Genomic DNA, 112,905 nt, shown 5'->3' with positions numbered 1-112,905 from the left:
TCGCCGGCGCCGCCCCGGGCACCGCCCCGGCCGGCCGGATCACCGAGGTGGTCCGCCGCCTGCGCGCCGAGCGCGACTACACCGTCGACGCCGACGGGCGCACCGCCTTCCTCACCGACGAGGGCGCCGGGCGCGTCGAGCGCGCCCTGGGCATCGACTCGCTCTACGACGACGAGCACGTGGGCTCCACGCTGGTGCAGGTCAACCTCGCCCTGCACGCGGAGGCGCTGCTGCACCGCGACGTCGACTACATCGTGCGCGACGGCAAGATCCGCCTCGTCGACGCCTCGCGCGGGCGCGTGGCGGACCTGCAGCGCTGGCCCGACGGCATCCAGGCGGCGGTCGAGGCCAAGGAGGGCCTGGACGTCACCGAGGGCGGCCGGATCCTGGACACGATGACCATCCAGGCGCTCATGGGCCGCTACCCGATGGTCTGCGGCATGACCGGCACCGCCGTGGAGGCCACCGACCAGCTGCGGCAGTTCTACGGGCTGGGCGTCTCGGTCATCCCGCGCAACCGGGAGCTGACCCGCTTCGACGAGGCCGACCGCATCTACGCCACGGCCGCGGAGAAGAACCGCGCCATCGTCGAGGAGATCGCGCTGCTCCACGGGGAGGGCCGCCCGGTCCTCGTGGGCACCCACGACGTCGCCGAGTCCGAGCAGCTCGCCGAGGTGCTGCGCGAGCGCGGCATCGAGGTCAACGTGCTCAACGCGAAGAACGACGCCGAGGAGGCCGGCATCATCGCCGAGGCCGGCGACCTGGGCCGGGTGACCGTCTCGACGCAGATGGCCGGCCGCGGCACCGACATCCGCCTCGGCGGCGCCGACGAGGGCGACCACGACGCCGTCGTCGACCGCGGCGGCCTGGCCGTGCTGGGCACCTCGCGGCACAAGACCGCCCGCCTGGACAACCAGCTGCGCGGCCGCGCCGGCCGCCAGGGCGACCCGGGTCTGACCCTCTTCTTCGTCGCCCTCGACGACGAGGTCGTCGCCGCCGGCGGCGCGGGCGAGAAGGTCGTGGCGCACCCGGGCGAGGACGGCCGGATCGGGGAGAAGCGCGTCCGCGAGTTCGTCGAGCACTGCCAGCGGGTCACCGAGGGCCAGCTGCTCGAGATCCACGCGCAGACCTGGCGCTACAACAAGCTGCTCAGCGACCAGCGCGAGATCATCGACGGCCGCCGCGACCGCCTGCTCGACACCGACCAGGCCTGGCGCGAGCTCGCCGAGCGCGCCCCCGAACGCGCGGCGGAGCTCGCCGACCTCGACGAGGACACGCTCGTGGCCGCCGCCCGGGAGATCATGCTCTACCACCTCGACGACGCCTGGGCCGAGCACCTGGCGCTCATGGACGACGTGCGCGAGTCGATCCACCTGCGCGCGATCGCCCGGGAGACGCCCCTGGACGAGTACCACCGCATCGCGGTGCGCGAGTTCAAGGACCTGGCCCAGCGCGCCGTCGACGAGGCGGTGACGACGTTCCGCGAGGTCACCGTCGACGCGGAGGGCGCGCACCTGGCCGACGGCGGGCTCGTCCGGCCGTCGGCGACGTGGACGTATATGGTCTCTGATAACCCGTTGTCCTCGCACGGCTCGGTGATCGGCTCGATCGGCAACATCTTCCGTTGATCAGGTTTATTGCGCCGGGTTGAGCTGGGCGGACGGTGCGGAATGCTCCCCGCGGCGCCCCGCACCGCCTCCGGTGAGTGCGGCGGACCGCTATCATGTAGTCAGTATTTCTTCGTCGATGTGGAGGTTTGAGAGACATGAGCGAGAACTCCGGCAACTCGGGGTCCCTGGACCCGCAGGTGGAGACCACTTCGGTCTTCCGTGCGGACCTGCTCAAGGAGATGGAGTCGTCGGCCGGTTCCGACGCCTCCGCCACGAGCGCGGACAACCTTCCCGCCGGCGCCGGGCTCCTCGTGGTCAAGCGCGGCCCCAACGCGGGCGCCCGGTTCCTCCTCGACCAGGAGACCACCAGCGCCGGTCGCCACCCGGAGTCGGACATCTTCCTCGACGACGTGACCGTCTCGCGTCGCCACGCGGAGTTCCGTCGCACCGAGGACGGCGGCTACGAGGTCGTCGACGTGGGAAGCCTCAACGGCACCTACGTCAACCGCGAGCCGCGCAACTCCCAGGTGCTGACCACCGGCGACGAGATCCAGATCGGCAAGTTCCGTCTGGTCTTCCTCGCCTCGCCGAACAACTGACGGCGCCGCGGCGGTCAACCCGCCGCACCCGCCGGGTCGCCCCGAGGGCGGCCCGGTCCCCTGGAAACCCCCGAGTTAGAGATGTGACCGACGAAGTGAGTGCAGCACCCAAGTCCGCGGCAGTGCGCAAGAAGTCCACCGGTACCGGCTCGTCGAAGACGATGTCGATCGGCGTGGTGCTGGAGAAGCTGCGTGCCGAGTTCCCGGACGTGACGGTCTCCAAGATCCGGTTCCTCGAGTCCGAGGGCCTGGTCACCCCGCAGCGCACCGCCTCGGGCTACCGGCGCTTCACCGCCGAGGACGTGCAGCGCCTGCGCTACATCCTGGTCACCCAGCGCGACAACTACCTGCCGCTGAAGGTCATCCGCGAGCAGCTCGAGGCCATGGACTCCGGTCAGGTCACCGCCATCCTGACGGCGGGGGAGACGGCCACCATCGTCGACCCGGAGAGCTTCCGGGCCCCGGTGGCCACCCGCCTGACCGACTCCGACGTCGCCGAGCAGGCCGGCGTCGGGGAGGAGACCGTCGCCGCGCTGATCGACGCGGGGCTGATCACCCCGGACGCCGCCGGTTTCTTCACCGCCGACGACGTCTCCGTGGTCACGACCGCCGACGCCCTGCACGGCTTCGGCATCGACGCCCGCCACCTGCGCAGCGTGCGCAACCAGGCCCGCCGCCAGGCCGACCTGATCGTGCGGGCCGCGGGGCCCCTGGCCAACAGCTCCTCGGCGGGGGCGCGCCAGCGCGCGGAGGAGACCGCGCAGCAGCTCAGCGCCCTGCTGATCTCGCTCGACGCGGCGCTGATCAAGAACGCGCTGCGCGAAGAGCTCTGACCGGCATGGCCGACGACCTGCGCGACATCACCTTCGAGGGCGTCTTCTCGGTGGGGCCCGAGGGCTTCTGCTGCGCCGTGCTGCGCGACCCGGAGACCTCCCGGGTCATGCCGGTGTGGATCTCGCCGGTCGCCGCGGCGGCGCTCGAGGCCCGCGCGGCCGGCTACTCGCCGCGCCGCCCCGGCACCCACGAGCTGCTCGCCGACGCACTGGCCGAGACCGGCCCCGGCGTGACCGACATCGTGGTCACCGCCGCCTCCGAGGGCGTGTTCATGGCGACCATCGTGCTCGACGGCGGGGAGCGGCTCGACGCCCGCGTCTCCGACGCGCTGGTGCTCTCGCTGCTGGTGGACGCCCGGCTGAGCGCCGAGGCCGAGGTGCTCGACCAGTACGCCTTCTTCCTGCCGCCCGAGCAGGCCCGCGAGTACCTCCACGCCGACTTCGGCCCAGAGGCCGCCGGCGACGGCGCGGCGGGCCCGGACTCCGCCTCCGGCGACGCACAGGCCGACGCCGACTTCGCCGAGATGATGCGCGAGCTCGGCGTCGACGAGTCCGAGTTCGGCGCGGACGGCCCCGACACGGACGGCGGGACGGACACCGACACCGGTTCCGGTTCTGACCCGGACTCCGACTCCGAAGACTGAGGGCCCCCGGGCGCCGACGCCTCGGCACTCTGCCCGGGCAATGCCCGCGGCCACCGCGGGGGAGTGAACCCCTTTCACACCAGCAGCACTGAGCGTGACACACATCACGTGAGTGCTGTTAAAGCTGTTACCGCTGTTAAACGTGATGACAACCGTGGCATTCCGGTCTAAGCTTCAAGTAAAGGTTGAAGGTTTGGGCGTGTCGCCACGTCCGCGCTTGACGGCCCTCTAATCTTGGCCTTGAATGAAAGAGCACGGACACGCGCCGTCAATCAAACGCCATGGGAGTAATTACGTGACCACCAACGAGCATCCCGTCCAGGAGTCGCTGTTCGACGTCGGACCGAGCGACGAGGTCGGCTACCGGGTGCCGATCGCCTGCCAGGTCGCCGGCATCACCTACCGTCAGCTGGACTACTGGGCACGCACGGACCTGGTCAAGCCGTCGATCCGCGGGGCCCGCGGCTCCGGATCGCAGCGCCTGTACTCCTTCCGCGACATCCTCGTCCTCAAGATCGTCAAGCGCCTGCTCGACACCGGCATCTCGCTGCAGAACATCCGCCTGGCCGTGGCCAGCCTGCGCGACCGCGGCGTCGACGACATCGCCGAGATCACCCTCGTCTCCGACGGCACCACCGTCTACGAGTGCCGCTCCGCCGACGAGGTCGTCGACCTCCTGGGCGGCGGCCAGGGCGTCTTCGGCATCGCCGTGCCCGGCATCGTCCGCGAGCTCAGCGGCACCATCAAGGCGTTCCCCTCCGAGCGCGTGGCCGACGACGAGGCCACCGTCATCGGCGTCGACGAGCTCGCCGCCCGCCGGCGCGCCCGCCAGAGCTCCTAGCTCTCCACTCCCGCGAGGCGGGCGACCGCCTCATCGAGAGCCCTGCCACCGTCAGCCTTGGCGGTGGCTTTCGCGTTCTCGGAAAGGACCCGGTCGGTCTCGCCGTCCCCGACGTGCACGACCGCCAGCTCGACGTCCTCGCCCAGCGCGTCCTTGAGCGCGGAGCCGAAGGCCCCGTCGTCCATGTCGCCGGGCGCGGTGCCCGTGGTGACCACGACGAGGCGGACCGGCTCGCCGGTCTGCGCGGCCTGCGACTGCACGCTGCCCAGTGCGGCGAGCACTGAGGTGCGCGTCATCGGCACGCCGCCGGTGCCCAGGGCGTCGACGACCCCCTCGACCTGGGCGCCGTCACCGAAACCGAGGTTGGTGCGGTAGGGGACCGTCACCCCGGGGTTCAGCGGCGAGGAGTAGTTCCACAGCGCGACCGCGTGGCCGTCCTCGGCCAGCTTCGCGGCGGGCCCGCCCACCGCGGCGGCCAGGCCGTCGGCCTGGGGCTCCATGGCCGCGGAGGTGTCGACGAGGAACAGCGTGTCGTGGGCCGCGCCGTCGGCCGGCGCAGCTGCGGCGTCGTCACGGTCACCGTCCCCGGTGGCGGCGGTTCCCGCGGCCGCGTAGAGCGCGTCGTCCGGGCGGTCGGCCTCCGCGCTGTTGCGGCCGCCCGCGAACTCGGTGAAGTCGGCCGCCGCGCGGGTGACCTCCTCGTCCGCGTCGGCGCCGGCGGCGTCGAGCGGGATGGCGGAGAGACTCAGCTCGGCACCCTCGATCGGCGTGAACTCGGTGTCCTCCGGTGCGGTGGCCTCGGTCGCGGCGACCGGGCGCGAGCCGTCGGCGTCCGCGAGCTTCTCGCCGCGGTCGCGCTTGAGCAGCTCGGCGGCGTCGTCACCGGCCAGCTTCGCCGCCGCGGTGACGGCGATGTCGGTCTGGTCCCCGGCGGGGTAGACCACCTGGTCGGCGGCCGTCGACTCGGGGCCCGCGGCCTCGCGGGCGGCCAGGCCCACGGCCTTCGTGCCCGCCGGCTGCGGCGAGGCGGTGCCCCGCGAGCGGTCGGCGGCCTTGAGCGCGGCGTCCGCGGCCGGCGAGTCCACGCCCACGAAGACCGCAGCGTCGGCCACCGGGGCCGTCTCGGGCACGATGCAGTGGTCGCGCACCACCGGCGCGGAGTCGCGGTAGGCCGCGATGAGCTCGTCGGCGGCGCCGGGGAAGGCCTCGGCGACCGGCAGCGTCAGCTCGCCCTCGATGCAGTCGCCCTCGGCCTCGCTGCGCGCGCTCCGCTCGCTGTCGCGCAGCGCGAACCACGCGATGAGGGCGGTGATCAGCGCGATGACCAGGATCACCGCGACGATCAGCCAGCCCGCGACCTTGGGGGAGTCCGTGTCCGTCCTGTGCCGGCCTGCCACTGTTGCGTTTCCTTCCGTCAACTTTCCCGTGTGGTGGGCCAGTCTATCGCGCGCCGGCGGCCTCCAGGACCGCGACAAGCCGGGAGCGCAGCGTACGGCCCTCCGCGGCCAGCTCCCGCTGCCGGGCGACGTACTCGGCCTTGCCCTCCGTCGTCTCCACGGCCACGACCCCGAACCCGAGGCCTCGGCAGTCGTAGGGACTGGCCTCCATGTCGAGCACGCGGGCCCGCCACGCGAGGTCCAGGGTGTCCAGCCACAGCTCCCCGGGCACCAGCGGGCCCATCTTCCAGGCCCACTTGTAGAGGTCCATCGTCGCGTGCAGGCAGCCGCACTGCTCGCGCTCCGGCTGGTCGGCCCGGGTCAGGGGCGTGATGTTGAGCGGGCGGGCCGGCTCGGTGAAGAAACGGAAGGCGTCGAAGTGGGTGCAGCGCAGCTGGTGCGACTCGACGACCTCGTCCGTGCCCTGCGCACCCAGGCGCAGGGGCAGGTCGTGGCGGGGCCGGTCGGTGCGGTAGACCATCGCCCACTCGTGGAGCCCGAAGCAGTCGAAGTGCGCCGGGCGCGCCGCCGTGGCCTCCAGCAGGTGGCGGATGCGCGAGAGCGCCCGCCCGTGACGGGCGAGGAAACCGCCCACGTCGGCCGCCACGGTCCCGTCGTCAAGCTCGGTGTAGTCGCGCCAGCCGCGCTGCGGCGCGTCCCCGGCCAGCGCCACCCCCACGCCCGGGTGCCAGCGGTGCAGGTGCGAGGGGCGCACGGGGTAGTAGTCGAAGAGGAAGTCGAAGACCGGGTGCTTCTCGCCGCGGGCACGCCGCGCCAGGTGGTCGCGGGTGAACTCCCCGGCGCGGGCGTCGTGGGCGGCCGCCCGCGCGCGCCAGGTCGACTCGTCGAGGACCTGCACGGCTCAGGCCTCCTCGTGGGTCCAGTCGGAGACGGTGCCGACGTACTCCTCGATGAGGTCCTCGAGGGTGACCACGCCGGTCAGCCGGCCCAGCTTGCGCACCTGCGCCATGTGGGCGTTGCGCACGTGCAGGGTGTGCAGCGCCTCGTCGAGCGGCTGGTCGGCGTCGACGGTGATCAGGGGGCGCAGGCGCTCGCGCGGGATGGTCTCGGACGGGTCGCCGTCGGTCATCCGGTCCAGCACGTCCTTGACGTGGACGTAGCCGAGGAAAGAGCCGTCGCGGCCGGTGACCGGGAAGCGGGAGAAGCCGGTCTCGACCAGCAGCTCCTCGAGCTCGCCGAGCGTCGGGCCGGAGGCGCCGAAGTCGAGCGTGCGGACCTTCTCCAGCGGGATGACGACCTCGCCGAGGCTCCGGTTCTCCGTGCGCAGCGCCTTGTTCAGGCGCGCGTGCTCCTCGGCGTCGAGGTAGCCCTCGGCCCGCGACTCCGCGAGCATCGTGGCCAGCTGCTCCTGGTCGACGGTCGAGTTCAGCTCGTCCTTCTGCTCGATGCCCACGGCGTGCAGGGTGACGCGGGCCAGCCAGTTGAGGAACTCGATGAACGGGCGGGTGATCTTGACCCAGCCGATGATCGCCGGCGCCAGCCACATCGCCAGGCGCTCGGGCCCGGCGATGGCGATGTTCTTGGGCACCATCTCGCCGAAGAGGATGTGCAGGAAGGTGATCACGGCCAGTGCCACGGCGAAGGCGATCGGGTGCAGCAGGCCCTCGGGGAGCCCCAGAGCCAGAAACGGCTCCTCGATGAAGTGCGCGACGGCCGGCTCGGCGACCTTGCCGAGCACCAGCGAGCAGATCGTGATGCCGAACTGGGAGCCGGCCAGCATGATCGAGAGGTGCTCGGTGGCGTGCAGGACCTTCTTGGCCGCGGGCTTGCCCTGGGCGATCAGCGACTCGATGCGGTCGCGGCGCGAGGAGATCAGGCAGAACTCGCTGGCCACGAAGAACGCGTTGGCCAGCAGCAGGCCCGCGATCATGGCGACGGTGGTGACGATGTTCACAGGTACTCCTCCGCTTCCCCGTCGGAGACCGGCGTGAGCACGGCGCGGTCGATGCGGCGGCCGTCCATCGCGGAGACGCGCGCGAGCCAGCGGCCGCCGGCGTCCGGGTGCATCTCGTCGAGCAGGTGGCGCGGGCCCTGGGGCAGCACCACCACGTCGCCGACGGCCGGGATCCGGCCCATCACGGCCATGATCAGCCCGCCGAGCGTCTCGTACGGCCCGTCCTCGGGGGCGGGGTAGCCGACCTCCTCCTCGAGGTCCTCGGCGCGCACCAGCCCGGAGACCTCCCAGCTGGTGCCGAACTGCTGGATCTCGCGCTCGGCGGCCGCGTCGTCGTGCTCGTCGTAGACCTCGCCGAGGATCTCCTCGACGACGTCCTCGATGGTGATGATGCCGGAGGTGCCGCCGTACTCGTCGGCGACGAGCACCATCTGCGAGCCCGCCGAGCGCACGGCCTTGAGCACCGCGTCGCCGTCGAGCGACTCGGGCACCGTGGGGATCCTGCGCGCCAGCGGGCCCACCGGCGTGGACCCGCGCTTCTCGCGCGGGACGTCGAAGGCGTCCTTGACGTGCACCACGCCGATCGTCTCGTCCAAATCGCCGACTACGACGGGGAAGCGCGAGTGCCCGGAGGTCCGGGCCAGCTCCACCAGGTCGGCCACCGTGTCGTCGTCGCGCAGCTGGTCGACGGTCGAGCGCGGGGTCATCAGCTCGTCGGCGGCGGTCTCGCCGAACTCGAGGGAGTTCTCGAGCACCTCCGCCATCGTCTCGTCGAGGCCCTCCTCGCCGACGGAGTGGCGCACCAGCGCGGAGAGCTCCTCGGGGGAGCGGGCGCTGGCCAGCTCGTCGGCCGGCTCGATGCCCAGGCGGCGGACCACCCAGTTGGCCGAGACGTTGAGCCAGTTGATGAACCACTTGAACACGACGTTGAACGCGTTGACCGGGTGCACCACGAAGCGGGCGACCGGCAGCGGCGAGGTGATCGCCCAGTTCTTGGGCACCAGCTCGCCGAAGACCATGGACAGCACGGTCGCGACGACCAGCGCGAGGATCAACGCCACGATCGACGAGGAGCTCTCCGAGAGCCCCACGAGCTCGAGCAGCGGGGTGAAGAACTTTGCCAGGATCGGCTCCGCGAGGAAGCCGGTGGCCAGGGTGGTCACGGTGATGCCGAGCTGCGCGCCGGAGAGGACGAACGAGAGGTTCTCGAAGTCCCGTTTGACGGCCTTGGCTGACGTGTCACCGGTGTGCCGGACGTGGTTGTCCACCGTCGAGCGCTCCAGGCCGGTCAGCGCGAACTCGATCGCGACGAACAGGCCGGTGCTCGCGGTCAGGGCGACGAAGCCCAGCAGGGCGAGGATGCTGATCAGTATGTCCATGGTGAATGGCCGTGAGGGCCTAGGAACCACCTTGTCTCTTCCTTCGATTTCCGACGTCCCGCCGACCGCGCCCGCCGCGCTGGTTGCGCCGGTTACCACGGCCGCGGTGGTTGCGCCGGGCGTTTCCCTTGCCGCCGCCGTGGGAGCCGTGGGAGTCGCGGGCGTCCCTGTCGCGGGCCGGCTGCTGCTGGCCGAACGGGGGCAGGGCCGGGCCGGAGGGTTGACGTGCACCCGTGATTCTAACCAGCTCGGGGGAGTCGGGTGTGACCGCCACGTCGGTGGCCTTCACCCCGGCCTTGCGCAGCAGACCGGCGACCTCCTCGCGCTGGTCCGGGGTCACCAGGGTGACCACGGTGCCGCCGGCGCCGGCGCGCGCGGTGCGCCCCGCGCGGTGCAGGTAGGCCTTGTGCTCGGCCGGCGGGTCGACGTGCACGACCAGGGAGACGTCCTTGACGTCGATGCCGCGGGCGGCGATGTCGGTGGCCACGAGCACGGGCACCGAGCCGTCGGCGAAGCCGGCCAGCGCGCGGGTGCGGGTGGACTGCGCCTTGTCGCCGTGCAGCCCGGCGGCGTTGACACCCGCCTTGCGCAGGCGCTTGACGTGGCGGTCGACGCCGCGGCGGGTGCGGGCGAACATGATGGTCCGGCCCTCGCGCGCGGCGATGCGCACGGCCACGGCGTTGCGCTCCTGGGGCCCGTCGACGAGCAGGCGGTAGTGGACCATCGTGTCCACGGCGGCCTCGGCCGGGGCCGTGGAGTGGGTGACCGGGTCGGTCAGGTAGGCGCGCACCAGCGAGTCGACCTGGCCGTCGAGGGTGGCCGAGAAGAGCAGGCGCTGCCCGTCGGAGGGCGTGCGGTCGAGCAGGCGGCGGACCTGGGGCAGAAAGCCCATGTCGGACATCTGGTCGGCCTCGTCGACGGCCGTGACCTCGACGGCGTCGAGGTGGAGCACGCCCTGGTCGATGAGGTCCTGGGCGCGGCCCGGGGTGGCCACGAGCAGGTCGACGGGGGCGGCGAGCGCCGTGATGTGCCGCTTGACGGGCACGCCGCCGACGACCTCGAGGACGCGCAGGCCGAGCGCGGCGGCGGGGCCGGCGAGGCGCTCGTGGGTCTGGGCGGCCAGCTCGCGCGTCGGCGCGAGGATGAGGCCGCGGGGCCGGCCGGGGCGCGAGGGCGCGCCCTCGAGACGGGCGAGCATCGGCAGGCCGAAGGTGAAGGTCTTGCCGGAGCCCGTGGGGCCGCGGCCGAGCACGTCGCGCCCGGCGAGTGCGTCGGGGATCGCGGCGGCCTGGATGGGGAAGGGCTCGGTGATGCCCTGTCGGCCGAGTTCCCGCACCACGGGTGCGGGCAGGCCGAGATCGGAGAATGAGGTCACCGCGGAGAGTCTAGCGGTCCCCGCGGTGCGGCCCGAGGGCGGTCCCTCGGGCCCGCCGGCTCAGGCTCGCTCAGGCCTCGACCTCGCTGCGGTCGCCGGACCACAGCGTGTGGAAGGTGCCCTCCTTGTCGACGCGCTGGTAGGTGTGCGCGCCGAAGAAGTCGCGCTGGCCCTGGATGACGGCCGCGGGCAGGCGCTCGGCGCGCAGCGAGTCGTAGTAGGACAGCGAGGAGGTGAACACCGGGGCGGGCAGGCCCAGGCGGGTGGCGTAGACGACGACGTCGCGCCAGGCGTCGACCAGGTCGGTCAGCTCGCTGTTGAAGTACGGGTCGAGCAGCAGGCTGGTCAGCTCCGGGTTGTTGTCGTAGGCCTCCTTGATGCGCTCGAGGAAGACCGCGCGGATGATGCAGCCGGCGCGCCAGATCATGGCCATGTCGCCGGGGTTGACGCCCCAGCCGTACTCGGCGGAGCCGGCCTTGATCTCGTCGAAGCCCTGGGCGTAGGCGACCAGCTTGGAGGCGTAGAGGGCCTTGCGGACCTTCTCGACGAACTCGTCGCGGTCGACGCCGAGGTCCCCGAAGCTCTTCAGCGTGCCGGCCGGCAGGTTGCCCTGGGCGGCGGCGCGCTGGTCGAGCGAGGAGGACAGGGCGCGGGCGAAGACGGCCTCGCCGATGCCGGTGGTCGGGATGCCCAGGTCGAGGGCCTCCTTGACGGTCCAGCGGCCGGTGCCCTTCTGACCGGCGGCGTCGAGGATGACGTCGACGAGCGGCTTGCCGGTCTCGGCGTCGACCTGGCGGAGCACCTCGGCGGTGATCTCGATGAGGTAGGAGCCGAGCTTGCCGGAGTTCCACTCGGTGAAGATGTCCGCGATCTCGGCCGGCTCCAGGCCCGCGCCGAAGCGCAGCAGCTGGTAGGCCTCGCCGATGACCTGCATGTCGGCGTACTCGATGCCGTTGTGGACCATCTTGACGAAGTGCCCGGCGCCGTCGGGGCCGACGTGGGTCACGCAGGGCGTGCCGTCCTCGGCGCGCGCGGCGATGGACTCGAGCAGCGGCCCGAGGGACTCCCAGGACTCCTTCGGCCCGCCCGGCATGATCGACGGGCCGTTGAGCGCGCCCTCCTCGCCGCCGGAGATGCCGGCGCCGACGAAGTGGCGGTTGCGGGCGGCCATCTCGCGCTCACGGCGGATGGTGTCGGTGAACAGGGAGTTGCCGCCGTCGATGATGACGTCGCCGTCCTCCATGGCGTCGGCCAGCTGCCCGATGACCGCGTCGGTCGCCTTGCCGGCCTGGACCATGATGATCGCGCGGCGCGGGCGCTCCAGCGAGGCGACGAACTTCTCGATCGTCTCGGACGGCACGAACTCGCCCTCGTCGCCGTGCTCGGCGATGAACTTCTCGGTCTTGGCCGTGGTGCGGTTGTACACGGCGACGGTGTGCCCGTGGTGGGCGAAGTTGCGGGCGAGGTTGGAGCCCATGACGGCCAGGCCGACGACGCCGATCTGGGCGGCGCCCTCGGCGGCCTGCGGGAAGGTCTCTTCTGCGTTGGTCATGGCCCCGACAATACCGGCGCGGCCTCGCGGCGGTCGCACGGTTGCCAGGAGTTGCGGGGTGTGGTGCGCACGATTCCGGGGCGGGTGTGGTTGAGTGGTTTCCCATGAGAATCATCGAGCTCTTCCAGAAGGCGCACGACACGGCGCTCACCGAGTCCGAGATCGCCGAGGTCAACGACTACCTCCACGGTCTCGAGCGCACCCTGGGCATCCGGTACGAGGCCATCGGCCCGGACCGCGTGGTCGCGGCCCTCGAGGTCACCGACGCCCACCGCCAGCCGGTGGGCCTGGTCCACGGCGGCGTCTACGCCAGCCTCGTCGAGTCCGCCGGCTCCACGGCCGCCTTCGTCTTCACCGGGAAGCTCGTCGTCGGCGTGCACAACTCGACCGACTTCATCAGCGCCGTCAAGAACGGCGTGATCCGCGCCGAGGTCACCCCGGTGCAGCAGGGCTCGCGCACCCAGCTGTGGGACGTCGCCTGCACCGAGGGCGACCGGCTCGTCGCCCGCGGCACGCTGCGCACGATGGTGCAGCACTAGCCGCTCCGGCTCAGCAGCGCCGCGTGTAGGCGCGCAGGCCGCGGCCGCACAGACGTTCCAGGTAGCCGAGGCCGAGCCCCGTCGCCGGGGTCAGCACCCCGCCGTCACCCGGGTTCTCCCGCAGGTGCAGCGCGGCCTCGGCGAGCATCGTGACGGTGACCTCGTAGCCCGGGTCGCCCTCGGCGGCCACGGTCGTCTGGTACACCGCGCCCGAGGCCGTGCGCCCCGAGTGCACCACCGCGAAGCCGCCCGCCGCGCGCTCCTCGGCGTCCGGCCCCTCACCCGGGCCGGGCAGCACCCGGTCGAGCAGGGGAGCGGCGCCCTCGCCGGCCGCGAGCGCGAAGGCCGCCCCGGTGACCGCGCGCAGCACCTGGGCGAGCACCCGGCCGCGCAGCCCGCGGCCGGTCAGGATGTACTCGTGGTAGTCGAGTGCGGCGCCGTAGGCGTGGTCGAGCAGCGCGTTCGAGCGGTGCACCACGCGCGTGTTGTAGGAGGCCATGAAGAACGGGCCCGCCCACGCCCGCGCCATGCCGGGGATCCCGCGCGCACCCAGGTCGGCCACGCGGGAGTCGTCGTCGAGCCCCGGCACGTCGGCCTCGGCCCCGGGGTCGGGGCACAGCCCGTGCGCGTCGCCGACGACGCGTGCGACCTCCGGGTCCTCGCGCGCCGCATTGACGACGCCGCGCATGGAGGCCAGGGTGCCTCCCGACAGCCCGCCGCGCAGGTCGTGGACGACCATTACGGCCCTCTCGAAGGGGCCGTCCGCCGCGTGGTGGTTGGCGAGCATGCCCAGGTCGCTGGGCACCGAGTCGAAGCCGCAGGAGTGCACGATGCGCGCCCCGCTCGCGGCGGCCTCGTCGTGGTGGGCGTCGATCATCCGGCGCACGAAGGGCGCCTCGCCGCACAGGTCGACGTAGTCGCGGCCCGCGGCCGCACAGGCGGCCACCAGGTCCGCGCCGAAGCGCAGGTAGGGCCCGACGGTGCTGATGACCACGCCGGTTCCGGCCACCATGCGGTCGAGCGCGGCGCGGTCGAAGGCGTCGGCCACGGCGATGGCGGGGTCGCCGCCCAGCTCCGCGGCGACGGCCTCGAGTCGGGCCCGGTCGCGGCCGGCCAGCGTCAGGGAGACATCGGGGTGGTTCTCGGTCAGGTAGGCGGCGACCAGCCGGCCGACGAAGCCGGTGGCGCCGTAGACGGTCACGTCGCTCATGCCCGCACCCTATCCGTCCGACGCCCGGCGCGCGGGGGACTTTCGGATGGGCGCGTTCTGTTGCGGATGCTTTCCCGAAGGGTTACGCTCGAAATCGGAACCAGACGAAAACGGAAATCGGAAGCATGCGGAGGCGCCCGATGCAGGCGACGAAGAGGATCACGGCCCTGGCCGACTACCGGATCGAGGGCGCGGGGGAGCCCGCCCTCGCCCTCGACGGGACCGCGGGCCCTCCCGGGCGCCGCAGCGTCATCCTCGAGGCCGGCGCCCCCGCCGAGGCCGCCCTCGAGGTGCTCGACGAGCTCGTCGCCTTCGGCGTGCTGCCCGCGGTGCGCGTCGACGTGGTCGGGGAGCGGGAGGCCCTGCGCCTGGCGGGGATGGCCCCGGAGCGCGTCCGCGTGCTCACCGTCCGCCTGCCCGAGCCCGAGGGGCCCTGGACCTCGCCCGTCGTCGACCCGGGCCGGGCGCTCGCCGCCCTCTGGGCGGCCGTGCGCGCCGGCCGGGCGCCGACGGAGGCGCTGGACGCCGCCGACGGTGACGTCGTCCGCCGCCTGACGGGGCGCGACGTCGGCAAGCGGCTGTGCGCCGCCGCACGGGTGCCCGCCCGCGTCGAGGGCACGGGCGTGGCCGCCGCCACCGTGCGCCGCTGGCTTCCGAATGTGATCGAGTAGTGTCGGTGTCCGTGACCGAGAACCGCCCCGAATTCGCCGAAGAACGCCGCCGCCGCATCGCCGAGCTGGTGCGCCGCCGCGGCAGCGTGCGCATCGTCGACCTCGTCGAGCCCATGGGGGTCTCCGAGCCGACGCTGCGCAAGGACCTGAGCTTCCTCGAGGAGCGCAAGGTGCTCAAGCGCACCCACGGCGGCGCCATCGCCGTCGAGCCGCGCCCCGACCGTGGCCCGGGCGACCGCGGGACCGTCAACGTCGAGGCCAAGCGCGCCATCGCGAAGGCGTGCGCCGCGCTCGTGGGCGAGGGCCAGTCCGTCTACGTCGACGCCGGCACCACCACGACGATGGTCGCCGAGGAGCTGCCGGACACCTACCTCAACGTGGTGACCAACTCCGTGCCCGTGGTCCAGATCCTCGGCCCGCGCGGCCGGATCCGGCACACGCTGCTCGGCGGGCGCTACCACAGCGTCGGCGAGTCCGTGGTCGGGCCGATCGCGCTGGAGAACCTCGAGCGCTTCACCGTGGACGTCGCCTTCGTCGGGATCTCCGGGATCACCGCCGAGGGCATCACCGTCAGCGACGTCAACGAGGGCGAGTTGAAGAAGCAGGTCATCGGCTCGGCCCGGCGCGTCGTCGTCGCCTGCGACTCGAGCAAGGTCGGCCAGGTGGACTTCTCCTTCCTGGTCCCGCTCGGCGTCGTCGACGACATCGTCACCGAGGCCGCCGACCCCGAGCTCGTCTCCTGGTGCGAGGGCGCGGGCGTGCGCCTCCACGTCGTGGGGTAGCACCCGGATCGGCGGGCGCGGGCCAACCGCTCAGAGCCAGCCGGAGCGCTTGCAGTACCAGTAGATCACCGCGACCGACAGCGCCATCAGGCCCAGTGCCAGCGGGTAGCCGAAGGTCCAGTGCAGCTCCGGCATGTCGTCGAAGTTCATGCCGTAGATACCCGCGATCAGCGTGGGCACCGTGACCATGCCGACCAGGGCGGAGAGCCGGCGCATGTCCTGGTTCTGCTGCATGCTCACCTTCGCCGTGCCCGCGTCGATGAGCGCGGAGAGCCGCTCGTCGAGGGCCGTCGTCGAGTCGGCGGCGATCTGCGTGTTGTCGAGCACGTCGCGGAAGTAGGAGCGCTGCTGCTTGTCCATCAGGTCGCGGTTGTTCTGGATGAGCAGCTTCAGCGCCGAGGTGAACGGGGCGACCGCGTGGCGGGCCTCGAGGACCTCTCGCTTGAACTGGTAGACCGGCTCGATCGTGGTGTTGCGCACCGGGGTGAAGACCTCCTCCTCGAGGCGGTCGACGGCGTCCTCCAGGCGGTCCACGATCCGCCGGTCGAGCTCGACGACGTGGTCGGTCAGCGCCCACACCAGCGACAGCGGCGAGGGGTCGTTGAGCTCGAGGTCCCCGTCGAGGCGGCGCGCCAGGCCCGGCACCTCCGGGCCGTGGTGGACGGTGAGCACGAAGTCGCGGCCGATGACCGTCTGGATCTCAGCGGTGGAGATGATGTCGCGGGAGTCGGCGACGTCCTCGGCGCGGGCGTAGACCACCGGGCGTACGACGAGGAAGAGCTGGTCGTCGTAGCGCTCCGCCTTCGGCCGCTGGTGGGCGGCCACGGCGTCCTCGACGATCAGCTCGTCGATGCCGAACTCGGCGGCGACCTGCTGCATCTGCGTCTCGTCCGGCTCCTGGAGCGCGAGCCAGACGAAGCCGCCGCTCTCGGCGACCTCCGCGCGCGCCCTCGCCGGGGTGAACTCGCCGGCCACCCGCCTGCCGTCGCGGAAGACGCGGCAGTGCGCCACCGCCCGCTGGGCCGGCACCGGAGGGCCCACCGGCCGGGGGCTCCGGGGGGTGAACCGGGGCAGGCGGGTGGGGCGGCGGTTGTTCGGCACGGGCACCTCCTGGGCGGGGCGGACGGGACAGCACTAAACTTAGCTCCCATGGCTACCTGGAAGCAGATCACCGAGGCCAACCCGATGCACTCGGAGAACTACGCGGCCCGCTGGCGCAACTTCGTCGCCGAGGGCCGGGACATCGACGGGGAGGCGCGGCTGGTCGACGCCGTGGCCGACCGCGGCGCGCGGATCCTCGACGCCGGCTGCGGCACGGGACGTGTCGCCGGCTACCTGGCCGCCCGCGGCCACCACGTGGTGGGCACGGACCTCGACCCGGTGCTCATCGGCTACGCGCGCAGGGACTTCCCGGACGTGCGCTTCGAGGTCGGCGACCTCGAGACCGACGAGATCCCCGAGGGGAACTTCGACGTGGCGGTCTCCGCCGGCAACGTGATGGGCTTCCTCTCCGAGGAGGGCCGCGAGCCGGCGCTGGCGAACATCGCGCGCTCCCTGCGCCCCGGCGGGCGCTTCCTCGTCGGCTTCGGGCTCAACCGCGGCTGGGCGGCGCCGGACTTCCTGGACACCGCCGCACGCGCGGGCTTCGAGCTGCAGAACGCCTACGAGTCCTGGCAGCTCGACCCGTACACCCCGATGTCGGGGTTCCTCGTCGCGATCCTCGCGCGGCGCTAGGGGTGGCGGCCGGGGCCGCTAGAAGACCGTCAGCCCCCGGGAGCGGAAGATCTCCCGGGTCGCCGCCAGCGACTCGTCGCTGGGCGGGCTGACCCCGTCGAGGGTGTAGTGCATGTCGAGCTCGTGCCACTTGTCCGCTCCCATGTTGTGGAAGGGCAGGACCTCGACGCGCTCGACGTTCTCCCAGCGGGCGACGATGTCGGCCGCCTTCGCGACGTTGTCGGGGTCGTCGGTCAGGCCCGGCACGAGCACGAAGCGCACCCAGACCGTCTTGCCCAGCCGCGCCAGCCGGTCGCCGAAGGCGATGGTGGGGGCCAGGTCGCGGCCGGTGACCTTACGGTAGGTCTCCGGGTCGCCGGACTTCACGTCGAGCAGCACGTGGTCGACGTTCTCGAGGTCCTCGTCGCGCAGGCGTGCGCCGAGGAAGCCGGAGGTGTCCACGCAGGTGTGCACCCCGGCGGCGTGCACCTCGGCGAGCAGCCGGCGGGTGAAGGCGATCTGGAAGAGCGGCTCGCCGCCCGAGATCGTCAGCCCACCGCCGGAGGCGCGGAAGACCGCCCGGTAGCGCAGCACCTTGCGCACCATGTCGTCGATCGACTCCAGGGTGCCCGTGCGCATCTGCATCGTGTCCGGGTTGTGGCAGTACAGGCAGCGCAGCGGGCAGCCGGAGAGGAAGACGGTCAGGCGGGTGCCCGGGCCGTCGACGGCCGTGACCAGCTCCCAGGAGTGGACCAGCGCGACCTCGCCGGTGCGCCGGGCCTCCAGGAGCTGGGCGCGGTCCATCTCGCTCTCGGGCAGCTCGAGGCCCACGCCGAGTCCGGCGGCCGCGCCGCGGACCCGCTCGCCCGCCTCGGGCTCGAGGGAGACGACCCCGGAGATGCCGTCGTTGGCCACGGGAACGCCTTTCTAGCTGGGCTGCTGCCAGCGGTGCTGTCTAGCTGGAGTGGTGGAAGGTGCGCGAGATGACGTCGCGCTGCTGCTCCTCGGTGAGCTTGACGAAGTTGACGGCGTAGCCGGAGACACGCACCGTCAGGTTCGGGTAGTTCTCCGGGTGCTCCATCGCGTCGGTCAGGGTCGACTCGTCGAGGACGTTGATGTTGGCGTGGTAGAGGCCGGCGTCCTGGTTGGCCTCGGTGCGGGCGGCCTTCATCGCGGCCTGGCGCTCGTCGAAGGTGGGGGTGGTCATGGTTGGCTCCTTCAGGGAATCGGGGTGGTTCAGGGGGTCGGGGGACAGGGTCTCAGTTGTCGCACTTCTCGGGGTTCATCACGAAGCCCGCGTCGAGGACGCCGACCAGGTTGGTCACCTGCTCCTCGCGGTCGCGGCCGAGGCCGGCGGGGGTGATGGTGTTGGTCAGCGAGATGCCGTCGAGGGCGTCCTCGTAGTTGAGCTTGCCCACCGAGAGCATCGAGGCGACCATGCCGTGGTTGTCGGCGCCGTTCTCCGGGTTCGCGCCCGGCGCGAACGGGGTGCCGGCCTCGTGGCCGGAGGGGAAGGCGCCGGTGGCCTTGCCGTAGACGACGTTCGAGGTGATCGTCAGCACCGACTGGGTCGGGATCGCGTCGCGGTAGAGCGGGATCTGGCGGATCTTCTCCATGACGGTGTAGACCACGGTCGCGGCGATGTCGTCGGCGCGGTCGTCGTCGTTGCCGTAGACGGGGAAGTCGCCCTCGGTGATGTAGTCGACGATCAGGCCGGACTCGTCACGCACCGGGGTGACCTTCGCGTACTTGATGGCGGACAGCGAGTCGGCGACGATCGACAGGCCGGCGATGCCGCAGCCCATCGTGCGCACGATGTCGGAGTCGTGCAGCGCCATCTCGACGGCCTCGTAGGCGTAGCGGTCGTGGCAGTAGTGGATGATGTTGAGCGCCTCGACGTAGGTGCCCACCACCCAGTCGAGCATCTCCTCGTACTTCTGCCAGACCTCGTCGAAGTCGAGCGGGCCCTCGGTGGTGATGGGGGAGAAGAGGCCCTCCTCCGTGACCTGCTTGCCGGTGACCTCGTCGCGGCCGCCGTTCATCGCGTAGAGCAGCGCCTTGGCGGCGTTGACGCGCGCGCCGAAGAACTGCATCTGCTTGCCCACCTTCATCGGCGAGACACAGCAGGCGATGGCGGCGTCGTCGCCCCACTGCTTGCGGATCTGCTTGTCGGACTCGTACTGGATCGCGGAGGTCTCGATGGAGATCGCCGCGCAGAACTCCTTGTAGCCCTCCGGCAGGTCCGGGTCCCAGAAGACGGTGATGTTCGGCTCCGGGGCCGGGCCCAGGTTGCGCAGGGTCTGCAGCAGACGGAAGGAGGTCTTGGTGACCAGGTTGCGGCCGTCCTCGGTGAAGCCCGCGTCGGACCAGGTGGCCCAGTACGGGTCGCCGGAGAAGATCTGGTCGTAGTCCTCGGTGCGCAGGAAGCGGACGATGCGCAGCTTGATCACCAGCGCGTCGATGATCTCCTGGGCGTCCTCCTCGGTGATGCGGCCGGCGGCCAGGTCACGCTCGAAGTAGATGTCGAGGAACGCGGAGAGACGACCGATGGACATCGCGGCGCCGTCCTGGGACTTCACGGCGCCCAGGTAGGCGAAGTAGGTCCACTGCACGGCCTCCTGGGCCGTGGTCGCCGGCCCGGAGATGTCGAAGCCGTAGAGCTCCGCCATGTGCTTGAGCTTCTTGAGCGCCTTGATCTGCTCGGCGTGCTCCTCGCGGAAGCGCGCCCAGTGCTCGGAGAAGGGCTTGTCGGCCACGGAGTCCTTGGCGCGCTGCTTCTCCTCGATCAGCCGGTCCACGCCGTAGAGCGCGACGCGGCGGTAGTCGCCGATGATGCGGCCGCGGCCGTAGGCGTCCGGCAGGCCGGTGACGATGTGGGAGGAGCGCGCGGCGCGGATGCGCGGGGTGTAGATGTCGAAGACGGCGTCGTTGTGGGTCTTGCGGTAGCGGGTGAAGATCTCCCGGACGTCCGGGTCGACCTCCTTGCCGGCCTCCTTGATCGCCGTCTGCACCATGCGCCAGCCGCCGAAGGGCATCATGGCGCGCTTGAGCGGGACGTCGGTCTGCAGGCCGACGACCACGTCGTCGTCCTCGGAGATGTAGCCGGCGGGGAAGGCGTCGATGTCCGCCGGGGTCTTCGTGTCGACGTCGTAGACGCGGCGCTCACGCTCGACGGAGAGGTACTTCTCCTCGAGGTGGTCCCACACCCTGCGGGTCTTGTCGGTGGGGCCGGCCAGGAAGCCGGCGTCACCGTCGTAGGGGGTGTAGTTGCGCTGGATGAAGTCCCGGACGTCGATCTCGTCCTGCCAGTTTCCGGCGGTGAAGCCGGCCCAGGCGGAGGACGTCTCGTTCGGGGCGGTCGTGGTGGTCACGTGGGCACACATCCTTCCGGGCGAGGGCGTGGGCCGGGTGTGACGGTGGCCAGACGGGGTGTTCACGCTCCCGCGCGTGTCAATCAGATTGCCTATGCAGTCTCTTCCGCGGGACTCTCGCCCGCGGGCTCACGGCCGCACTGGCGGTGCGGGTGATTACCACGGTTCAGTGTACACCGCAATGGTCGGACCTTAAAGCGCGACACGTCATTTTGTCCGCGGTGACGATCCCACCTCACACCGCCGGGCGTCACCCCAGGTCAGGCCCGCGACGCCTGGTCGAAGAACTCCCGCTCCCAGTGGCAGGAGTTCAGGAAGGCGCGCACCGCCCGCGCACGCCCGCGCGGCGAGCCCGCGGCCAGGGCGCGCTCGACGCGGGCGAGGGCGGCCTTCGTCTGCGTGATGAAGCCCTCGTCGGAGTAGGTCTCCAGCCAGGCGCGGTAGGGATGGTCCTCGCGGATGTGCTCGGCCATGCGCAGCCCGATCTCCGAGTAGAGCCAGTAGCAGGGCAGCACGGCGGCCGCGCCGACGCACGGCTCCTCGGAGCGCACGGCGGCGCGCAGGAAGCTGGTGTAGCCGAGCGTGACGGGGGAGGGGTCCTCGGCGTCCGCGCCCTCGGGGAACCAGGCGCGGTGCAGCGCGGCCTCGGTCTCGATGGTCTCGGCGGCGTCGTGGAACCAGGCCAGCCGGTCCTCGCCCGCGGGGGTGTGCGTGCCCACCTCGGCCAGCGCCTCGGAGTAGTCGTCCAGGTAGAGCTTGTCCTGGTGCAGGTAGAAGTCGAACTGCGGCTTCGCCAGCGAGCCGCCGGTGAGCCGGCGCACGAACTCGCCGGTGGTCGCGGCCTCGGCCACCCCGGCGGCGGCCCGCCACAGCGCGGCGGTCCAGGGGCCGGCGGCCTCGATGCGGGCCTCGAGGCCCTCGGTCGCCAGTGCGCCGAGGTCCTCCGGCGCCTCGAGCGCCTCGGGCACGGAGGCCGGCTCCGGCCACGGCGTGGTGGCCGCCGCGGCGGCCAGGCGCCGCGAGCGGTGCGTGTGGTCGACGGGCCCGTTGCCCTCTCCGATGCCCAGCGCGTCGGCGTGGCCGATGGCCTCGGCCAGCCAGCCGGTCGCCCAGGCCAGGGCGTCGCCGGGCTCGTCGCCGGCGGCCAGGCGCCCGGCGAGCGCGGAGGACAGCGAGCAGCCGGTGCCGTGCGTGTTGCGCGTGGCCACCCGCGCCGTGGGCGCGGGGTGGGTGGCGCCGGCGGGGGAGACCCAGACGTTGTCGGCGCGCTCCTCGCTGAGGTGCCCGCCCTTGACGACGACCGCGCAGCCCAGCTCGGCGGCCAACCTCGCCCCCTGCGCGACGGCGGCGTCGAGGTCCTCCGCCTCGGGCTCCCCGGCCAGGACGGCAAGCTCGGGCAGGTTGGGGGTGATCACGGTGGCGCGCCGGCACAGCTCGCGCAGCGCGGCCTCGGCCGCGGAGTCGAGCAGCCGGTCGCCGCTGGTGGCCACCATGACGGGGTCGAGCACCAGCGTCTTGACGGGGTGGGCGTCCAGGTACCCCGTGACGGCCTCGGTGACCTCGGCGGTGCCGAGCATGCCGATCTTGACCGCGTCGACGCGCACGTCGTCGAAGACGGCGTCGAGCTGGGCGAGGAGAAAGTCGACCGGCGGGGTGTGCACCTCGCGCACGCCGCAGGTGTTCTGGGCGACCAGCGAGGTCACCACGCTCAGCGGGAAACCCCCGGTCTCGCTGATGGCCTTGATGTCGGCCTGGAGTCCCGCGCCCCCGGTGGGGTCCGTCCCCGCGATCGCGAGGACGGTGGGGATCTGTGTGCTGGCCATGGGCGGTGTCCTTCCGTATCGAAGGCCCCGGCCCGCGCGCGTCGAGGAGACAATCCCTCCGCTAGTGCGAGCTAGAGCAGGTTCCACGGGTGTGTTCTCAGCCCCTCGGCGGGGCACCCCGTTGTCTTGGACGCCACCCTAGCAGCGCACCGCGTCCCTCCGGGTCAGAGGTTCGGGTACTGCGCGGAGTCGCGCACCTCGATGGGGCTCTCCGCGTCCTTCGGGTCGAACAGCTCGCTCAGCTTGCGCAGGGCGGTGCGCCCGTGCATCTGCTGCGAGGTGGTCGCCAGGTTCCAGCGGTGCCGCGAGATCGCGTTGAGGCCCCAGGAGAAGGCAGCGACGAAGCGGTTGCGGAAGCCGACGAGGTACATCACGTGCACCGCCAGCCACAGGACCCAGCCGATGAAGCCGGCGACCTCGACGTTGCCCATCTTCACCACCGCGGAGAAGCGGGACACGGTGGCCATCGAGCCCTTGTCGAAGTACTCGAAGGGCTCGCGGGCGGACTTGTCGCGGCCCGCGGCCTCCGCGGCGATCTGCTCGGCGGCGTACTCGCCGCCCTGCATGGCCACCTGGGCGACGCCCGGCAGGCGGTCCTTGCCCATCATGTCGCCGACGACGAAGACGTTGTCCAGGTCGCCCACGGTCAGGTCGTCATTGACCTGCACGCGGCCGGCGCGGTCGACCTCGGCGCCCGCCTGGTCGGCGATGAGCTTGCCCAGCGGGGAGGCGGCCACACCGGCGGACCAGATCTTGGTGTAGGTCTCGATGGTGTGGTCGGTGTCGCCGGAGCGGTAGGTCACCGAGCTCTCGTCGACGTTGTTGACCATGGCGTTGAGCTTGACCTCGACGCCGAGGCGCTCGAGCTGGCGCTGGGCCTTGCGGCCGAGGCGCTTGCCGAAGGGCGGCAGCACCTGGGGCGCGCCGTCGAGCAGCACGATCTTCGCCGAGTTCGGCGAGAAGTTGCGGTAGGCGCCCGCCAGGGTGCGGTGGGCCATCTCGGCGAGCTGGCCGGCCAGCTCGACACCGGTCGGGCCGGCGCCGACGACGACGAAGGTCAGCAGGCGCTCACGCTCGGCCGGGTCGTCGGTCTGCTCGGCGCGCTCGAAGGCGCCGGCGACGCGGGCGCGGATCTCGAGGGCGTCGTCGATGGTCTTCATGCCGGGGGCGAACTCGGCGAAGTGGTCGTTGCCGAAGTAGGACTGACCGGCGCCGGCGGCGACGATCAGGGAGTCGTACTCGTAAGTGCGGCGGTAGTCGCCGAGCACCGTGGTCACGGTCTGCTTGTCGGTGTCGACGTCGACGACCTCGCCCTCGACCACGGAGGCGTTGTCCTGGTCGGCCAGGATCTGGCGGGTCTGCGGCGCGATCTCGCCGGAGGCCAGGATGCCCGTGGCCACCTGGTAGAGCAGCGGCTGGAACAGGTGGTGGTTGTTCCGGTCGATCAAGGTCACGTCGACGTTCGCCCCATCGAGCTCGCGGGTGGCGAACAGACCGCCGAAGCCCGATCCGATGATCACGACGTGGTGGCGGCCGCCGGCCGGGCGGTACGGCTGTTCAGTCATGCAGCAATGCTCCTCTGGTTCAGCTTTCATGCACTGCGTAATGATAGACCCACCTCACTCCCGCGACACCCCGGCGGGGGTCACACGCGCGCGCCGGACGCGTGGCGGGCCTCTCGCCGGGTAATCTCTGACACGTCATGACGAGCGAGCATCTCGAGAGCATCGACCCCGGCCGCTGGCCCGGGGTCGCCCGCGTCCCCGCCGGCACCGTCGCCCGTGTCCGGGCCCGCCGCGCGGAGGCGCGCTTCGCCGACGCCTGCGCGAAGGCGGGTCTCTCCCTCGACCCCGCCGGCTCCCCGGACCTCGTCGTCGAGCACGAGGAGCTCTTCGCCCGCCTGGGCACCTCCGGCTGGCTCGGCCTCGCCGAGTCCTTCATGGCCGGGGAGTGGCACGCCGAGGACCTCGCGGCCGTGCTGCGCGCGCTGATCTCCACCGGCTACCGCCCGGCCGTCGGCGCGCGCCCGCGCGTCGAACCCGGCGACTACCAGGGCGCCGAGCTGCCCGCCGAGCTGGTCAAGTTCAGCTCCGGCGACCAGGTCACCTTCGCCGCCGGCGCGTTCAGCTCCGGGGTGCCGACGACCGTGCGCACCGCCGTGGAGTCCTTCGTGCGCGGCGCCGGGCACGGCGACGAGCCCGCCCGCCACTTCGTCGACGTCACCGAGCACTCCGCGCCCGTCGACGTCGCCCGCCCCGACCTCGGCCCCGCCCAGCGCGGCGCGCTCGAGCTGCTGCTCGACGCCGTGGACTGCCACCCCGGCACCCACCTGCTGGAGTACCCGGGCACCGGCTCGGCGCTGGCGGTGGCCGCCGCCGAGCGCCGCGCGACCGTCGACACGCTCACCGCCGACCGCGCCCACCTCGAGGCCACCGTCGAGCAGCTCACCCTGGCCGGCGTGCGCGACTCGGTGGCCACCGAGCTCATCGACTCCGCCGTTCCCGTCGGCTGGCGCGGCCGCTACGACGCCGTCGTCTCCGTCGAGCGCTACGAGCAGCTCTCCGCCAGGGACCGCCCGGCCTTCCTCACCGCCGTCGACCACCTGCTCGCCCCCGGCGGGCGACTCGCGATGCAGACCGTGGTGGCCACCGACAAGACCACCGCGACGGCCCGCCGCGCGCTCGACCCGCTGCGCGCCTACCTGTGGCCCGCACTCGACCACCCGCCGCTCACGGACCTCTACCGGCGCTTCGACCGCGGCTCGGCGCTGCGCGTCGTCGCCGAGCGCCACCTCGGCTCGCATCTGGGCGAGACCCTGCGCCTGCAGGAGGAGACCTTCGCCGCGCACCACCGCGAGGCCGCCGCCGAGGGCTTCGACGCCGTCTTCCGCCGGCTGTGGCGCTACCAGTTCGCGCTGCGCCGGGCCCTCGTCGACCTCGGCATGCTCGACCTGGTGCAGCTGACCGCCGTGCACCGCCACCGCCGCGGTCGCCGCTGATTCGCACCTACACTCGGTCCCATGACCGATGTCTCACAGCTGAAGGACTCCTACCCGCACGTCATCGTCGGCGGGGGTGAGGCGGCCGACGCCGCCGTCCGCGCCATCCTCGACGCCGCCCCCGAGACCGAGGTGCTCGTCGTCAACGGCTCGCAGCACCCGCCGGTGGGCCGCCCCGCGCTCTCGAAGACGCTCTGGATGGACCCCGACAAGGAACTCACCGACGTCTACCTGGGCACCGAGCGCACGGGCGCGACCGTCGTCAATGACGCCCACGCGACCGCGCTGGACCCGGAGCGCCACACCGTCACCGTCGAGGGCCGCGAGATCTCCTACGGCCGTCTCCTGCTGGCCACGGGCTCGCGGGCGCGCCGGCTGCCGGACCAGCCCGAGAGCCCGCGCGTGCTCACGCTGCGCGAGACCGAGGACTTCGTCGCCCTGCGCCCGCTGATCTCCGAGGGCACCGAGGTCGCCGTCGTCGGCGGCGGCTACATCGGCTCCGAGCTCGCCGCGGGGCTGAGCAACGTCGGCGCGCGGGTCACGCTCTGCTTCCCGGACGAGAAGCTGCTCGCGCACATGCTGCCCGACTCTATCGCCACCCACGTCTCCGAGGTCTACGGCGGCAAGGGGATCACCCTCGAGTCCGGCTTCCGCGCCGGGAGCGTCGACGTCGCCGACCCGGAGCGCCCGACCGTCGTCGCCGAGGACGGACGCAAGGTGATTGCCGACGTCGTGGTGCTCGCCCTGGGTGCGGACCCCGCCGTCGAGCTGGCGGAGGACGCCGGCCTGGCGACCGCCGAGGGCGGCGTGCGCGTGGACGCGACCATGGCGACCAGCGCCGTCGACGTCTGGGCGGCCGGCGACATCGCCGCCTTCCCGGACGCGCTCTTCGGGCGCCGCCGCGTCGAGCACGTGGTCAACGCCGGCGGCACCGGGAAGACGGCCGGGGCGAACATGGCCGGCGCGCACACCGAGTACACGGACACCCCGATGTTCTTCTCGGACCTCTTCGACGACGGCTACGAGGCCGTCGGCCTGCTCGACACCGGGCTGGAGACCCGGGAGTTCTGGAACGACGACCACACCGCCGCCGTGATCTACTACCTCGACGGCCACGAGGTGCGCGGCGTGCTCAACTGGAACACCTGGGACTCCGTGGGCACGGCGCTCGAGACCATCGCCGACTCGCAGGCCGGAAAGATCGGCCCGGCGGACCTCGAGGGCCGCATCACGCCGGGCGCTTAGCCGGGCCTCTCACCCGGCGTCGGGAGGCTACGGCTTCTCGACGTCCGAGGTGACCGGCGGCAGGACCGACCAGGGGAAGTTGATCCACTGGTCGGTCTCCTTCCACACGAAGTCCGGCTCGATGACCGAGTGGGGCTTCTTGTAGATGACCGCGGTGCGCGACTCGACGACGGTGGCCGCGCAGAACTCCTGGACCAGGCGCAGCGTCTCGCCGGTGTCGGCGACGTCGTCGGCGATGAGCACCTTCATGCCCGTCAGGTCCACGGCCTTCGGCGTCGGGGGGAGCATCACGGGCTGCTCGAGGCGCTCGTTGACACCGGTGTAGAACTCGACGTTGATCACCGAGACGTTCTTGATGTCCATCGCGTAGCCGAGGGCGCCGCCGATGAGCAGGCCACCGCGGGCGATGGAGAGGATGACGTCGGGTTGGTACTCGTCGAGCACCTGGCGGGCGAGTTCGCGCACCGCGGTCCCGAATCGTTCGTAGGTCAGATTCTCGCGCTCTTCAGCCATGCAGTCAGTTTAGCGGGCGGCGCGGGAAAGCAACCGCTCGGCGTCCAGCGCCGCCGCCAACTGTGCCGCCGGCCGCTGCGCGGCGCCGTCGGTCAGCTCGCCGAGCCAGTCCTCCCGCTCACGCAGCTCCGCGACCGTGCAGCGTTCGGCCAGGTCGGGGTCGGGGGAGACCCGGGAGCCGACCACACCCAGGCAGTCGAGGCCCCGGGTGGCCAGCGCCTCGAGGGTCAGCCCCAGGTGGTTGAGACTGCCCAGCACCGTGCGGGTGGCCACCACCACCGGCGCGCCGAGCCGCCCGGCCAGGTCCGCCAGCGTCCAGCCCTCGCCGAGCTCGACCAGCAGCCCGCCCGCGCCCTCGACGAGCACCACGGAGTCGGGCGCGTCCAGCGCCCGGGTGCGTCGCGCGACGTCGTCAAGCGGGGGCAGTTCCACGCCCGCACGCCGCGCCGCCGTCACCGGCGCCAACGGCTCGGGCGCGCGGGCGAAGCGGACCGTGTCGCTCACCCCGCTCATGCGGGCGACCTCGGCGAGGTCGTCATCGTCGCCGGTCTGCACCGGCTTGACCACGGTCACCGGGCACCGCTGCGCCCAGAACGCCGCCAGCGCCGCCGTGGTCACCGTCTTGCCCACGTCCGTCCCCGTTCCCGTCACCGCGATGATCATGCCTTGACCTCCTGATTTCCGACGACCGCGCGCATCGCCGCGGTGATTGTCTCGACGTCCTCGTCCGTGCTGACGAAGGGCGGCATCGTGTAGAGCAGCCGCCCGAAGGGGCGCAGCCACACGCCGTGCTCGAGCAGGGTCCGCGTCGCCTGCGCCGGCCACTCGGTGACGCCCTCGACGACGCCGATGGCCCCGAGGACGCGCACGTCCGCGATATTCGGGTCGTCGGCGAGCGGCGCGAGGCCCTCGGTGAGCAGCGCGGCGATGCGCGGGACCCGCTCGCGCCAGTAGCCGGACTCGGTGAGGTCGAGCGCGGCCAGTGAGACCGCGCAGGCCAGCGGGTTGCCCATGAAGGTCGGCCCGTGCATCAGCGCGCCGCCGCCGGCCGGGGTGTCGACGGCGGCGGCCACCTCCGCGGTGGTCATCGTCGCCGCGAAACTCATGAACCCGCCGGTCAGCGCCTTGCCCAGGCAGAGGATGTCCGGGTGGACCCCGGCGGCGGTGCACACGAGCGTCTCGCCGGTGCGCCCGAACCCGGTGGCGATCTCGTCGAGGATGAGCAGCGTCCCGGTGCGCCGGCAGACCTCCCCGAGGCCGCGGACGAGCTCGTGGTCGTGGAAGCGCATGCCGCCCGCGCCCTGGACGACGGGCTCGACGATGATGCCGGCGATGCCGTGCTCGGTGGCGTTGCGCTCGCGGATCTCGCGCTCGACGCCGGCGAGGTAGGCCGCGCGCGTGTCCCCGTCACTGCCGCGGGGCGGGGGAGCGGGCACGAAGACCTGCGGGGTCAGGGTGCCGGCCCACAGCGAGTGCATGCCGCCGTCGGGGTCGGTCACGCTCATCGGGCCCTGGGTGTCGCCGTGGTAGCCGCCGCGCCAGGTGAGGAACCGGTCGCGCCGGGGGAGTCCACGCCCGCGCTGGCACTGCAGCGCCATCTTGAGGGCGACCTCGACGGAGACCGAGCCGGAGTCGGAGTAGAAGACGGCGTCGAGCCCGCCGCCGGCGAAGTGGACGAGGCGCTCGGCCAGCTCCGCGGCCGGCTGGTGGGTCAGCCCGCCGAACATGACGTGGCTCATCGTGTCGATCTGGCGGTGCGCGGCCTCGCGCAGGTGCTCGTGGCAGTGCCCGTGGCAGGCGGACCACCACAAGCTCATGCCGTCGATGACCTCCCGGCCGTCGGCGAGTGTCAGCCTCGTTCCGCGCGCCGAGCGCACCGGCACGTTCGACTCCGCCCGCGCCCTCGGCGCGTAGGGGTGCCAGACGTGCCGGCGGTCGACGGCCTCGATGCGTGCCGCGTCCCATGCTTCTGTGCTCATGGACCAAACTGTACAGTGTTCAGGAGAGGAGGGGAGCACGGGGTTCAGGTGAGGAGGGGAGCACGGGGTCGAACCGCGGGTCGCGGTCCTGAAGCCGGCGCCCCGGTGCTAATGTGACGCCCATCCCAAAACCCGGAAAAGGGAAGGTCACGCCGTGGCCCCGAACCGCACACCGCCCAGGGCGGCCTGGATCCTGCTCCTGGTCGTCATGGTCCCGCAGCTCGGGCTGACGCTGGCCAACCCGTCGAACACGGCGATCGCGGGGGAGTTGGGCACCTCGGTCGCCGCCGTCGAGGCCACGCTGACCGTCTACATGGTCGGCTACGCGGTGAGCATGTTCGTCTCCGGGACACTCGCGGACCGGTTCGACGCGACCCGCCTGCAGGCGCTGGGGCTCGGACTCTTCGCCGTGGGCTGCGTGCTCGCCGCATTCGCGCCGACGGTCGCCTTCCTCGGCCTCAGCCGCTTCCTGCAGGCCCTGGGTGGCACCTCGACGACGGTGTTGTGCCGGATCATCGTGCAGCGCCGGTATCCGGCGGACCGCCGGATCAGCGTGCTGACCTCGATGTCCATGGTCATCTCGCTCACGCCGTCGCTGTCGCCGTTGGTCGGGGGACTGGCCACTCGGGTCCTCGACTGGCGCGCCCTCTTCCTGGTGCTCGCCGTCTTCGCGGTCGCGCTCGTCCCGCTCATCCTGCTGCTCGGCGGGGCAGTGGCGGACAACCCTCGGCTGCCCACGCCGCGGCGGTTCGCGGGGGCGCTCGGCCAGGCGCTCTCGTCCGCGAGTTTCCGTTGGTACGCAAGCGCGATCTCGCTGGTGTGGATGACCTACTTCGGCTTCGTCAGCTCGTCGACGACGATCCTGCAGGACCTGCTGGGGCAGCCGCCGGTGGCCTACGGCGCGCTCATGGCGGTCCCGGCGCTCGGGTATCTCTCCGGCAGCATGCTGGTCAAGCGTGCCTCGGACGCGTCCCGCGCCGTCGTCCGCGGGCTCGGACTCGGCGTCGTGGGCGTCGCCGGCGCGCTCTTGCTCGCGGTGCTCGGGGCGTTCGGGATGTTCGGGATGTTCGGGGCGACGGAGCGTCCCGTGTTCGTCGTCGCGGCGATGGCGGTGACGTTCATCGGCGTCGGGGCGACGATCCCGTTCACCCAGGCGGGGCTCCTGGGCCTCGAGCTCGATTACCCGGGCGTGGCCGCGGGGCTGTTCTTCTTCATCCAGATGGCCGGCGGGGCCGCGTTCTCGGCGCTGGTCCGGGCGCTCAGCCTCACGACGGTCCCGGCGTTCCTCGTCGTCCTCGTCATACCGCAGATCGTCGTGACGGTCATGGTGCTCGGCGGGAGAGCGGCAGCCACGCCGAAATGACATAATGTACATTATCGGACAATTACGGAGAGTTGGTCTTTCGCGTGCGGTTACGCGTTGTGGCTGGCCTCTGGCGCCTCTGGCGGTCATGCAGCCGCTCTTGGCCCTTCGGGTGTCCGCCCGTCACGTAGCTTCAGCTCCGCAGTCAGACTCTCGCCTCGCATGCCTGGCCCGTTCCGGATGTGCCGACACTCCGCGGCGGCATCCGGACTCTGACTCCGGGTTCAGTTCTCCGTCCAGGAATCAGTGGTCCGCGCTGGAGTCGATTCTTCGCCCCTCAGCCTCCGGTCTGCCCATCCCGCAGGCGAACCCGCTGCCACCCCTCAACCCGCCGACCCGCACGGAACTGCCCGCGCCGGCCACCGGGACGTCGTCAATCCCCCGGAAACCCCGGAAGCCCCGGAAACCGCCCCAGATACCCCACTCGCCCACGACCGGCCACTCACCCTAAATACGTCACTGTGACGATAATAAACGGAATATCCACACCCGGACGGCCGCGAGCGTCACCGCGCCGGGGTGCCCTCACGGGCGTCGCCGCGAACCGAGGCTACACTGACGCCCGTGCACGACATTCTAACTTTCGGATGGCTCCTCGTCGGAGTCATCACCGCCCGCGTCACCGCGCTCGGCGGCGTGGTCCTCGCCGGCGCGTCGATCATCGACCACGGCGCCGACGCGACCCGCGTGACCGTCGCCGTCGGCGTCCTGGCGCTGGCCGTCGCACTGGCCGTCCTCGAGCAGATCCTCCCGGACCGGCTGCGCGCCGCGCAGGAACGACGCTGGCGCACCGAGCTCGCCGCCGCCAACCTCGAGGTCGACCGCGACGACGACGCAGACCTCATCCAGGCGGCCACCGAGTCCGCCGAGAAGGCCTCCGTCTACACGGTCACGTACCTCGGCCCGCTCGTCGCCGCCGGCCTCGCGCCCCTGTGCGTCCTCCTCCTCATCGGCCTCGGTCTCTCGTGGCCCGTCGCCGGTTTGTTGCTCCTCACTACATTGATGGTGCCGGTTCTGGTCGCGTGGGCCGTGCGCGGTCTCAAGGGCGCCGGCGCCGGTTACGGGCGGGCCTCGGGGATGCTCGCCGGCGCGTTCCTCGCGGGTGTCCGCAGTCTGCGCAGCGCGCTGATCCTGAACGCTACCCCGCAGCGCCGCGCCCAGATCGCCGGTCTCGCCGAGCGCATGCGCAGCAAGGTCATCGGCCTGCTCTACCGCAACCAGGTCATGATCCTCGTCACCGACGGTGCATTCGGCCTGGCCACGATGACCGTCGCCGCGGCCGCGGGACTCTTCCTGCTGCACACGGGCGCCTTCTCCCCCGCCCAGGCGCTCGCCTGCGTGCTGCTCGCGCGCCTGGTCATCGCCCCCGTCAACGACATGGGCCGCACCTTCTACACCGGCGCGTCCGGCAAGGCCGCGCTGAGGAAGATCCGGGCGCTGCTCGGCACCGCCTCCCGGCCCGAGATTGCCGACGTCCCGCAGCTCACCGCCGCGCCCTCCGTCACCGTGCGTGACCTGCGGGTCGAGCGCGGTGAACGCCCTGTACTCGGGGTCTCTGACCTGCAGGTTCCCGCCGGGTCGCACCTCGCCGTGGTGGGTCCGAGCGGCGCCGGCAAGTCGACGCTGCTGCTCGCGCTCGGCGGCCTGCTGCCCGCCGAGGGGGAGGTCCTCGTCGACGGGCGGGCGGTCTCCCGGGACGAGCTCGCCGCCGTGTGCTGCTACGTGCCGCAGCGGCCGGTGCTCTTCACCGGGACGCTCGCGGAGAACCTCGATCTCGCCGGTCACGGGTATCCCCCGAGCCACCTTCGTGAGGTGGCCGACGCCGTCGGGCTGAACTTCGACCTCGACCGGCCGATCTCCGAACGACGCGGGCTCTCGGGTGGCGAGACCGCCCGCGTGGCCATCGCCCGCGGCCTGCTCCAGGGCGCCGGCATCCTGCTTCTCGACGAGCCGACCGCGAATCTCGACCGGGACACCGCCGCCGCGGTGCGCGCGACCGCGAGGTCCACGGGCGCCACGATCATCGAGGTCACCCACCGTGTCGCCGAGACCGAGGACGTCGACGCCGTGGTCGCCGTCGTCGACGGCGAGCTGACCGACCCCGCCGCGTTCCTGGACGCGGCCCGTACCAGCGAGGAGGCCCTCCGATGATCCCCCGACTTCTCCGTCTGGCCGGCCGCGCCCGCGCGCAGTTGACCGCCTCCGCCTTCTTCCGGGTGCTCTCGCAGGCGGGCACGGCGGGCCTCATCATCTTCCCCGCGTGGGTCTACTCGACACGCCCGGACTTCGGTCTCGGCGGCTTTATCCTCGGGATGGTGCTCTTCGCCCTGCTGGGTGCCGGCTGCCGCTGGGCCGAGCAGGTCTGTGGCCACTCCGCGGCATTCCGCCTGCTCGCGGGCATGCGGGTCAGCCTCTACGACGCCCTCGTGGCCCGCGGTGCCGCCCCCGGCGGGGCCGCCGGCGGTCGGGTGATGGCCGTGGCCACGCGCGACATCAACCTCGTCGAGGTGTTCTTCGCGCACACTCTCGCCCCCACGGCCTGCGCGGCGGTCGCCACCGTCGCGGCACTCGTCTGGGGCGCGGTCGATCCCGCCGCGGGCACGGGTGCCCTCGTGGTGCTCGTCGCCTGCCTCGCGCTCGGCTGGGCGCTGCCGTTCATCCGGCGCAGCGGCTCGGAGTCGGCTCTGCGAGCCGAGATCGCCCAGCGCATGAGCGAGGACGCCCGCGGTCGCGAGGAGATCGCCTCCCTGGGCGCGGGGCCGGCCCGCCTGCGCGGCCTCGCCTCGGTCGAGGACCGCCTGTCCCGCGACGTCACCGCGACCGGCTTGGTCAACGGCCTGCGTCGCGGGCTGGCCACCATCTGGCCCTGGCTGGGCGCCGGCCTTATGTGGTGGGCGACCGGCAGCCTGACCGCTGTCGCTGTCGTGCTGGCGCTCGGGCCCGTCTTCGACGGTGTCGAGGGCTTCGCCCGCATGCTGCCGATCGCCCTCAGTTCCGCGCGCCGGTACTTCGCCGAGATCGACCGGCCCGTCGAGATCCCCGAGCCCGCGGATCCCCGTCCACTTCCCGACGGTCCTCTGGGCCTGCGCCTCGAGTCGGTCTCCCTCGGTTACGGCCACGGCCCGGTGGTGGACGATCTCTCGCTGGAGGTCCCCGCCGGCGGCAGCCTCGGCGTCGTCGGCCCCTCGGGCGGCGGCAAGTCGACGCTGGTCTCGGCGCTGGTGCGTCTCCTGGACCCGGAGTCCGGGCGCGTGGTGCTCACCGGCACCGACGGCGAGGTCGACGTCCGCGACGTCGCGACCAGGGAGCTGCGCAACGCGGTCGGGCTCGTCGAGCAGTCGCCGGCCATCCTGCGTGGCAGCGTGCTCGACAACCTGCGCATGGGACAGCCCGAGCTCAGCGAGGAGGACGCCCGCCGTGCCCTCGTCGCCGCGCACGCCCGCGAGATTTCCCTCGACGCTCAGGCCCAGGAACTCTCCGGCGGACAGCAGCAGCGCGTCGGCCTCGCCCGGGTGCTCGCCCGCTCGCCGCGGATCCTCATCCTCGACGAGGCCACGAGCCACCAGGACGCGCTCGGCCAGAAGGAACTGACGGACATGCTCGCCCGCCTCGAGGACGTCACCGTCATCGTCGTCGCGCACCGCCGCAGCGCCCTCGTCCACGTCGACGACGTGCTCGAGATCGCCGGCCGCCCCAAGGCGGCCCCTCACCGTCCCGGTCACTGACCACTCCCCTCCTCTCCGTCAATTTCCGACGTCCCGTCGGTCGCCGTCGGAGACCGACCCTACGGTCGCGCGGTGCTCTCCCTCAGCCGGCCACGGGCTCAGAACGGCACCGGGGCTGCCGGGTCGTAACCGATCTTCTCGTTATGCACAGCCCGCCTCGCCTCACCACGAGCCCTGGCCCGCTCCTCCGCCTGCCGCCGATGCTCCGAGACCGTCATCGCCAACCGCGCCCCACCCGGCGTCAAAGGACCATCCGGCACACTGACCTGGAAGATGTTGCCCGGCAACAACCACACCGTCATCCCCGTGACCGGATCATGGAGGTATTTGACCTGCCCGTCGGTCTTCAGGTTGTGCCAGTGCTGCGACACCCTTGACGCGTTGTCCAACGCGGTGGCCCCGCCCTCCTCGTGTGGGATGCGGTGCTCGAACTGGGTGTCAGGTGTCTTCGTCGTCGACGACGGGCCTGAGCAGGAGTCGTGCACACCGGTCAGCCAGGCGTCCAGTCCCATCGTCGGATCATGGGCCTGGGTTTCCTCCTGCCGGCCCAAGGTGGCGTCTTTGACGACGGTGACCATCTCCTCCCACCGGGCCTGCGCGGCAGGCGACAGCCAGCCCGCACCCGGCAGCCACATCGGCGCGTCGGTCAGGTCCGCTGCCTGGTAGACCCACTTGGTGACCGTGACGGTGGTGTTGTCGGTCAACGTGTCGTAGAACGCCTCAGTCAGACTCGTCTTATCGGAGATCGATTTCGCCTGCAGCACACTGTTGAGGATGCTGGCCTGATCATCCGGCAGGGTGATGCGGTACTCGGTCACCCCGGCAATCGAGTCGTCCGTTTCGAAGATGCCGGGCACCGGTGCGGGTTTGCCGTCGTCGTCGAAGTCTCTGGGAAGGCGGATCTTAGGGTCGTAGAGGTTGACCAGTTCGTTGATCTTGTCACTGATCTTCGAGGTGGTGGGAAGCGCCTGCCTGGGTGCTGTCGGGGTGAGGAAGTCGGTGATGCCCTCATCGATCCTCGCCAGTATCTCGGGGTCTTTTACGGCCATGACGGCCGCCCCGATGGTGCGAAGCGATCCGACCTCGATGTGGAACAGCATCTCCTGCAGCGCCTTAAGTCTGGGCAGTTTGTCGATGTAGGCGCCGAGCGATGTCACGTAGGAGTCTTTGATGGTGTAGCGGCTGACTGCGGTGGAGGCGGCCATGCGTGTCGAGTAGGCGGTGATGGTCTCATTTACCCGGGGTTGGTTGTCCATCCAGATCTCGTAGTCGAGGCGACGCTTCAGCCGGCTTTTCACCGCCACCGGGTCGGTCTGGTCGGTATTGGAGAAGTAGTTGGGTGGGTTGGTGCCGTCTTTCGGTGGGACGTGTCCTGCGGGGGTCTGGTTTCCCCGCCACCGGTTGGCCCGCATGAGGCGTAGTTCTTCTTCGCGTTTGTCGCGGTCGGCTCGGCGGGCGCGCAGTCTGGTCTTGATCTTCTTGGCGGCGATGCGTTGGCGCCGGCAGGTTGCCTGCCCGGCCATCGTGCGGCCGGCCCGTCGGAGGCCGAGCCTCTTTCTGAGGTGGGTGTTCGATCCTTTGTGGTGGCCTTTTTGTTGTCCTCGGTGGTGTCGCATGGTCCTTTCTACCCCCTGGTTATCTGTCTTGTGCTGGTGTTTTGTTGTGTCTTTTGTGTTCGGGTTTCAGTGTAGTGGAGGGGTGTGACGGGGGTCGCTGGTGTGTTCGAATGTGGGCTGTGATTTTCGGGTGAAGTGTGGGCTCGTGTCTGGGTTGTGGTGTTGCAGTGGGTCACTGCACCGCCGTCCCGAAGCCGACATCGGCGGGACTGGATGGAGCCTGCAGTAGATCACTGCGCCGGGGTTGAGTGGGTGACGGTCTGTGGTGTCGCCAGTGCCGCCCGGATCCTGCAGTGGATCACTGCAACGGGGTCGAGGGGTTAGCGGACTCTCGTGACCGGTGGGGCGCAGCTGCCGGCTCAAGGTTTGCAGTAGGTCACTGCATCGGTGGTGAGGGGGCGGGCGGCAACGGGGACTGGGTGGGGGTTGCAGTGAGTCACTGCAAGGAAGTCGAGGGACTGGCGGCGGGGCGCAACGGCCGGCGCAAGGTGAGTAGTAGATCACTGCACCACCCCAGTCTGGCCCATCCCCGACCCCTCCCGTATCTGACCCCGAGGACCTTGCAGTGGATCACTGCACCGAGGCGAGGCCGGCCGCGACCGAGACTCTGCAGTGGGGTACTTCATCGTGATGGCTGAAGCTCTCCGGAGTGGCGCAGTAGGTCACTGCAACGCGGAAGGCGAGGCCATTGGTCGAGGGGCCGGGCCGGCCTGACCGCCGATGCTGAGACGGCTTGCAGTAGATCACTGCGCCTCGAAGACCACGCCCGCCAGATCAGCGCCCCGCGCCTCGGCCAGCAGGTGCGCCTCGCGCTCGCAGGCCTGCTCCAAGGCTTTCCGCGAGGCCTGCTCCACGACCTTCGACGAGGCCTGCCCCGCCTGCCCCACGGCCTGTCCCGTGGCCTTCTGTACAGAACTACCGGCATCTCCGGGACCACCCGAGCCGAACCAGAAAACTCTCACAGTGAACCGCCCCGAGCGCGTGCGCGGCCGCCAGACACCGACCACCCGGCCGGCGACGACCACCGCACCCGGGGCGCCGACCGGACGCCAGATCGCCTTGTGGTGCTCCTCCCCCGCGATCGTCGCGCGGTCGCGAGCCTGCAGATAGGGGTCCGAGGACGGCAGCAGGCACAGCGTCGACCCAGGCTCGGCCGCCTCGGCCTCCGCCGGATCCGCCGCCGACTCCAGAGCCGCGACGTCCTCCTCGAGCGCGTAGACGCGCCGGCCGCCGTAGCGCACGGGCACCAGCTCGTCGGCGAGCGCCGACCACCCCTCCGCGTCCTTCGAACGCACCCCCAGCCACGTCGCGAAGTCGCCGCGGTTGGCGGGCGCGTAGACGTGCAGGAAGCGCCGCGCCAACTCGGCGCGTGCGGCAGCACCGGCGGCAGCACCCGCCCCGTCGGCACGGACGCCGACGCCCGGGACGTCGTCAATCAACTCGGTGAGCAGCGCAAACGGCGCCTTGTCCCCCTCGCGGGGCGCGAAGGCGAGCTCGCCGCGCAGGCAGCACAGGCGCAGCAGGAAGTGGACGACGGCCTCGCCGACGGGCTGGCCGGCCGCGTGCGGGCCCTCCGAGCGCCACACCCGGACAGCGGAGGCGCCGAGCGACGGTTCGACGGCGGCGGCGAGCTCCCGTCCGAGCTCGTCGATGGCGACGCGCCGTCCGGCGAGCACCTCCGGCAGCTGCGCGGAGACGAGCTCGCGGGCCTCGTCAACCGAGAGCCCGAGCGCTGCGAGGTGCGGGCCGACGCCGCGGATCAGGCGCAGGCGGCCCTCGGGCGTGGGCGGCAGCGCGCCGAGGGTGTAGACGGGCAGGTCGGCGGCGTCGAAGACGAAGGGCGCGCCCCGCATCGCCCAGGTGCGTACGGGCCGGGGATTGACGACGCCGCGCACGGCGGACGCCTGTGCGGCGGACGACGGTGGGCTGTCCTGGAAGGCGCCGAGGCAGGCCGCGGAGCGAGGCAGCAGCCCCTGTACACGCAGGCGGTGACCCAGCACCTGGGCCCGCTCCACGTGCACGGACACCTCGCCGAGCCCCCTACCGCGCCCGGTACGCCGTGTAGAGCTGCCAGCCGGTCAGCGCCGCGAGGAGGACACAGACGAGCGAGAGCCAGGCGACCTCGGTGGTGGTCAGCCAGATGCCGAAGGCGATGACGATGGCCAGGCGCACCCACAGCCAGGGGATCATGCGCGGCAGCATCAGGGCTGCCTCAGGGTCAGACGGATGTTGATCTCGCCCTGCTCGTCGATGGTGGCGGCGACGAAGTCGGGGGTCTCGACCTCGTAGTCGAGCCGGTTGACCGGGATCGTCGAGGAGACGACGACGCGATCGCGGTCGCGCAGCACCTTGAACGGCGCGGTGACCTCGCGGGTGACGCCGTGGATGGTCAGTTCGCCGGTGAGCTCGACCTCGCCGGCGTTGCCGTCGTCGGGCACCCCCGAGAGGTCGGCGGGCTCGGTGACGCGGAACTCGGAGGTCGGGAACTTGTCCGTCTCGAAGATCTTGTTGCGGACGTTGATGTCGCGGCGCTCGTTGTCGGACTCGATGGTGTTCATGTCGACGGTGACGGTGCCGTCGACGAGCTTCTCGTCCTCGACGCGCACGCCGCCGGTGATCTGCTGGGTGGACCCGGAGGTCACGCGGCGGTCGCCGGGCAGGAGCTCCGGGAAGGTGAAGCCGACGGAGGTGGCGTTGTCGCCGCGGTTGCGCACGACCTCCCAGTCGCCGTCGAGGCTGACCTCGGCGGGCTTGGCGTGCTCGTCGGTCAGGCCCTCGGTCTTGACCCCGGGGCCGGTGAAGGCGGATATGACCGCGGGCACCACGCCGACGACGGCGATCAGCACGATCGCCACGACGAAGGCGGTGATCACGAACTTCCGGTTCTTCAGCATCGACTACCTCAGCTTCTCGACTCTCCTCGCCAGAGCCACCAGCTCCGAGCACAGCCCCTCGAGCTCCGCGGCCCCGGCACCCTCGCCGGCGGCCGTCGCCACGTCCTCCGCGGCGCAGCGGACCTCGAACAGGCCGTCGCGCAGCTGCTCCGCCCGCTCCGGGGTGATCACCACGGCGTCGGCCGGGATGGGTCTTCCGGAGAGGTTGTGCCGCTGCTCGTAGGCGCGCTGGCGGCAGGTGGCGCTGCAGTACTTGCGGGGTCGCCCCCGGCCGCTGCTCTCGATCGCCTTACCGCACCACTGGCACGTCGTGGGACGACGGCGCCGGTTGTCCGGTGTGGCGGGGGTGTCTGGCACGCACACAGTCTAGCCCACCCGGGAACAAACCAGACCCGTGGGGCGTTATACTTGAGCGTCTGGAATAAGGGATCGAGTAAAGGACTGATGCGAATATGGCCGACCGCGTGCTCCGTGGCAGCCGCATGGGCGCCGTCTCCTACGAGACTGACCGCGACCACGACCTGGCTCCGCGCCAGATGGTGAAGTACCGCACCGACTCCGGCGAGATCTTCGAGGTCCCCTTCGCCGAAGACGCGGAGATCCCCGAGTCCTGGCTGTGCAAGAACGGCCAGATGGGCACCCTCGTCGAGGGCGAGGGCGTCGAGTCCAAGCCCGCCAAGCCGCCGCGCACCCACTGGGACATGCTGCGCGAGCGTCGTTCCATCGAGGAGCTCGACGAGCTGCTCGAGGAGCGCATCGAGCACCTGCGCAAGCGCCGCCGTTCCGCCGCGCGGCTGAAGGCGCAGAAGGACAAGGAGGAGGGCAAGAAGTAGCCCTCGACGCCCTCAACCGGAGAAGACCCCGTGGTACTCCCACGGGGTCTTTTTATTGCCGACGTCGCGTTGCGCGGCGTCGGCAATTCACGTTGCGCGAGTGCGCCCGGGCGCGCCGGGGCGCACCGGAGCGCGCTAGAAGTTGCGCAGGTTGCGCGACTTGCGGCGGCGCTCGCTGATGGCGTGGCCGCCGAGCTTGGCCATCTCGGAGACCAGGTCGCGCAGCTGCCGGCCGCGGTGCTTCAGGCCCCATCTGGTCACGACGGCGAGGCTGTCGCCGACGAAGCTGCCGGAGAGCTTGGACTCGCCGATCTCGCGCTCGGTGAAGGTGATCGGCACCTCGCGGACGTCGAAGCCGGCCTCGACGGCCAGCCAGGCGAGGTGGACCTGGAAGATGTAGCCGGCCGCGGAGAGCTGGTCGAGGTCGAGCTGCTCGAGGACCTCGCGGCGGAAGGCGCGGTAGCCGGCGGTGGTGTCGGTCAGGCCGGTGCCCAGCGCCAGCGAGATGTACATGTTGCCGCCGCGGGAGAGGATCCAGCGCTTCTTCGGCCAGTTGACCACCTTGCCGCCCTCGATGTAGCGGGAGCCGATGACGAGGTCCGCGCCCTCGTCGATCTGCTCGAGCAGCAGGTGCAGCTGCTCCGGGGCGTGCGAGCCGTCGGCGTCCATCTCGCAGAGGACCTGGTAGTCGCGCTCGAGACCCCACTCGAAGCCGGCGAGGTAGGCGCCGAGCAGGCCGCCCTTGCCCTCCCGGTGCAGGACGTGGATGTGGTCGTCGGCCGCGGCCAGCTCGTCGGCCTTCTCGCCGGTGCCGTCGGGGCTGTTGTCGTCGACGACGAGCACGTGCACCTCGGGCTCGGCGGTGCGCAGCCGCGAGGTGATGAGGGGCAGGTTGCCCAGCTCGTTGTAGGTCGGGATGATGACCAGGGTGCTGTCACTTGGTGCCACGACGGTGGGTTCTCCTTCTGACGGTGAACAGTGCGAGGGCCGCGAGGGCACCGCCCATCATAACCGCCGTCCACTCGAAGGCCCTCCCCCACCTGGCCGCCGGGGTCAGCCCGCGCTTGAGCGGCAGGTCGGCGACGAGGTGGTCGTGCTCGAAGATGGCGGTCTGGTCGGTGACGGTGCCGTCGGGGGTCACGATGGCGGACACACCCGAGGTCGCGGCCACGACGACTGCGCGGTCGAGCTCGATGGCGCGCATCCGCGACATGGCCAGCTGCTGGTAGGTCATGTCGGTGAAGCCGAAGGTGGCGTTGTTCGTCGGTGTGGCGAGGATCTCGGCGCCGGCGTGCACGGCGTCGCGGTAGGCGGCGTCGACGATGACCTCGTAGCAGGTGGCCACGCCGACGTTGACGCCGCGCATGTGGACGGTGCCGTCGCCGTCGCCGGGCTTGAAGTCGCCGGCCTGGTCGACGTAGTCGGAGAAGAGCCGGAAGAAGTCGCGCATCGGCATCGTCTCGCCGAAGGGCTGCAGGTACTTCTTGTCGTGGTGGTCGCCGACGCCGTGCGGGTCGAAGACGACCATCGTGTTGCGGGCGCCGACCTCGTCGCGGGTGAGCGTGCCCACCAGGATCGGCGCGTCGACGGCGGCGACGGCGGACTCGATCATGGCCCGCGCGCTGGAGTCGAGGAAGGGGTTGACGTCGGAGGCGTTCTCGGGCCAGATGACGATGTCCGGGTCCACGTCCTCGGCGGCCAGCCGCTCGGTCTCGCGGACGTGGTTGGCCAGCACGGCGCGGCGCTGGGCGTTGAAGTCCAGCCCCATGCGCGGCACGTTGCCCTGGATCGCCGCCGCACGGGTCTGGCCGATCCGGGTGTCCTCGGGGTCGAGCCGGGTGCCGGCGCCGAGGCCGGCGGCGAGCACCACGACGACGCAGACCGCGCCCGCGAGGCTGAGGCGGCGCCGGAAGGCGGCGAGGATGAGGGCGGTCAGCGCGGCGCCGACGGCGCAGACGGCGAGGGTGACCAGGGCGGGACCGCCGTAGCGGGCCAGGGCGGCCAGGGGCCCGGCGATCTGGCCCCAGGCCAGGCGCACCCAGGCGAAGCCGCCGAAGGGGAAGGTCGACTGGCAGAACTCGATGAAGAGGTAGACCAACGGCGCGGCGGCCAGACCGAAGCGCCAGCGCAGCACCGCGGTGAGTGCGACCGAGCCGAGCGCGATGTAGCAGGCCAGCACGATGGCGAGGGCGACGTACGGCAGGGCGCCTACGAACTCCCCGATCCACGGCAGCACGCCGAGGTAGATGCCGAGCCCGAAGCCCAGGCCGAGGAGCGCGCCGAAGCGCAGTCTCGGGCGGTCCGCGCCCCACGGCGACAGCGCGAGGAAGAAGAGGGCGACGCCGAGGATCGCGGCCCACCACCAGCCGGTGGGCTCGTAGGAGGCGTAGACCGCGACGCCGCCGGCGATCGCGGTGAGCAGGCGCAGGCCGCCGCGCAGGTACGGGTTCACCGGCCGTCCGTGCCCTTGTTGCCGCCGGTGTTGCCGTCGCCGCTGTCGCCGTTCTCTCCGGTGTCGCCGTCGAAGTCGTCGAGCTCGCGGCGGAACTTCTCGATCTCGTCCTCGTCGATGACCTCGTGGTCATTGAAGGAGCCGTAGCTGGTGCGTGGGCCGAAGTGTGCGGTGGCCTCGAAGGTGCGCGCGCCCATGTCCTCGAGGAAGGTGCGCAGGCGCCGTGCCAGGCCGCGGCGGATGAGCTCGCGGGTGGGCCCGAAGATGAGCAGCAGGCCGAGGAAGGTGGTCACGAAGCCGGGCGCGGCGACGAGCACGGCCCCGGCGGCGGTCAGCCCGATCCCGCCGGCGGCCTTGCCGGGGCGCTCCCGGTTGCCGGCGGCGCGGGTGGCGATGGTGCGCATCTCGAGGCCGGCCAGGCCGAGCCCCAGGAAGAAGAAGGCGAAGAGCAGCAGCAGCGCCCAGCCCACGCCGAGCCAGGAGGCCACGGCCCAGAAGGCCAGGGCCTCGATCACGAGGTACGGGATGACGATCAGATAAGGCACGTCGCCCACCCTACCGGCGGGTTCACAGCGCCCGCACCACGTCCTCGGGCGAGTCGAAGACGGTCACGGCGGGCAGCACGTCGGGCCGGGCGACGGCGACGACGGGCACGCCGAGCGACTCCGCGGCGGCCAGCGTGACCTGGTGCGCGGCCTCGCCCGTGTCGGGCAGGACGACGGCGTCGACCTGGTTGTCGCGCAGCACGGCGCGCTCTTCGTCCTTTTGGCCCTGGTCCCGGAAGGAGTCCGGGACGCCTGCGACGTCCGGGAGGCTCGCGACGTCCCGGTGGCGGCGGGGCCACGCCTCGGCCTGGGCGGGCGCGCGGCGCAGGACGTAGAGGTTGTCGGCGTCGTCGGCGAAGGCGGTCGGGTCGAGCACCCCGTCCGCACAGTCGAGGAGCACGTGGTGCGCGTGGCGGGCGACCCAGGCCGCGGCGGCCTGCGCGTCGGGGAGATTGATCGCGCCGGCCAGTGCGGGCGGGGCGTAGGCGACCATCGGCACCCCGGTGGCGCGCGCCGCCTCCGCGGTGTCGGCGTGCAGCTCCGCGTCGAAGGACGCGGCGGCGTCGACGATCACCTCGATGCGGCCCTCGGCGATGGTGCGTGCCAGCCCGGCGGCACCGCCGTGGTAGCCGGTGAGCACCCGGCCGTAGGCGACGGTCACGGAGGCCGGCACCACGGTGGTCACCTCCCAGCCGCCGCGGAAGAGGCCGGCGACCAGGCGGCCGACCCCCTCGGCGCCGCCGACGACGAGCACGCGGGTCCTCACCGCAGCTCCCGGGGACCCTCGTTCAGGCGCTCGCAGCCGTCCTCGGTGACGACCACGATGTCCTCGATGCGGGCGCCGAAGCGGCCGCGCAGGTAGATGCCGGGCTCGACGGAGAAGGCCATGCCGGGCTCGAGGACGAGGTCGTTGCCGGCCATGATGAACGGCTCCTCGTGGGTGGACAGGCCGATGCCGTGGCCGGTGCGGTGGAAGTACGCCTCGCCGTAACCGGCCTCGGTGATGCGGGAGCGCGCGACGTCGTCAATCGACGCGGCGGTCACGCCGGGTCGCACGGCCGCGACGGCGGCCTCCTGCGCCTCGGCGAGCACGGCGTACATGGAGCGGGCCTCCTCCGGCAGCTTCGCCGGGTCGCCGCCGACGACGTAGGTGCGGGTGCAGTCCGAGTGGTAGCCGACGCCAAAGGTGCCTCCGATGTCGACGACGACCATGTCGCCGTCCTCGAGGACGCGGTCGGAGAAGTCGTGGTGCGGGTTGGCGCCGTTGGGGCCCGAGCCGACGATGACGAAGTCGACGACGTCGTGGCGCTCGAGGATCAGCTTGTCGATGTCGGCGGCGACCTCGGCCTCGGTGCGGCCGGCGCGCAGCAGCTCCGGGACCTTCGCGTGCACGGCGTCGATGGCCTGGCCGGCGGCGCGCAGCTGCTCGATCTCGGCGGCGTCCTTGCGGGTGAACAGCTCGGCCAGGGCCAGGGCGGCGACCTTGGTCTCGCGCGGGGCGAAGAGCTCCTGCAGGGCCAGCACGTGGCGGGTGGTCAGGCTGTCGCCGAGTCCGACGGCGCCGTCCGCGTCGCCCTCGCCCTCGAGGATGGGCGCGGCGGCCAGGGCGTGGGCGTTTTCGCCGTCGGCCCAGCCGAGCACCTCGACGTCCAGCTCGGAGACCGCGGAGTCGGCCAGCGAGTGCAGGTCGGTCTCGGGGGCGATCAGCCGGCTCTTCGTCGGGGTGACCGTCAGGGCGGTCAGGCGCTCGTGCGAGGAGGTCCAGGAGCCGGTGAGGTAGGCCAGCTCCGGGCCGGGGCCGATGACGATGCCGGCCAGGCCGCGCTCGCGCAGGAGACCCTGCGCGCGCCCGAGCCGGTCGGCGTAGACGGAGGCGTCGAAAAGTTCAGACATGCTCCCTATGGTAGGTCCGCTCAGTTGCCGAGGGCGACTACGCCCCGTCGGATCGCGTCGACGGCGCGGCGGGCGTTGCGGCGGACCTCGTCGGTGTAGCCGGTGGCCGCGACCTGCTCGAGCAGGTCGACCACGCGGCGGGCCCAGCGCACGAAGTCGCCCGGGGTCAGCTCGGCGCCGCACTCGGCGGCCGCCTGGATGGCGTAGCCGAGCGGCGCGCCGGCGGTCCACTGGTGCATGGCCAGGGCGAAGCCGGGCTCGGGCTCGCGGGTGACGGGCAGGCGGTGGCGGCGCTCGTCGGAGGCGAGCTCGGCGTAGATGCGCTCGGTGGCGTTCATCGCGTCGGCCATGTCGTCGGTGGGCGCGGCGGCCTCCCCGGAGGTCTCGCGGCGGTTCTCGAAGACGCAGGTCGAGACCGCGCCGGCCAGCTCCGCGGGGTCCAGCCCGTCCCAGATGCCGCGGCGCAGGCACTGGGCGACGAGCAGGTCGGCCTCGTTGTGGATGCGGGCCAGCCGCTCCCCCTCGTCGGTGACGTGCGGGGTGCCGGACCCGTCGAACTCGACGTAGGAGTACTCGGCGAGCAGGTCGAGGATGCGGGTGAAGGCCCGGGCCAGGGTGTCGGTGGCGCCGTCGACGGCGGCGGCCAGCGAGTCGGCCTCGCGGCGGCGCCGGATGAGCTTCTCACCGGTGCGCGCCAGGGACTCCCGGTCGGAGCCGGGCCAGTCGTGCACGGGGTGGGCGTGCACGGCCTCGCGCAGGGCGGTGACCTTGGCGGTGGGGCGCACGCGCGGGCGGGTGCGCATGCGTTTGGGCCGGCCGAAGCTGTGCCGGTGGAACTGGTCGCGCACGTACTTCGCGTGGCGGCGTGGGTTGTGCTGGACTCCCTTGGGCAGCTTCATGCGGCCGAGGACGACGGGCGGGTTCGCGAAGGCCCCGGCCTCGATGCGGCCGGCCCAGCCGGTCTCCGAGATGACCTGCGGGCGCGGGTCGCGGGTCTGGTTGGCCGGGTTGACCACGACGGCGAGCACCGGGCGGCGCTTGGCGGGCATGGCGATGACCTCGCCGCGCTGCAGGCGGGCCAGCAGGGTCAGCGTCTCCTTCTCGCGCTCGGCGTAGGCGTTGCGGTGCGCCGCCTTCTCCTCGTCGCTGAGTTCGCGGCGCAGCTCGAGGTAGTCGAGGAGGTCCTCGAGCGGGTCGTCGCTCGGCGGGGCCAGGGCGGCGACCTCGGCGGCGAGCTGCTCCTCGAGCTCGGTGACCCGGGTGCGGGCCCGGTCGAGTCTGCGGGCGTCGCCGACGACGGCGCGGTCGGCCTGGAACTGGGCGAAGGAGCTCTCGAGCACGTCGAGCGAGGTCGCGTAGCCGAGGCTGCCCAGCAGGTTGACGGCCATGTTGAAGCCGGGGGCGAAGGTGGAGACCAGCGGGTAGGTGCGCGTGGAGGCCAGGCCCGCCACCGCGTGCGGGTCGACGGCCGGGGCCCACTGGACCACGGCGTTGCCCACGGTGTCGATGCCGCGGCGGCCGGCGCGGCCGGTCAGCTGCGTGTACTCGGCCGGGGTGAGCTCGGCGTGGGTCTCGCCGTTGTACTTGACCAGCTTCTCGAGCACGACGGTGCGCGCGGGCATGTTGATGCCGAGGGCGAGGGTCTCGGTGGCGAAGACGGCGCGCACCAGGCCGTGCTGGAAGAGGTCCTCGACGATGAGCCGGAAGGCCGGGAGCATGCCCGCGTGGTGGGCGGCGAAGCCGCGGGTGAGCGCGGCGCGCCACTGGCGGAAGCCGAGGACCTTCAGGTCCTCCTCGGGGATGCCGGCCACGCCGGCGTCGACGATCTCGCCGATCTGCGCGGCCTCGTCCTCGTCGGTGAGCACGAGCCGGGAGCGCAGGCACTGGTGCAGGGCGCCGTCGCAGCCGGCGCGCGAGAAGATGAACGTGATCGCGGGCAGCATGCCCTGGTCGCGCAGCGCGGCGATGACGTCGGGGCGGCTCGGCGGGCGCCAGGAGCGCTCGCGGGTGGGCCGCTCGCGGCCGGGGCGGCGCCCCGTGGAACGGGAACGGAAACCGCCCCGCCGTTCGTGCGGGGCGTCGTCAGTCGAACGGCGCTCGGCGCGGTCGATGGCGCGCTGCAGCGCCCTGGAGACCCCTCCCCCGGTGCCCTCGGCGGCGACGGGGCCGGGCTCGAAGAGCGGCAGGACGGCGCGGCCGACGAGCATCCACTGGTCCAGCGGGACCGGGCGGTGGTCGGTGACGACGACCTCGGTGTCGCCGCGGACGGTGGCCAGCCACTCGCCGAACTCCTCGGAGTTGGAGACGGTGGCGGACAGTCCGATGATGTGGACGTCCTCGTCGAGGTTGAGGATGACCTCCTCCCACACGGCGCCGCGGGAGGCGTCGGCCAGGTAGTGTATCTCGTCCATGACCACGTGGCTGAGGCGGTCGAGCTGCGGGGAGTGCGCGTAGATCATGTTGCGCAGCACCTCGGTGGTCATCACGACCACGTCCGCTGAGCCGTTGATCGAGCGGTCGCCGGTCAGCAGGCCCACGCGGTCCTCGCCGTAGGTGGCGCACAGGTCGTTGAACTTCTGGTTGCTCAGCGCCTTGATCGGTGTGGTGTAGAAGCACTTGGTGCCCTGGGCGAGGGCGAGATCGACGGCGAACTCACCGACGACGGTCTTGCCCGCGCCGGTGGGTGCGCAGACGAGGACGCCGTGGCCGGCCTCCACCGCGCGGCAGCCGCGCAGCTGGAAGTCGTCGAGGTCGAAGTCGAGGCCGGCGGTGAAACGGTCGAGATGGGAGCCCATGGTCCCCCAGGCTAGTGGGCGGGCCTAGAGGACGTCCGAGTAGTCCGTCCCGTCGAGGCGGCGGGCGGCGTGGACGGGGGCCGCGGGGGCGACCGGGGCGGGCGCGGCGACGGCCCCGGAGGCCTCGTCGTCGTCGAGGTCCAGCCAGTCGGGGCGCTCGCGGCCGCGGCGCTTGTCGTTGACGCGGCAGAACTGCAGCGAGAGCTCGACCAGGATGTTCAGCGCGACGGCCATGGCGACCATGGAGAACGGGTCCTGGCCCGGGGTCATGAACGCGGCGAAGATGAACAGGCCGACGGCGATGTAGCGGCGCTTGTCCTTGAGCGCGTCGTAGGAGAGCAGGCCGACGATGTTCAGCGCGGCGATGAGCAGCGGCACCTCGAAGCTGACGCCGAAGACGATGAGCAGGGCCAGCAGGAAGTTGAAGTAGTCCTGGCCGGTCAGCGCTGCGAACTGCGCCTCGTCGCCCATGCCCATGAGGAACTCGAGGCCGTAGGAGAGCACGAAGTAGGCCAGCACGGCGCCGGCGCAGAAGAGCAGCACGGCGATGGTGACGAAGGTGAAGGTGGTGCGCTTCTCCGTCTTGTGCAGGCCCGGGGTGATGAAGGCCCAGACCTGGTAGAGCCAGACCGGGCTGGCGAGCACGAGGCCCACGATCGCGCCGACCTTCAGGCGCAGCAGGAACATCTCGAAGGGCCGGGTGGCCAGCAGGCGGCACTCCTCGTCGGGGCCGAAGGTGATGCGCATGTGCACGGGCAGCTCACAGTAGGGCCCGCGCATGAGCTCGCCCAGGGTGGGCAGCCCGAAGGCGGAGTTCTGGTACCAGACGAAGCCGACGACGGTGGTCGCGGCGACGGCCAGCAGGCAGATGATCAGGCGGCGGCGCAGCTCCTTGAGGTGCTCGATGATCGTCATCGTGCCGTCGGGGTTGGCCCGACGCTTCGACCCCGGCAGGTGCAGCCGGCGCTTGCGCTCCGCGGTCATGGACTAGGCGCGCTCCTCGCCCTGGGCGCGGCGCTCGGCGGCACCGGGGGCGTAGTCGTTGGCGTCGACGTCGGCGCGGCCGGAGCCCGAGGTGATTTCGCCCTGGGCGGGCTTGGTGGCCTTCGCGTCCTTGGCGTCGAGGTCCTCGTCGTTGCCCATCTCCTTCATCTCGGACTTGAAGATGCGCATGGAACGGCCGACCGAGCGGGCGGCGTCGGGCAGCTTCTTCGCCCCGAAGAGGATCACGATGACCAGGAGGATGATCAGGATTTCCGGCCAACCCAGGTTCGGCATCAGGGACTACTCCTTGCTTCGCGCTGCCGGCGCCCCCTTTCGGGCGCCTCGGGATACGCGCCCCAGGCTATCAGCCGGGGCGTCACTGACGGTCATCATACGCCGCGAGTGCGGCGGCCCGGCGTGCCGCGACGAAGTCGACGAGCTCGGGCGGGCCGGTCACCCGCAGGCGGTCGCCGTGCGAGAGCACGAAGCGCGCGAGCCACTCCCGCGAGCCGGCGTCGAGGCGCCCGGGGATCCACCCGTCGGCCGGTTCACCGAGCTCCAGCGGGACGGTGTCGGCGAGCCAGGCGATCGACTCGCGCAGCTCGAGCTCGGCGGTGCAGCCGGGCCCGAAGTCGAAGGGCGCGTCGGCGTCGAGGGCGGCGGCGCCGGACTCGGCGGGCTCGTCGGTGACCTCGAGGTCGTCCATGCGGTCGAGCCGGAAGGTGCGCTCCTCTCCCCCGTCGAGCGCGCGCAGGTAGGTGTGGCCCTCGTGGCTGAAGAGGTGGGCGGGGCTGACGGTGCGCCGCCGGGAGGTGTCCGAGGACAGCGAGGCGTAGGTGAAGGTGACCTTGCGGCGCGCGGCGACGGCCCCGCGAAGGTCGCGCAGCAGCCCGTCGGCGTCGGCGCCGGTGTCCTGCGGGGTGGCGTCGGCGACCCCGCGCGCGCTGCGGCCGGTGTGGGCGCGCAGCTTCGCGGCGGCCGAGCGCACGGCCTCCGAGTCGGCGATGCCGGGCACGTTCTCCAGCGACTCCAACGACATCAGCAGTGCCACGGCCTCCGAGGGGGTCAGGCGCAGGGCCTTGTCCAGGCCCTGGTCGTTGAGGATCTCGACGCGCCGGTAGTCCTTGCGCATGTCCACCAGGTCGTCGGGGAACATGCCGGGGCGCCCGCAGCAGAAGAGCCGGTCGAGGTCGGCCATGAGCTCCTTGGGCTCGCGGCCGAGGTCGCGCGCGGCCTCGAAGATGCTGCGGCCGGGGTGCGCGGAGAAGTACGGCAGCAGGTTCAGTGCGCGCACGAGGTCGGTGCGGCGGTTTCCGGTGGTGCTCATCGGTGCTCCTCTCCCCCGGTCCGCAGGAGATTGACGACGTCGCGCCGGGCGTCCGTGGGCGTGAGCAGCACGGCGTCGGCGCCGAAGCCGGCGACGGTGCGCACGAGCCAGTCGCGGTCCACGCCGGCGAAGTGGGCGGTGCCGTCGGCGTCGAGCTGCGCCGCGGTGCGGCGCAGCTCCTGGCAGCGGCCCTCCGCCAGGCGCACGGTGGCGTCGACGGTGGTGCGCCCGCGGGCGAGCGCCTCGGCGACGAGCTGCTGCAGGTCGCGGCCCTCGTCGGGGTGGGCGATCGGCTCGCCGGTCAGCTCGACCGCGCTGACGCGCAGCAGGCGGAAGGTGCGCGGCTCGTCACGGTCGAGGTCGTGGCCGGCGAGATAGAGCCGGTCGGCGTGGTTGACCAGGCCCCAGGGATCCATGCGGCGCCGCTGGGTCGCGCTGGCGCGGTCGCGCCGGTAGTCGAAGGTGACGGAGGTGCCGGTGCCGACGGCCTTGAGCACGGCGGCGACGGTGCTGTTGGGCACCCGGGCCAGGTCGTTGGCCGCGGTGAAGACGGTGCCGGCGGCGTCTGAGAGGTCGCGGTCGAGCCCGGCGGCGGCGAGCTTGGTCCAGCCGGAGCGGGCGAAGACCCCGAGCTCCGAGGAGCCGCCGAGGTCGCCGGCGAGCCCGAGCACGGCGGCCTCGTCGGGGGTGAAGCTGATGGGCGGCAGCTCGTAGCGCTCGCGCACGAGCCGGTAGCCGGAGCCCTCGCCGTCTTCGTCGCTGCTGACCTCGACGGGCACGCCGACGCGGCGAAGCTCCGCGATGTCGCGGTACAGGCGCTGGCGCCCGGTGTTGGCTTCGCCGGCGGTCTCGTTCGCGGGGTCGCCGTAGCCGTCGACGTGGGCGCGCAGCCACCCGGAGTCCAGGCGGGCGCCGCCGTGGTTGTCGGCGTCGATGAGCGCGAAGACGAGGTTGAGGCGGCGCTCGAGGCCGACGTCGCGCTTCGGTTCCCGGGTGCTCATCGCGGGGCTCCGGCCAGTTCCACCATGTGCCCGAGGCCCTCCGGGTGCGGCTCGAAGGGGTCGGCGAGCTCGAGGGTCTCCGGCTCGGGGCGGGTGACCTTGAGGCGCTGCCAGTCGCAGGTGACCTGGGAGCCGGCCGCACGTGCCGCGGCGAGGAACTCCCCGCGGGCCCGGGCGCGGGTGGTCGCCGGGGCCGTCTCGACGGCGGCGGCGATCTCGGCCTCGTCGACCCAGTGCTCGACCAGTCCGCGCGCGGCGAGCAGGGCGTAGAGCCCGCGGCCGGGGCGGATGTCGTGGTAGGCGAGGTCCACCTGGGCGAGCTTGGGGTGCGCCCAGTCGCCGCCGAGGCGGTCGCGGTAGCGCTCGAGCAGGTTGCGCTTGATCACCCAGTCGATCTGGCGGCCGACCCGGTCGAGCTCGCCGGAGTCGACGGCGTCCAGCGCGCGCTCCCACAGCTCGACGACGCGGGTCATCTCGGCGGTCGAGGTGCCTGAGGCAGCGTCGGGACGCTCGGCGAGCCAGGCGCGGGCGGCCGCGCAGCAGGCGCGCTGGATCTCGAGGGCGCAGGTGGTCGAGCCGTCGGCGCACTCGAGCTCGGCGCGCCCGGTGACGTCGCGGGCGACGACGCGCCCCTGGGCCACGGGCTGCTTCAGCTCGACGGTGGGCAGGCCGGCGCCGGCCTCCGCGAGCTCGAGCATGAGCAGCATGGAGCCGACCTTGAGCGCGGTGGTGGGCTCGGCCATGTTCGAGTCGCCGACGATGACGTGCATCCGGCGGAAGCGGTGGGAGTCGGCGTGCGGCTCGTCGCGGGTGTTGATCACCGGGCGCGAGCGCGTGGTCGCCGAGGACACGCTCTCCCAGACCTGGTCGGCGCGCTGCGAGAGCAGGAACTCGGCCGGGCGGTCGCCGCGGGGGCGGGTGACCAGGCCGGCGCCGCAGACGAGCTGGCGGGTGACCAGGAAGGGCATCAGGTCGCGGCCCAGCGTCTTGAGCACGGCGGAGCGGCCGACGAGGTAGTTCTCGTGGCAGCCGTAGGAGTTGCCCAGCGAGTCGACGTTGTTTTTGAACAGGTAGACTTGCGCGTCGATGCCGTCGGCGGCCACGGCCTGCTCGGCGCGCACCGCGAGATCGTCGACGACGCGGTCGCCGGCGACGTGGTGGGCCACCAGCTGGCTCAGCCCGTCGCACTCGGCGGTGGCGTACTCCGGGTGCGCCCCGACGTCGAGGTAGAGGCGCGCGCCGTTGGGGATGAAGACGTTCGAGCTCGAGTACTCGGCGACCACCGGGCGGAAGAGGTAGCGCGAGATCTCGTCGGGGCCGAGGGCGCGGTGCCCGTCGGCCACGGCGGTGATGCCGTACTCGGTCTCCAGGCCCATGATGCGGCGGGTGAAGACCTCCCCCATCGGCCTACTGCCCGCCCTTCTGGACGTAGGCGTTGACGAACTCCTCGGCGTTGGTCTCGAGCAGGCCGTCGATCTCGTCGAGGAGATCGTCGGTGCCCTGGGTGTTGACCTGCACCTGGCCCGCGGCGGAATCGAGGCCGGACTCCTCGGAGTCGTCCCGGCCGCCGCCCGGCTGGATCTGGGTGTTCTTCTGTGTCACGTGTGACCTCCAGACTCTGGTTCTGACTGCCGTCCACTGTAGCGACGGCGGGTTGAGGGTGCCCTCACGAACCTCACTGATCGGCGACTCGCTCGACGGGCAGGCCCGCGGCCTCGAGCGCGGCCACGAGCGCCTCCGCGTCGGACGCCGCTCCGACGGCCGCGCCGAGCTCGGCCTCGGTCGCCCCGTCGGTGGCGGGGATGCCGACGCGGGCAAGTCCCCCGGGCACGCGCAGGGCCAGGGACTGCCAGCTGGCGGCGGCGACGTCCTCGGCGAAGCGGGAGACGACGGTGCCGCGCAGCCAGGCGCGCGAGTCGGCCGGCGGGGTGTCCGCGGCGCGCTCGATCTCCTCGGGCGAGACGAGCGTGCGCATCCGGCCGGCGCGCACGAGCGCGTGGTAGAGGCTCCTGGCCGGGTCGATGTCGGTGTACTGCAGGTCGATCAGCTTCAGCTTCGCGTCGTCGACGGGCACGCCGCGCTCCATGTAGGAGGAGATCAGCTGCCACTTCGTCGGCCAGTCGAGGATGCCGGCCGCCGCCAGCGGGTCCCGGGCGAGCAGTCCGCAGACCTCGTCCCAGGCGGCGAGCACGCGCTCGTCCTCGGCGTCGCCGGCCGTGACGCGGTCCCGGTAGGCGGCGAGGATCTCGAGGGCCGTCAGCTCGCGGCCGTCGGCCAGGGTCAGCCGGTGGGTCAGCGTCAGGTCGTGCGAGACGGCCTTGAGCTCGGCGACGGGGTCGGCGAGCTTGAGGTCGGAGAAGTCGACCCCGGCCTCCACGGCGTCGATGACCAGGGCGGTCATGCCGAGCTTGAGCAGGTTGGCGGTCTGGGACATGTTCGCGTCGCCGATGATGACGTGCAGGCGCCCGTAGGAGTCGGGGTCGGCGTGCGGCTCGTCGCGGGTGTTGATGATGCCGCGGTTGAGCGTGGTCTCCAGCGAGATCGGCTGGCAGAAGTAGTCGGCGCGCTGGGAGATCTGGAAGCCGTCCTCCTCGCCCTTCTCGCCGCGACCCATGCGCCCGGCGCCGACGACGACCTGGCGGGTGACGAAGAACGGGATGAGGCTCGCGGCCAGCACCCCGAAGTCGGTGTCGCGGGAGTACTGGTAGTTCTCGTGGGAGCCGTAGGACGCGCCCTTGCCGTCGACGTTGTTCTTGTAGATCTTCACCGGCGGGCACGGCTCGTGGTTCTTGAGCACGGAGACGTCCTGGCGGGCCAGCTCCGCGATGTCGGCGGCGGCCCGGTTGAGGATGACGTCGCCGGCGGCGTCGTAGACCATCGCCTGGAACGCCGAGCGGCACTCCGGGGCGGAGTACTCGGGGTGCGCGTGGTCGACGTAGTAGCGCGCGCCGTTGTCGAGGACGACGTTGGCCACGCCGAGCGCGTCGGAGTTGACCACCGGCACGGTGCGGTAGCGGCGCAGGTCGAAGCCGCGGGCGTCGCGCAGCGGCGACTCGTCCTGGAAGTCCCAGCGGAAGCGCGCGCCGGTCTCCACCGCCGCGTAGGCGACGACGACGTGGGTGGAGGTGACGATCGGCGAGAGCTCAGGCCGGCTCGGGGTGGCGATGCCGTACTCGGTCTCGGTGCCCAGGAAACGTGACATGGGCCCGATCCTAGTTCAGCCGAGCGTGCGCACCTCGACGACGCGGCGGCCCTTCTCCCCCGTGATCCGGCTCCACTCGTCCGGGTTCGAGGTGTTGGGCAGGTCCTCGCTCTCGTGCTCCTCGGCGGCGACCGCCAACTGCAGGTGGTGCGCACTCACGCCGGCCGACGCGGCGTCGTCAAGCGCCCCGCCGGCGGCGATGAGGTCCTTGATCGCCAGCTTCTTCGCGCGGTCGACGATGTTGGCGATCATCGCGCCCGAGACGAAGTCGTGGTAGCAGAGCTCGCGCGTCGAGCCGTCGGAGTACTCGAGCTCGACGTAGGGCCGCGGGGTGAACAGGGCCTCGACGGCGGCGTCGATGAGCTCCCCGGCCGGCGCGGCCATCGGCACGGTGCCGCCCAGGTAGCGGGCGAAGATGTCGCGGGCCTGCTCGGGTCCGGGGCGCTCGACGCGGATCTTGACGTCGAGTCGGCCGGGGCGCAGCAGCGCGGGGTCGATGAGCTCCTCGCGGTTGGTCGCGCCGATGACGATGACGTTGCTCAGGCCCTCGACGCCGTCGAGCTCGGCGAGCAGCTGCGGGACGACGGTGGTCTCCACGTCCGAGCTGCGGCCCGAGCCGCGGGTGCGGAAGAGCGACTCCATCTCGTCGAAGAAGATGATCACCGGGCGGCCGGCGCCGGCGAGCTCCCGGGCGCGCTCGAAGATCACGCGGATCTGGCGCTCGGTCTCGCCGACGTACTTGTTGAGCAGCTCCGGGCCCTTGACGTTGAGGAAGTAGGACTGCGTGTCCTCGCCGGCGCGGCGGGCCAGCGAGTTGGCCACGGCCTTGGCGATGAGCGTCTTGCCGCAGCCGGGCGGGCCGTAGAGCAGCACGCCCTTCGGCGGGCGCAGGTCGTAGGCGCGGTAGAGCTCGGGGTGGGCGAAGGGCAGCTCGACGGCGTCGTGGATCTGCTCGATCTGCTCGTCGAGGCCGCCGATGTCGGCGTAGGTGACGTCCGGGACCTCCTCGAGGGAGAGCCGGGCGACGTCGGCCTTCGGGATGACCTCGAAGGCCCAGCCGGAGCGGCGGTCGAAGAGCACCGAGTCGCCGGCGCGCGGGGTGCGCGTGCCGGCCTCGATGAGGCGACCGGCCAGGGCGACGACGCGCTGCTCGCCGGTGCTGTCGGCGACGATGGCGCGCTCGCGGCCGAGCAGCTCGACCAGGGTGCCCAGCTCGCCGGTCTCCAGGAAGCCCGCGGCCTCGATGAGCTGGTGGTTCTGGCCCAGGCGCACGCGGATGCCCGGGCGCAGGTCGGCCTGGCAGACCATCGGCGACATGGGCACGCGCAGCCGGCGGCCCGAGGTGACGATCTCGGCGGACTGCCCGTCATCCGAGCGCTCGAGGAAGATGCCGTAGGTCGACGGCGGCTCGGCCATCGCCTCGATCTGCTGGTAGAGGTTGGCCAGCTTGTCGCGCGAGCTCTTGAGCATCTCGGCGAGCTTCGCGTTGCGCGCGCCGAGGTAGCGGTTGGTGCGGTTGAGCTCCGCGGTCTCGTCGCGCAGCTTCTGCAGCTCGTTGGCGCCGGTCCGCTCGCGCTCCCTGGCGGCGGCGGTGGCGGCCTCGCGGCGGCGGTGCTGGTCGAAGGACTCCGGCGAATTCATGGGCCCCACCCTAGCCCCGTGTCAGCGCCGGGCGCGGCGCTGCGGGTGCGGCGGGGTCACCCCGTCGGCCAGGCGGCGCGCCCAGACCAGGAAGGCGGTGTGCGCGTTCATGCGGTGCTCCGGGCGGGTGGCCTTGCCCTCGACGCGCCACTCGCGCAGCAGGGTCTCCCAGGCGCGCGGCTCGGCGAAGCTGCCCGTCCCGCGGATGCCCTCCATCGTGTTCATCAGCTGCGGCACGGTGGTCACGTAGGTCATCAGCACGCCGCCGGGGATGAGCAGGTCGCGCACGGTGTCCAGGAAGTGCCAGGGCTCGACCATGTCGAGGATCACGCGGTCGACCTGGCCGCCGGTGTCCTCGACCGTGACGTCGCCGAGGTCGCCGAGGTGCGGGTGCCAGTTGTCGGGCTCGCCGCCGAAGTAGGCGGCGACGTTCTCGCGGGCGAAGCCGAGGTGGTCCTCACGGATCTCCCAGGAGTGCACCTCGCCGGGCTCCCCCACCGCGCGCAGCAGCGCGATGGTCAGCGCCCCGGAGCCGGCGCCGGCCTCGAGGACGCGGGCGCCCGGGAAGATGTCGCCCTCGACGAGGATCTGGGCGGTGTCCTTCGGGTAGACCACGGCCGCGCCGCGCGGCATGGAGAGCACGTGGTCGACGTAGAGGTGGCGGAAGCAGAGGTACTCGCTGCCCAGCTGGGAGAGCACCACGGAGCCCTCGTCGAGGCCGATGATGTCGTCGTGGTGGATCTCGCCCTTGTGGGTGAAGAACACCCCGCCGTCCTCGAGGACGATGGTGTGGTGCCGACGCTTCGGGTCGGTCAGCTGGACGCGGTCGCCCGGCTGGAAGGGGCCGGAGTAGGCCATGGGGTAGCTCCTTAGAGGCGGTAGTAGGCGGTCAGCGCGGCGGCGAGCCCGGCCACGTCGGCCGGGTCGCACAGCTCGCGCGCCGAGTGCATGGACAGCAGCGGCACGCCGACGTCGACGGTCGGCACACCCGTGCGCGTCGCCGAGATCGGCCCGATGGTCGAGCCGCAGGGCACGGCGTTGTTGCCGACGAAGTCCTGCCCGCGCACCCCGGCGGCGGCCAGCGCGGCGCGCCAGCGGGCCACGGTCACGGCCGTCGAGGAGTAGCGCTGGTTGGCGTTGATCTTGGTCACGGGGCCACGCCCGAGGATCGGGTGGTGGCCCGGGTCGTGCTTCTCCGGGTAGTTCGGGTGCACCGAGTGCGCGGCGTCCGCGGACACGCAGAAGGAGCGCTCGAACATCGCGGCACGGGCGTCCCCGTCGGCGCCCAGCGCCCGCGCGGTGCGCTCGAGCACGCGGGTGAGCAACGGGCCGCCGGCACCCGTCGGCGAGGCGGAGCCGACCTCCTCGTGGTCGAAGGCCGCGAGGACGAGGACGTCGCTGCCCTCGGGGACCTCGCGGGAGGCGGCCGTGATGGCCTCGAGGCCGGCCCACACGCTGGTCAGGTTGTCCAGGCGGCCGGCGGCGAGCATCCCGCCCAGCTCGGCGGGCCCCTGGGCGTCGACGGTGATCAGGTCGGCGGCGACGATGTCGCCGACGGCGACCCCCGCGGCGTCGGCAAGCGACTCCTTGAGCGGCCGGCCCGTCCCCTCGGGGCCGAGCACCGGCTGGACGTGGCGCTGGCGGTCCGGCTCGAAGTCGTTGGAGCGGTAGAGGTGGATGGCCAGGTGCGGGATGCGCGCGATCGAGCCGGTGCGCACGAGCGCCGTCGAGCCGTCGCGCAGCGCCAGGCGGCCGGCGAGCTCGAGGTCGCGGTCGAACCACGACGGGATGATCGGCCCGCCGTAGACCTCGACGGCCAGCTGGCGCCAGCCGGCGGCGGTGAACTCGGCCTTCGGCTTGACCACGAAGCCCGGCGAGTCGTTGTGCGCGCCGACGACGCGGAAGGCCGAGGCCGGCGAGGCGGAGGCCGGCACCCACCAGGCCACGGTGGCCCCGCCGGAGACGAGCACGTGCCCGCCCGGCGTGGCGTCCCAGGGCGTGCCGGGGTCCTGGCGGGAGAAACCGGCGGCCTCGAGGCGGGCGGCGACCTCGGCGGCGGCGTGGAAGGAGCTCGGAGTGGCGCGGAGGAAGTCGAGGAAGTCAGCTGCTTCGGACATGCCCCAAGTCAACCACGCCGGCGTCGCAGCGCGCCGATAGGCTTGGGGGTGATCATGACTGCCACCGAAGAACCCCTGCCCGGAATGCCCGCCCACCACTCGACCGGGAAGGCGCGCCCGCTGGCGCTGTCGCCCTCGCGCGCCGGGGACTACCGGCAGTGCCCGCTGCTCTACCGCTTCCGCAGCATCGACAAGCTCTACGAGCCCTCCACCGTCGCCCAGGTCAAGGGCACCCTGGTGCACGCGGTGCTCGAGCAGATGCACTCCTGGCCGCGCGAGGAGCGCACGCTGCCGCCGGCGGTCAAGCGGCTCAAGCCGACATGGGCGGAGATGCGCGAGAAGGACCCGCAGCTCGACGAGCTCGTGCCCGAAGAGGACATGCTCGGCTTCCTGGTCGAGTGCCGCGAGCTGCTCAAGGGGTACTTCCGGATGGAGAACCCGCAGGGCTTCGACGCGGACTCCACCGAGCGCTACGTGCACATGGTGCTGCCCAACGGCGTGCCCGTGCGCGGGTTCATCGACCGAGTCGACGTCGCGCCGACCGGCGAGGTGCGCGTGGTCGACTACAAGACCGGCAAGAAGCCCCCGCGGCGCTTCTCCGAGCAGGCGTTCTTCCAGATGCGCTTCTACGCGCTGGTCTACTGGCGCCTCTTCGGGCGCATCCCCGACCAGCTGCGGCTGATGTACCTCAAGGTCATCGACTCGCTGTATCTGACGCCGGGCCCGCAGGAGCTGGAGTACTTCGAGCGCGACCTCGGCCGGCTGTGGGCCGGCGTCGTGGCGGACGGCGAGGCCGGGACGTTCCGGCCGAAGACCTCGAAGCTGTGCGGGTGGTGCTCCTTCCAGGACATCTGCCCCGCCTTCGGCGGCACCCCGCCGGAGTACCCGGGGTGGCCGGGCGCGGCCGAGAGTTGAGGCTGCGGCGTAATTCTTTGCGCGCCCTGTGCAGGCCTTTTACCGCGACACGCGCGAATCGTCGTACGTGGTGACCGCAGTCACGTTATTGTTTAGCGCACCCAACTAGACACCGCCGCCTTTGCGACGGAAAGACGTGACGGGAGAACTCCTATGGGTCACATCCGTAAGCTGCGCTTCGCCGGCATCCTCGGCCTCGGCCTGCTGGCCACCGCCGGAACCGGCGTCGCCATGGCGCAGGGCGGGCTCTCCGCCAACCTGGCGCTGTCCAACACCATCTTCACCCAGCAGGTCGGCGGCATCGACGGCACCGGCCTCGCCCTCTTCGTCGACTCCGACGAGATGGCCGACGGCGCCGTGGGCGTCTCGCGCCTGCGCATCGACGACGCGACGATCACCGACCTGTGCATGTCCGCGCCCGTGAAGGTGCCCGGTATCGGCGACCGCAAGTTCCAGATGGTCACCGACGGCGCGAACACCCAGGCCGACAACCTGGTCATCGGCGCCACCGAGATCGAGGGCACGCTGACCCTGGTCAAGCCGCAGATCGGTGTGGACACCGGGCAGCTGGGCGGGCCGTCCGGCTCCGGCGGCATCGCCGCCGAGAAGCTGCTGGCCAAGGACCAGGTCATCCACGCCTCGTCCATCGCCGCCGACCAGCTGACCGCCGCGGGCGCGAAGATCAGCATCGAGGAGGCCGACGGTGGCCGATGCTAGGCGGACCCGGACCGGGCGGCTGATCCGGGAGGAGAAGCCGGAGACTGAGGCCGTTGTGGCTGATGAGGCCGTTGAGGCCACGCCGGAGGGCGCAGAGCCTGTGACGGCCGCCGACGGCACGGGGAATCGACCCTCGAGGAGGCGAACCGCGGCTTCGGCGCGTGGCGCCGCGGGCGACCGTTCGTCGCGGGGCTGCTCATGGTCCTCTCCGGCGTGGTCATCATGGTCCCGGCCTACCTCTCCTTCGAGGTCTCCAACATCCAGGTGCAGATCTCCTCGATGTCGGGGGTGTCCACCCTGGTCATCGGTGCGCTGCTGATCACCTGCGGGCTGATGACCTGGTTCCGCGGCGACGGGCGCATCCTCACCGGCGTCACCGCGCTGATCCTCGGCGTGGTCGCCCTGCCGGCCTCGAACTTCGGCGGCTTCATCCTGGGCACGCTGCTCGCGATCGTCGGCGGCGCGATGGCGCTGTCCTGGAGTCCCGGGGAACGCCCGTCGAAGCGCCGTGCAGGTGCCGGCGCCGGGGCGGGCGCGGCGGCGGTCGCCGCCGTGACGGCACTCGGACTCGTCGCCGGTTCCCCCTCCCCCGCCGCGCAGGCGCAGCTGCCGGAGCTGCCGGAGGTGCCGGCGCCGGAGATCCCGGCCGTGCCCGGACCCGAGCTGCCCCAGGCGCCCGGGCTGCCCGCTCCGCCCGAGGTGCCCTCCGAGCTGCAGGAGCTGGTTCCCGAGGCGCCCGAGCTCCCCGGCCTGCCAGCGCCCGACGCGCCCGCCCCGGAGATCCCGGGGCTGGACACCGCGCCGCCGGAGCCGATCGCCGGCATGCCCCCGCTGCCGGGCACCACCTACACGGTGCGCTCGGACTCGACGAGGCTGCTGGGCAACGTCAAGCTCTCCTACGTCACCGTGGACACGCTGCAGGGCGAGCGCCCGGCGATCCGCATCGACGCCGACCGCGTCGTGCTGGACAACCTCAACGTGCGCTTCCCGGTCCAGACGGCCGGCACCACCGCCGTGTGGCAGCGCACCGGCCCCGGCCAGATCACCACGCTCAACGGCGACTTCCACATCATCGTCGCGAGCCTCGAGGTCACCCCGCAGCTGGCCGGGGTCACCTCTCCCCTGCCGATCCACATCGACGCCTCCTGGGCGCCGGAGGACGTGGCCCGCGAGCTGAAGAAGGTCGGCGCGGGTCTGCCGGACGCCGTCAGCGAGCAGCAGGTCATGCTCGACAACACGATGGAGACCTACTACATCACCTCCGGCGACCTGCGCGGGGCGCCGGGCACGACGATCGTGCCCGAGTAGGCCCTAGAAGAGGCCGGTGATGCGGCCGTCGGCGTCGATGTCGATGTTCTCGGCGGCCGGCTTCTTCGGCAGGCCCGGCATCGTCATCACGTCGCCGGTCAGGGCCACGACGAACCCGGCGCCGGTGCGCGGGACGAGCTCGCGCACGTGCAGGGTGTGGTTCTCCGGCGCGCCGAGGGCGTGCGGGTCGTCGGAGAAGGAGTACTGCGTCTTCGAGATGCACACCGGCAGCTTGTCCCAGCCGTTGGCCTTGAGCGCGGCCAGGTCCTTCTCCGCCCTGCGGGAGTACTCGACGCGGCCGGCGTGGTAGATCAGGAAGGCCACGCGCTCGATGGCGTTCTCGACGCCGTCGGCCGGGTCGTAGATCGGGTGCGAGCCCTCGCCCAGGCCGGCGAGCACCTTCTCGGCGAGCGCCTCGCCGCCGGCGCCGCCCTTGCCCCAGACCTCGGCCTCGGCGAGCTCGACGCCGAACTCGCGCGCCCAGTCCGCCATCCAGCGCCGCTCGGCCTCGGTGTCCGAGGGGAAGAGGTTGAGCGCGACGACGGGCTCGACGCCGAAGTGACGGATGTTCTCCACGTGGCGCTCGAGATTGGCGACGCCGCGCGCGAGGGCGTCGACGTCCTCGGCGTCCAGGTCGGCGCGGTCCACGCCGCCGTTGTACTTCAGGGAACGGATGGTCGCGACGACGACGGTGCCCGCGACGTCGAGGTCGCCGGCGCGGGACTTGATGTCGAAGAACTTCTCGGCGCCGAGGTCCGAGCCGAAGCCGGCCTCGGTGCACACGATGTCGGCGCAGTCGAGGGCGGCGCGGGTGGCGGCCAGCGTGTTGCAGCCGTGGGCGATGTTGGCGAAGGGGCCGCCGTGCACGAAGGCCGGGGTGCCGCCGAGGGTCTGCACCAGGTTCGGCAGCACGGCGTCCTTGAGCAGCACGGTCAGCGCGCCGGCCGCGCCGAGCTCGCCCGCGGTGACCGGCTCGCCGTCGTACGTGTAGCCGACGGTGATCGCCGCGAGGCGCTCCTTGAGGTCCGCCAGGCCGTCGGCCAGGCCGATGACGGCCATGATCTCGCTGGCGGCGGTGATGGTGAAGCTCGTCTCGGCGGGCACGCCGTGGGCGCGGCCGCCCAGGCCGGTGACCACACCGCGCAGGGCGCGGTCGTTGACGTCGATGCAGCGCTGCCAGGTGACCTGACGCGGGTCGATGTTCAGGCGGTTGCCCTGGTGGATGTGGTTGTCCACGAGCGCGGCCAGGGTGTTGGTCGCCGCGGAGATGGCGTGGAAGTCGCCGGTGAAGTGCAGGTTGATGTCCGCCATGGGCACGATCTGCGAGTAGCCGCCGCCGCAGGCGCCGCCCTTGATGCCCATCACGGGGCCCTGGGAGGGCTCGCGCAGGGCCGCGGCCGCGCGGTGGCCGAGACGGGACAGGGCGTCGGCCAGACCGATCAGCACGGTCGACTTGCCCTCGCCGGCCGGGGTCGGCGAGATGCCGGTGACCAGGACGAGCTTGCCCTTCTTACCGCGGTCCGGGAGCTTGGTGGGGTCCACCTTCGCCTTGTCGGTGCCGTAGGGGTGCAGCGCCTCGGCCGGGATGTCCAGCTTCGCGGCGATGTCCTGGATGGGCTCGAGGGTGTGGTCTTGCGCGATGTCAACGTCGGTGAGTGCCATGTGTGCCAGGTTACCCATCAGTCCCGCGGCTACCATGGTCGGTGTGACCGCCCAGGATTCTAGTAACGGAACTCACACCCGCTCGTGGCTGGCCCGCGTGGCACTCCCCCACGGCGACGAGCCGGACCCCCGCTTCACGCTGGCCAACGAGCGCACCTTCCTGGCCTGGACGCGCACCTCGCTGGCCTTCCTGGCCGGCGGCGTGGCGCTGGGCGCCTTCGAGCTCGAGGGGCTGCCACGCGACGTGCGCGTCGCGCTGGCCGTCTTCGTCATCGCCGTCGGGCTCGTCATCTCGCTGGGCGCGGCCGTGCGCTGGCTGCGCGTCGAGCGCGCGATGCGCGAGCACCGCCCCCTGCCGGTGCCGGCGATCGTGCCCGTGCTCTCGGCCGCCGCGGTGATCGCCTGCGCGGTGGCCGCCGGGGTGTTCCTCGCGTGAGCGGTGCTCCCGCGGTTCACGGCGACCCCGGCCTGCAGCCGGAGCGCACGAGCCTGTCCTGGTCGCGGACCGTGCTGGCGACGCTGACGGCCTCGGCGGTGCTGCTGCGCTGGATCCCGCTCTACGGCCCCGCGGTCTTCTCGCTCTACGTCGTGCTGCTGACGGTGGCGGGCACGATCCTGGCCCGGCAGCGTTCCCGCTACCGGCGCGAGGCGACGGGACTGGCCGCCGGGCGGGTCTCGGCCAACGTCGGCGGGGTGGCGCTGACGGCGCTGGCGATGGGCGTGCTCGGCGTCGGCGGCATCGTGCTCGTGCTCGTCGACGCGTGAGGCACCCGGCCCAAGACACGGGAACGGGCCCCGACCGGGAAGGTCGGGGCCCTTTGCGCCTGAGGCGGCGTCCTAGATGAGGACCGCGCCGAGGGCGTAGCAGAGCAGCACGGAGACCACGATCTGCAGGGTGCCCGGGACCAGGAACGGGTGGTTGAAGACCCACTTGCCGATCCGGGTGGAGCCCGTGTCGTCCATCTCGACCGCGGCGAGCAGCGTCGGGTAGGTCGGGAGGATGAACAGGGCGGAGACGGCCGGGAAGGCGGCGACGGCGGTCAGCGGGCTGACGCCGATGGCCAGGGCGGCCGGCATGAGCGCCTTCGCCGTGGCGGCCTGCGAGTAAAGCAGGGCGGCGGCGAAGAACATGACCACGGCCAGCAGCCACGGGGCGGTCTCGAGGACGTCACCGGCGAAGGCCTCGATCGACTCGATGTTGTCGTTGATGATCGTGGTGCCCAGCCAGGCGACACCGAGGACACAGACACAGGCCGACATGCCGGAGCGGAAGACCTGGGTGCCCAGGATCTCGCCGGCCGGGATCTTGGTGACCACGACGATCACGGTGGCAGCCAACAGCATGATGGACATAATGGCCTCGTTGCGCGGCAGGGTCGGATCCGTGATCAGGCCGACGTTGTCCGAGGTGATGGTGGCCCAGATGACCACGAGCAGGATCGCGACCAGGAAGGTGGCCACGGAGATCTTGCCCGAGCGGGTCGGCTTGTAGTCGGAGGTGACGGCCGGCGGGGCGACCAGGCCACGCTCCAGGCGGTCGAGGTAGACCGGGTCCTCCTCCAGCGGCTTGCCCAGCTTGTTGGCCAGGATGGCCGCCGGGAAGATCGCGAGGAAGGTCGCGGGGATGACGACGGCCAACAGGGTCAGGTAGCCCACGCCGAGCGGCTCCAGGATGGAGGCCATGAAGACCACGGCCGCGGAGATCGGCGAGGAGACGATGGCCATCTGCGAGGCCGGGACGGCCACGGACAGCGGACGCGACGGGCGGATCTTGCCCTCCTTGGCCACCTCGACGATGACCGGGAGGGTGGAGAAGGCGGTGTGGCCGGTGCCGGCGCACAGCGTCATCAGGTAGGTGACGATCGGCGCCCAGACGGTGATCTGCTGGGGGTTGCGGCGCAGGAACTTCTCGGCCCAGTGGACCAGCAGGTCCAGGCCTCCCGCGCGCTGCATCGCGGAGATGGCCGCGATGACGCACATGATGATGCCGATGACGTCGAACGGGATGGCGTCGAACTCCACCGGTACGCCGGTCAGGCCGAGCAGCAGCACACCTGCGCCGCCGGCGAAGCCGATCGCGATGGATCCGAGCCGGGCGCCGAGCACGATGGCGCCGAGGACGATGAGGATCTGAAGGATGATCACTTGCGGTTACTTTCTTGCGGCCCCGGGGACTTTGATCCGGGACGGGAGACGGGGACCGCCTCGACGCCGGAGAACACATTCGCGCAGGCGACGTGCCGCCGCCCGGCCGGAGCCGGGGGCGGTGGAGCGGTCACTGGGGATGGTACGGGACCTAGTCCTCGTCGTAGACCTTGCCCTGGTACTTCGGGTTCATCAGGTTCTCCTTCGAGAGGACCTTGTTCATGGTCTCCTCGTCGATGAGTCCCTTCTCCAGGACCAGTTCACGCACGGAGCGACCGGTCTCGGCGGCCTCCTTGCCCACGACATCGCCGTTGTGGTGACCGATGAAGGGGTTGAGGTAGGTGATGATGCCGATCGAGTTGTCGACGTAGGCCTGGCAGACGTCCTCGTTGGCGGTGATGCCGGTGACGCACTTCTCGCGCAGGGTGTCGGCGGCGTTGGTCAGGGTCAGCAGCGACTCGAACATGGCCTGGCCGACGGCCGGCTCCATGACGTTGAGCTGCAGCTGGCCGGCCTCGGCGGCCCAGGTGACGGTGATGTCGTTGCCGAAGACGCGGAAGCAGACCTGGTTGACCACCTCGGGGATGACCGGGTTGACCTTCGCGGGCATGATCGAGGAGCCGGCGGCACGCTCCGGCAGGTTGATCTCGTTGAGGCCGGCGCGCGGGCCCGAGGAGAGCAGGCGCAGGTCGTTGCAGATCTTCGACAGCTTCATCGCGGCGCGCTTGATCGCGCTGTGGGCCAGCACGTAGGCGCCGTTGTCGCTGGTGGCCTCGATGAGGTCCTCGGCGGAGACGACGTTGAGGCCGGTGTTCTCGGCCAGCGCCTTGGTGACCTCCTCGCGGAAGCCCTCCGGGGTGTTCAGGCCGGTGCCGATGGCGGTCGCGCCGAGGTTGACCTCGAGCAGCTTCTCCGCGGCGCTCTCCAGGATGGCGCGCTCCTCGGAGAGGTTGATCGCGAAGCCGTTGAACTCGGCGCCCAGGGTCATCGGGACGGCGTCCTGCAGCTGGGTGCGGCCCATCTTGAGCACGTGGGCGAACTCCTCGCCCTTCGCGCGGAAGGCGTCGCACAGCTTGTCGTAGGCCTCGATGAGCTTCTGCATCTCGGCGTAGACGCCGAGGCGGAAGCCGGTCGGGTAGGCGTCGTTGGTGGACTGCGCCATGTTGACGTCGTCGTTCGGGTTCAGGGCGTCGTAGTCGCCCTTCTCCTTGCCCAGGTGCTCGAGGGCCAGGTTGGCGACGACCTCGTTGGTGTTCATGTTCAGCGAGGTGCCGGCGCCGCCCTGGAAGACGTCGATCGGGAACTGGTCCATGCAGCGGCCCTCGTCGAGGATCTGGTCACAGGCCCAGACGATGGCGTCGGCCTTCTCCTTCGGCAGCACGTGCAGGCGGTGGTTGGCCATGGCGGTGGCCTTCTTCACCTCGACCATGCCGCGGATGAAGGAGGGGACGTCGTTGATGGTCTTGCCGGAGATCTTGTAGTTGTCGATCGCGCGCATCGTGTGGATGCCGTAGTACGCGTCGTCGGGGACCTCCATGGTGCCGAGGAGATCCTCCTCGACGCGGACGCCAGAGTCCTTGGTGGAGCCTTCAGAAGAAGTCATGGGTGTGAATTCCTTTCTGTATCGCCGCGATTCAGTGCCATCCCGGGCACGTCACCCCCTGGTGTGGGGGCCCGCGGCGCTGGCCGGGATGTTGCCCACCACCATACCGGAGTCAAAAGTACCTGTTACCCAGCAGTTTTCTGCACTTATAGGGCATTCATATGAGCAGAACGCCAGTGAGACGTATGGCAAGCCTCAGAAGTCCAGTTCAACGATTGATCACCCCCGAATGAGGCATAAGAAACGGCGCATGCAGTTGTGAAGAGAATTAACTGCACGCGCCCCGGTGACCCGGGTTGCACTCAGATACGGGCGATCCGCAGGTCGCTGGCGAGGATCGCCTCGGCGCCGACGGCCTGGAGACGGTCCATGACGTTGTTGGCCTCCTGGCGCGGGATCATCGCGCGCACGGCCACCCAGTTCTCGCGGGTCAGCGGCGAGATCGTCGGCCCGGTCAGTCCCGGGGTGATCTCCGAGGAGGCCTCGAGGTTCTCGCGGGCGATGTTGTAGTCGAGCATGACGTAGTTGTGCGCGTTGAGGATGCCCTGGAAGCGGCGCAGGATCACCTGGTGCTCCTCGGTCAGCTCGGCGTCGGCGCGGGCGACGACGACGGCCTCGGAGTCGCAGAGCACCTCGCCGAAGGGCTCGAGACCCTGCTTGCGCAGCGTACGCCCGGTCGAGACGACGTCGGCGATGGCGTCGGCCACGCCGAGGCGGATGGCGATCTCCACCGCGCCGTCCAGCCGGATGACCTCGGCGGAGATGCCGCGCTCGGCCAGGTCCGCGCGGACCAGGTTCGGGTACGAGGTCGCGATGCGCCTGCCGTCGAGCTTCTCCGGGGTCCACTCCTGCCCCGCCGGGGCGGCGTAGCGGAAGGTGGAGTTGCCGAAGCCCAGCGACATGACCTCACGGACGTCGGCGCGCGAGTCGCGGGCCAGGTCCCGGCCGGTGATGCCCAGGTCGAGGTGGCCGGCGGCGACGTAGATGGCGATGTCCTTGGGGCGCAGGAAGAAAAACTCCACCCCGTTGTCCCGGTCGACGACGTTGAGGGCCTTCGTGTCGCCGCGGCCGGAGTAGCCGGCCTCCTTGAGGATGCTGCTGGCGACCTCGGAGAGCGAGCCCTTGTTGGGGATGGCGATCTTGAGCATTGCGGTTTCAGTGACTCCTGGGGGTTGTTGCGTCGGGCGGGGTCGGCGTGCGGCTCACAGGTAGCGGTAGATGTCCTCGGGCTCGAGCCCGCGGGCCACCATGATCACCTGCGACCAGTAGACGAGCTGGGAGATCTCCTCGGCCAGCTCCTCGTCGGACTGGTACTCGGCGGCCAGCCACACCTCGCCGGCCTCCTCGTTGACCTTCTTGCCCAGGAAATGCATCCCCTTGTCGAGGGCCTCCACGGTCCCCGAGCCCTCCGGGCGGTTCTTGGCACGGTCAGCGAGTTCAGCAAACAGAGAGTCGAAGTTCTTCACGGCTTCATTATGGCACGCGCCGCGCTACACCCCCGACAGTCGGTCGAACCACACCCCCACCCGGTGGGCGTCGACGCCCACAAAACTGCGCTCGCCGTTGAGCTCGCCGAGGTCCGCCGCACCCGGCTGCGGGACCTGGTCCGGGTCCTCCGGCAGCCCGATGACCACGCAGCCGGCCTCGAGCGCGCCGGACATCCCGGCCAGTGAGTCCTCGAAGACGACGCAGTCCACGGGGCTGTTGCCCGTGCGCCGGGCGGCCTCGAGGAACATGTCCGGCGCCGGCTTGTAGCGGGCCACCTGGTCGCCGGTGACGGCGTCGGCGAAGAAGTCGCGCCCCACCGCGTCGATGGCGAGGTCGGCCAGCGGGCGCACCGTGTTCGTGGTGACCACGGCGGGCACCCCCGCAGACCTCAGATCACCGAGCAGGTCGCGCACGCCGGGCTTGGGCTCGAGGCGTTCGCGGAAGAGGTCGGCCACGCGGGCGAACATCTCCTCGCGCAGCCGGTCGGCGGTCGCCTCGTCGACGGTGACCCCGGCGTGCTCGGCGCAGATGCGCAGCGTGTTCGGGAAGGACCCGCCGATGGTCGCCTGCCGCAGCTCAGGGGTGAGCCGGCGGCCCAGCTTCTCGCTGAGCTCGAAGGTGGCGATCCCCCACAACGGCTCCGAGTCAACCATCGTGCCGTCCATGTCGAAGAAGACCGCCGCGGGCGTACGCCCCGTCGAAGCCGCCATGAGTATTCGTGCCACCTTTCCGCAGGATGTTTCCGGAAGGGGCAGCCTACCAGGCGGGACTCACTCGAGGACGGGCAGCGCCGTCAGCGTCTCGTCGGTCGCGCCGGTCGCGGCGGCGGCGTCGGTGATCAGCTCGTTGAGCTCGTCGAACTCCTCGGGCTCGAGGACGGCGTCGGCGTGCTTCGAGTTGAACGTGGTCAGCTCCTCGAGGGTGCGGGCGACCACGGGCTCGAGCAGCTCGGCCTCGGGGTCGTCGGGCACCCGGTCGAGGCGGTCGAGGAAGTCCTCGAGGATCCCGCGCAGCTCGCCCAGAGCGGAGGCGTCGTAGGGCGCCTCCCAGCTGTCCGTCTCGCCCTCGCGCAGGTACGCGCCGGTGGCGAAGGTCTCCAGGTCACTGATGTACTCGTCGATGCGGGGCTGGAAGTCAGCGCGGATGCTCATGGCGCCATTGTCACCGATTACGGCTAGACGTGCACGCCGAGCAGGGCGTGGACGGCCTCGGCGACGGTCTCCCCCGCCGGCCCTCGCCGCGCGCCGTCGTGCTTGACGACGTCGCGCGCCCACCCGTCGAGCGCCGCGAGCGCGCCCGGGGTGTCCAGGTCGTCGGAGAGCCGTTCGCGCAGCGCAGTGACGACGGCCTTGGCGGCGTCGGGGTCCTGGGCGGCGTCGGCCGCGGCGCGCCAGGCGGCCAGGCGCTCCTCGGCCTCGGCCAGCACGGCGTCGGACCAGTCGCGGTCCTCGCGGTAGTGCCCGGCGAAGACGCCGAGGCGGATGGCGGACGGGTCGTGGCCGGCGGCGACCAGGTCGGCGACGAAGACGAGGTTGCCCAGCGACTTCGACATCTTGGTGCCGTCGAGGGCGATCATGCCGCAGTGCACGTAGTGGCCGGCCATGCGCGCGACGTCGAGCCCCGCCTCCGCGTGGGCGGCGGAGTACTCGTGGTGCGGGAAGGCCAGGTCGCTGCCCCCGCCCTGGATGGCGAAGCTGGAGCCCAGCCGGTCGGTGGCGATCGCCGAGCACTCGACGTGCCAGCCGGGACGGCCCGGGCCGAAGGGCGAGTCCCAGGCGGGCTCGCCGTCGCGGTGGGCGCGCCAGATCAGCGCGTCGAGCGGATCGCGCTTGCCCGGGCGGTCCGGGTCACCGCCGCGCTCGGCGAAGGCGGCGGCCATCTCCTCGCGGGTGTAGTTGGACTCGTAGCCGAAGTTCTCGGTGGCGTCGACGCGGGCGTAGACGTCCGGGTACTCCGGGTCGTCGACGACGTAGGCCGCGCCCTTGTCCAGCAGCTTCTGCACGAGCACGACGATCTCGTCGACGGCCTCCATCGCGCCGATGAAGTCCTGCGGCGGGATGACCTCGAGGGCGGTCATGTCGCCGCGGAACTTGTCGATCTGCCCGTCGCCGAGCTCGCGCCAGTCCACCCCGTCGCGCTCGGCGCGCTCGAAGAGCGGGTCGTCGACGTCGGTGACGTTCTGGACGTAGTGGACCTCGTGGCCGTTGTCGAGCAGCACCCGGTGGGCCAGGTCGAAGGCGAGGTAGGTCGCCGCGTGGCCCAGGTGGGTCGAGTCATAGGGGGTGATGCCGCAGACGTAGAGGCCGACCGGGCCGGACGCCGGGATCTCGACGGGCTTGACCGCCTGGTCGGCGGTGTCGAAGAGCTTCAGCGGCACGGCGGTGCCGGCGGCGTGGGTGAGTTCGGGGCGGGGCCAGGATCGCATGGTCCACACTCTAACCGTCCGCCGCGACGCGGCGGCGGACAGGCGGCCTCACGTGGGCCGGCGGACCGGTACCGGCCGACGCGCGGCGGGCCGGCCTAGACCGGCTGGAGCACGCCGGTGGCCAGCAGCAGCATGACGATCAGGCCGGCCGGGATGCGGTAGGCGGCGAACCACGCGAACGAGTGGTTGGACACGAACTTCAGCAGCCAGGCGATGCAGACGTAGCCGAGCGCGAAGCAGATGACGGTGCCGACAGCCAGCTGCATGCCGGTGGCGGCCTGGCCGGCCTGCGGGTCGAAGGCGTCCGGCAGCGAGAACAGACCGGAGGCGAGCACGGCCGGGATGGCCAGCAGGAAGGAGAACCGGGTGGCCACCTCGCGGTCGAGGCCCAGGAAGAGGCCGCCGGAGATGGTGCCGCCGGAGCGCGAGACACCCGGGATCAGCGAGAGGCACTGCCACAGGCCCATCACGACGGCGTCCTTCATGGTCAGCTCCTCGAAGCCGCGGGTCTTGCGCCCCTGCCGCTCGGCGAGGATGAACACGAAGGAGAAGAGCACGAGCACGGTGGCGGTGATCCACAGGTTGCGCAGGTTCTCGCGGATGAGGTCCTTGCCGAAGAAGCCGATGAGGCCGACCGGGATGGTGCCGACGATGACCATCCAGCCCATGCGGTAGTCAAGGCCGCGGGCCCCGCGGTCGCGCAGGCCGCGGAACCAGCCGGTGAGGATGCGCCAGATGTCGCGGGCGAAGAAGACCAGCACGGCGGCCTCGGTGCCCAGCTGGACCACGGCGGTGAAGGAGGCCCCGGCGTCCTGGCCCCAGAAGAGCTCGGAGACGATCCGCAGGTGGCCTGAGGAGCTCACGGGCAGGAACTCCGTGAGTCCCTGCACGATGGAGAGCACGATCACCTGGGCCCAGCTCATGGCCTCCGGGGCGCCGGAGGCGAGCGTCGTCACGTCATTCACGCGGAACACCCTACCCACTAGGGTGGGGCGGGTGGAATCTCGCACCGTGGGCCGCTCCGGGCTGCGCGTCGGCGCCCTCGGACTGGGCACCGACGCCTGGGGCACGGCCACCCACTCCGACGACGCCCGGGCCATCGCCCGGGCCTTCCTCGACGCCGGCGGCAGCCTCGTCGACACCTCCCCCGCCTACGGCGCCGGGCGCGCCGAGGAGGTGCTCGCCCGCGTGCTGGCCGACCTGCCGCGCGAGGAGCTCGTCCTCTCCTCGGCCGCCGGCGTCGACCCGACCGCCCCGGTCGGTCGCCGCGTGGACTGTTCGCGGCGCAGCCTGCTCGCCCAGCTGGACCGCACCCTGACCCGGCTGGGCACCGACCACCTGGACCTGTGGTCGGTGGGCTACTTCGACCGGCAGACGCCGATGAGCGAGGTCACCGACACGCTCGCCGCGGCCGTCGCCTCCGGCAAGGTCCGCTACGCCGGGGTGCGCGACCACACGGGCTGGCAGCTGGCCTGCACGGCGGGTACCGCGGGCGCCGGCGGGATCGTCGCCGCGCAGGCCGAGTACTCGCTGCTCGTCCGCCAGCCCGAGGAGGACCTGGCCCCGGCGGCCGGCTACCTGGGCGTGGGGCTGCTGGCCCGCGCGCCGCTGGGCCACGGGGTGCTCGCGGGCGTCGCCCGCGGGGAGCTGCCGGCCGAGGCGCACCCGCTGCTGGGTGCCCGGGCCCGCACGATCGTCGACGCGCTGCGCACCGCCGCCGCGGGCCTGGGCGTGGACCCGGCGGTGGCCGCCCTGGCCTGGGTGCGCGACCGGCCGGGCGTGGCCGCTGCGGTGACCGGCCCGGCCGACCCCGCCCAGGCGCGGGCCGCCTTCGCCGCCGACGGGGTGCGCCTGCCCGCGGCGATCACCCGCGCGCTCGACGACGTCTCGGCCTGACGGGCGCCGACCGGCGGGGACGGGACGCCCCGGCGGCACTGCTAGGCTGGCTGTCTGTGAGAAAGCGCGCCATCGGCCTCCCCCTCCTCACCGCCGCCCTGCTGACGCTGACCGCATGCGGCGGGACGGACGGTCAGGACGGCACCGAAGAGAACATGGGCAACGCCCGCCCGGCGGTCTCCGACCCCGCCGGAGACGCACCCGACGGTGAGACGCTCGAGGCCCCGGACGGCCTCGGCGAGATCTCCGCGGCGGTCACCGACGGCGAGGTCGTCGGCCTGCGCGGGAGCGACGCGGTCGCCTTCGGCACCGTCGCCCAGCTGCGCGCGGGCGAGGCCGAGGTCGTCGAGACCGACCCCGCCTGCGGCACCCTGACCCAGGGCGCGGGCAGATTCGTCCTCGCCTGCGGCTCCGAGGTCCTCCTCTTCGACCCCGCGGACCCGGCCCGGCCCGAGCACCGCGACGTGGAGGGTGACGCCACCCGCGCCGCGCTCGTCGCCTCCGGCGAGCTGTTCACGGCCAACGCGGACGACCCCGAGATCGTCATGACCCGCCCGGACGGCTCGACCGAGCACATCGACGTCGAGGACCCGGCCACCGAGCTGGTCTCCGTGCCCGGCCGCGACGGCGGGCACGACGCCGTGGTGCGCACCTTCAACCCGGACACCACGATCCAGGACGTGGACTGGACCAACGACCCGCCGCGCCAGGGCGGCCGGCTGCGCGTCGGCCTCGGCGTGGGCACCGTCGCCCCCGGCGAGGACGACATCCTGCTCGCCGCCGACGCGACCGGCAGCCAGCTGGCGGTCTACACCACCGACGACGTCATCCGCCTGCACCAGACGATCCCCGTCGAGGGCGAGCCCTGGGCCGTCGCCTGGGACCCGCACGCGAAGCGCGCCTGGGTCTCCTCGCCCGGCGACCGCGGCCTGCGGGCCTTCGACCTCTCCTCCGGCAGCCCCGAGCAGACCACGCAGCTGCGCGCGGTGCCCGACGCGCAGAGCGTCGTCGTGCTTGACGACGGCACGCTGGTCGCCGTCTCCGCCACCGGTGCCGGCGTGCAGGTCGTCCCCGACGCCGCCGGCGCCTGAGCCCGCGCGCCTGAGCCTGGGCGCCTGAGCCTGGGCGCGCCCCAGACTGCGCGCTCCGTTCCACCCTCCACTTCCCTAACGAACCCGGGAGAATCCACCGTGACCCTCGACCTCCGTCACCGCGCCTACGCCGCCGCCCTGAAGGTGATGTTCCAGATCCCGCCGGAGCGCATCCACGGCATCATCATGTCCGCGCTGCGCGTCATGCAGAAGGTCGGCCCGGTGCGCACGGCCGTCTCGAAGATCTTCCCGGTGCGTGACCCGATCCTCGCCCAGGAGCTCTTCGGCCTGCGCTTCGAACGCCCGCTGGGCCTGGCCGCCGGCTTCGACAAGGCCGCCGAGGTCGCCGACGTCTGGGAGGCCTGCGGCTTCGGCTACGCCGAGCTGGGCACCGTGACCGCCAAGGGACAGCCGGGCAACCCGGCCCCGCGCCTCTACCGCCTGCCGGCGGACAAGGCCCTGCTCAACCGCATGGGCTTCAACAACCCGGGCGCGGCCGCGGCGGCGGCCAACCTCAAGGCACGCCGCGGCGCGGGCGTGATCGCCATCAACATCGGCAAGACGAAGGTCACCCCGGCCGAGGAGGCCGTCGACGACTACCGCACCAGCGCCCACCTGCTCGGCCACCTGGCCGACTACGTGGTGGTCAACGTCTCCTCCCCCAACACCCCGGGCCTGCGCGATCTGCAGGCCGTCGAGGCGCTGCGCCCGATCCTCGCCGCCGTGCAGGAGGAGACCGACACCCCGGTGATGGTCAAGATCGCCCCGGACCTCTCCGACGAGGACGTCGACGCCGTGGCGGACCTGGCACTCGAGCTCGGCCTGGCCGGTGTCGTGGCGACCAACACCACGATCTCGCGGGACAACCTGGAGACGGACCCCGACGAGGTCGCGGCCATGGGCGCCGGCGGGATCTCCGGGCCGCCGCTGGCCGCCCGCGCACTCGAGGTGCTCGAGCGCCTGCACGCCCGGCTCGCCGACAGCGACGTCGTGCTCGTGGCCTCCGGCGGCATCTTCACCGCCGAGGAGGCCTGGGCGCGCATCGCCGCGGGCGCGAGCCTGCTGCAGGGATACACGGGCATGATCTACGGCGGCCCGGACTGGATCCGCGACATCCACCGCGGCCTGGCCGAGCAGCTGCGCCGCCAGGGCATGAACAACATCGCCGAGGCGGTCGGCTGCCGGAAGGCCTGGCTGGCCGCCTAGGCGAAGCTGCGCCGGATGAGCCAGGCGCACACGCCCGCCACGACCACGAGCCCGAGCACCCAGTGCTGGGCGGTGGCGTAGGCGGGCTCCGGGGGGAGAAAACGGCTCGCGACGACGAGCAGCACCGCCACGATCAGGGCGATGACCTTGGCACGGCTGCCGGGCTCGTCACGCCGGGTCGTGGCGAAGGCGCCGAGCAGCGCGCCCGCGAGCAGGATCGTGAGCACGCGCGGGGTGAACTCGAAGGGGGAGCCCACACCCTCGCCGACGACGTCGAGGACGAGCAGCAGCAGGGCCACCGCGGCGACGCCGAGGAAGGCGCCGCCGACGCGCAGCCCGGCCGGCACGGCACCGTGGTCTCCCGTGCGGCCGTCCGCGCGCGGTGCCCCATGTTCCGGGGCGCTCACTCGTTCTCGTGCCAGCCCCAGAGGATGGCGCGTCCGATGGCGTGGAAGTACAGGTTGAAGCCGAGCACCGTCGGGGTGGCGTCCGCGTCGACGTCCAGGTGCTCGACGTCCACGGCGTGCACGGCGAACAGGTAGCGGTGCGGGCCGTGGCCGGGCGGCGGGGCGGCGCCGGCGAAGGCGCGCGACCCGCCGTCGTTGCGCAGGGCGGTCACCCCGTCGATGCCGAGGTCGTCCTCCGCTCCCGCGCCGGTGGGCAGGCCCTCGGTGGACACCGGGATGTTGAAGGCGGCCCAGTGCCAGAAGCCGGCCGCGGTCGGGGCGTCCGGGTCGTAGCAGGTCACCGCGAGCGACTTGGTGCCCTCGGGCAGGCCGGACCAGGACAGCTGCGGCGAGACGTTCCCGGCGTCCGTCTGCGCGGCCGGCAGCTGCGCGCCGTCCTCGATGTCCTCGGAGGTCAGCTCGAAGCCCGGGAGGTCCTTCAGGGGCGCGTAGGGGTCCGGGCCGGGGAAACGGGGGTCGTTGGCGTAGTCGTGGTTGCTCATGCCCCCGTTTGTACCTAAACATGCGCCGTCGCGGGGGCGTTTTCGCCCACGCGGGGGCGACGGGACGTCGGAAAGCGGTGTGAACTGGCAATTTGTTCCGAGAACCGGGTTCGGGTTAAGGTGTTCCTCGTTGCGCGCCGCGATGCGGCGACGACCACCCTGCCCGGGTGGCGGAATGGCAGACGCGCTAGCTTGAGGTGCTAGTGTCCTATTAACGGACGTGGGGGTTCAAGTCCCCCTCCGGGCACGATCCGATCCCGGGTCACCGTCTGACGGTGGCCCGGGATCACGCGTATGCGCGGCCGCATCTAGAATCGACGGTCGTGACTGTATCCGTGAGAAGCTACCGAGACACTGACCACGACGACGCGATCAAGATCCTCGTCGACGCCTTCGAGGACGACCCGTCCTTCCGCCGCGTGACACCGCTGGCGCGCGGGTTCGGCCACCGGGAGACGCTCGAGCGGATGCTCTCCGCCCAGATCAGGCGCCACTACCTGCCGCACGGCCGCATCGACGTCGCCGTCGACGGCGAGACCGACGACGCCACCCCGCTCGGCGTCGCGCTGTGGAGCACCCCCGACGACGAGCCGGGGCCGGTGGAGAAGATCTCCGCGATCAAGGACTGGGTCTCCCTCTTCGGCCGCCACGCCGCCACCGCCGTGCTGCGCGACCGTCAGGAGTCCTCCTTCGAGCCGCGCTTCGCGCACTGGTACCTCTACACCCTGGCCGTCTCCCCCGCCGCGCAGCGTCGCGGCGTGGGCACCGCGCTGCTCAACCACGGCCTCGAGCGCGCCGGCGACGAGGCGGTCTACCTCGAGGCGAGCACCCCCGACGCCGCCAACCTCTACGAGCGCCTCGGCTTCGTGCCCATGGGCCGCCTGCCCAAGCACGGCGAGGGTGTCCACGAGATGGGCATGTGGCGCCCGCCGGTGATCAAGGCCCCGAAGCCGGGCCGTGGCCCGGCCGCGGAGGGGTGATGGCCGCTCTCGGCCGCTGGGTGCGCAGCTTCACCGGCTTCGTGCTCGGGCTCGTCGCCGACGCCTGGCGCACGGTGCTGGGCTGGCCGGTGCACCGCAAGGTGCTGGTGGCCGCCGCGCTCGGCGCGTTCATCGTGCTGACGCTGACCGTGGACCTGCCCAGCCTGGCCACCCTGCGGGCGTGGTCGGACTCGGCCGGCGACTGGTTCGTCGTCGCCTTCTGGCTGTTCTACGTCGCGGTCACCCAGCTGCCCGTGCCGCGCACCTTCCTGACGCTGGCCTCGGGCATCCTCTTCGGGCCCTGGACCGGGGCGCTGGTGGCCGTGACCGCCACGACGGTCTCCGCCGTGGTCTCGCTCGGCGTGGTGCGCGGCCTGATCGGCGAATGGATCCGCCCACGGCTGGACCACCCGGCCGTGGCGGGCATCAACGCCCGGCTGCGTCAGCGCGGCTGGCTGGCCGTCGGCTCCCTGCGCATGATCGCCGGGGTGCCCTTCTTCGTGCTCAACTGCGCCTGCGCGCTCTCGCCGGTGCGCGTGCTGCCCTACGCGGTGGCCACCTGCGTGGGCTCCGCCCCCGGCACCGTGGCGCTGGTCTTCTTCGGCGACACGCTGACCGGGCACGCCGACCCGGTCGTCATCGCCTTCACCGTGGCGCTCGCGCTGGTCGGGCTCGTCGGCCTCGCCGTCGACCACCGGATGCCGGTACAGTCGGGAGGCAGATCAAGGGTGGAGGCCTGACCGGCCTCGCTGTCGAACGCCATTCGGCTGCCGGCCCGATGCCGGTCGGCGGGCTGGCGCCCAGCGCATCGTTGACCGGCGCCGCTTTTCCCCCTTCTCCCCTTTCCCGCCTGATTCCGGAGGTGTCCCCGTGCTCGCCCTGCACGCCCGCTACCGCGGCCGCAGCACCCACCGCGCCGAACTGGTGCGCCGCAGCGCCGAGGCGCTGGCCACGCTGCCGGGCGTCGGCGAGTTCGAGCGGCTGGGCGTCGAGGACATCCGGGCGCGCGTGGAGACGCCCGAGAGCCTCTGCGACACCGTCATGGCGCTGCTCTCCGACGGCGAGTGGGCCCTCGGCCTCGGCGTGACCGACGCCGCCCACGACGCGGCCGAGGCGGCCACCGCGGCGTTGGGCAGGGCGGCGCGCCCGGGCCTGGTGCGCGCCCGCGTCCTGCCGGACGCGACCGGCACCGCCGGCGGCGACATCGCGGCGGTCTTCCTGCTGCTCGGCCAGGTGCTGGCCAAGCGCTCCCTGGAGGGCCGCGAGGCGACCTCCCTGATGCGCACGGGCATGAACCAGATCGAGGCCGCCGAACGCCTGGGCATCACCAAGCAGGCCATCTCCCAGCGGCTGCGCGCGGCCGGCTGGCAGGCCGAGAACGCCGGGTGGCAGCTCGCGGTCAACCTGATCCGGGCGGCCCAGAAGGCGACCCCGGAAGAGGGCTGAGACAGGACTGACCGGCGCCGCGGTGGCGCCGGTCAGTACGGGGTGGTGCGGGTCAGCGCTGCACCGCAGCGCTAACGGTGTTCGTCGGGACGGCCGTGCCGCGGGGCGGGCCGCCCCTGGGGCGACTGCGGCCCGGTACCCCACACGTCGTCGCTGAGCGCGGGCCCGTCGCTCGGCTGCGTCGGCGCGGCGATGCCGCGGTCCGGGGCACCCGCGGCCGTCGCGGCACCCGTGCCGGCACCGACGCCCGCGTCCCGGGCGTCCCCCGCGTCTCCGGCGTCCCCGTCACGTCGGCGGGACGTGGCGGCCTTGGGGGCCTTCTCCTCGCCGGAGAGCGGCATCTCCGGGTCGACGGGCTTGTTGGCCACGGCGTTGGCGGCGGCCACGGCGGCGGCGATCTCCGGGTCGGACTCGGTGGAGAACCACTGCTCGGTGTCGCCCTCCTCGGCCATCTCGCGGGTCTCCGCGTCGACGTCGGCCGGCTCGTAGCGGAAGACGCCGTCGTCGTCCCTGTTGCTGAACGCCTTGGCGAACTGCTCGAGGGTGTCGCCGAACTGCGACGGGATCATCCACATCGTGGAGGCCTGGCCCTCGGCCATCTTCGGCAGCTTCTCCAGGTACTGGTAGGCCAGCACCTCCGGGGTCGGCTTCGAGGTGCGGATGGCCGCGTTGACCTTCTGGATCGCGCGGGCCTCACCCTGGGCCTCGAGGTAGCGGGCGGCACGGCGGCCCTCGGCGAGCAGGATCTCGGACTGGCGCTCGGCCTCGGCGGCCAGGATCGCGGCGTGCTTCTCGCCCTCCGCGGCCAGGATGCGGGCCTGCTTCTCGCCCTCGGCGGTCTTGATGTCGGCCTCGCGCTGTCCCTCGGCGGTGAGGATCGTCGCGCGCTTCTCGCGGTCGGCCTTCATCTGCTTCTCCATCGACTGCTGGATGGAGGGCGGCGGGTCGATGGCCTTCAGCTCGACGCGCGAGATGCGCAGGCCCCACTTGGTGGTGGCCGCGTCCAGCTCGCCGCGCAGGCGGCGGTTGATGACCTCACGGGAGGTCAGGGTCTCCTCCAGGGTCATGCCGCCGACGACGTCGCGCAGCGTGGCCACGGAGATCTGCTCGACGCCGACGATGTAGTTGTCCACGCCGTAGATGGCGCGGGCCGGGTCGTTGATCTGGAACGTGACCACGATGTCGATGGCCACGGTCAGGTTGTCCTCGGTGATGACGGCCTGCGGCGGGAAGGACACCACGCGCTCACGCGTGTCCACCCGGGCGCGGACCCGGTCGATGAAGGGGACGAGCAGCGTGATGCCGCCCGAGACGGTGCGGGTGTACCGGCCGAGCCGCTCGATGACCGCCGCCTCGCCCTGGGGGATCAGGGCGATGGACTTGAAGACGACGAGAGCGACGAAGACCAGGATCACCAGCAGGACGATCAGGCCTGCCATGGGGTCAGGGCTCCTTCCAGACGACGGCGGTGGTGCCGTCGATGCGAACGACGGTGACGGAGTCCCCCGCGCCGAAGGTCACGGACGGGTCCATCGAGCGCGCCGACCAGATCGAGCCGTCGAGGCGGACCTGACCGTTGTGGGCGTCGGTGGGCTCGAGCACCTCGGCCGACCGCCCGACGAGGGCGCGCGGCGAGGTGTCCAGGGCGAGGGGCTTCTGCATCTTCCGGCGCAGCCAGGGGCGCAGGAAGACGATGAGACCGATCGAAACGACGGCGAACACCAGCACGTTGGCCCACTCCGGCACGCCGGCCAGCGACGTCCCGGTCGCGGCCAGGGCACCTGCGGCGAGCATGAGGAAGGTGAATTCCCCGGCGGCGAGCTCGAGACCCGCGAGCACCAGGGCGCCGATGAACCAGACGATCGTTCCCATGGGCACCAAGGTACCGCAGGTCCGCGGCCTCCGGGACCCCTGGCGCGCAGCTTTTCAGCCGGCGGCGTCGGCCTTGCTCAGCGAGGGGTCGGTGACGAAGTCGACGAGGCGCTCGACGGCCCCGATCAGCGAGGAGTCGAGGTCGCGGAAGTTGTGCACGGCCGCGTACACCCGGCTCCACCCCTCCTTGGGGTCGGACCAGCCGAGGCGCTCGCACACGCCGGTCTTCCAGTCCTCGCCGTAGGGCACGTCCGGCCAGGCGCGGATGCCGACGCTGGCGGGCTTGACCGCGGCCCAGACGTCGATGAACGGGTGGCCGGTGACCAGCACGTGCTCGCCCACGCCCTCGACGAGGCGGGACTCCTTGGAGCCCTTGACCAGGTGGTCGGCGAGCACGCCGACGCGGCGGCCGGGGCCGGGGCGGAACTCGGCGAGGCGCTCGGGCAGGTTGTCCAGGCCCTCGAGGTACTCGACGACGACGCCCTCGACGCGCAGGTCGTGACCCCAGACCTTCTCGACGATCGCGGCGTCGTGGATGCCCTCGACCCAGATGCGCGAGGGCGCGGCGACCTTGGCCTCGACGTCGCGCACGCGGCGCGAGCCGGAGTTGGAGTGGGTCGGCGGGGCCGGCGCGGCGGCGACGTCGCGCACGAGGGTGACCCGGCGGCCCTGGTGCAGGAAGCCGCCCGGGCGCAGCCGGAAGACTCGCGTGGTGCCGTAGCGGTCCTCGAGGCGGACCAGCTCGCCCTCGACGGCGCGCTCGGTGCCGATGACCGCACCGACGAAGTTCTGCCCGAAGACCTCGACGACGGTGCCGCGCTCGGCGGGCAGTTCCGGGTAGGTCGCGGGGCGGTTGCGCGCGTGGCCGGAGAGGATGTCGCCGGCGTAGGGGTCGTGGAAGCTCATGGCCCCACAGCCTATCCCCCGCGCGGGCCCGCCTAGAGTGGCTGGCCGTGAGCATCCGCGAGACCGTCTACTCCCCGCTGCAGAACGCCGTCGTCTGGCTGGCCGCCGGACTGCACGGCCACGAGCCCGCCGACTCCGTGCTCGGTGCACTGACCGAGCTCTTCGGTCCCGGGCAGACGCTTGACGACGCCGCGCCCCTCACCGGTGTGCTGGCCTTCCTCCGTCGGTGCGGCGCACACGAGACGGACGCGGGGATGCGCCTGGTGCTCTCCGGCCCGGGCGACGCCCCGCGCCTGCCGGCCGGTTCCCCGGCGGCGGCCGCCGCCGCGGCCGGGCCCGGAGCCGTGGTCGTCGAGGGCACGGACCCGACCGTCTACCACGCGCTGGTGCCGCGGGTGCCGGGAGACGGCTCCCCGGTGGTCTGGGAGCGCTTCAGCGGACCGGCTCCCCTGCCCGCCCCGGACTACCTCTCCCCGGGCGAGGCCGACCGGCTGCTGACGCAGGCCACGGACCGGGCCACCGACCTCATCGACGCCGTGGGCTACCGCCCGGACCCGAAAGTAAAGTCCCCACGGTTGACCGTGGGGACTCTGGGCGACTTCTACGACACGCCCGGGCTGCCCGGGTCGGTGCCGCCGCGGGCGGCGAAGCTCTTCGCGCGCGCCGACCGGGTCGCCGCGATCGTCGAGACGCTCACCGAGCGCATCGGCGACCACAGCCTGGACCCGCAGCTGCTGGCCCTCGGCGGGCCGGTGCGCCGGGCCCGGGTGGCCGGCGTGGACTACGCGGTGCGCGAGCTGGCGCGCGGGTAGGCGTCCACGGGCTCGCCGTCGACGCTCACACCCCAGGCGGGCATGTCGCCGCGGACCTCGATGTCCCGCAGGCCGGCCGCCTCCTCCATGAGGTCGACGACGACGCGGGCGAAGGGCCCGGTGGTCCCGGCGGTGCGGGAGCGCTCGAGGTGCACGCCCATCTCGTCGCAGGCCTGCTTCAGCTCGGTGTCGAGGTCCCAGACGACCTCCATGTGGTCGGAGATGAAGCCGACCGGGCAGTTGAGCACCGCGCCGAGGCCCTCCTTCTCGTGGAGCCCGGTGACGAAGTCAACGACGTCGGGCTCGAGCCAGGGCTGGTGCGGCGGACCGGAGCGCGACTGCCAGACCAGGTCGTGCTCGGACTCGCCGGCCGCGGCCGCGACCAGACGGGCGGCCTCGCGCACCTGCGACTCGTAGACCTCGGACTCCGCCGGGCCCTCGCCCTGGCCGCGGTCGGTCACCGGCACGGAGTGCGCGGTGAAGACGAGGCGCGCGTCCTCGTCGGCGCCGAACTTCGCGCGGGCGTCGCGGATGCCGGCGGCCATCTCGTCGATGAAGCCGGGGTGGTTGAAGAACTGGCGCAGCTTGGTGAACTCCAGCTCGGGGGCGCCGCGCTCGGCGAGGTGCGCGCGGGCGCGCCGGATGTCCTCGTCGTACTGGCGGGCCCCGGAGTACCCGCCCCACGCGGAGGTGGCGAAGACGAGGGGGTGGCGCACGCCGTCGGCGGCCATGCGCTCGGCGGTGTCCTCGAGGAAGGGGTGCCAGTTGCGGTTGCCGAAGTAGACCGGCACGTCGATGCCGCGCCGGTCCAGCTCGGCCTCGATGTTGGCGATCATCTCCTTGTTCAGCCGGTTGATCGGACTGACACCGCCGAAGTGGTAGTAGTGCTCGCCGACGACCTTGAGCCGTTCGACGGGGATGCCGCGGCCCCGGGTGACGTTCTGGAGGAAGGGGATGACCTCCTCGTCCGCCTCCGGACCACCGAAGGAGAGCACGAGCAGCGCGTCGTAGGGGAAACCTTGGTTCATGCGCACGATGCTACGTCAACCTTTTGATCACGCAAAAACGGGGCCCGCGCGGTGCGCGAACCCCGTGGCCTGCGGGTTTTTATATTCCGGGTCAGATCAGGCGGACGGCGCTGGGCGACATGCCCGACCAGCGCACCGGCGAGATCTGGACGGTCGAGCCGGACTGCGGGGCCTCGATCATCTGGCCGTCACCGAGGTAGATGGCCACGTGGTGGTTGCCGGCGGGGCCGTAGAAGATCAGGTCGCCGCGCTGCATGCTCGACGGGTCGACCTTGGTGCCGCGCTGGTACTGGTAACCGGTGTAGTGCGGCAGCGAGATCCCGACGCCGGCGAAGGCGTAGAGGACCAGGCCCGAGCAGTCGAAGCCGATCTTGTTGTAGTCGCCGTAGGAGTCCGCCACGCCGCCGTCGCGGATGCCCTTGGTCGGGCCGCTGGCGTTGCCGCCGCCCCAGGCGTACGGCATGCCGATCTGCGACTTGGCGCGCGCGATGACGGTCTCGATGCGCTGCTCGCGGGAGCCGTCGACGCTGCCCGAGACCTCCTCGGAGACCTCGTCGGCGGTCTCCAGGGTCGGCCCGCCGATCGACTGGCCGGTGGAGTCGCCGGACTGGGAGGTGGTGGACTCGGAGGTGGTGGTCTCCTCGGCCGTCTCGGTGGCCCCGCCGGTCGCCGTGGCGGTGGGCTCGGCCTGGGTGGTGGTCGTCGCCTGGGTCGACTCAGCGGCGGTCTCGCCGGCCGTCTCAGTGGCCCGGGTGCTGGTGGCCGCCTCGCTGGTCTGCGTGGCCTGGGCGGTCGCGGAGGTCCCGTTACCCTGCGTCGTCTCGCCGGTCGCGGCGGTGCCCGAGGGGTTCTGGACGGCGGCGATGTCGCCGGCGGCCGCGTCCTCACCGCTGGGGTACGGGTTGTCGAGCGTGTTGTGCTCGGGCTGGGTCGCGGCGACGGCCTCGGCGGCCTTCTCCGCGGCCGCGGTGGCCTCACGCTCGCGCTGGGCGGCGTCCTCGGCCTCCTTGCGGGCGCGCTCCTGCTCCTCGGCGGCGGCCTGCTCGCGCTCGGCCTTGGCCTTGGCGGCCGCCGCCTCGCGGGCCTTGTCCTCGGCCTCCTTACGCTCCTGCTCGCGCTGCTCGTACTCGCGGTACTCCTCGCGCTCGCGGTCCAGGTTCTCGGAGTGGCCGCGGGCCGCGTCGAGCTCGCCCTGCGCCTCGTCGCGCTGGGCGACGAGCTGCTCGCGCTCGGCGTTCTTCTGCTCGAGCTCGCGGGAACGCTCGTCGATCTCGGCGCGCGCGTCGGTCTGCGCCTGCTCGGCGGCGACCTCGCGGTCCTCGGCGACGTCGCGGGCCTCGCGCAGGCGGGACTCGCGGTTGGCGGTCTCGGTGCGCAGGCGGTCGAGCTCGTCGACGGCGGCGCGCTGCTTCTCGGCGTTCGTGCGCAGGTAGGTGCGGCGGTCCAGGCCGTCATCGCTGGTGGCGTTGCCGGAGACGCCGGAGACCGGCGCGGAGGCGCCACGGCGGTAGGCGGTGCGGGAGATCTCGTCGAGCTTGTCCTGGGCCGAGCTCATCTCGCCCTGGACCTGGTCGAGCTCCGCGCGGGCCTCCTTGACGGCCTGGCGGGCCTGCTCGGCCGAACCCTGGGCGTCGTGGAGGTCGACGAGGGTCTTGTTGATCTCCTCGCGCAGTCCGCCCATGTCGAGCTCGAGGTTCGCGATCTCCTCCTCCTTGCTCGACAGCGCCCCGGCCGCGGCGGCCACTCCGCCGGTGCCGGCGTCGACGGCCTGCTGGGCCTGCGCCAGCTCGGCGGGCTCCGGGTTGCGCGGGACCGCGCCCGCGACGGCGGAGGTGGCGACCATCACCGCGGAGACGGTGGTCGCCACGGCGACACGCGCGCAGGCGCCGACCCGGCGCCCGGCGCGGGCCGGCGTGTGCGTCTGATCGGCGTTCAGAGAGTAAGCCACGTAAATCTCCTGTCAGTCCCCCGGCGGACTTTCAAGTCAACGGCCTTGACCCGGGGATGGGGCGCACGGCGTGCGTCCCGTCTTGCACCGCCCCGCGCGGCCGCCTCCGGCACAGGAGTGCTCCCCCGGCGTGACTGCCCCGATCCGTGAACGCGACGTGCTTCCCCACAGGTCCGTCCCACGACACCGGCGTGTCACAGCCGATTCGGAAGTGAATTCCTGCGACCGCGGGCGACCCGCGAGTCGATGACCAAACCATAGACCACGCGAGCCTCGAAAACCCCAGTGAGTCACACACGCCACAGAAGTAAAGTCCCCGGCCATGACCTGGTCGCGCCGCTGGCCTGCAGAAAAGGCGTTACGCCCGAGTAACGTGACGTTCATCACAAATAGTGTCACAGGCGTGTCACTGTCCGCTCTCGACCAGGTCAAGATGTAGATGCCGAGGCCGGCCGGTCACCACCCCGCGGCGCCGCGCCGGCGCCGCGGCGGCGACCACCGGGACGTCGTTAAGTAAAGCCGTGGAACTTGACCTAGTTCCGGACCCGGGCCGAGCGGTAGGCGGCGAACGCCGCGACGGCCAGGACGGCGAGGGCCACCAGGAGGATGAGGCCGGCTCCCGCGGCGCCGACGCCGGGGTCGCCGAGCTCGCCGGAGAAGGCGTCGACGGAGGCCGGGTAGTCGGGCTCGCCGACCATCGCCAGGGTCGCCTGGTCGAGCTCGGCGCGGGCCAGGCCCGTGTCCGGTGCACTGACCGCGCCCGCGCCCCCGGGCGCGCGCACGACGACGGTGCCCGGGCCGGCCATCCCCTCATGTCCCGTCTCTCCCGCCCCGAGCGCGTTCAGGGTGTCCTGCGCGAGATCGCGCAGCGAGGGCACCTGCGCCGGCGTCTCGTCGACGACGACGAGCCCCAGCCCGCCCTCGACGTCGGAGGCGGCGACCGCGTCGCGCAGGGCGCCGACGAAGGCCGGGTCGTCCGCGCCGGCGCCGACGACGGCGACACCGTCGTCGACGAGATCGGCGGCGAGCTCAGCGGCGGGCGGGGTCTGGGCCATGGCGGGACCTCTTCACTGGGGGTAGCTGGATATATGAGGAACGGCGTCCCCGTTCCCCACGGACGCCCCACAGCATATCGGGCATCGGCCCCGCACGAACGGGGGTGGCCGAAAAGGTGGTTGCGCGCGTCACGCTCGCAAATAGGACGGTTGTACTGTTAGCCTGAGACTCGACGGCCAATCGCGCCGCCGGTGCTAGTAGAATCATTTCCAGCGGACCTCGTGAACTGCCGGACTCCGGCTCCGGCCACGAGACAGTCCTCACATTTCGATATCCCGCGAGAAACGGAGCTCACTGTGACCGCAAGCAAGAACTCCTTCGACGCCCAGCGCACCCTCGAGGTGGGCGACAAGGAGTACCAGTACTTCGCTCTCGATGCCGTCCCCGGCATGGAGAAGCTGCCGTACTCCCTGAAGGTTCTCGGCGAGAACCTGCTGCGCACGGAGGACGGCAAGAACGTCACCGCCGACCACATCAAGGCCCTGGCGAACTGGGACCCGACCGCCGAGCCGGACACGGAGATCCAGTTCACCCCGGCCCGCGTGCTCATGCAGGACTTCACCGGCGTGCCCTGCGTGGTCGACCTCGCCACCATGCGTGAGGCCGTCTCCACGCTCGGCGGCGACCCGGACCAGGTCAACCCGCTGAACCCGGCCGAGATGGTCATCGACCACTCCGTCATCGTCGAGGCCTTCGGCAGCGACGACGCCCTGCAGAAGAACGTCGAGATCGAGTACCAGCGCAACGAGGAGCGCTACCAGTTCCTGCGCTGGGGCTCGGAGAACTTCTCCAACTTCCGCGTCGTGCCCCCGGGAACCGGCATCGTCCACCAGGTCAACATCGAGTACCTGGCCCGCGTCGTCTTCGACAACGAGGGCGTCGCCTACCCGGACACCTGCATCGGCACCGACTCCCACACCACCATGGAGAACGGCCTGGGCATCCTGGGCTGGGGCGTCGGCGGCATCGAAGCCGAGGCGGCCATGCTGGGCCAGCCGGTCTCCATGCTCATCCCGAAGGTCGTCGGCTTCAAGCTCACCGGTGAGATCCCGGTCGGCGTGACCGCCACCGACGTCGTGCTGACCATCACCGAGATGCTGCGCGAGCACGGCGTGGTCCAGAAGTTCGTCGAGTTCTACGGCAACGGCGTCAAGTCGGTGCCGCTGGCCAACCGCGCCACCATCGGCAACATGTCCCCGGAGTTCGGCTCCACCTGCGCGATCTTCCCGATCGACGAGGAGACCACCAAGTACCTGCGCCTGACCGGCCGCCCGGAGGAGCAGATCGAGCGCGTCGAGGCCTACGCCAAGGCCCAGGGCATGTGGCTGGACGAGGACTCCCCCGAGGCCGAGTACTCCGAGTACCTCGAGCTGGACCTGTCCACCGTCGTGCCGTCGATCGCCGGCCCGAAGCGCCCGCAGGACCGCATCCTGCTCAACGAGGCGAAGGACACCTTCCGCGAGCAGCTGTCCACCTTCACCGACGACCCGATCTGCGAGGACGACTCCACCGAGGCCGTCAAGATGGCCGCCGAGGGCAACGCCCCCGAGGAGCAGGACGAGGACGTCCTGCCGGAGACCTACAACTCCTCCGCCGAGGGCCACGGCGAGTCCGTCGCCGTCGGTTCCAAGGGCCGCCACTCGCACCCGGTGACCGTCAAGTCCCCGCGCGGCGGCGAGTACACCCTGGACCACGGCATGGTCGCCATCGCGTCGATCACCTCGTGCACCAACACCTCCAACCCGTCCGTGATGATCGGCGCCGGCCTGATCGCCCGCAAGGCCGCCGCCAAGGGCCTGCGCGCCAAGCCGTGGGTCAAGACCATCTGTGCGCCGGGTTCCCAGGTCGTCGACGGCTACTACAAGCGCGCCGACCTCTGGAAGGACCTCGAGGCCCTGGGCTTCTACCTCTCGGGCTTCGGCTGCACCACCTGCATCGGCAACTCCGGCCCGCTGCCGGACGAGGTCTCCCAGGCGATCAACGACAACGACCTGACCGCCACCGCGGTGCTCTCCGGTAACCGCAACTTCGAGGGCCGCATCTCGCCGGACGTGAAGATGAACTACCTCGCGTCCCCGATCCTGGTCATCGCCTACGCGATCGCCGGCACCATGGACTTCGACTTCGAGACCCAGCCGCTGGGCCAGGACCAGGACGGCAACGACGTCTACCTGAAGGACATCTGGCCCTCCCCCGCCGAGATCGAGGACACCATCCAGCAGGCGATCTCCCGCGAGCTGTACGTCCAGGACTACGCGGACGTGTTCAAGGGCGACAAGCAGTGGCAGGAGCTCGACGTCCCCGAGGGCGAGACCTTCGACTGGGACCCGGACTCCACCTACATCCGCAAGGCGCCCTACTTCGACGACATGCCCGTCGAGCCGGAGCCCGTCAAGGACATCCACGGCGCCCGCGTCCTGGCCAAGCTGGGCGACTCGGTCACCACCGACCACATCTCCCCGGCCTCCTCGATCAAGCCCGGCACCCCGGCCGCCCAGTACCTGGACGCCAACGGGGTCGAGCGCAAGGACTACAACTCCCTGGGCTCCCGCCGCGGCAACCACGAGGTCATGATGCGCGGCACCTTCGCCAACATCCGCCTGCAGAACCAGCTGGTGGACGTCCAGGGCGGCTACACCCGCGACTTCACCCAGGAGGGCGGCCCGCAGGCCTTCATCTTCGACGCCTGCCAGAACTACAAGGCCGCCGGCACCCCGCTGGTCGTCATCGCCGGCAAGGAGTACGGCACCGGCTCCTCGCGTGACTGGGCCGCCAAGGGCACCAACCTGCTGGGCGTCAAGGCCGTGATCACCGAGTCCTTCGAGCGCATCCACCGCTCGAACCTGATCGGCATGGGCGTGATCCCGCTGCAGTTCCCGGAGGGCGAGTCCCACGAGTCCCTGGGCCTGGACGGCACGGAGACCTTCGACATCACCGGCATCGAGGAGCTCAACGACTCGATCCCGTCGACGGTCCACGTCACCGCCACCAAGGAGAGCGGCGAGACCGTCGAGTTCGACGCCACCGTGCGCATCGACACCCCCGGTGAGGCGGAGTACTACCGCCACGGCGGCATCCTGCAGTACGTGCTGCGTCAGATGGCCGCCAACTAGGCCGGCCCCGGCCGTGGCCTGACGGGACCCGCACCGCGGGCCCGTCGCCCGGGCGGGGAGGCGAGGTGACCGCCTCGCCTCCCCGCCCGTTTTCCCTTTGCGCCCGATTACCCCTTCACCCGAGACCCGAAAGGTCGTGCCGTCATATGCCCGTGGTCAGCGACGAGGAACTCGCGCGGCGTCGCCGCGAGATCCTGGAGGGCGCCCGCGTGTGCTTCGCGCGCCACGGATACGAGGGTGCGACCGTGCGCCGGCTCGAGGAGGCCACGGGCAAGTCCCGCGGCGCGATCTTCCACCACTTCGGCGACAAGGAGTCGCTCTTCCTGGAGATCGCCCACCAGGACGCCGTGCGCCAGGCCGAGGTCGTCGCCCGCGACGGCCTGGTCGCCGTCATGCGCGACCTGATCCACCACCCCGAGCGCCACGACTGGCTGGTCACCCGCGTCGAGATCTCCCGTCTGCTGCGCACCGACGCCGGCTTCCGCGCCCGCTGGGAGAAGCACCAGGAGGTCCTCGACCGGGCCGTGCGCGAGCGCTTCGAGCAGCGCGACGTCGCCGAGCGCATGCGCACCGACGTCCCCGTCGCGGTGCTGACGACCTACCTGGAGACCGTCCTCGACGGGCTGATCGCCCGGCTGGCCTCCGGCGGCTCGGCCGAGGGCTTCGACACCGTGCTCGACCTCGTCGAGGAGTCCGTGCGCCACCGCTGAGCGGGGCGGGCGCGACACGCGCATGTAATAGACCGCTTGGTTCGGAAAATGCCGGTCGCCTGTGTAGACTGCTTGGTATGCTTCCGTTCCTGCTGCTCTCCCCGCGCCGCAGCCCCGCCGTGGCCGGCGCCGAATACCGCGATTTCCTCCGTGCCGCGGGCCTGGAGGAGGAGCAGCTGGTCCACCGAATGCTCGACTCGGAGAACTCCCGGCTGGGGGATCTGCGCGGCTTTTCCGGCGTCTTCGTCGGCGGCTCGGACCTGAACGTCACCGACGCCCCGCACAGCCGCTGGCAGCAGAACGTCAACGTCCAGCTCGCCGGGCTGCTCGCCGCGCCGGTGCCCGTGCTCTCCGTCTGCTACGGCGGCTCCGCGATCGCGCGGTCCACCGGCGGCGAGATCGGGCGCACCCACCCGGAGAACGCCGGGGCCACCACCGTCGAGCTCACCGCGGCCGGAAAGTCTGACCCCGTCTTCGGCGCGCTGCCGGCGACCTTCACCGCGCTGACCGGCCACACCGAGAACATCACCGCGCTCGGGCCTGCCGCCACGCTGCTGGCGACCGGCCCCTCCTGCCCCGTGCAGGCCGTGCGCTACGGCGAGCGGCTGTGGACCTGCCAGTTCCACAGCGAGATGGACGCCGACGCCATGCGCGTGCGCATGGGCTTCTTCCACGGCCACGGCTACTACGACGACGCCGAGTTCGACGCCATCGTCTCCGGCCTGCCGCTGGTGGACACCTCGGCCCCGCGCACGCTGCTGCGCTCCTTCGTCGCCCACGCCGCCGCCGACGCCGCGCGCCGGCAGGCGCGCGACCACACCGACGCGCACGTGCCCGCCCTCGTGGGCTAGGCGCGGGCGTCGGAAAGCGGGGTCTCAGTCAGGCGCCGAAGTCCGCCCCGGCGACCGGCCCGTCGCCGTCGACGAAGGCGAAGCGCGCGGCGTGCGGGAAGTCCGCGCGCCCGGCGGCCTCGACGATGACGTCGGCGACCAGCTCGCGGGACGTCTCGGCGGCCGCACCCGCCTCGTCCGGGATCGGCTCGAGACCCCGGTCCGGCTCCAGGGTGAGCACGCCCGGGGCGAGCACCAGGTGGTCGAAGGGCACGCCGGAGGCCAGGCGCTCGTCGACGGCCTGCTTGGCCTCCCCGTAGGCGTGCATGCCGTGGCCCTCGCCCCAGGGGTTGTGCAGCGAGCCGGCGTAGGAGACGAGGATCAGCCGCGGCGCGTCCGCACCGAGCTCCTCGAGAGCCGCCACCAACGCCAGCGCGGCGTCGCGGTCGACGGCGTAGGTCGCCTCGGCGCCGCCCTTCCCACCGGCGCCGGCGGACCAGACGACGACGTCGTGGCCCGAGACGAGCTCGCGCCACTGCGCGGCGTCGAGCGCGGTGATGTCGGCGAGGTGCGCGGTGGCGCCGAGCTTCTCGACGTCGCGGGCCTGCTCGGCCGCGCGGATCACTGAGGTGACCCGGTCGCCGCGGGCGACGAGCTTCGGGGTGGCCAGGAGGGCGACCTTGCCGTGGCCGCCGATGACCAGGACGTTGCGGGGGCTGTCTGTCTGTGTCGTCTGCGTCATGGCCCCACCCTACGTACCGGGCGCGCCGACGGCCCGCTAGTCCCCCGGGCCCAGCAGGCCGACCTTTTCGAGCGCGGCGCGCGCCCGGCGGGCGCCGATCAGCGGGTCGAGGGCGAGGGTCTCCTCCTCGTCGCCGGCGAGGTAGCGCACGATCGTCCAGCCGTTGTCGGCGTCGTCGACGTCGTCCTTCTCTTCACCGTAGGGCCCCTTGGCGAAGACCACCTTCGAGAGCAGCCCGTCGGACTTCATGCGCAGCAGGCACCCCCTGCAGTCCTTCTCGAAGGGCCGGCCGTCGTGCAGGATCCCGGCCACGGGGACATCGGCGATGATCGCCGAGTACTCGTCGGACTCGTCGCCGCCGAAGAGCGTGCGCATGGTCGTCGTGTGGAAGCCGCGGCAGGTCACCGCGCCGGTGCGGAAGGCCGCGTAGCGCAGCCGCCCGTCCGCCCACGCTGTGTCCAGGGCGCGGCGCAGGCGCGTGATCTCGCTCAGCCTGCCGACGTTCTCGCGCAGCCCGAACGCCGAGCAGATCGAGAACGCGGGCACGAAGACCAGGAAGCACAGCACGCGCATCCACACGTCGTCGTCGAGGAAGATGAGGAAGACCGTGATCGCGACCGCGATGAGCGCGATCAGGGTCCACATGCCGATCCGCCACAGCGCCGAGCGCCGCCGCCGGGCGGTCGAGGACGGCGCGCCGGAGCGCCCCTCGGCCAGCGCGAGCTCGAGGTCCGTGCGGGGCACCGCCGCCCCGTCGCCCGGGGTGCCCTCCTCGACGGCCACGGTCAGCTTCCCGTCGGCCCAGGTCTCCTGCGCACCCCAGAGCCAGCGGTGGAAGAACCGCTCGCCCCGGCGGGTGAAGCGGCCCCGCCTGCCTGTGCCCCGCGTCATTTCCATGACCTCATCTTTGCACGCGCGCCCCGCGACCGCCCCCGCCGCGCCCCCGCTCCCCCATCCTGTGTGGGGGCGGCCCCCGTGGCCCCGGGTAAGGTCCTTGACCATGTACGCGATCATGACCGTCACCGGTGCGGACCACACCGGAATCATCGCGGGCGTCACCGCCGCGCTCGCCGAGCAGAAGATCAACATCCTCGACGTCTCCCAGACCATCATGGAGCGCTGGTTCACCATGATCCTGCGCGTCGAGTTCGACGACGCCGCCACGGGCATCGAGGCGATCCAGGAGCGCATGGGCGCGGTGGAGAAGGAGCAGAACCTGGTCATCCGCATCCAGTCCGAGGCCCTGTTCTCCGCGGTCAACGAGATTTAGGAGGCCGCGCCCCATGGCTCTGACACTGAACGCGGCCAACATCCTCGACACCATCGAGATGATCGAGAAGTACCGCCTCGACATCCGCACGGTCACGATGGGCATCTCGCTGCTCGACTGCGCGCGCCCGACGATGGCCGAGACCGCCCGCGCCGTCCACGACAAGGTCGTCGGCCAGGCGAAGGACCTCGTGTCCACCTGCGAGGCGATCAGCTCCGAGCTGGGCGTGCCGATCGTCAACAAGCGCATCTCGGTCACCCCCGTCTCGCTGGTCACCGCCGCGGCCGAGGGCGACCCGGTCGAGGTCGCCCGCGCGCTCGACGCGGCGGCCAAGGAGGTCGGCGTCAACTTCATCGGCGGCTACTCCGCCCTGGTGGAGAAGGGCGCGACGACCTCCGAGCGCCGCCTGATCCGTTCGCTGCCGACCGCCCTGTCCGAGACGGACGTCGTCTGCGGCTCGGTCAACGTCGCCTCCTCGCGCGCCGGCATCAACATGGACGCCGCCCGCGCGATGGGCGAGGTGGTCAAGGAGGCCGCCGCACTGACCGCCGACGACAGCGCGATCGCCTGCGCCAAGCTCGTCGTCTTCGCCAACGCCGTCGGCGACAACCCCTTCATGGCCGGCGCCTTCCACGGCGTCGAGGAGCCGGACTGCGTCGTCTCCGTCGGCGTCTCCGGCCCCGGCGTGGTCGACCGCGCGCTCGGCTCCCTGGAGGGCGCGAGCCTCGACCAGGTCGCCGAGGAGATCAAGAAGGCCGCCTTCAAGATCACCCGTACCGGCCAGCTCGTGGGCAACATGGCCGCCGAGCGCCTGGGCGTGCCCTTCGGCATCGTGGACCTCTCGCTGGCCCCGACCGCCGAGGTCGGCGACTCCGTGGCCCAGATCCTCGAGCACATGGGCCTGGACCAGGTGGGCACGCACGGCACCACCGCCGCGCTCGCCCTGCTCAACGACGCGGTCAAGAAGGGCGGCATGATGGCCTGCTCGCGCGTCGGCGGGCTGTCCGGCTCCTTCATCCCGGTCTCCGAGGACCGCGGCATGATCGACGCCGTGCGCGCCGGCACGCTGCGCATCGAGAAGCTCGAGGCGATGACCTCGATCTGCTCGGTCGGCCTGGACATGATCGCGATCCCGGGCGACACCACCGCCGAGACCATCGCGGCGATCATCGCCGACGAGTCCGCCATCGGCATGATGAACCATAAGACCACCGCCGTGCGCGTCATCCCGGTGCCGGGCACGGAGCCCGGCGACGACGTCAACTTCGGCGGCCTGCTCGGCCACGCGCCGGTCATCGACGTCAACCAGGTCGCGGCGACCGAGTTCATCCACCGCGGCGGGTTCATCCCGGCGCCGGTGCACGGCTTCCGCAACTAGCGCCCGATTGACGACGCCGCGCGGATCGCCCCCGGCGGTTCCGCGCGGCGTCGCGCGCGTCGCCGGCTAGCGGCCGGTCGGCTCCTGCGGTACGTCCGGTTCCCCACCGTTCCCCGGCTCCTCACGATCCTCGGCGGCGGCGTGGCCTCCCTGCGCGGCAGAGCCGTCGGCGTCCTCGTCCGCCGGCGGCGCGGGCCGCGCGAAGGACTGGGCCGCGGCGATCGCGTCGGTGCGGCGGCGCACGCTCTTGACGACCGCCGCCGCGACGGCGATGACCACCGCCGAGCCGATCAGCGCGCCGATCAGGAGGATCCTCCCGAGTGTCGACTCCGCAGAGTTGTCACGGGGAATCAGGAACAGAGACGGCACAAAGACCGCCGCCACGCCGCAGAAGGCGGCGACGGCGCCGCCGGCGACCTGCCGGCCCTCCCGCGGCCAGCGGATGCCGCAGAAGAGCATCGCGGCGGGCACCACCAGGGCCGCCCGCGATCCCAGGAGCCCTGCGACGAACATGACCGCGAGGTAGAGCCTGTGCTCGAGCAGCCCCACATTCGACGGCTCGCGGTCGAGCTTGCGGTACTCGACCACCGCCCAGACGACCACCGCGGCGGTGAACACCATCGCGAACCCGTTGAGCAGATACGAGAAGAAGACCGCCACGGCGATCACCTGTCTTTCCTGTGTACGAGCGTGAGTACCACGGCGGCGCGTGCCGGCAGTATCCCGCAGAAGGCCCACGCCCACGGCGGGCCGATGCCTCACTGCGCGGCGTCCCCGCCGGTCTGGAAGAGGTCCCGGCGAGGATCAGCGCCGAGCCGAGAGCCGAGCCGGGATTCGCCGGGACGTCTCCTTCGCGGGGTGACATTTGCCACTGAAACTAGCGCACTTCGCGCCGGCCGGCTACCCCTTCGACCGGCCCACCGGCTACCCCTCCGCGTCGGCGGTCTGCGGCAGCAGCCGCGGCACGACCTTGCCCGCGTCATTGCGCGGCAGTTCGTCGAGCCAGACGACGCGGTCGGGCAGGTTGTGCTCGGCGAGGTTCGCGCGCACCAGCTCGCGCAGCGCGTCCTCGTCCAGCGCGCGGCCGGCCTCGTTGTCGGCGCGCACGAGGTAGCAGTCCAGACGCGACATGATCTCGCCGCGCACGCCCTTGACGTAGACGTCCGCCACGGCCTCCTGCTCGCCCAGGAACTCCTCGAGCTCGCGGGGGTAGACGTTCTCGCCGCCCTTGATGACCATGTCGTCGGCGCGGCCGCGCACGTGCAGGAAACCCTGCTCGTCGAAGAAGCCGAGATCGCCGGTGGAGAGCATGCGCCCGCGCACCGTCGTGGCGTCCTTCGCCGAGAGGTAGCCCTGCATCGACTCGGAGTTCGCCGAGTAGATCGTGCCCACCCGGCCGGCGGGCACCTTCTCGCCGTCGTCGTCCAGGATCGCGATGCGCACCCCGGGGGCGACGGTGCCGGCGCGGTCGGGGTCCTCGGCGAGCTCCTGCGCACCGGCCACCGCGACGGGACCGTGCTCGGTGGAGCCGTAGAAGTTGCAGGTGACCACGCCGAAGCGGGCGTTGAGGTCGCGGGTCAGGTGCGGCGGGAGCGCATTGCCGGAGGAGACGATGAACTCGACCGACCCGCCGACGCGCCCGTCGGCCGCACCATCCGTCCCGGAGACCGCGGCCTCGGCGACGGCGTCGTCGAAGGCGCCGGTCAGGTCGCGCAGGAAGACCGCCGCGGAGATCACGCCGGTGACCTTGTACCGGGTGATGTCCGCCATCGCCTCGTGGGCGTCGAAGTGGCGGCGCAGGACCATGGTTGAGGCGGTGGCGAAGACCAGGTTGAGGTTGAGCCAGCCCCAGGCGTGGAAGAGCGAGGCGGTCAGCTGAATGACGCCGCCCGGGCGCCACGGCACCTTGGGGAAGATCGAGCCGATGACCTGCGGGCTGCGCGGCACGCCGCGCACCACGCCCTTCGGCCGGCCGGTGGTGCCCGAGGACATGATCACCGTCGGGTTCTGCTTCGGGTGGAAGGGCAGGTGCGGGCGGCGCTCGACGGACTCGATCGCCGTGCCGTAGCTGACCGGGGCGCGTCCGCCGAAGCGCAGGTCGCGCAGCTTCTCGGGCACCCCGTCCTCGGAGCCGTGACCCACGATCAGCGGGGTCGCGCCGTCGGCGAAGCCCTCGGCGTGGTCAGCGTCGGCGACGACGGCCTTGGCCCGGTACTCGTCGGCGGTGCGGCGCAGCTGCGCGGCCGAGGACATCGGATTCATCACCATCGCCACGGCACCGAGATAACCGCAGGCCAGCATGGTGATCACCGGCACCCGTGAATTGCGGGCCACCAGGGCCACGCGGTCGCCCTCCCCCACCCCGTGGGCACGCAGGGCGGCGGCGAAGCGGCGCGACCGCTCGCGCAGCTCGGCGTAGGTCAGCTCGCCGACCTCGTCGATGACCGCCGTGCGGCGCGGGCGCCCCGCGGCCGCGCCCTCCATCAGGGAGGCCATCGAGAAGCCCCACCGCGCCAGGTTGCCCGCCAGCGTCACGTAGTAGCCGGGGCCGGCGATCCGCGCGTAGTCGGTGCGCAGGTAGGACGGCACACCGGCGACGAGCTGACGCGCCAGGTCCCGCACCGGGACGGCGAGGTCGAGCGGACGTTCCACCAGAGGACTGGCCATGTGAACCTTTCTTCGTCTGTGACGGGGCGGGCCCGGGGACGGGCCCGTGCCCGGACCATCATCCCGCGGCGGGGGAATGTTACGTTCCCCTGCCAGACTACCTTCGCGGGCCCGCCCGCCCGGCGCACCGCGCCGGGGGGGGCCACGCCCACCGGGACAGGTGCGCCGACCGCGACCGGCGGGACGTCGGCAATTGAACGCCGGATATTTTTATTCACCTGATGAGCTGGGGTTTTGTTCCCCTGCGCTGAAGGTGCTTCCGGTCACTCCGCGGGTGTCCTAGGCTGATCGGCACCTATTCAGAGCGGCCGAGAGACCCGGCTCGATGACGCCGCAGCAACCCCCAGAGCCCTGGAACGGTGCTAACGCCGAGGTTCGATAGGAACCCCCATGCCAACAGGACTTCTCTACTCCGACTACCGGCCAGGCACGCCGACGGAGCACCCGACGGTGTCCTTCGAGCTGTACCCGCCGCGCAATCCGTCCAAGGTGTCGGGCATCTGGGCCGGCGTGAACAAGCTGGCCACCGCCCGTCCCGACTACGTCTCCGTGACCTACGGGGCCGGCGGATCCGGCGGCGACACCCGTGACACCTCGGTGCAGGTGCTGCTCAACATGATCGACCGCCACCCCGGTCTGCCCGCCGTCGCACACCTGACCTGCCTGGGCTCCACCCCGGCGGAGATGACGCTGATCATCCGGCTGCTGCTGCGCGCCGGGGTCCGCGACTTCCTCGCGCTGCGCGGCGACCCGCCGGCCGACGACCCGGACTACTCGCCCACCCCGGGCACGCTCACCCACGCCGCCGAGCTGGTCGAGCTGATCCGCGAGATCGCCGCCGACGAGCTGCCCCACGGCGTGGGCACCGGCCCCGGCGGCTCCGGGGCGGCCACGGCCCCGGTGACCGAGGACTACGTCTCCATCGGCGTCGCCGCCTACCCCGCCTCCCGCGGGGCGAGGCGCGACGGCGACCTGGCCGCGCTGACCGACAAGGCCCGCGCCGGTGCCGACTTCGCGATCACCCAGGTCTTCTACGACCCCGAGGACTACATCTCGCTGGTGCGCGAGCTCGCCTTCACCGGCGTGCGCCTGCCGATCGTCCCCGGCATCCTGCCCCTGCACGATCTGCGTCGACTCCGGGCCATGGAACGCCTGGCGGGTATCCCCGTGCCGGCGGCGCTCGAGGAGATCCACGCGACCGCCGACCCGGTGCTGCGCGTGCGCCGCGCCCTCGGCGCGACCGCCCAGCTGATGACGCGGGTCCTCGACGCCGGCGCGCCGGGGGTGCACCTCTACACGTTCAACCGACCGCGGCCGACCCTCGACCTGCTCGAGTACCTGCGCGCCGCCGGCTACCTGAGCCACCACGCCTCCGCGGTGACGGGCCTGCCCGGCACCGCGGGCGCGCTCGGCGGCGCCGTGCCGGCCCGCCGGGAGGCCCACCGCATCGCCCGCGGCCGGGCCGTGGACAGCGAGCTGGTCGGTCTGGCCCTCGGGCGCCTGACCCCCGCGGTCTGAGTCGCCCGCGGTCCGGTCGTCCACGGTCTGATCGTCCACGGTCTGATCGTCCACGGATCGAACAACCAGAGAAGCACGCCCCGGGGTGCGACCCCGAAACCCAACGCCGAGCCCGGCTGCAACCTCAACACACCTTCAACCCCTGAAAGGCCCCTTAACCCATGTCCGCCAACTTCCCCGCCGCCACCGTCCTCGGCTACCCGCGCATCGGCGCGGACCGCGAGCTCAAGTTCGCCCTCGAGAAGGCCTGGTCCTCCGACTCCCCCGCCGAGACCGAGGCCCTGCGCGCCACCGCCGACGAGCTGCGCAAGACCCGCACCGCCCGCCTGCGGCAGCTGGGCCTGAAGGCTCCGGCCGCCGTGCCGGAGGACTTCTCCTACTACGACCAGGTGCTCGACATCGTCATCGCCGCCGGTGCCGTGCCCGCCCGCTTCGCCGCCGAGGCCGAGGCCCTGCGCGCCGCGAAGGCCGACCCGGAGGCCGCCGCCGCGCTCGCCGCGCAGTTCACCGTCGCCCGCGGCGAGGGCGACCGCGCCGCGCTCGAGATGACCAAGTGGTTCGACTCCAACTACCACTACCTGGTCCCCGAGATCGGCCCGGAGACGGAGCTCGCCTACAACGGCTCGCCGCGCGTGGCCGCCGCCCGCGCCCTCGGCGGGGCCGTGCGCCCCGTGCTCGTCGGCCCCGTCACCTTCCTGGCGCTGGCCAAGCCCACCGAGGAGGCCGGCGCCGGCTACAACCCGCTGGACCGCCTCGACGACCTCGTCGCCGTCTACGCCGAGCTGCTCGCCGAGCTCGCCGACGCCGGCGTCGAGTGGGTCCAGTTCGACGAGCCCGCCCTGGTCACCGACCGCCACCGCACCCCGCAGGACCGCGGCGAGCTGCTCGCCGCCCTCGAGCGCGCCTACACGACGCTCTCCGACGCCGCGCCGAAGCTCGCCGTCGTGCTCTCCTACGGCCACGCCGAGGACGCCGTCGACGTGCTGGCCGAGAAGACCTCGGTGGAGGCCGTCGGCGTCGACCTGGTCCGCGGCCGCGAGCCGGAGGCCGACACCCTGGCCCGCTGGTCCAAGTCGCTCTCCGGGCGCACCCTGATCGCCGGCGCGGTCTCCGGCCGCAACATCTGGCGCGCCGACCTGGACGCCAAGCTCGCCCAGCTGGTGCGCATCCGCACCGGCCTCGGCGACCAGGTGGCCCTGTCGGTGTCCACCTCGACCTCCCTGCAGCACGTGCCGCAGGACGTCGAGCGCGAGACCGGCATCGACCCGGAGATCCGCTCCTGGCTGGCCTTCGCCGACCAGAAGGTCCGCGAGACCGCGGTCTTGGCCGCCGCGCTGGCCGAGGGCGAGGAGTCCGTCGCCGACGAGTTCGCCGTGGCCCGCGAGGCGCTGCGCACCCGCGCCGACCACCCGGGCGTCAAGCGGGCCGAGGTGCGCGAGGCCACCGCCGCCGTCACCGACGCCGACCGCCGCCGCTCCCCCTACGAGCAGCGCCGCGCCGCCCAGGAGAAGGCCCTCGACCTGCCGCTGCTGCCGACGACGACCATCGGCTCCTTCCCGCAGACCGGCGAGATCCGCAAGACCCGCGCGGCCTTCCGCAAGGGGAACATCGACGAGGCCGCCTACACCGAGGCGATGAACGCGGAGATCGAGAAGGTCATCCGCGCCCAGGAGGAGATCGGCCTCGACGTCCTCGTCCACGGCGAGCCCGAGCGCAACGACATGGTGCAGTACTTCTGCGAGCACTTCGACGGCTGCCTGGCCACCACGCACGGCTGGGTGCAGTCCTACGGTTCGCGCTGCACCCGCCCGTCGGTGCTGTGGGGCGACATCTCGCGCCCGGAGGCGATCACCGTGCCGTGGTCCTCCTACGCCCAGTCGCTGACCGACAAGCCGGTCAAGGGCATGCTCACCGGCCCGGTGACCATCATGGCCTGGTCCTTCGTCCGCGAGGACATCGCCTGGGGCGAGGTCGCCGACCAGATCGGCCTGGCCCTGCGCGCCGAGGTCGCCGACCTCGAGGCCGCCGGCATCGGCGTCATCCAGGTCGACGAGCCGGCCATCCGCGAGCTGCTGCCGCTGCGCGCCGAGGACCGCGAGGACTACCTGGCCTGGTCCGTCGGCTCCTTCCGCCTGGCCACCTCGGGTGCGGCCGATCAGACCAGCATCCACACCCATCTGTGCTACTCCGACTTCGCCACCATCGTCGACGCGATCGACCGCCTCGACGCGGACGTGACCAGCGTGGAGGCCTCCCGCTCGCGGCTGAAGGTACTGCCGGCCCTGGCCGAGCACGGCTTCGAGCGTGGCCTGGGGCCGGGCGTGTGGGACATCCACTCCGCGCGCGTGCCCTCGCAGGACGAGGTCCGCGGCCTGATCGACATCGCCGTCGACGCCCTCGACCCGCGCCAGGTCTGGGTCAACCCGGACTGCGGCCTGAAGACCCGCGCCTGGCCCGAGACCACGGCGACGCTAAAGAACCTCGTCGCCGCCGCCGCGGAGGTGCGTGAGCGCCTGCAGAAGTAGGGGCTTCTGAATCGGCCCGCTCCCGCGGGCCACGCCCAGGCCCGTTCCTGCGGGCCACGCCCATCCCCCGGGCACGGCGAAAGGCCGGAGCGAGATGCTCCGGCCTTTTCCTTTCGGGTCATCTGGTGGCGGTCCGCGTCAGCGGACCGCCACGCGCCAGCAGGTGACCAATCGCGTCAGCGGACCGCCGCGATGGCCTCCTTGAGCGCGCCCAGGATGAGCGGCACGGAGGCCGGCTGGGCGTTCGGGCCCATCAGGCCGATGCGCCAGACGCTGTCGGTGTAGGCGCCCACGCCGGCGCCGATCTCGATGTCGAAGTGCTCGAGCAGGTACGAACGCACGGCGGCGTTGTCCACGCCCTCGGGCACCTTGACCGTGGTCAGGTCCGGCAGGCGGTGGCCCTCGGCGGCGAAGAGCTCGAGGCCCATCTCCTCCAGGCCGGCCTGCAGCGCCGCACCGGCCGCGCGGTGGCGGGCGATGACGTTGTCCAGGCCCTCGTCGAGGATGCGGGTGATCGCCGCGCCCAGGGAGACGACCATGCCGGTCGGGGCGGTGTGGTGGTAGGTGCGCTTCGAGCCGGTGGCCTCGCCGGCGTAGCCGCCGAGCATGCCCAGGTCCAGGTACCAGGAGCGCGGGTGCTCCACGCGGCGCTCCCAGGCGCGGTCGGAGACGGTGAAGGGAGCCAGGCCCGGGGCCACGCCGAGGCACTTCTGGGTGCCGGCGTAGCCGATGTCGATGCCCCACTCGTCGGCCTTGAGCTCGACGCCGGCGATGGCGGTCACGGCGTCGACGAGCAGCAGGGCGTCGCCCTTGCGCCGGCCGATCTCGGCGATGTCGCTGGCGACACCGGTGGAGGTCTCGGCGTAGACGACGGCGATGATCTTCGGGTCGGGGTGCGCCTCGGTCAGTTTGACCGGGTCGACGGGGGTGCCCCACTCGAAGTCGACGCGCACGACCTCTGCCCCCATGCGGGAGGCGACGTCGCACATGCGCTCGCCGAAGAGCCCGTTGACGCCGACGACGACCACGTCGCCGGGCTCGACGAAGTTGACGAAGGCGGCCTCCATGCCGCCGGAGCCGGTGGTCGACAGCGGCAGGGTGCGGGCGTTCTCGGTGCCCCACAGGGTGCGCAGTCCCGCGCAGACCTCGTCCATCTCGGCGATGAACTCGGGGTCGAGGTGGCCGAGCAGCGGGCGGGTCAGCGCCGTGGTGGCCTCCGGGTAGGGGTTGCACGGCCCGGGGCCGAAGAGGTGACGGGAAACGAAGTGTGACGGGGAACTCATGGCCACCAGTGTGGCACCGGACACGCCCGCGTGCACACCCGGGGGTGGCGTCAGGCGAGTTCGACGAGCTCCATGTAGTCGTCGCTCCAGAGGTCCTCGGTGCCGTCGGGCAGCACGATGACCCGCTCGGGCTCGAGCGCGCGCACGGCGCCCGGGTCGTGGGTGACCAGCACGACGGCACCGGTGTAGGTGCGCAGCGCGTCGAGGACCTGCTCGCGGGAGACGGGGTCGAGGTTGTTCGTCGGCTCGTCGAGCAGCAGCACGTTCGCCCGCGAGCTGACCAGCGCGGCCAGCGCCAGGCGGGTCTTCTCGCCGCCGGAGAGCGTGCCGGCGGGCTGCTCGAGCTTCTCGCCGGAGAACATGAACGCGCCGAGCAGGGTGCGCAGCTCCTGCTGGTAGACGTCCGGGCAGGCGGCCACCGTGTTCTCCCAGACGGTCTTGTCCGGGTCGATGGTGTCGTGCTCCTGGGCGAAGTAGCCGATCTTCAGCCCGTGGCCGCCGACCACGCCGCCCTCGCCGTCGGTGCGCTCCACCCCGGCGAGCAGCTTGAGCAGCGTGGTCTTGCCCGCACCGTTGAAGCCGAGGACGACCACCCGCGAGCCGCGGTCCACGGCCAGGTCCACCCCGGCGAAGACCTCGAGCGAGCCGTACATCTTGGTCAGGCCGGTGGCCATCAGCGGGGTCTTGCCGCAGGGGGCGGGCTCCGGGAAGGAGATGTGGGCGACCTTGTCGGCCACGCGGACCTCGTCGAGCTCGCCCATCATGCGGTCGGCGCGGGCGGCCATCTGCTTGGCGGCGCGCGCCTTGGTGGCCTTCGCGCCCAGCTTGGCGGCCTGGGTGCGCAGCGCGGAGGCCTTCTTCTCCGCGTTGGCGCGCTCGCGGCGCCGGCGGGCCTCGTCGGTGGCGCGGGCGTCCTTGTACTTGGCGAAGCCCATGTTGTAGACGTCGGCCTCGCCGCGCACGGCGTCGAGGTACCAGACCTTGTTGCACACGGCGTCGAGCAGCTCGACGTCGTGCGAGATCATGATCAGCCCGCCCTCGTGGCGCGCCAGGAAGCTGCGCAGCCAGCCGATGGAGTCGGCGTCCAGGTGGTTGGTCGGCTCGTCGAGGAGCAGCGTGGTGGCCGACTTGCCGGAGCCGGCGGTGGCGGCGAAGAGGATCTGCGCGAGCTCCACGCGGCGGCGCTGGCCACCCGAGAGGGTCTTCAGCGGCTGGTCCAGGATGCGGGCGGGCAGGCCGAGGTTGTCGCAGATCTGCGCGCACTCGGCGGCGGCCTCGTAGCCGCCGAGGGCGTGGTAGCGCTCCTCGAGGCGGGAGTACTTCGAGATCGCGGAGTCGCGCTTGCGCTCGTCCTCCGTGGTCTCCATGATCTCCTGCTGGCGCTCCATCGAGGTGCGGATGCGGTCCAGCCCGCGGGCGGAGAGCACGCGGTCACGTGCCGACTGGTCGATGTTGCCCTCGCGGGAGTCCTGCGGCAGGTAGCCGATCTCGCCCGCCCGGTCGACGGAGCCGCCGTAGGGCTCGGTCTCGCCGGCGAGGATGCGCATCGTCGTCGTCTTGCCGGCGCCGTTGCGCCCGACCAGGCCGATCCGGTCGCCCGGCTGCACGCGCAGCTGGTCGCCGGGGGCGGTCAGCAGGGTGCGGGCTCCGACGCGTACCTCGAGATCATGAGTGACAATCACGCCGAGACATCCTAACAACCGGGCCCGCGTCCTCTATCATCGGCGGCATGGGTCACGCCAGCAGAACCGGCGCCTCCGCCCACGGCACGGGTGTCGAGGGCCGGGAGTACGTCATCCGCTACAGCCTCAACGCCTACCAGCACGGTTCCATGGTCGGCCGCTTCGCCGGCGAGCCGTCGCAGGCGGACGTGCGCTCGTTCCTGGCGGGCTACTCCATCGACGCCGCGAAGCTTTCCGACGTCTCGGTGACCGCCGTCCCCGACTTCCGGCACCGTCGGCCGGCGGGCGGCGCCCCGGCGCCGCAGCGCCGGGCCCCGCAGTCGCGTCCGACGCCGCGACCCTCCCGGGCCGCCGGCTCCCCCGCCGATTCCCCGGCTGCCGGCGCACAGCCCCCGCAGCCCCCGCACTCCGCGCAACCCCCGCAGCCGCGGCCGAATCCCGGTCGTTCCCGGGCCGCGTGGGCGGGGCCCGCGCAGCCCGCCGCAGCGGGCGCGCAGCGGGGTGGCGCGGGACGTCGGCAATCGAACTACCCGGCCCAGCCGCAGGGCCTCACCTTCGACGACCTGCGCCGCGCCGCGCGCGAGGCCCGCGAGGCGCTGCGCTGAACCGGTAGAATCGCCCCGACGGGCGCCGTCCGCCCGCACGGCGCACAACGACCGGGAGGAGCACAGCAGTCATGTCCCTGAGATGTTTCGTCGGACTGGACGTGGGGACCTCGAGCACCAAGGCGGTCCTCGTCGCCGTGGAGACCGGGGAGGTGCTGCGCACGGTGACCCGGTCGCACGAGGTGCGCCGGGGCGCCGCCGGGCTCGTCGAGATGGACCAGGAGATCTGGTGGGACGAGTTCCGCTCGATCTACCCGGAGCTGACCGCCGCGGTCGAGGGCGTGGAGCCCGGGATCGCCGGCATCGGGGTCTCCGGGATGGGCCCGTGCGTGGCCGTCACCGACGCCGACGACCACCCGATCGCCCCCTCCGCGCTCTACGGCGTGGACGCCCGGGCGCGCGAGCAGATCGACGCCCTGGCCGCGCGCTTCGGCCAGGACGAGCTCCTCGCCCGGTACGACTCGCAGCTGACCACGCAGGCCGGCGGGCCGAAGCTGGTCTGGTTCGCCGAGCACCACCCGGAGGACTTCGCGGAGCCGACCCGTCTCTACATGCCCTCGAGCGCGCTGATCCGCAAGCTGACCGGCGAGTACGTCCTCGACCGGCAGTCGGCGAGCCAGTGCACCCCGCTCTACGACCCCGAGACCTGCGAGTGGGACGAGGAGATGTGGCGGGCCCTCTCCCCCGGCACGATCCCGCCGCGGCTCGGCTGGAGCGACGAGATCTGCGGGCACACGCGTACCCGGGAGGATCTCCCGGCGCTGGCCGCCGGGATCCCCGTGACCTTCGGCACCGTCGACGCGTGGGCCGAGCAGGAGTCGGTGGGCGCGGTCGCCGACCACGAGCTGTTCCTCATGTACGGCACCACCCTGTTCCTCGTGGCCAACTCCACGCGCCGGGCGCGCCACCCCGCGATGTGGGGCACGACGGGCACCCGGGCGGGCATGCGCAACCTGGCCGGGGGCCTGGCGACCTCCGGCTCCCTGACCGACTGGATGCGGCGGATCACCGGCGAGGACGACTACTCGGTGCTCACCGCGGAGGCCGCCGAGGTGGCCCCGGGGTGTGACGGGCTGATGGTGCTGCCCTACTTCGCCGGCGAGCGCACCCCCGTGCAGGACCCGGACGCGCGCGGGATCATCGCGGGCCTGACCCTCGACCACACCCGCGCGCACCTCTACCGGGCGATGCTCGAGGGCACGGCGCTGGCGGTGCGGCACAACATCGAGGTGATGGAGGCCGCGGGCCTGCGCATCGACACCATCGCCTGCGCCGGCGGCGGGGTGACCTCGGACCTGTGGCCGCAGATCGTCTCGGACGTGACCGGGCGGGCCCAGGTACGCCGCCGCCACCACGTCGGCGCGGCGCTCGGCGACGCGTTCCTGGTCGCCCGGGCGCTCGGCGAGGTGGAGTCGATCGACCCGTGGAACCCCGTGGAGTACGTCTTCGAGCCGCGGACCAGCGACGCCGTGGACTACGACCGCCGCTACGCCGACTACCGCGCGCTCTACGAGCGCACGACCGAAATCGCCCACCACCTGGCCGCCGACGGCGAGGCGGCCGGCGGCGCCGAGGACTGAGCGGGCGCGCGCCGGCCGAGCGGGCGCGCGCCACGGGCTTGCTTCCCGGGCGCCCCGCCGCGTTTTACTGCTGCGGCAGGATGGACACCTTCACCGAGGCGCCCTCCGAGTCACCGACCAGGTCGAGCGCGTCCTGGAACTGCGCCAGCGGGAACTGGTCCGTGCAGATCTCGTCGAGCGGCAGCACGCCGGACTCGATGAGCTTGATCGCCGCCGGCCAGGTGTACGGGCCGAGGTGGGCGCCGTAGACGTCGAGCTCCTTGTCGTCGGAGATGATCGACCAGTCCACGGAGGTCTCCGAGCCGAACACCGAGTACTCGACGAACCGGCCCAGCTTGCGCAGCATGTCCAGGCCCTGGGTGACGCCCGAGGGGTGACCCGTCGCCTCGATGTAGACGTCCGCGCCGTAACCGTCGGTGAGCTCACGCACGATCGCCGGCGCGTCCTCGGTCTTCACGTTGACGGTGAGGTCCGCGCCGACCTTCTTCGCCAGAGCGAGCTTGTCGTCGTCCATGTCCAGCGCGATGATGCGCAGCGGGTTCTTCTGCCGCGCCCCCGCGATCACGCCCAGGCCGATCGGGCCGGCGCCCGCGACGACGAGGGTGTCCTCGAACCTGAGGTCCGCACGCTCGACCGCGTGCAGCGCGCAGGACAGCGGCTCGGCGTACGCCGCGTGTTCAGGCTTGATCTCCGAGGAGATCTTGTGCACCAGGGCGCGGGTGGGCACGTACATGTACTCGGCCATGCCGCCGTCGAAGTTGCGGAAGCCGAACATGTCGTGGGGCCCGCACATCCAGTACTCGCCACGCTTGCAGTACCGGCAGGTGCCGCAGGGCACGATCTGCTCGATGACGATGCGGTCGCCGACGGCCACGCCGTGGTGCTCGAGGCCGGCGTCGGTGCCCCGCACCACGGTGCCGGTGATCTCGTGGCCGGGGATGACCTCCTCCTGCGCCCACTGGGCGCGGCCCCCGCCGCCCCAGAACTTCTCGGCGCCGTGGTAGCACTTCAGGTCCGAGGCGCAGACGCCGACGGACTCGACCTGGATGAGCAGTCCGTCGTCCCCGATGTCGGGGACGGGCCGGGTCTCCAGGGAGTAGTTCTCGGGGCCGTGGCAGACCACGGCCCGCATCTCGGTCGGGACGGTCATGGGTGACTCCTCACGGGAAGGCGGTGGATACGGGGCCCAAACTATGAAGAGGGTGCACCTATGTCAAGCACATTTGTGCACTGCCGGTAGAGTAGGGTGAAATCCCCGCAAACACGCAGCTCCCGGACCCGCGCCCCCGCCGGAGAACGGGGAAGCCCCGTGCACGGATGTGCATGAGTGCTCCCTCGCCACCCCCGCACCACCCCCTCTCCCGCGTCCGCCGGCGCCGCCGGCTCCGGGAGCCGCCCCGACGATCACCGGAGGTCCCGTAATGGACGACACCGACCTCAACCGCCTCTACGAGGTCGCCTGCATGTACCACGAGGACGGCATGGGCCAGGCGGCGATCGCCGACTCCCTGGGCGTGTCCCGCCCGACAGTGTCGCGGATGCTCTCCCGGGCCCGCGCGATCGGGATGGTCCGCGTCCAGGTCGTGCCTCCCGGGTCCGCGGACATGACCGGGCTGGCGGCCGAGCTCGCCGAGGCACTGGGGCTGCGGCGTGCGTTCCTGGCCCCCGGCGCCCACCCCCAGACCATCGGCCGCGGGATGGAACGCGCCGTGCAGGCCGCCGTGCTCGACATGGAGCTGCGGCCGGGCGACTCCGTCGTCGTGGCCTCGGGCATGGCCACCAGCGGCGTGGCCGACATGCAGCTGACCGGACTGCAGTCGGCGGTGCTCGTCCCGGGCGTGGGCGGGGCCCACGAGCCCGAGCTGTGGCACCAGCCCAACGAGACAGTGCGCCGCCTGGCCGAGCACTCGGGCGCGAGCTACACGGCGCTCTTCGCCGAGGCGGTGCCCTCCCCCGCGGTCTACGAGGCGCTCCAGGTGGACGACTCCTTCCGCGCCATCCGCGGGCTCTGGGCGAACGCCCGCGGCGCGCTCCTCGGCGTCGGAGCCCGCACCACGGGCCGGGTCTCCATCTCCCGGGCCATCCCCCAGGACGCCCTCCCCGACTCGGTGGGCGACGTCTGTCTCCACTTCTTCGACCGCGCCGGCCGTGAGCTGAGCTTCCCCGGATCCGAGCGCACCATCCACATCAGCACCGAGCAGCTGCTGCGGATCCCCCGCTCGACCGCGATCGCCGTCGGTGCGGAGAAGGTGCTCCCCGTCATCGTGGCCGCCCGCCGGGGGCTCTTCCGGTCCCTGGTCACCGACACCGCGACCGCGGAGCTCATCCTCGCCGAGCTCTGAGACGGAGCGGACACGGAGACCGCCCCCGACCGGTGGGGTGACCGGTCGGGGGCGGTTCGGTTCAGCTCGTGCGGGGTGGGCCCGGCGGGCGGCGCGCTAGACGGCGAAGCCGAGCGCGCGCAGCTGCTCGCGGCCCTCCTCGGTGATCATGTGCGGGCCCCACGGCGGGATCCACACCCAGTTGATCTCCACCTCGTCGGCCGCGCCGTTGTTGACCACGGCCACCGAGGCCTGATCCTCGAGCATGTCCGTCAGCGGGCACGCCGGCGAGGTCAGGGTCATGTTGATCACCGCGGTCTTCACGCCGTCGGAACGGTCGATGAAGATGTCGTAGACCAGACCGAGGTCCACGACGTTGATCCCGAGCTCGGGGTCGATGACGTCGCGGAGGTACTCCTCGACGTCGGCGGCGTCCTTGATGTCCTGCTCCGTCTGGGGCGGGGCCTGCGCGCCGTCAGCGGCGGCGCGCTCGGGGGTCCCGGCGTTCTGGTCCTCTTCGGTCATTACTGCTCAGAGCCTCCGTTCATCTTGTCGAGCGCCTCGGCGGTCGCGGCCTGGAAGGCCTTCCAGCCGAGCAGCGCGCACTTGACCCGGGCGGGGTACTTGGCCACCCCGGCGAAGGCGACGCCGTCGCCGATCAGCTCGGGGTCGCCCTCCTCCTTGCCGCGCGAGGTGACCATGCGGTCGAAGTCCTCGAGCTTCTCCATGGCCTTGGCCACCGGCTGGCCGACGATCTCCTCGGCCATCACCGACGTGGAGGCCTGGGAGATCGAGCAACCGGTCGCCTGGTAGGAGACGTCCTCCACGGTCTTGCCGTCGTTGGAGAGGTGCACGCGCAGCGTGACCTCGTCACCGCAGGACGGGTTGACGTGGAAGACCTCGGCCTCAAAGGGCTCGCGCAGCCCGGAGTGGGTCGGGTTCTTGTAGTGGTCCAGGATGACCTCCTGGTACATGGATTCAACGCTCACGCTACTTCACCCCGAAGAAATCTCGCGCGTAGTCGATCGCCTCGGCCAGCCGGTCGATCTCCGCTTCGGTGTTGTACAGGTAGAACGACGCCCGCGCCGTGGACTGGGCGCCCAGACAGCGGTGCACCGGCCACGCGCAGTGGTGGCCCACGCGCACGGCCACGCCGCGGTCGTCGAGGACCTGGCCGAGGTCGTGCGGGTGGATCCCGTCGACGACGAAGGAGACGGCACCGCCGCGGGCGACCGGTTCGGTCGGCCCGAGGATGCGCAGGCCCTCGATCTGCGGGAGCACGTCGAGCGCGTGCGCGGTCAGCTCGTGCTCGTGGGCGGCCACGGCGTCCATGCCGACCTCCTCGAGGAAGTCGACCGCCGCGCCGAGCCCCACGACCTGGCTGGTCATCTGGGTGCCGGCCTCGAAGCGCTGCGGCGGCTCGGCGAAGGTCGTCTTCTCCATGGTCACGACCTCGATCATGGAGCCGCCGGTCAGGAACGGCGGCAGCTGCTCGAGCAGCTCCGCGCGTCCGTAGACCGCACCCACGCCCGAAGGCCCGCACATCTTGTGCCCGGAGAAGGCGGCGAAGTCCACGCCGAGGGCGTGCACGTCGACCGGCTGGTGGGGCACGGACTGGCAGGCGTCGAGCACCGTGAGCGCACCGACGGCGCGCGCCCGGCACACCAGCTCCGGCACGTCGGTCACGGCACCGGTCACGTTTGACTGGTGGGTGAAGGCGACGACCTTGACCGAGTCGTCGAGCTCGAGGGAGTCGAGGTCGATGCGGCCGTCCTCGGTCGCCGAGTACCACTTCAGCGTGGCCCCCGTCCGCCGGCAGAGCTCCTGCCACGGCACGAGGTTGGCGTGGTGTTCCAGCTCCGTGACGACGACGGTGTCGCCCTCGCCCACGCGCAGGTCGCCGGCGCGGTCGTCGCCCAGGCAGAACGCGATGAGGTTGAGGCCCTCGGTGGCGTTCTTGGTGAAGGCGATCTCCGGGCCGTCGGCGCCGATGAAGTGCGCGATGCGCTCGCGCGCCTCCTCGTAGGCGTCGGTGGCCTCCTCGGCTACCTGGTAGGCGCCGCGGTGCACGGGGGCGTTGGTGTGCAGCACGAAACGCTCCTCGGCCCGCCACACCCGCTCCGGGCGCTGGGAGGTCGCCCCGGAGTCCAGGTAGACGAAGGGCTTCCCGTCACGCACGGTGCGCGAGAGGATCGGGAACTCCGCGCGGACGGCCTCGACGTCGAGGCGCCCGTCGGCGGTTCGGAAGCCGGCCATCAGATGTACTGCTCGTAGCCCTGCGCGTCGAGTTCCTCGGCGAGCTCGGGGCCACCGGTCTTGACGATCTGACCGTGCGCGAAGACGTGCACCACGTCCGGCTTGACGTACTCGAGGATGCGCTTGTAGTGCGTGATCATCACGATGCCGCCGTCGTTCTGCTCGTGGTACGAGTTGATGCCGTCGGAGACGACGCGCAGCGCGTCGACGTCCAGGCCGGAGTCCGTCTCGTCCATGACGGCGAACTTCGGCTTGAGCAGGTCGAGCTGGAGCACCTCGTGGCGCTTCTTCTCGCCGCCCGAGAAGCCCTCGTTGACGGAGCGCTCGGTGAAGGACTTGTCGATCTTCAGGTTCTCGCGGGCCTGGCCCATCTCCTTGATCCAGTCGCGCAGCTTCGGCGCCTCGCCGCGCACGGAGGTCACGGCCGAGCGCAGGAAGTTCGACATGGACACGCCCGGCACCTCGGTCGGGTACTGCATGGCCAGGAAGAGACCGGCGCGGGCGCGCTCGTCGACCTCGAGGTCGAGGAGATTGACCCCGTCGAGGAGCACCTCGCCCTCGGTGATCTCGTAGCGCGGGTGGCCCGCGAGGGCGTAGGCGAGGGTGGACTTGCCGGAGCCGTTCGGGCCCATGATGGCGTGCACCTCGCCGGAGTTCACGGTCAGGTTGACGCCGTGCAGGATCGGCTTCGGCTCGGCGTCCTCCTCCGCGGGGACGACCTGAGCGTGCAGGTTCTTGATTTCGAGAGTAGACATCGCTTTTCTCCGCTGTTCTCTAAGTTGTCGGTGTCAGTGAGTGGGGTCGGGTCCGGCCCCTAAATGGTGGGCGGGACCCTAGAGGACGACCTTCTCGAGCTCGTCCTCGACGCGGTTCTCCAGCTCCTCGCGGACGGACTCGACCGGGATCTTGTTGATGACCTCGGTGAAGAAACCGTGCACGATGAGGCGGCGGGCCTCGGCCTCGGGGATACCGCGGCTCATCAGGTAGAACAGGTGCATGTCGTCGAAGCGGCCGACGGTCGCGGCGTGGCCGGCGCCGGGGATGTCGCCGGTCTCGATCTCCAGGTTCGGGATCGCGTCCGCGCGGGCGCCCTCGCTGAGCACCAGGTTGCGGTTGGCCTCGTAGGTGTCCGTGTTGCTGGCCTTGGCGCGGATGAGCACGTCGCCGACCCAGCAGGTGCGCGCCTCGGTCCGGGTCTCCGTGTCGCCCTGCAGCGCGCCCTTGTAGAGGACGTTGGAGGTGCAGTTCGGTTCGGAGTGGTCGACCAGGAGGCGGTTCTCGAAGTACTGGCCGTCGTCGGCGAAGTAGACGCCGAGCATCTCGACGTTGCCGCCCTGGCCGCCGAAGCGCACGCGGGGCACGACGCGCACGACCTGGCCGCCGAAGGTGGCCACGCTGTGGTGCAGGTCAGCGTCGCGGCCGATGAGCGCCTGGTGGTTGGACAGGTGGACCGTGTCGTCCTCCCAGTCCGCGTCGGTGACCACGGTCAGCTTGGCGCCGTCGCCGAGGACGTACTGGACGTTGTCGGCGTAGGTGGCCGAGCCCTGGTAGCGCAGGACGACGGTCGCCTTGGCGTGGCTGCCCAGCTCGACGAGGATGCCGCCGAAGGCGGTCTTGTCCGCGCCGTGGCCGGTCACGTCGATGTGCACCGGGGTGTCGACCTCGGTGTCGCGGGCGACGTTGACGTACGTCAGCTCGTCCATCGAGGTCCAGGCCTGCGCGGCGACCCGGTCGGCCGGGGCGCCGGCGCGCAGCGCGCGCTCGTCGTCCTTGGCCAGGGTACCGACCTCGACACCCTCCTGGCCGTCGGCCACGGTGACCGTGATGTCCGGGGCTGTCTGCTCCGGGAACTTGCCGTTGTGCAGGCCGCGCAGGGCGCGCAGCGAGATGAAACGCCAGATCTCGTCCCGGCCCCCGGGAACGTCGAAGTCGTCGACGTTGTAGGAGGTGAAGACGTCGCCCTTGGTGTCGTGCGGCGTTCCGTTCTTGACGATCTCCGTCAACTAACCCACCGATCCTTCCATCTGCAGTTCAATCAGGCGGTTGAGCTCGAGTGCGTACTCCATGGGCAGCTCCTTGGCGATCGGCTCCACGAAGCCGCGCACGATCATGCCCATGGCCTCCTCCTCGGACAGTCCGCGGCTCATCAGGTAGAACAGCTGGTCCACCGAGACCTGCGACACGGTCGCCTCGTGGCCGAGGGTGACGTGGTCGTTGCGGATGTCGTTGTAGGGGTAGGTGTCCGTGCGCGAGATGTTGTCCACCAGCAGCGCGTCGCACTCGACGTTGGCGGTCGAGTGGTGGGCGTTGGAGTGGATCTCGATCAGGCCGCGGTAGGCGGAGCGCCCGCCGTTGCGGGAGACGGACTTGGAGACGACGTTCGAGGAGGTGTGCGGCGCCATGTGGACCATCTTCGCGCCGGTGTCCTGGAACTGGCCCTCGCCGGAGAACTGTGCGGAGAGCACCTCACCGCGGGCGTAGGGGCCGGTCATCCAGACGGCCGGGTACTTCATGTTGGTCTTGGAGCCGATGTTGCCGTCGATCCACTCCATCGTCGCGCCCTCCTCGGCGCGGGCGCGCTGGGTGACCAGGTTGTAGACGTTGGTCGACCAGTTCTGGATGGTGGTGTAGCGGCAGCGCGCGCCCTTCTTGACGATGATCTCGACGACGGCGGCGTGCAGCGAGTCCGACTTGTAGATCGGCGCGGTGCAGCCCTCGACGTAGTGGACGTAGGCGTCCTCGTCGACGATGATCAGCGTGCGCTCGAACTGGCCCATGTTCTCCGTGTTGATGCGGAAGTAGGCCTGCAGCGGGATGTCGACGTGCACGCCCTTGGGCACGTAGATGAACGAGCCGCCGGACCAGACCGCGGCGTTGAGCGCGGAGAACTTGTTGTCGCCGGCGGGCACGACGGTGCCGAAGTACTCCTGGACGAGCTCCGGGTAGTCGCGCACGGCGGTGTCGGTGTCGACGAAGATGACGCCCTGACGCTCCAGGTCCTCGCGGATCTGGTGGTAGACGACCTCGGACTCGTACTGGGCGGCGACGCCGGCGACGAGGCGCTGCTTCTCGGCCTCGGGGATACCCAGCTTGTCGTAGGTGTTCTTGATGTCGGAGGGCAGGTCGTCCCAGGAGGTCGCCTGCGTCTCCGTCGAACGCACGAAGTACTTGATCTTGTCGAACTCGATGCCCGACAGGTCGGGGCCCCAGGTCGGGATGGGCTTCTTCTCGAACGTCCGGTAGGCCTTGAGGCGCTGCTCGAGCATCCACTCGGGCTCGTTCTTCATCCGGGAGATGTCCCGGACCACGCTCTCGTCGAGGCCACGGCGCGCGCTGGCGCCGGCGGCGTCGGAGTCGTGCCAGCCGTAGCTGTACTTGACGTCCATCTCCTCGATGATCTCGTCATCGGACCGCGGCTTGTCGACGTTCGGGTTCTGCGTCGCTTGGGTCATGAGCCTCTCCTTTCCTCAGGAGTGTTGATGGTGGACAGCGGAATGTTCGTGGTGCACACGTCGTTGCCGTGGGCGATGGAGGCCAGGGGCTGCACGTGCAGCCC

The 112,905-nt window shown here is 71.7% G+C and carries 104 protein-coding genes, 1 tRNA gene, 1 pseudogene and 2 riboswitches (2 of these 108 running past the window's edge); of the genes and pseudogenes, 38 read left to right on the top strand and 68 right to left on the bottom strand.

Going from position 1 to position 112,905, the window contains the following annotated elements:
- The 5 genes from secA2 to CFRA_RS05950 form a co-directional block, all read left to right on the top strand.
- Positions 1-1,628: the 3' portion of an accessory Sec system translocase SecA2 gene (secA2, locus tag CFRA_RS05970; RefSeq protein WP_075663872.1), read on the top strand. It extends 673 nt beyond the left edge of the window; the window shows 1,628 of its 2,301 coding nt (coding positions 674-2,301); the start codon falls outside the window, past its left edge; it ends in the stop codon at positions 1,626-1,628.
- A 137-nt stretch (positions 1,629-1,765) separates the two neighbouring features.
- Entirely contained in the window at positions 1,766-2,209 is a 444-nt protein-coding gene (odhI, locus tag CFRA_RS05965) for an oxoglutarate dehydrogenase inhibitor Odhl (RefSeq protein WP_075663871.1), read from the top strand.
- A 95-nt stretch (positions 2,210-2,304) separates the two neighbouring features.
- Positions 2,305-3,042, top strand: a complete 738-nt coding sequence (gene ftsR, locus CFRA_RS05960) for a transcriptional regulator FtsR (protein WP_075663870.1) — start codon at positions 2,305-2,307, stop codon at positions 3,040-3,042.
- Between the two features lie 5 nt (positions 3,043-3,047).
- Positions 3,048-3,686, top strand: a complete 639-nt coding sequence (locus CFRA_RS05955; RefSeq protein ID WP_075663869.1) for a bifunctional nuclease family protein — start codon at positions 3,048-3,050, stop codon at positions 3,684-3,686.
- 295 nt (positions 3,687-3,981) lie between these two features.
- Positions 3,982-4,527 (top strand): MerR family transcriptional regulator, encoded by a 546-nt coding sequence (locus CFRA_RS05950; RefSeq protein WP_075663868.1) that lies wholly within the window; start codon positions 3,982-3,984, stop codon positions 4,525-4,527.
- Here the strand turns inward: CFRA_RS05950 and CFRA_RS05945 are convergent.
- The 6 genes from CFRA_RS05945 to gndA form a co-directional block, all read right to left on the bottom strand.
- On the bottom strand, positions 4,524-5,924 hold the full coding sequence (locus tag CFRA_RS05945; RefSeq protein WP_075663867.1) for a hypothetical protein: 1,401 nt from the start codon (positions 5,922-5,924) through the stop codon (positions 4,524-4,526). The genes CFRA_RS05950 and CFRA_RS05945 overlap by 4 nt on opposite strands.
- A gap of 43 nt (positions 5,925-5,967) precedes the next feature.
- A complete protein-coding gene (locus CFRA_RS05940) occupies positions 5,968-6,822 on the bottom strand; it encodes a 3-methyladenine DNA glycosylase (protein ID WP_075663866.1) in 855 nt (284 codons plus the stop codon).
- A 3-nt stretch (positions 6,823-6,825) separates the two neighbouring features.
- The gene (locus tag CFRA_RS05935; RefSeq protein ID WP_415684341.1) at positions 6,826-7,854 is read right to left on the bottom strand and encodes a hemolysin family protein; all 1,029 of its coding nucleotides are present in this window, start codon (positions 7,852-7,854) and stop codon (positions 6,826-6,828) included.
- Between the two features lie 20 nt (positions 7,855-7,874).
- Positions 7,875-9,257, bottom strand: a complete 1,383-nt coding sequence (locus tag CFRA_RS05930; RefSeq protein ID WP_075663864.1) for a hemolysin family protein — start codon at positions 9,255-9,257, stop codon at positions 7,875-7,877.
- Between the two features lie 19 nt (positions 9,258-9,276).
- Positions 9,277-10,632: a DEAD/DEAH box helicase gene (locus CFRA_RS05925; protein WP_075663863.1), complete on the bottom strand. Its 1,356-nt coding sequence runs from the start codon at positions 10,630-10,632 to the stop codon at positions 9,277-9,279.
- Between the two features lie 70 nt (positions 10,633-10,702).
- Positions 10,703-12,184 (bottom strand): NADP-dependent phosphogluconate dehydrogenase, encoded by a 1,482-nt coding sequence (gndA, locus tag CFRA_RS05920; RefSeq protein ID WP_075663862.1) that lies wholly within the window; start codon positions 12,182-12,184, stop codon positions 10,703-10,705.
- A 104-nt stretch (positions 12,185-12,288) separates the two neighbouring features.
- Here gndA and CFRA_RS05915 point away from each other — a divergent pair, with 104 nt between their 5' ends.
- The gene (locus CFRA_RS05915; protein ID WP_075663861.1) at positions 12,289-12,723 is read left to right on the top strand and encodes a PaaI family thioesterase; all 435 of its coding nucleotides are present in this window, start codon (positions 12,289-12,291) and stop codon (positions 12,721-12,723) included.
- 10 nt (positions 12,724-12,733) lie between these two features.
- Here CFRA_RS05915 and CFRA_RS05910 read toward each other — a convergent pair whose 3' ends face one another.
- Positions 12,734-13,933: a saccharopine dehydrogenase family protein gene (locus tag CFRA_RS05910; protein ID WP_075663860.1), complete on the bottom strand. Its 1,200-nt coding sequence runs from the start codon at positions 13,931-13,933 to the stop codon at positions 12,734-12,736.
- A 140-nt stretch (positions 13,934-14,073) separates the two neighbouring features.
- On the opposite strand from CFRA_RS05910, the gene CFRA_RS05905 reads away from it, so the two are divergent.
- Together CFRA_RS05905 and CFRA_RS05900 are read left to right on the top strand one after the other, a co-directional pair.
- The gene (locus tag CFRA_RS05905) at positions 14,074-14,604 is read left to right on the top strand and encodes a hypothetical protein (protein ID WP_075663859.1); all 531 of its coding nucleotides are present in this window, start codon (positions 14,074-14,076) and stop codon (positions 14,602-14,604) included.
- Positions 14,605-14,615: 11 nt separating this feature from the next.
- Positions 14,616-15,386, top strand: coding sequence for a DeoR/GlpR family DNA-binding transcription regulator (locus tag CFRA_RS05900; RefSeq protein WP_245797492.1), 771 nt, complete (start codon positions 14,616-14,618; stop codon positions 15,384-15,386).
- A gap of 30 nt (positions 15,387-15,416) precedes the next feature.
- Here CFRA_RS05900 and CFRA_RS05895 read toward each other — a convergent pair whose 3' ends face one another.
- Positions 15,417-16,415, bottom strand: a complete 999-nt coding sequence (locus CFRA_RS05895) for a magnesium and cobalt transport protein CorA (RefSeq protein WP_245797491.1) — start codon at positions 16,413-16,415, stop codon at positions 15,417-15,419.
- Positions 16,416-16,535: 120 nt separating this feature from the next.
- Between CFRA_RS05895 and CFRA_RS05890 the strand changes: the two genes are divergently transcribed.
- Positions 16,536-17,120, top strand: coding sequence for a class I SAM-dependent methyltransferase (locus tag CFRA_RS05890; protein WP_075663856.1), 585 nt, complete (start codon positions 16,536-16,538; stop codon positions 17,118-17,120).
- An 18-nt stretch (positions 17,121-17,138) separates the two neighbouring features.
- On the opposite strand, the gene pflA is transcribed toward CFRA_RS05890, so the two are convergent.
- The 5 genes from pflA to CFRA_RS05865 form a co-directional block, all read right to left on the bottom strand.
- Positions 17,139-18,014 carry a pyruvate formate-lyase-activating protein gene (gene pflA / locus CFRA_RS05885; RefSeq protein ID WP_075663855.1) on the bottom strand — a complete coding sequence of 292 codons (876 nt, stop codon included), beginning with the start codon at positions 18,012-18,014 and terminating at the stop codon, positions 17,139-17,141.
- Between the two features lie 40 nt (positions 18,015-18,054).
- Positions 18,055-18,306 carry an autonomous glycyl radical cofactor GrcA2 gene (gene grcA2 / locus CFRA_RS11970; RefSeq protein ID WP_075663854.1) on the bottom strand — a complete coding sequence of 84 codons (252 nt, stop codon included), beginning with the start codon at positions 18,304-18,306 and terminating at the stop codon, positions 18,055-18,057.
- A gap of 52 nt (positions 18,307-18,358) precedes the next feature.
- A complete protein-coding gene (locus CFRA_RS05875; RefSeq protein WP_281247421.1) occupies positions 18,359-20,470 on the bottom strand; it encodes a pyruvate formate lyase family protein in 2,112 nt (703 codons plus the stop codon).
- 260 nt (positions 20,471-20,730) lie between these two features.
- On the bottom strand, positions 20,731-22,293 hold the full coding sequence (locus CFRA_RS05870) for a bifunctional hydroxymethylpyrimidine kinase/phosphomethylpyrimidine kinase (RefSeq protein ID WP_075663852.1): 1,563 nt from the start codon (positions 22,291-22,293) through the stop codon (positions 20,731-20,733).
- 36 nt (positions 22,294-22,329) lie between these two features.
- Positions 22,330-22,424: riboswitch (TPP riboswitch) on the bottom strand.
- Between the two features lie 33 nt (positions 22,425-22,457).
- Positions 22,458-23,858 (bottom strand): NAD(P)/FAD-dependent oxidoreductase, encoded by a 1,401-nt coding sequence (locus CFRA_RS05865; RefSeq protein WP_075663851.1) that lies wholly within the window; start codon positions 23,856-23,858, stop codon positions 22,458-22,460.
- Positions 23,859-23,995: 137 nt separating this feature from the next.
- Here CFRA_RS05865 and CFRA_RS05860 point away from each other — a divergent pair, with 137 nt between their 5' ends.
- Both CFRA_RS05860 and CFRA_RS05855 read left to right on the top strand, forming a co-directional pair.
- The gene (locus CFRA_RS05860) at positions 23,996-25,291 is read left to right on the top strand and encodes an SAM-dependent methyltransferase (RefSeq protein ID WP_075663850.1); all 1,296 of its coding nucleotides are present in this window, start codon (positions 23,996-23,998) and stop codon (positions 25,289-25,291) included.
- Between the two features lie 21 nt (positions 25,292-25,312).
- Positions 25,313-26,536 carry an NAD(P)/FAD-dependent oxidoreductase gene (locus CFRA_RS05855; protein WP_083666871.1) on the top strand — a complete coding sequence of 408 codons (1,224 nt, stop codon included), beginning with the start codon at positions 25,313-25,315 and terminating at the stop codon, positions 26,534-26,536.
- A 27-nt stretch (positions 26,537-26,563) separates the two neighbouring features.
- Here the strand turns inward: CFRA_RS05855 and CFRA_RS05850 are convergent, their stop codons facing one another.
- From CFRA_RS05850 to CFRA_RS05840, 3 genes are read right to left on the bottom strand one after another with little or no spacing between them, the layout of a single operon-like run.
- Positions 26,564-27,049, bottom strand: coding sequence for a phosphoribosyltransferase (locus CFRA_RS05850; RefSeq protein WP_075663849.1), 486 nt, complete (start codon positions 27,047-27,049; stop codon positions 26,564-26,566).
- Between the two features lie 9 nt (positions 27,050-27,058).
- On the bottom strand, positions 27,059-27,712 hold the full coding sequence (bioD, locus tag CFRA_RS05845; RefSeq protein ID WP_075663848.1) for a dethiobiotin synthase: 654 nt from the start codon (positions 27,710-27,712) through the stop codon (positions 27,059-27,061).
- Complete coding sequence (locus CFRA_RS05840; protein ID WP_075663847.1) at positions 27,709-29,028, bottom strand: adenosylmethionine--8-amino-7-oxononanoate transaminase; 1,320 nt, start codon at positions 29,026-29,028, stop codon at positions 27,709-27,711. Before CFRA_RS05840 ends, bioD begins: the two co-directional genes overlap by 4 nt.
- A gap of 154 nt (positions 29,029-29,182) precedes the next feature.
- Between CFRA_RS05840 and CFRA_RS05835 the strand changes: the two genes are divergently transcribed.
- From CFRA_RS05835 to CFRA_RS05825, 3 genes are all read left to right on the top strand, one after another.
- Positions 29,183-30,391 carry an MFS transporter gene (locus CFRA_RS05835; protein ID WP_075663846.1) on the top strand — a complete coding sequence of 403 codons (1,209 nt, stop codon included), beginning with the start codon at positions 29,183-29,185 and terminating at the stop codon, positions 30,389-30,391.
- A gap of 564 nt (positions 30,392-30,955) precedes the next feature.
- Positions 30,956-32,542 (top strand): ATP-binding cassette domain-containing protein, encoded by a 1,587-nt coding sequence (locus tag CFRA_RS05830; RefSeq protein WP_075663845.1) that lies wholly within the window; start codon positions 30,956-30,958, stop codon positions 32,540-32,542.
- Positions 32,539-34,116: an ABC transporter ATP-binding protein gene (locus CFRA_RS05825; RefSeq protein WP_075663844.1), complete on the top strand. Its 1,578-nt coding sequence runs from the start codon at positions 32,539-32,541 to the stop codon at positions 34,114-34,116. Before CFRA_RS05830 ends, CFRA_RS05825 begins: the two co-directional genes overlap by 4 nt.
- 98 nt (positions 34,117-34,214) lie before the next feature.
- Here the strand turns inward: CFRA_RS05825 and CFRA_RS05820 are convergent, their stop codons facing one another.
- The 5 genes from CFRA_RS05820 to CFRA_RS05805 all read right to left on the bottom strand — a co-directional run bounded on the left by CFRA_RS05820 (position 34,215) and on the right by CFRA_RS05805 (position 38,983).
- Positions 34,215-35,732 carry a hypothetical protein gene (locus tag CFRA_RS05820; protein WP_169842169.1) on the bottom strand — a complete coding sequence of 506 codons (1,518 nt, stop codon included), beginning with the start codon at positions 35,730-35,732 and terminating at the stop codon, positions 34,215-34,217.
- A 743-nt stretch (positions 35,733-36,475) separates the two neighbouring features.
- Positions 36,476-37,759, bottom strand: coding sequence for a DNA glycosylase AlkZ-like family protein (locus tag CFRA_RS05815; RefSeq protein ID WP_156887971.1), 1,284 nt, complete (start codon positions 37,757-37,759; stop codon positions 36,476-36,478).
- A gap of 13 nt (positions 37,760-37,772) precedes the next feature.
- Complete coding sequence (locus CFRA_RS11600; protein ID WP_156887970.1) at positions 37,773-37,934, bottom strand: hypothetical protein; 162 nt, start codon at positions 37,932-37,934, stop codon at positions 37,773-37,775.
- A complete protein-coding gene (locus tag CFRA_RS05810) occupies positions 37,934-38,626 on the bottom strand; it encodes a YceI family protein (protein ID WP_075663841.1) in 693 nt (230 codons plus the stop codon). Before CFRA_RS05810 ends, CFRA_RS11600 begins: the two co-directional genes overlap by 1 nt.
- A 3-nt stretch (positions 38,627-38,629) precedes the next feature.
- The gene (locus CFRA_RS05805; protein WP_075663840.1) at positions 38,630-38,983 is read right to left on the bottom strand and encodes a hypothetical protein; all 354 of its coding nucleotides are present in this window, start codon (positions 38,981-38,983) and stop codon (positions 38,630-38,632) included.
- Positions 38,984-39,078: 95 nt separating this feature from the next.
- Here CFRA_RS05805 and CFRA_RS05800 point away from each other — a divergent pair, with 95 nt between their 5' ends.
- Entirely contained in the window at positions 39,079-39,459 is a 381-nt protein-coding gene (locus tag CFRA_RS05800) for an RNA polymerase-binding protein RbpA (RefSeq protein ID WP_075663839.1), read from the top strand.
- A 135-nt stretch (positions 39,460-39,594) separates the two neighbouring features.
- Here CFRA_RS05800 and CFRA_RS05795 read toward each other — a convergent pair whose 3' ends face one another.
- The 16 genes from CFRA_RS05795 to CFRA_RS05720 form a co-directional block, all read right to left on the bottom strand.
- On the bottom strand, positions 39,595-40,407 hold the full coding sequence (locus CFRA_RS05795; protein ID WP_075663838.1) for a polyprenol monophosphomannose synthase: 813 nt from the start codon (positions 40,405-40,407) through the stop codon (positions 39,595-39,597).
- The gene (gene lnt, locus CFRA_RS05790; protein ID WP_083666870.1) at positions 40,394-41,911 is read right to left on the bottom strand and encodes an apolipoprotein N-acyltransferase; all 1,518 of its coding nucleotides are present in this window, start codon (positions 41,909-41,911) and stop codon (positions 40,394-40,396) included. Before lnt ends, CFRA_RS05795 begins: the two co-directional genes overlap by 14 nt.
- Complete coding sequence (locus tag CFRA_RS05785; RefSeq protein ID WP_075664910.1) at positions 41,908-42,456, bottom strand: FxsA family protein; 549 nt, start codon at positions 42,454-42,456, stop codon at positions 41,908-41,910. Before CFRA_RS05785 ends, lnt begins: the two co-directional genes overlap by 4 nt.
- Positions 42,457-42,478: 22 nt before the next feature.
- Positions 42,479-43,210 (bottom strand): precorrin-6A/cobalt-precorrin-6A reductase, encoded by a 732-nt coding sequence (locus CFRA_RS05780; protein ID WP_075663837.1) that lies wholly within the window; start codon positions 43,208-43,210, stop codon positions 42,479-42,481.
- 8 nt (positions 43,211-43,218) lie between these two features.
- The gene (locus tag CFRA_RS05775; protein ID WP_075663836.1) at positions 43,219-44,349 is read right to left on the bottom strand and encodes a M24 family metallopeptidase; all 1,131 of its coding nucleotides are present in this window, start codon (positions 44,347-44,349) and stop codon (positions 43,219-43,221) included.
- 20 nt (positions 44,350-44,369) lie between these two features.
- A complete protein-coding gene (locus tag CFRA_RS05770) occupies positions 44,370-47,144 on the bottom strand; it encodes a DEAD/DEAH box helicase (RefSeq protein WP_075663835.1) in 2,775 nt (924 codons plus the stop codon).
- Between the two features lie 24 nt (positions 47,145-47,168).
- Positions 47,169-48,128 carry a twin-arginine translocase subunit TatC gene (tatC, locus tag CFRA_RS05765; RefSeq protein ID WP_245797489.1) on the bottom strand — a complete coding sequence of 320 codons (960 nt, stop codon included), beginning with the start codon at positions 48,126-48,128 and terminating at the stop codon, positions 47,169-47,171.
- Positions 48,129-48,131: 3 nt separating this feature from the next.
- Positions 48,132-48,422, bottom strand: a complete 291-nt coding sequence (gene tatA, locus CFRA_RS11435) for a Sec-independent protein translocase subunit TatA (protein WP_083666868.1) — start codon at positions 48,420-48,422, stop codon at positions 48,132-48,134.
- Positions 48,423-48,504: 82 nt separating this feature from the next.
- Positions 48,505-49,455: a helix-turn-helix transcriptional regulator gene (locus tag CFRA_RS05755; protein WP_075663834.1), complete on the bottom strand. Its 951-nt coding sequence runs from the start codon at positions 49,453-49,455 to the stop codon at positions 48,505-48,507.
- Positions 49,452-50,456 (bottom strand): helix-turn-helix transcriptional regulator, encoded by a 1,005-nt coding sequence (locus tag CFRA_RS05750; RefSeq protein ID WP_075663833.1) that lies wholly within the window; start codon positions 50,454-50,456, stop codon positions 49,452-49,454. The genes CFRA_RS05755 and CFRA_RS05750 overlap by 4 nt, the downstream gene beginning before the upstream one ends.
- Positions 50,453-51,859: a Pup--protein ligase gene (gene pafA, locus CFRA_RS05745; RefSeq protein WP_075663832.1), complete on the bottom strand. Its 1,407-nt coding sequence runs from the start codon at positions 51,857-51,859 to the stop codon at positions 50,453-50,455. Before pafA ends, CFRA_RS05750 begins: the two co-directional genes overlap by 4 nt.
- Before the next feature lie 4 nt (positions 51,860-51,863).
- Positions 51,864-52,058 (bottom strand): ubiquitin-like protein Pup, encoded by a 195-nt coding sequence (locus CFRA_RS05740; protein WP_075663831.1) that lies wholly within the window; start codon positions 52,056-52,058, stop codon positions 51,864-51,866.
- Between the two features lie 73 nt (positions 52,059-52,131).
- Positions 52,132-53,658, bottom strand: a complete 1,527-nt coding sequence (dop, locus tag CFRA_RS05735) for a depupylase/deamidase Dop (RefSeq protein ID WP_075663830.1) — start codon at positions 53,656-53,658, stop codon at positions 52,132-52,134.
- 15 nt (positions 53,659-53,673) lie between these two features.
- Positions 53,674-55,299, bottom strand: coding sequence for a proteasome ATPase (gene arc / locus CFRA_RS05730; protein WP_083666867.1), 1,626 nt, complete (start codon positions 55,297-55,299; stop codon positions 53,674-53,676).
- Positions 55,300-55,320: 21 nt separating this feature from the next.
- On the bottom strand, positions 55,321-56,157 hold the full coding sequence (locus CFRA_RS05725) for a tRNA (adenine-N1)-methyltransferase (RefSeq protein ID WP_075663829.1): 837 nt from the start codon (positions 56,155-56,157) through the stop codon (positions 55,321-55,323).
- A gap of 11 nt (positions 56,158-56,168) precedes the next feature.
- Complete coding sequence (locus CFRA_RS05720) at positions 56,169-57,416, bottom strand: M18 family aminopeptidase (protein ID WP_075663828.1); 1,248 nt, start codon at positions 57,414-57,416, stop codon at positions 56,169-56,171.
- A gap of 84 nt (positions 57,417-57,500) precedes the next feature.
- Here CFRA_RS05720 and CFRA_RS05715 point away from each other — a divergent pair, with 84 nt between their 5' ends.
- The 3 genes and pseudogenes from CFRA_RS05715 to CFRA_RS11855 all read left to right on the top strand — a co-directional run.
- Positions 57,501-58,331 carry a RecB family exonuclease gene (locus CFRA_RS05715; RefSeq protein WP_156888058.1) on the top strand — a complete coding sequence of 277 codons (831 nt, stop codon included), beginning with the start codon at positions 57,501-57,503 and terminating at the stop codon, positions 58,329-58,331.
- 153 nt (positions 58,332-58,484) lie between these two features.
- Positions 58,485-59,048 carry a DUF6230 family protein gene (locus CFRA_RS05710; RefSeq protein WP_075663827.1) on the top strand — a complete coding sequence of 188 codons (564 nt, stop codon included), beginning with the start codon at positions 58,485-58,487 and terminating at the stop codon, positions 59,046-59,048.
- Between the two features lie 165 nt (positions 59,049-59,213).
- Positions 59,214-60,356, top strand: a pseudogene (locus CFRA_RS11855) (DUF6114 domain-containing protein); the annotation flags it as partial.
- Between the two features lie 3 nt (positions 60,357-60,359).
- Here the strand turns inward: CFRA_RS11855 and CFRA_RS05695 are convergent.
- Positions 60,360-62,018: a formate--tetrahydrofolate ligase gene (locus CFRA_RS05695; protein ID WP_075663826.1), complete on the bottom strand. Its 1,659-nt coding sequence runs from the start codon at positions 62,016-62,018 to the stop codon at positions 60,360-60,362.
- 34 nt (positions 62,019-62,052) lie between these two features.
- Here CFRA_RS05695 and CFRA_RS05690 point away from each other — a divergent pair, with 34 nt between their 5' ends.
- Entirely contained in the window at positions 62,053-62,454 is a 402-nt protein-coding gene (locus tag CFRA_RS05690; protein ID WP_075663825.1) for a YidH family protein, read from the top strand.
- Positions 62,451-62,783 carry a DUF202 domain-containing protein gene (locus CFRA_RS05685; RefSeq protein ID WP_075663824.1) on the top strand — a complete coding sequence of 111 codons (333 nt, stop codon included), beginning with the start codon at positions 62,451-62,453 and terminating at the stop codon, positions 62,781-62,783. Before CFRA_RS05690 ends, CFRA_RS05685 begins: the two co-directional genes overlap by 4 nt.
- A 72-nt stretch (positions 62,784-62,855) precedes the next feature.
- Here the strand turns inward: CFRA_RS05685 and CFRA_RS05680 are convergent, their stop codons facing one another.
- The 8 genes from CFRA_RS05680 to CFRA_RS05645 all read right to left on the bottom strand — a co-directional run bounded on the left by CFRA_RS05680 (position 62,856) and on the right by CFRA_RS05645 (position 70,602).
- The gene (locus tag CFRA_RS05680) at positions 62,856-64,163 is read right to left on the bottom strand and encodes an anaerobic C4-dicarboxylate transporter (protein ID WP_075663823.1); all 1,308 of its coding nucleotides are present in this window, start codon (positions 64,161-64,163) and stop codon (positions 62,856-62,858) included.
- A 151-nt stretch (positions 64,164-64,314) separates the two neighbouring features.
- Entirely contained in the window at positions 64,315-65,766 is a 1,452-nt protein-coding gene (gene aspA, locus CFRA_RS05675) for an aspartate ammonia-lyase (protein WP_075663822.1), read from the bottom strand.
- Between the two features lie 302 nt (positions 65,767-66,068).
- Positions 66,069-66,914 (bottom strand): ATP phosphoribosyltransferase, encoded by an 846-nt coding sequence (gene hisG, locus CFRA_RS05670; RefSeq protein ID WP_075663821.1) that lies wholly within the window; start codon positions 66,912-66,914, stop codon positions 66,069-66,071.
- Between the two features lie 54 nt (positions 66,915-66,968).
- Positions 66,969-67,232 carry a phosphoribosyl-ATP diphosphatase gene (locus tag CFRA_RS05665; protein ID WP_075663820.1) on the bottom strand — a complete coding sequence of 88 codons (264 nt, stop codon included), beginning with the start codon at positions 67,230-67,232 and terminating at the stop codon, positions 66,969-66,971.
- Positions 67,233-67,256: 24 nt separating this feature from the next.
- On the bottom strand, positions 67,257-67,964 hold the full coding sequence (locus CFRA_RS05660; RefSeq protein ID WP_075663819.1) for an HAD family hydrolase: 708 nt from the start codon (positions 67,962-67,964) through the stop codon (positions 67,257-67,259).
- Positions 67,965-68,024: 60 nt separating this feature from the next.
- Positions 68,025-68,405 carry a hypothetical protein gene (locus tag CFRA_RS05655; RefSeq protein WP_075663818.1) on the bottom strand — a complete coding sequence of 127 codons (381 nt, stop codon included), beginning with the start codon at positions 68,403-68,405 and terminating at the stop codon, positions 68,025-68,027.
- Positions 68,406-68,428: 23 nt separating this feature from the next.
- Positions 68,429-69,679, bottom strand: a complete 1,251-nt coding sequence (mshC, locus tag CFRA_RS05650; RefSeq protein ID WP_075664905.1) for a cysteine--1-D-myo-inosityl 2-amino-2-deoxy-alpha-D-glucopyranoside ligase — start codon at positions 69,677-69,679, stop codon at positions 68,429-68,431.
- A gap of 95 nt (positions 69,680-69,774) precedes the next feature.
- Positions 69,775-70,602 (bottom strand): undecaprenyl-diphosphate phosphatase, encoded by an 828-nt coding sequence (locus tag CFRA_RS05645; protein ID WP_075664904.1) that lies wholly within the window; start codon positions 70,600-70,602, stop codon positions 69,775-69,777.
- A 73-nt stretch (positions 70,603-70,675) separates the two neighbouring features.
- On the opposite strand from CFRA_RS05645, the gene CFRA_RS05640 reads away from it, so the two are divergent.
- The 3 genes from CFRA_RS05640 to CFRA_RS05630 all read left to right on the top strand — a co-directional run bounded on the left by CFRA_RS05640 (position 70,676) and on the right by CFRA_RS05630 (position 73,872).
- The gene (locus tag CFRA_RS05640) at positions 70,676-71,575 is read left to right on the top strand and encodes an aldo/keto reductase (protein WP_075663817.1); all 900 of its coding nucleotides are present in this window, start codon (positions 70,676-70,678) and stop codon (positions 71,573-71,575) included.
- A 56-nt stretch (positions 71,576-71,631) separates the two neighbouring features.
- Positions 71,632-72,666, top strand: coding sequence for a YncE family protein (locus CFRA_RS05635; protein ID WP_083666865.1), 1,035 nt, complete (start codon positions 71,632-71,634; stop codon positions 72,664-72,666).
- Positions 72,667-72,765: 99 nt separating this feature from the next.
- On the top strand, positions 72,766-73,872 hold the full coding sequence (locus CFRA_RS05630) for a quinone-dependent dihydroorotate dehydrogenase (protein WP_075663816.1): 1,107 nt from the start codon (positions 72,766-72,768) through the stop codon (positions 73,870-73,872).
- Here CFRA_RS05630 and CFRA_RS05625 read toward each other — a convergent pair.
- Positions 73,869-74,279 carry a hypothetical protein gene (locus tag CFRA_RS05625; RefSeq protein WP_245797706.1) on the bottom strand — a complete coding sequence of 137 codons (411 nt, stop codon included), beginning with the start codon at positions 74,277-74,279 and terminating at the stop codon, positions 73,869-73,871. The genes CFRA_RS05630 and CFRA_RS05625 overlap by 4 nt on opposite strands.
- On the bottom strand, positions 74,276-74,821 hold the full coding sequence (locus CFRA_RS05620) for a YbhB/YbcL family Raf kinase inhibitor-like protein (RefSeq protein ID WP_075663814.1): 546 nt from the start codon (positions 74,819-74,821) through the stop codon (positions 74,276-74,278). Before CFRA_RS05620 ends, CFRA_RS05625 begins: the two co-directional genes overlap by 4 nt.
- A gap of 161 nt (positions 74,822-74,982) precedes the next feature.
- Between CFRA_RS05620 and CFRA_RS05615 the strand changes: the two genes are divergently transcribed.
- The 4 genes from CFRA_RS05615 (at position 74,983) to CFRA_RS05600 (ending at position 77,247) form a co-directional block, all read left to right on the top strand.
- Positions 74,983-75,068: transfer RNA gene (locus CFRA_RS05615), tRNA-Leu, on the top strand.
- 76 nt (positions 75,069-75,144) lie between these two features.
- Positions 75,145-75,801 carry a GNAT family N-acetyltransferase gene (locus tag CFRA_RS05610; protein ID WP_075663813.1) on the top strand — a complete coding sequence of 219 codons (657 nt, stop codon included), beginning with the start codon at positions 75,145-75,147 and terminating at the stop codon, positions 75,799-75,801.
- On the top strand, positions 75,801-76,541 hold the full coding sequence (locus CFRA_RS05605; RefSeq protein ID WP_075663812.1) for a TVP38/TMEM64 family protein: 741 nt from the start codon (positions 75,801-75,803) through the stop codon (positions 76,539-76,541). The genes CFRA_RS05610 and CFRA_RS05605 overlap by 1 nt, the downstream gene beginning before the upstream one ends.
- 130 nt (positions 76,542-76,671) lie before the next feature.
- The gene (locus CFRA_RS05600; protein ID WP_075663811.1) at positions 76,672-77,247 is read left to right on the top strand and encodes a MarR family transcriptional regulator; all 576 of its coding nucleotides are present in this window, start codon (positions 76,672-76,674) and stop codon (positions 77,245-77,247) included.
- A gap of 71 nt (positions 77,248-77,318) precedes the next feature.
- On the opposite strand, the gene CFRA_RS05595 is transcribed toward CFRA_RS05600, so the two are convergent.
- The 3 genes from CFRA_RS05595 to CFRA_RS05585 are packed head-to-tail and all read right to left on the bottom strand — an operon-like array spanning position 77,319 to position 80,025.
- A complete protein-coding gene (locus CFRA_RS05595) occupies positions 77,319-78,686 on the bottom strand; it encodes an SPFH domain-containing protein (protein WP_083666863.1) in 1,368 nt (455 codons plus the stop codon).
- A gap of 4 nt (positions 78,687-78,690) precedes the next feature.
- Positions 78,691-79,119: an NfeD family protein gene (locus tag CFRA_RS05590; RefSeq protein WP_075663810.1), complete on the bottom strand. Its 429-nt coding sequence runs from the start codon at positions 79,117-79,119 to the stop codon at positions 78,691-78,693.
- Between the two features lie 54 nt (positions 79,120-79,173).
- The gene (locus tag CFRA_RS05585; RefSeq protein ID WP_075663809.1) at positions 79,174-80,025 is read right to left on the bottom strand and encodes a DUF3097 domain-containing protein; all 852 of its coding nucleotides are present in this window, start codon (positions 80,023-80,025) and stop codon (positions 79,174-79,176) included.
- 47 nt (positions 80,026-80,072) lie between these two features.
- Between CFRA_RS05585 and CFRA_RS05580 the strand changes: the two genes are divergently transcribed.
- A complete protein-coding gene (locus CFRA_RS05580; RefSeq protein WP_075663808.1) occupies positions 80,073-80,837 on the top strand; it encodes a hypothetical protein in 765 nt (254 codons plus the stop codon).
- Here the strand turns inward: CFRA_RS05580 and CFRA_RS05575 are convergent.
- The 3 genes from CFRA_RS05575 to CFRA_RS05565 form a co-directional block, all read right to left on the bottom strand.
- Positions 80,807-81,865, bottom strand: a complete 1,059-nt coding sequence (locus tag CFRA_RS05575) for a ferrochelatase (protein ID WP_075663807.1) — start codon at positions 81,863-81,865, stop codon at positions 80,807-80,809. The two genes, CFRA_RS05580 and CFRA_RS05575, sit on opposite strands and share 31 nt — an antisense overlap.
- A gap of 91 nt (positions 81,866-81,956) precedes the next feature.
- Positions 81,957-83,813: a DIP1281 family NlpC/P60 protein gene (locus tag CFRA_RS05570; protein WP_245797704.1), complete on the bottom strand. Its 1,857-nt coding sequence runs from the start codon at positions 83,811-83,813 to the stop codon at positions 81,957-81,959.
- 533 nt (positions 83,814-84,346) lie between these two features.
- Positions 84,347-84,868 carry an Rv1476 family membrane protein gene (locus tag CFRA_RS05565; protein WP_075663806.1) on the bottom strand — a complete coding sequence of 174 codons (522 nt, stop codon included), beginning with the start codon at positions 84,866-84,868 and terminating at the stop codon, positions 84,347-84,349.
- A 297-nt stretch (positions 84,869-85,165) separates the two neighbouring features.
- On the opposite strand from CFRA_RS05565, the gene can reads away from it, so the two are divergent.
- The 3 genes from can (at position 85,166) to CFRA_RS05550 (ending at position 89,543) form a co-directional block, all read left to right on the top strand.
- Positions 85,166-87,982, top strand: a complete 2,817-nt coding sequence (gene can, locus CFRA_RS05560; protein ID WP_075663805.1) for an aconitate hydratase — start codon at positions 85,166-85,168, stop codon at positions 87,980-87,982.
- Between the two features lie 146 nt (positions 87,983-88,128).
- Positions 88,129-88,692: a TetR/AcrR family transcriptional regulator gene (locus tag CFRA_RS05555; RefSeq protein WP_075663804.1), complete on the top strand. Its 564-nt coding sequence runs from the start codon at positions 88,129-88,131 to the stop codon at positions 88,690-88,692.
- A gap of 77 nt (positions 88,693-88,769) precedes the next feature.
- On the top strand, positions 88,770-89,543 hold the full coding sequence (locus CFRA_RS05550; RefSeq protein WP_075663803.1) for a glutamine amidotransferase: 774 nt from the start codon (positions 88,770-88,772) through the stop codon (positions 89,541-89,543).
- Positions 89,544-89,571: 28 nt separating this feature from the next.
- Here CFRA_RS05550 and CFRA_RS05545 read toward each other — a convergent pair whose 3' ends face one another.
- A complete protein-coding gene (locus CFRA_RS05545) occupies positions 89,572-90,264 on the bottom strand; it encodes an SDR family oxidoreductase (RefSeq protein ID WP_075663802.1) in 693 nt (230 codons plus the stop codon).
- A 36-nt stretch (positions 90,265-90,300) separates the two neighbouring features.
- Entirely contained in the window at positions 90,301-91,161 is an 861-nt protein-coding gene (locus CFRA_RS05540) for a hypothetical protein (protein WP_156887969.1), read from the bottom strand.
- Between the two features lie 103 nt (positions 91,162-91,264).
- On the opposite strand from CFRA_RS05540, the gene CFRA_RS05535 reads away from it, so the two are divergent.
- Complete coding sequence (locus tag CFRA_RS05535; protein WP_075663800.1) at positions 91,265-91,534, top strand: ACT domain-containing protein; 270 nt, start codon at positions 91,265-91,267, stop codon at positions 91,532-91,534.
- A gap of 13 nt (positions 91,535-91,547) precedes the next feature.
- Entirely contained in the window at positions 91,548-92,912 is a 1,365-nt protein-coding gene (locus CFRA_RS05530; protein WP_075663799.1) for a PFL family protein, read from the top strand.
- 66 nt (positions 92,913-92,978) lie between these two features.
- On the opposite strand, the gene CFRA_RS05525 is transcribed toward CFRA_RS05530, so the two are convergent.
- Entirely contained in the window at positions 92,979-93,581 is a 603-nt protein-coding gene (locus CFRA_RS05525) for a hypothetical protein (protein WP_075663798.1), read from the bottom strand.
- A gap of 255 nt (positions 93,582-93,836) precedes the next feature.
- Positions 93,837-95,579: an AMP-binding protein gene (locus CFRA_RS05520; RefSeq protein WP_083666862.1), complete on the bottom strand. Its 1,743-nt coding sequence runs from the start codon at positions 95,577-95,579 to the stop codon at positions 93,837-93,839.
- Between the two features lie 292 nt (positions 95,580-95,871).
- Positions 95,872-95,964, top strand: a riboswitch (SAM riboswitch).
- Positions 95,965-95,969: 5 nt separating this feature from the next.
- Here CFRA_RS05520 and CFRA_RS05515 point away from each other — a divergent pair.
- Positions 95,970-97,097, top strand: a complete 1,128-nt coding sequence (locus CFRA_RS05515) for a methylenetetrahydrofolate reductase (RefSeq protein WP_075663796.1) — start codon at positions 95,970-95,972, stop codon at positions 97,095-97,097.
- Between the two features lie 161 nt (positions 97,098-97,258).
- A complete protein-coding gene (metE, locus tag CFRA_RS05510) occupies positions 97,259-99,622 on the top strand; it encodes a 5-methyltetrahydropteroyltriglutamate--homocysteine S-methyltransferase (RefSeq protein ID WP_075663795.1) in 2,364 nt (787 codons plus the stop codon).
- A gap of 176 nt (positions 99,623-99,798) precedes the next feature.
- On the opposite strand, the gene CFRA_RS05505 is transcribed toward metE, so the two are convergent.
- Together CFRA_RS05505 and CFRA_RS05500 are read right to left on the bottom strand one after the other, a co-directional pair.
- Positions 99,799-100,905, bottom strand: a complete 1,107-nt coding sequence (locus CFRA_RS05505) for a pyridoxal-phosphate-dependent aminotransferase family protein (RefSeq protein ID WP_075664901.1) — start codon at positions 100,903-100,905, stop codon at positions 99,799-99,801.
- A gap of 50 nt (positions 100,906-100,955) precedes the next feature.
- Positions 100,956-102,587, bottom strand: coding sequence for an ABC-F family ATP-binding cassette domain-containing protein (locus tag CFRA_RS05500; RefSeq protein ID WP_075663794.1), 1,632 nt, complete (start codon positions 102,585-102,587; stop codon positions 100,956-100,958).
- Positions 102,588-102,634: 47 nt separating this feature from the next.
- On the opposite strand from CFRA_RS05500, the gene CFRA_RS05495 reads away from it, so the two are divergent.
- Both CFRA_RS05495 and CFRA_RS05490 read left to right on the top strand, forming a co-directional pair.
- Positions 102,635-103,192, top strand: a complete 558-nt coding sequence (locus CFRA_RS05495) for a hypothetical protein (RefSeq protein ID WP_075663793.1) — start codon at positions 102,635-102,637, stop codon at positions 103,190-103,192.
- A 71-nt stretch (positions 103,193-103,263) separates the two neighbouring features.
- Positions 103,264-104,772, top strand: a complete 1,509-nt coding sequence (locus tag CFRA_RS05490) for an FGGY-family carbohydrate kinase (RefSeq protein WP_075663792.1) — start codon at positions 103,264-103,266, stop codon at positions 104,770-104,772.
- Positions 104,773-104,836: 64 nt separating this feature from the next.
- On the opposite strand, the gene CFRA_RS05485 is transcribed toward CFRA_RS05490, so the two are convergent.
- Positions 104,837-105,922 carry a zinc-binding dehydrogenase gene (locus tag CFRA_RS05485; RefSeq protein WP_075663791.1) on the bottom strand — a complete coding sequence of 362 codons (1,086 nt, stop codon included), beginning with the start codon at positions 105,920-105,922 and terminating at the stop codon, positions 104,837-104,839.
- Positions 105,923-106,193: 271 nt separating this feature from the next.
- Here CFRA_RS05485 and CFRA_RS05480 point away from each other — a divergent pair, with 271 nt between their 5' ends.
- Complete coding sequence (locus CFRA_RS05480; protein ID WP_075663790.1) at positions 106,194-107,114, top strand: sugar-binding transcriptional regulator; 921 nt, start codon at positions 106,194-106,196, stop codon at positions 107,112-107,114.
- A 96-nt stretch (positions 107,115-107,210) separates the two neighbouring features.
- Here the strand turns inward: CFRA_RS05480 and CFRA_RS05475 are convergent, their stop codons facing one another.
- From CFRA_RS05475 to CFRA_RS05445, 7 genes are all read right to left on the bottom strand, one after another.
- The gene (locus CFRA_RS05475) at positions 107,211-107,618 is read right to left on the bottom strand and encodes a metal-sulfur cluster assembly factor (protein WP_075663789.1); all 408 of its coding nucleotides are present in this window, start codon (positions 107,616-107,618) and stop codon (positions 107,211-107,213) included.
- A complete protein-coding gene (gene sufU, locus CFRA_RS05470) occupies positions 107,618-108,082 on the bottom strand; it encodes a Fe-S cluster assembly sulfur transfer protein SufU (protein ID WP_075663788.1) in 465 nt (154 codons plus the stop codon). Before sufU ends, CFRA_RS05475 begins: the two co-directional genes overlap by 1 nt.
- A 1-nt stretch (position 108,083) precedes the next feature.
- Positions 108,084-109,349, bottom strand: coding sequence for a cysteine desulfurase (locus tag CFRA_RS05465; protein ID WP_075663787.1), 1,266 nt, complete (start codon positions 109,347-109,349; stop codon positions 108,084-108,086).
- On the bottom strand, positions 109,349-110,104 hold the full coding sequence (gene sufC / locus CFRA_RS05460; protein WP_075663786.1) for a Fe-S cluster assembly ATPase SufC: 756 nt from the start codon (positions 110,102-110,104) through the stop codon (positions 109,349-109,351). Before sufC ends, CFRA_RS05465 begins: the two co-directional genes overlap by 1 nt.
- Positions 110,105-110,182: 78 nt before the next feature.
- Positions 110,183-111,352 carry a Fe-S cluster assembly protein SufD gene (gene sufD / locus CFRA_RS05455; protein WP_075663785.1) on the bottom strand — a complete coding sequence of 390 codons (1,170 nt, stop codon included), beginning with the start codon at positions 111,350-111,352 and terminating at the stop codon, positions 110,183-110,185.
- Positions 111,353-112,801 (bottom strand): Fe-S cluster assembly protein SufB, encoded by a 1,449-nt coding sequence (gene sufB / locus CFRA_RS05450; RefSeq protein ID WP_075663784.1) that lies wholly within the window; start codon positions 112,799-112,801, stop codon positions 111,353-111,355.
- Positions 112,798-112,905, bottom strand: the 3' portion of a protein-coding gene (locus CFRA_RS05445; protein ID WP_075663783.1) for a helix-turn-helix transcriptional regulator. 603 nt of this gene lie beyond the right edge of the window; only the last 108 of its 711 coding nucleotides appear in the window; its start codon lies beyond the right edge, outside the window; the stop codon is at positions 112,798-112,800. The genes sufB and CFRA_RS05445 overlap by 4 nt, the downstream gene beginning before the upstream one ends.

The sequence above is a fragment of the Corynebacterium frankenforstense DSM 45800 genome (genome assembly GCF_001941485.1).
GTDB lineage: Bacteria > Actinomycetota > Actinomycetes > Mycobacteriales > Mycobacteriaceae > Corynebacterium > Corynebacterium frankenforstense.
The sequence above is the reverse complement of the archived record's forward strand: the minus strand, read 5'-3'. Positions and strand labels throughout refer to the sequence as shown.

Excerpts from the sequence above, each read along its gene's own strand:
- CFRA_RS05725 (WP_075663829.1), bottom strand. The coding sequence starts at position 56,157 with ATGGCCTACTCCGGCCCCTTCCAGCCGGGCGACCGCGTCCAGCTGACC.
- CFRA_RS05935 (WP_415684341.1), bottom strand. The coding sequence starts at position 7,854 with ATGATCGCGGGCCTGCTGCTGGCCAACGCGTTCTTCGTGGCCAGCGAG.
- CFRA_RS05930 (WP_075663864.1), bottom strand. The coding sequence starts at position 9,257 with ATGGACATACTGATCAGCATCCTCGCCCTGCTGGGCTTCGTCGCCCTG.
- CFRA_RS05530 (WP_075663799.1), top strand. The coding sequence starts at position 91,548 with ATGGCTCTGACACTGAACGCGGCCAACATCCTCGACACCATCGAGATG.
- aspA (WP_075663822.1), bottom strand. The coding sequence starts at position 65,766 with ATGACTTCTTCTGAAGGCTCCACCAAGGACTCTGGCGTCCGCGTCGAG.
- CFRA_RS05860 (WP_075663850.1), top strand. The coding sequence starts at position 23,996 with ATGACGAGCGAGCATCTCGAGAGCATCGACCCCGGCCGCTGGCCCGGG.
- CFRA_RS05720 (WP_075663828.1), bottom strand. The coding sequence starts at position 57,416 with ATGTCCGAAGCAGCTGACTTCCTCGACTTCCTCCGCGCCACTCCGAGC.
- CFRA_RS05915 (WP_075663861.1), top strand. The coding sequence starts at position 12,289 with ATGAGAATCATCGAGCTCTTCCAGAAGGCGCACGACACGGCGCTCACC.
- CFRA_RS05810 (WP_075663841.1), bottom strand. The coding sequence starts at position 38,626 with ATGCTGAAGAACCGGAAGTTCGTGATCACCGCCTTCGTCGTGGCGATC.
- CFRA_RS05540 (WP_156887969.1), bottom strand. The coding sequence starts at position 91,161 with ATGGAAATGACGCGGGGCACAGGCAGGCGGGGCCGCTTCACCCGCCGG.
- CFRA_RS05825 (WP_075663844.1), top strand. The coding sequence starts at position 32,539 with ATGATCCCCCGACTTCTCCGTCTGGCCGGCCGCGCCCGCGCGCAGTTG.
- CFRA_RS05755 (WP_075663834.1), bottom strand. The coding sequence starts at position 49,455 with ATGAGCACCACCGGAAACCGCCGCACCGACCTCGTGCGCGCACTGAAC.
- CFRA_RS05710 (WP_075663827.1), top strand. The coding sequence starts at position 58,485 with ATGGGTCACATCCGTAAGCTGCGCTTCGCCGGCATCCTCGGCCTCGGC.
- CFRA_RS05870 (WP_075663852.1), bottom strand. The coding sequence starts at position 22,293 with ATGGCCAGCACACAGATCCCCACCGTCCTCGCGATCGCGGGGACGGAC.
- CFRA_RS05660 (WP_075663819.1), bottom strand. The coding sequence starts at position 67,964 with ATGGCGGCTTCGACGGGGCGTACGCCCGCGGCGGTCTTCTTCGACATG.
- CFRA_RS05590 (WP_075663810.1), bottom strand. The coding sequence starts at position 79,119 with ATGGGAACGATCGTCTGGTTCATCGGCGCCCTGGTGCTCGCGGGTCTC.
- gndA (WP_075663862.1), bottom strand. The coding sequence starts at position 12,184 with ATGACCAACGCAGAAGAGACCTTCCCGCAGGCCGCCGAGGGCGCCGCC.
- CFRA_RS05475 (WP_075663789.1), bottom strand. The coding sequence starts at position 107,618 with ATGACCGAAGAGGACCAGAACGCCGGGACCCCCGAGCGCGCCGCCGCT.
- CFRA_RS05620 (WP_075663814.1), bottom strand. The coding sequence starts at position 74,821 with ATGAGCAACCACGACTACGCCAACGACCCCCGTTTCCCCGGCCCGGAC.
- CFRA_RS05775 (WP_075663836.1), bottom strand. The coding sequence starts at position 44,349 with ATGTCTGAACTTTTCGACGCCTCCGTCTACGCCGACCGGCTCGGGCGC.
- CFRA_RS05905 (WP_075663859.1), top strand. The coding sequence starts at position 14,074 with ATGCAGGCGACGAAGAGGATCACGGCCCTGGCCGACTACCGGATCGAG.
- dop (WP_075663830.1), bottom strand. The coding sequence starts at position 53,658 with ATGTCACGTTTCCTGGGCACCGAGACCGAGTACGGCATCGCCACCCCG.
- CFRA_RS05800 (WP_075663839.1), top strand. The coding sequence starts at position 39,079 with ATGGCCGACCGCGTGCTCCGTGGCAGCCGCATGGGCGCCGTCTCCTAC.
- CFRA_RS05485 (WP_075663791.1), bottom strand. The coding sequence starts at position 105,922 with ATGACCGTCCCGACCGAGATGCGGGCCGTGGTCTGCCACGGCCCCGAG.
- metE (WP_075663795.1), top strand. The coding sequence starts at position 97,259 with ATGTCCGCCAACTTCCCCGCCGCCACCGTCCTCGGCTACCCGCGCATC.
- sufC (WP_075663786.1), bottom strand. The coding sequence starts at position 110,104 with ATGTCTACTCTCGAAATCAAGAACCTGCACGCTCAGGTCGTCCCCGCG.
- tatA (WP_083666868.1), bottom strand. The coding sequence starts at position 48,422 with ATGCCGAACCTGGGTTGGCCGGAAATCCTGATCATCCTCCTGGTCATC.
- CFRA_RS05690 (WP_075663825.1), top strand. The coding sequence starts at position 62,053 with ATGGTCGGTGTGACCGCCCAGGATTCTAGTAACGGAACTCACACCCGC.
- mshC (WP_075664905.1), bottom strand. The coding sequence starts at position 69,679 with ATGCGATCCTGGCCCCGCCCCGAACTCACCCACGCCGCCGGCACCGCC.
- CFRA_RS05750 (WP_075663833.1), bottom strand. The coding sequence starts at position 50,456 with ATGAGCACCCGGGAACCGAAGCGCGACGTCGGCCTCGAGCGCCGCCTC.
- CFRA_RS05850 (WP_075663849.1), bottom strand. The coding sequence starts at position 27,049 with ATGGCTGAAGAGCGCGAGAATCTGACCTACGAACGATTCGGGACCGCG.
- CFRA_RS05840 (WP_075663847.1), bottom strand. The coding sequence starts at position 29,028 with ATGAGCACAGAAGCATGGGACGCGGCACGCATCGAGGCCGTCGACCGC.
- CFRA_RS05855 (WP_083666871.1), top strand. The coding sequence starts at position 25,313 with ATGACCGATGTCTCACAGCTGAAGGACTCCTACCCGCACGTCATCGTC.
- CFRA_RS11600 (WP_156887970.1), bottom strand. The coding sequence starts at position 37,934 with ATGCTGCCGCGCATGATCCCCTGGCTGTGGGTGCGCCTGGCCATCGTC.
- CFRA_RS05910 (WP_075663860.1), bottom strand. The coding sequence starts at position 13,933 with ATGAGCGACGTGACCGTCTACGGCGCCACCGGCTTCGTCGGCCGGCTG.
- arc (WP_083666867.1), bottom strand. The coding sequence starts at position 55,299 with ATGAATTCGCCGGAGTCCTTCGACCAGCACCGCCGCCGCGAGGCCGCC.
- CFRA_RS05495 (WP_075663793.1), top strand. The coding sequence starts at position 102,635 with ATGGGTCACGCCAGCAGAACCGGCGCCTCCGCCCACGGCACGGGTGTC.
- CFRA_RS05520 (WP_083666862.1), bottom strand. The coding sequence starts at position 95,579 with ATGGCCAGTCCTCTGGTGGAACGTCCGCTCGACCTCGCCGTCCCGGTG.
- pafA (WP_075663832.1), bottom strand. The coding sequence starts at position 51,859 with ATGGGGGAGGTCTTCACCCGCCGCATCATGGGCCTGGAGACCGAGTAC.
- CFRA_RS05865 (WP_075663851.1), bottom strand. The coding sequence starts at position 23,858 with ATGACTGAACAGCCGTACCGCCCGGCCGGCGGCCGCCACCACGTCGTG.
- CFRA_RS05595 (WP_083666863.1), bottom strand. The coding sequence starts at position 78,686 with ATGGCAGGCCTGATCGTCCTGCTGGTGATCCTGGTCTTCGTCGCTCTC.
- CFRA_RS05655 (WP_075663818.1), bottom strand. The coding sequence starts at position 68,405 with ATGAGCATCCGCGCTGACTTCCAGCCCCGCATCGACGAGTACATCAGT.
- hisG (WP_075663821.1), bottom strand. The coding sequence starts at position 66,914 with ATGCTCAAGATCGCCATCCCCAACAAGGGCTCGCTCTCCGAGGTCGCC.
- CFRA_RS05890 (WP_075663856.1), top strand. The coding sequence starts at position 16,536 with ATGGCTACCTGGAAGCAGATCACCGAGGCCAACCCGATGCACTCGGAG.
- bioD (WP_075663848.1), bottom strand. The coding sequence starts at position 27,712 with ATGATCATCGCGGTGACGGGAACGGGGACGGACGTGGGCAAGACGGTG.
- CFRA_RS05505 (WP_075664901.1), bottom strand. The coding sequence starts at position 100,905 with ATGAGTTCCCCGTCACACTTCGTTTCCCGTCACCTCTTCGGCCCCGGG.
- CFRA_RS05715 (WP_156888058.1), top strand. The coding sequence starts at position 57,501 with ATGCCCGCCCACCACTCGACCGGGAAGGCGCGCCCGCTGGCGCTGTCG.
- CFRA_RS05770 (WP_075663835.1), bottom strand. The coding sequence starts at position 47,144 with ATGGGCTCCCATCTCGACCGTTTCACCGCCGGCCTCGACTTCGACCTC.
- CFRA_RS05955 (WP_075663869.1), top strand. The coding sequence starts at position 3,048 with ATGGCCGACGACCTGCGCGACATCACCTTCGAGGGCGTCTTCTCGGTG.
- sufB (WP_075663784.1), bottom strand. The coding sequence starts at position 112,801 with ATGACCCAAGCGACGCAGAACCCGAACGTCGACAAGCCGCGGTCCGAT.
- CFRA_RS05565 (WP_075663806.1), bottom strand. The coding sequence starts at position 84,868 with ATGGCCCAGACCCCGCCCGCCGCTGAGCTCGCCGCCGATCTCGTCGAC.
- CFRA_RS05575 (WP_075663807.1), bottom strand. The coding sequence starts at position 81,865 with ATGAACCAAGGTTTCCCCTACGACGCGCTGCTCGTGCTCTCCTTCGGT.
- CFRA_RS05535 (WP_075663800.1), top strand. The coding sequence starts at position 91,265 with ATGTACGCGATCATGACCGTCACCGGTGCGGACCACACCGGAATCATC.
- odhI (WP_075663871.1), top strand. The coding sequence starts at position 1,766 with ATGAGCGAGAACTCCGGCAACTCGGGGTCCCTGGACCCGCAGGTGGAG.
- CFRA_RS05545 (WP_075663802.1), bottom strand. The coding sequence starts at position 90,264 with ATGACGCAGACGACACAGACAGACAGCCCCCGCAACGTCCTGGTCATC.
- grcA2 (WP_075663854.1), bottom strand. The coding sequence starts at position 18,306 with ATGACCACCCCCACCTTCGACGAGCGCCAGGCCGCGATGAAGGCCGCC.
- CFRA_RS05550 (WP_075663803.1), top strand. The coding sequence starts at position 88,770 with ATGCTTCCGTTCCTGCTGCTCTCCCCGCGCCGCAGCCCCGCCGTGGCC.
- CFRA_RS05480 (WP_075663790.1), top strand. The coding sequence starts at position 106,194 with ATGGACGACACCGACCTCAACCGCCTCTACGAGGTCGCCTGCATGTAC.
- CFRA_RS05490 (WP_075663792.1), top strand. The coding sequence starts at position 103,264 with ATGTCCCTGAGATGTTTCGTCGGACTGGACGTGGGGACCTCGAGCACC.
- CFRA_RS05585 (WP_075663809.1), bottom strand. The coding sequence starts at position 80,025 with ATGAGCTTCCACGACCCCTACGCCGGCGACATCCTCTCCGGCCACGCG.
- CFRA_RS05465 (WP_075663787.1), bottom strand. The coding sequence starts at position 109,349 with ATGGCCGGCTTCCGAACCGCCGACGGGCGCCTCGACGTCGAGGCCGTC.
- CFRA_RS05515 (WP_075663796.1), top strand. The coding sequence starts at position 95,970 with ATGCCAACAGGACTTCTCTACTCCGACTACCGGCCAGGCACGCCGACG.
- CFRA_RS05645 (WP_075664904.1), bottom strand. The coding sequence starts at position 70,602 with ATGAGCTGGGCCCAGGTGATCGTGCTCTCCATCGTGCAGGGACTCACG.
- CFRA_RS05605 (WP_075663812.1), top strand. The coding sequence starts at position 75,801 with ATGGCCGCTCTCGGCCGCTGGGTGCGCAGCTTCACCGGCTTCGTGCTC.
- tatC (WP_245797489.1), bottom strand. The coding sequence starts at position 48,128 with ATGACCGCGGAGCGCAAGCGCCGGCTGCACCTGCCGGGGTCGAAGCGT.
- CFRA_RS05820 (WP_169842169.1), bottom strand. The coding sequence starts at position 35,732 with ATGCGACACCACCGAGGACAACAAAAAGGCCACCACAAAGGATCGAAC.
- CFRA_RS05695 (WP_075663826.1), bottom strand. The coding sequence starts at position 62,018 with ATGGCACTCACCGACGTTGACATCGCGCAAGACCACACCCTCGAGCCC.
- CFRA_RS05555 (WP_075663804.1), top strand. The coding sequence starts at position 88,129 with ATGCCCGTGGTCAGCGACGAGGAACTCGCGCGGCGTCGCCGCGAGATC.